Raw genomic sequence first — 111091 nt, forward strand, 5'->3', positions numbered from 1 at the left:
GCCAGGCGGCCGAGGACGCTGGTATCGATCGGCACCTTGCGCCAACCCACCAGCTTGAGGCCGGCGTTGACGATCTCGCGATCCATGTTGGCGCGGGCGGCTTCGGCTTTGACCGGGTCCTGGTTGAAGAACACCATGCCGACGGCGTACTGCCTGGGCAGCTCGACGGCGAAGTGCTCCTGGGCCACGGCGCGCAGGAATTGATCGGGCTTCTGCATGAGCAGACCGCAACCGTCGCCGGTCTTGCCGTCGGCGTTGATGCCACCGCGGTGGGTCATGCAGGTCAGCGCCTGCATGGCGGTTTGCAGAAGATGGTGACTCGGCTTGCCCGTCATATGGGCGATCAGGCCGAAACCACAGTTGTCCTTGAATTCTTCGGGATGGTACAGACCTGTTTTCATAGACACTTTCTCACCAGGTTCACCTCTCAACCGGAGGCAAATCTCTTTTTTAACAACCACTTACCATCCACGCCGATCAAATGCCAGCTTTTTTGCGGTGGTCATGGAAAACCATTGTTGCACAGCGACAGCGATGCCCACAAATTTTCATGTCTCACCATTGAAAATTTATGTCGCAATTTTGAATGTTTTTAAGTCGCATGCCGTGATAGCGGCTTGACTGGAGTCTGAAGCGTTTCAGCCAGGACTGCAAGAAAGGGCTTGTGGCCGGCAGTCTGGGACAGAAAAGCCTGCCGCGCTCGGGCGCAGCAGGCTAGTTGAAAGCTAGAAAGTCGCTCAGCAACTGGGCGGCGGGGTGGTGCCGCCCGGAAGGTATCAGCGGGCCGTGGCCAGCTCTTGTTGGACGCTGCCCACGGTACGTGGCCAAGGTTTACCAGCCTGGACCTTGGCTGGCAAGTTCTTGATTGCCGCAGCGGCGGCGTCGCGACTGGCGAAGTTGCCGTAGGTCACCACGTACAGCGGCTTGCCCTGCAGGTTTTTCCTGAAGTAGCGATAGTCGCCACCCTGCGCCTTGACGAACGACTGCGCCGACGCCTCGGAGCTGGTGCCGAAGATCTGCACCACGTAATTACCGGGCTTCTGGCCAGCGTACCAGCTGCTGTTGCCGGCGCCGCCGGCAGCCGGTTTCTCGGCAGGTTTGGCTGCGGGCTTGGCGCTCGCGACCTGGGTCGGTGCCGGGGCTGGTTTGGCAGGTGCAACCGGTTTTACCGGCTGGGTTGCTACTGGCTTCGGCGCAGGTACAACCGGCTGTACCGGAGCGCTGGTCACCGGCTGGGCCGGAGTCGGTGCAGGGCTGGCGGTGGCACCTTGCGGCGGCGCGATGGTGGTCACGGTCGGCGGCACGGCAGCCGATGGCGTGGCTGGTTGCAGTGCAGTGTTGTCGGCCGGCCCGCCGTCTTCACCTTCACCCATGCCAGCGGCCTGGGCCAGCGGTTCGCGCATCACCGGCTGCGACTGACCGACCAGCGGCAACGGCATCGGCTGCGAGGAGCCGGAGAACTCGATGGCGGGCGCGCCGCCGTTGCCGCCCTGGCCCAGGGGCAGTTGGGCCTGGGCAGCGGGGGGCGCGTCGGTCGGGGCCTTGTCGCCTTTCTTGGGCATCAGGACCGCCGCGCCAACGGCGACCACGACCACTGCGGACAACGCGAGCACGTGTTTCTTAGGCATTTTGAACCCCATGGATGGTCGCTTGACCGTGGTACGGCTGGCGATCATGGCTTCGATCAAGGTATCGCGGGCGACCTGGTTGATGTTCCCAGGCCAACCGTCGGCGTTTTCATGGATGTCGACGATCTGCTCGGCGGTGAACACCTCGATGCCCCGGCCAGCACCCTCCAGGCGCTGCTCCAGGTACTCGCGGGTTTCTTCCTCGCTGTACGGGGCCAGTTCAATGACATGGAATCGCTCGCCATCGGCATTGAGCTCATCCAACCCGGCGATCAGCGAAGGCTCGCCGAACAGGAACACGTGCGGGCGCCCTTCGGCTACACCCGCCGCCAACTCCAGCAACGCTTGGAGTGCCGACTCGTCCAGTTGTTCCGCATCGTCCACCAGCAGGTAGACTTCCTGGCCGGTCAGCGCCAGTTGCACCACCTGCGACAGGATCGCCTGCACTTCCGGCTGCGCCACGCCGAGCGACTGCGCCACCTGGCCGAGCACGCTGGCCGCGTCGCTGGCACCACGGGCGGACACCACCACACTCTGTACCGACTGCTTGTTGGTGCTGGCCACCAGTGCCTGGCGCAGCAGGGTCTTGCCGCTGCCCACAGGGCCGGTGACCGCGAGCATCAACTGGCTGTAGCGCGCCAGATGATGCAATTGGCCGAGCACAGGCTTGCGCTGGGCGGGGAAGAACTTGAAACCGGGCACCCGGGGTGCGAACGGATCGTGGCTCAACTGGTAATGATCGAGAAACGCCTCATCGGCATGCAGACTGGTCATTGCGTTGTCACAACCTCAAAGCTGGGCCACGATCGCGCGGTAATCCGCCGCCAGCGTGGCCTGAAGAATCTCTGTCGAATAGTCGTCGGTGACGACGGCCTCGCCCAGCTGGCGCAGCAGCACCAGGCGCAGGCGCCCGTCGAGCACTTTCTTGTCGACCGCCATGTGCTCCATGAAATGCGCCGGGGTCATTTCCTGTGGTGGCACCACCGGCAATCCTGCGTCCTGCAGCAGGCGAATTCCGCGATCACGCGCCGGCTGGTCGATCCAGCCCAGGCGCATGGACATTTCCAGGGCCATGACCGTGCCGGCCGCCACGGCTTCGCCGTGCAGCCAGACGCCATAACCCATGTGTGTTTCGATGGCATGGCCGAATGTGTGGCCAAGGTTGAGCGTGGCACGCACGCCCGACTCGCGCTCATCGGCGCCAACCACGGCGGCCTTGGCCGCGCAGGAGCGACGGATGGCCTCGGTCAGGGCGACGGAGTCCAGGGCACGCAGCGCCTGCATATTGTCTTCGAGCCAGGCAAGGAATGGCTTGTCGCAGATCAGGCCGTACTTGATGACTTCGGCGAGACCGGCGGACAGCTCACGCGCGGGCAAGGTTTTCAGGCTGGTGGTGTCGATCAGCACCGCGTTGGGCTGATAGAAGGCGCCGACCATGTTCTTGCCCAGCGGGTGGTTGATGCCGGTCTTGCCGCCCACCGAGGAGTCCACCTGCGACAGCAGCGTGGTCGGCACCTGGATGAAGTCGACCCCACGCTGGTAGCAGGCCGCGGCAAAGCCGGCCATGTCACCGATCACGCCGCCCCCGAGGGCGACCACAGTGGTGCGCCGGTCATGACGCGCGGTCAGCAGGGCATCGAAGATCAGTTGCAGGGTTTCCCAGTTCTTGTGGGCCTCGCCGTCGGGCAACACCACCGGCAGCACCGAATAGGCACCCAGGGTCTTGCTCAGGCGTTCGAGGTACAGGGGCGCGACGGTCTCGTTGGAGACGATGGCGACCTGCCGGCCGGCAATGTGCGGCGCCAGCAGCTCGGGCTGGTCAAGCAGGCCTTCGCCAATGTAGATCGGGTAGCTACGCTCGCCCAGGTCGACCTTAAGTGTCTGCATGTATCCCCACAATGTACTTGGGCGCGGTGGCGCTATGGCCCCACGCGGTGACGTTCAACCCCATCTCGGCGTTGGTCGCCGAGGATAGACCCCGCTCAGCGGGGCGGCAACTTCTGCAGACGCTCGAGAATGTCGAGCACGACCATGCGCGGTGGCCGTTCGTCGGTTTCCACCACCAGGTCGGCAATCTCGCGATAGAGCGGGTCGCGTGTTTCAAGCAGGGCTCGCAAGGTGGCTTCCGGGTTGGCGGTACGCAGCAACGGTCGGTTGCGGTCACGGGAAGTGCGCCCCACCTGCTGCTCCACCGAGGCATGCAGGTAGATCACCCGACCACCGGCATGCAGCGCGGCACGGTTGGCATCGCGCATCACCGCGCCGCCACCGGTTGCCAGGACCACGCCGTCGAGTGCGCAGAGCTCTGCGATCATCGCCTGCTCGCGGTCGCGAAAGCCCGGCTCGCCTTCCTTGTCGAAGATCCACGGGATGTTGGCGCCGGTTCGCAGCTCGATTTCCTTGTCGGAATCCTTGAACAGCAGGCGCAGCTCTTTGGCCAACAGGCGCCCGATGGTGCTTTTTCCAGCGCCCATGGGCCCTACAAGTATCAAATTTCGCACAGAATCAACGACTCACAGCAATCGCCTGGTCACTCATGATACGCGGAGTCAGGAAGACCAGCAGCTCGGATTTTTTCTCTTGTAATGCATCGCGTCGAAACAGCCGCCCAACATACGGCAGATCGCCGAAAAATGGCACCTTGTCGACCACTTTGTTCTGCGACGTCGAGTAAACGCCACCAATCACAATGGTCTGCCCATCGGCCACCCGGACCTTCGCCGTAACCTCGTTCTTGCGGATCGGCGGCACATCGTTCAGGGCATTGATGAAGTCAGGCTCGTCCTTGGTCACACGCACATCCATCACTACCTTGCCATCCGGGGTGATCTGCGGCGTCACCTCTAGCGACAAAGAGGCCTCGCGAAAGGAAATGGAAGTGGCGCCACTGCGCGTGGTCTCCTGATACGGCACTTCGGTGCCTTTGAGTATGCGCGCGGTTTCCTTGTCGGCCGTGACCACCTTGGGCTGGGAGATGATCTCGCCATTGCCGCTTTTCTCCATCGCGCTGAGCTCCAGGTCCAGCAGAATGTCGCTGCGCAGCAACCCCACGCCGAGCCCGGCATTGGCCCGCTCGACACCAAGGTCGACGAACAGGTCGCTACCCAGGCGACTGTCCACTCCATACAACGGGCCACCCCATCGCACGCCCAGGGCCTTCTCGTAGTCGATGCTGGCCTCGACGATACGCGCCTCGATCATGACCTGGCGCACCGGCACATCAAGCTGCGCCACCAGCCTGCGCAGCTCGGCAAGCCGTTCGCCAGGCTGGGTGACCACCAGCGTGTTGGTCCGCGCATCCACACCGAGGCTGCCACGCCCGCTCAGAATGCCGTCATCGGCCAGGCTCGCCAGCAACAGTTCCGCCAGCTCGGCGGCCTTGGCATGAAAGACCGGGATCAGCTCACGCCGCAAGGGCTCCAGCAACACCTCCTCGCCCATGCCCCCGGCCTGTCCTGCCAGCTCTGCAACGGGAGCAATCAGCAGCACATTGCCCTCCTGGCGCCTGCCCAGTCCCTTGCTGCGTAGCACCAGGTCGAGGGCCTGGCTCCAGGGTACCTCCTCCAGGCGCAGGGTTATCCGCCCCTGCACCGAATCGCTGGCAACCAGATTGACGCCGGCGTGCTCGGCCATGACCTGAAGCACCGAGCGCAGCTCGACATCCTGGAAGTCGAGCGACATCGGCTCACCCTGAAGCTCCGCTGCCTGCACCGCCAGGATGCTCAACATCAACCCCGCGCCGCTCAACCATCGCCTCGGCCTCATCCCTGATCTCCCCTTGCTCACGTTTCACAAGCACCAGATACCTGGGACGCGTCTGCCAGTGCCCGCCTAGGTAGATCCGCTCGCTGACCTCCAGCCGATCGGCATCGATTGCCACCACGACCCCCTCATTCAGCCCGAGCCGGTCGCCTTGCCCGACCCGATACAAATGCCCCGCCGAACGCAACAATGCATGCCGGCGCCCTGACTGGGACAGGCTTCCGACCATTTCCAGTCGCGCCAAGGGAATATGCCGCAGCTCTTTACCCTGTGTGGCGGGCAACCAGGCCTGAAATGGATCGAAGGTGGTCTTCGACAGCGCATCCTGGGCAGGTTCATCCGCCAAGGCAGCCGGCACAGGTAGCTCATCCCCTGGGTGATAGGCATGTATCAGCAACCGTGCACCAACCACCCCTGCGCCCTCTTCCTGCAAGGCCAGCCTGAGCTGGGGCACGTTCAACAACCGCAACTGCTGCAGCCACTGTTCAAGCCACAAGCGCAACGCCGGGTAGCGCCCGAGCACGCTGATCTCCAGAGGCTGCAGGCGGTACCCTGCAGCCTGCTGCGCCTCGTTTACTTCGATGCGTTCGAATGACAGGCCATGCTCATGGCCCGACAAGGCCAGCTGATCGAGCAGTTCACTCATGCCCTCTCCCGCGGCCAATCGCCAGCGCAACGCTTGCAGCCCAGCCCTGGCTTGCTCCAGAGCCTGCTGCGCTCGCTCCAGCTCGACGAGTTTTCGCGCCCCATCCGCCAAGACACCCTGTAGCTGCAACTGCCTCTGGACTGCCTCGGCATGGTTATTGAGCGGCTCACGCAGGCGGGTGAAATAGCCCGCGAAAGCCACCAGAAACAGCAGCCCTACTGCCAGTACCCACCGGAACAACCAAGACCGGGCGACCAAACCCTGCCAATCCCGGGCCCAAAGGCATTTCATGACTCACCCGCCAACAAGCGCGCCGCCAGCAGGAACTCATCGCCCTGGCCATGACGCCGCAGGTGAACAAGCTCCAGGTCCCGCACCATCTTTACCTGCTCCAGGCTGCGCATAAGCCTGGCCACCACTGAAGCAGAGGCTGCCAACCCGGCTAGACGCAGACGCCCGTCCTCCACACCCACCTCGGTCAAGCGCGCGCCTTCGGGCATTGCCTGCTCCAATGCGAGAAACAGCCCAGGCAATTGCGCCCGCCCGGCGCCCAGCGCAGACACCGCCGCTTGCTCGGCCAACAGCGCATCCCGTGCTTCACGTAACTGGTCAATCTGCCGCAGCGAAGCGTCCAACCGCTCGACCGCCGCCTGCTGCGTGGCGACGACCTGCGCCTGCCTGGCCAGACGCGACCTTGCCATTCGATCAAGCAACATGACCCCGCACAGCGCCACCACCAACGTGGCGACCAGAGTGATCTGGAATCGCCGCACAGCACTTGCCCGGCGTTGTTCGCGCCAGGGCATCAGGTTCAGGCGCCCTTTCATACCGGGCCTCCCATTGCCAAACCACAGGCAAGCGCCATGGCAGCAGCGGGCACGCTGGCTTCATCGAATCCGCTGACCAGAGGGCCCGGGCAGCCGACATGGCATTTCACGCCCAGACGCGCCGACAGGCCTGCCGCCCGAGCCTCATCGGCGGCGGATCCGAACAACACAACCTGTTCCAGCGCGGCCTGGGCAGCCGACTGCCAGAGCCCATCGACAGCCTCGGCCCAACGCGTCAGAGAGGGCACGGCAATGCGCTGCCGATGCGGCACGCGGCCTCCCTGCCAACGGTGCAGGATCACCTCGTCCGGCTCCAGCTGCAGCAGCGTCGTGACGCCTGCCCGCGGCTCAGGCACCAGCGCCCGTCGCAACGCGAAACTGTCCACCTCCACGGCCACCAACTGCAGGCCAGCCTGCGCGAATACTCGTTCCAGCGGGTCTAGCTGACTTTGCCTACAGGCCACCACCAAGACCTCGACCTGCCCGGCATCCTCCGCGCACGGACCATGGACCTGGAAATCCAGGGCAAGGTCTTCCACAGGAAAGGGAAACAGCTGCTCGGCCTGCGCAAGCAAGGCAGCTTCGACGCCATGGCCGGGCAACCCGGCAGGCAGGCGGCAAACCTTGCAGATGACCTGCGATGCAGGCAACGCCAGGGCGACCCGGCACTGCGAAGTTCGACACCGGGCATGGGCCTGCCGCAAACCCGCGACCAGGCATTCCATCTGGTCACACCCCAATGAGCTACCTGGCGCTGCCCCAAGGCGCTCCTGCGCCCAGCCCGCCACTCGACAACCGCCACGCTGGCGGCGCAGGTGCAGCATTCGTATGGCGTCGGAGGCGATTTCCACCCCCAGCAGTGAACCGTTGCCCCTGCCAAAGCGTCCAAGCATGGCTGTTCCTTCCTGGTCATTGGCTGCCCGAACCCTCGCGGCGCGGGCGGTCGTCGCTCTCCCCGGGTGGTCACCCGGCGGGACGAAAAATGCTTATAATGGCCAGCGTTTTTCCTGTCCGCCGGCCCTGCGCGCAACCCACTCTCAACCTGGACACCCAAAAGCCTTGATACGCCTGCTGAAGTTCTTCTGGTGGTCTCTCGTCGCCGTCATCTGCGCGCTCGTACTCGGTGTGAGCGGTGCGTTTCTGTATCTTAGTCCCAGCCTGCCCTCGGTCGACGCGCTCAGAAGCGTCCAGTTGCAAATCCCGCTGAGGGTCTACAGCAGCGACGGCAAGCTGATCGCCGAGTTCGGCGAGATGCGGCGCTCGCCAATCAAGTTTCAGGAAATTCCCCCACAGTTCATCCAGGCGCTTCTGTCCGCCGAGGACGACAATTTCCTCAATCACTATGGCGTCGACCCCAGCAGCCTGATGCGCGCGGCCTCGCAGTTGGTCAAGTCCGGGCATATCCAGAGTGGCGGCAGCACCATCACCATGCAGGTGGCGAAGAACTTCTTCCTCACCAGCGAACGCAGCTTCTCGCGCAAGACCAACGAGATTCTCCTGGCCCTGCAGATCGAGCGGGAGCTGACCAAGGACGAAATCCTCGAGCTGTACGTCAACAAGATCTACCTGGGCAACCGTGCCTACGGTATCGACGCCGCGGCGCAGGTGTACTACGGCAAGTCGATTCGCGACGTCAGCCTGGCGCAGATGGCCATGATCGCCGGCCTGCCCAAGGCACCCTCGCGCTTCAACCCGCTGGCCAACCCGGTGCGCGCCAAAGAGCGCCGCGACTGGATCCTCGGACGCATGTACAAGCTCGGCAAGATCGACGAGGCCAGCTACCAGGCCGCCTTGGGTGAACCGCTGAATGCCAGCTACCACGTGCCGACCCCGGAAGTGAATGCGCCGTACGTCGCCGAGATGGCCCGGGCCGAAATGGTCGGCCGCTATGGTAGCGACGCCTATACCGAAGGCTTCCGGGTCACCACCACGGTGCCGAGCGATATGCAGCGCATGGCCAACAGTGCGGTCCTCAACGGCCTCAGCGAGTACGACGAACGCCATGGCTACCGCGGCCCCGAGGCGCGCTTCCCTGGCAAGACGCGTGCGGCCTGGCTGCAGGAGCTGAGCAAGCAGCGCACTCTGGGTGGCCTGGAGCCCGCCATCGTCACCCAGGTCGAGAAGACCGGGCTGAAGGTGATGACCCGTGGTGGCCTGGAGGAAGACGTGGCCTGGGACACCATGAAGTGGGCCCGCCCTTACCTCAACAGCAACTCGCAGGGGCGCTCGCCACAATCAGCGGCGGATGTGGCCCAGGTCGGCGACCTGGTGCGCTTGCAACGCCTGGAAGATGGCAAGCTCAAGTTCAGCCAGGTGCCCGGCGCCCAGAGCGCACTGGTCACCCTCGACCCTTACAACGGCGCCATCCGCGCCCTGGTCGGCGGTTTCTCCTTCGAGCAAAGCAACTACAATCGCGCCGTACAGGCCAAGCGCCAACCGGGCTCGAGCTTCAAGCCATTCGTCTACAGCGCCGCCCTGGACAACGGCTACACCGCCGCCAGCCTGGTCAACGACGCCCCGATCGTGTTCGTCGACGAGTATCTGGACAAGGTCTGGCGCCCGAAGAACGACACCAATACCTTCCTCGGCCCGATCCGCATGCGCGAGGCGTTGTACAAGTCGCGCAACCTCGTATCGATCCGCCTGCTGCAGGCCATGGGCGTTGATCGCACCATCGACTACATCGCCAAGTTCGGCTTCAACAAACAGGACCTGCCGCGCAACCTGTCGCTGGCACTGGGCACTGCGACGCTCACGCCGATGGAGATCGCCACCGGCTGGAGCACCTTCGCCAACGGCGGCTACAAGATCAGCCCGTACCTGATCGAGCGTGTCGAGAGCCGCAACGGCGAAACCCTGTTCACCGCCAACCCGCCACGCGTGCCGCAGGGCAGCCAAGACCAGGCCGGCCTCGCCGCACCTGAGGCACCCATCAGCGCCGCCCCGATACCAGGCGAGGCGCTGTCGGCAGCAGGGCAGCTCACCCCGGCACCCCAAGTACCTGCCGTGGCCGAGCAGATCATCGACGGCCGCACCTCGTACATTCTCACCAGCATGCTGCAGGACGTGATCAAGCGTGGCACCGGCCGCCGCGCCCTGGCCCTCGGCCGCACGGACCTCGCCGGCAAGACCGGCACCACCAACGAATCCAAGGATGCCTGGTTCTCCGGCTACAACGCTGACTACGTCACCACCGTGTGGGTTGGCTTCGACCAGCCGGAAACCCTGGGGCGTCGCGAATACGGTGGCACCGTGGCCCTGCCGATCTGGATGAGCTTCATGGGCGCCGCGCTCAAGGGCATGCCCGAGCACCCGCCAGCCGAACCCGAGGGCATCCTCAGCCTGCGCGTCGACCCAATCAGCGGCCGCGCCGCCACACCGAGCACGCCGAACGCCTACTTCGAACTGTTCAAGGCCGAGGACTCGCCACCATCGGCGGACGAACTGGGCAATGGCGCAGCACCGGGCAGCCCGCTGCCGGCGGATGAAGCGGCACCGATGGATCTGTTCTGATCCATACCCATCGCGGGGCAAGCCCGCTCCCACGCACTTAGACAGGTGCTTGTGGGAACAGGCTTGCCCCGCGATGTTTTCCGCGCCTAACAAAAAGCCCCGACTCTTGCGAGCCGGGGCTTTTTCATGACGCTACGGCTGGATCAGCCGTTGAACACGTCATCCACGCTCTTGAGCGGGTAGTGCTTAGGATACGGCAGGGTGGCCACACCGGACTCGATGGCGGCCTTGGCCACGGCATCGGAAACCACGGTGATCAGGCGTGCGTCCAGCGGCTTCGGAATGATGTACTCACGGCCGAACTCCAGGGCTTGCACGCCATAGGCTTCGCAGACTTCCTTCGGCACCGGCAGCTTGGCCAGGTCCTTCAGGGCGATGGCGGCAGCGATCTTCATCTCTTCGTTGATGCGCTTGGCGCGAACGTCCAGGGCACCACGGAAGATGAACGGGAAGCCCAGCACGTTGTTGACCTGGTTCGGGTAGTCGGAACGACCGGTGGCCATGATCACATCGCTGCGGGTGGCGTGAGCCAGTTCCGGGGCGATTTCCGGGTCCGGGTTCGAGCAGGCGAACACGATCGGGTTGGCGGCCATCGACTTCAGGCCTTCGGCGCTCAGCAGGTTCGGGCCGGACAAGCCGACGAACACGTCTGCGCCGTCCAGGGCGTCAGCCAGGGTGCGCTTGTCGGTGGCGTGGGCGAACTGGGCCTTGTACTGGTTCAGGTCGTCGCGGCCAGCGTGGATCACGCCGCTGCGGTCGATCATGAAGATGTTCTCGACCTTGGCACCCATGCTCACCAGCAGTTTCATGCAGGAGATGGCTGCGGCACCGGCGCCCAGGCAGACGATCTTGGCGTCTTCGAGCTTCTTGCCGGCGATTTCCAGGGCGTTGATCATGCCGGCCGCGGTAACGATCGCGGTGCCGTGCTGGTCATCGTGGAAGACTGGAATGTCGCACTGCTCGATCAGCGTGCGCTCGATTTCGAAGCACTCAGGTGCCTTGATGTCTTCCAGGTTGATGCCGCCAAAGGTGATGGAGATGCGGCGAACGGTGTCGATGAAGGCTTGCGGGCTCTCCGACTCGACTTCGATATCGAACACGTCGATACCGGCGAAACGCTTGAACAGAACACCCTTGCCTTCCATGACCGGCTTGGAGGCCAGCGGGCCGAGGTCACCCAGACCGAGGATGGCGGTGCCATCGGAGATCACCGCAACGAGGTTGCCCTTGCCGGTGTACTTGTAGGCCAGCTCCGGATCACGGCCGATCTCGCGCACAGGCTCGGCGACACCCGGGCTGTAGGCCAGGGCAAGGTCACGGGCGGTGGCGGTTGGCTTGGAGAGCTCGACGCTCAGTTTCCCCGGACGAGGCTGAGCGTGGTATTCGAGAGCGGCGGTTTTCAGGTCTGACATGATGGGCATTCCGCTATTTACTGTTCTGACGGACCGCCGAGGATACGCAAAGAGCCGGGGGGCGACAAGACTGCCCGGTCACTATGTGTCAAGGCCTTTGGCCTACGACTTTACGCTATAACCCACGGGGCTTACGGGAGCCAGTGTGTACAATCCAATAGCAAAATGTCTACAACTATTTAGCCAGAAACAAGCGCCAACATGCTCGGATCGGTCAATGGCAACAGCCAGCGTCGCTGCCCAGGCTTGAGCCCGCCCTTGCGGGAACGATCCAGCACCCAGCCACGCGCCTCGACCTGGCGTCCCTTGAGGTTAGCGAAGAAGCTGGCGGGGAAGTGGCGCTGCAGACGAGCGGGAACCTGCAGGACCACATTCCCGTCAAGCTCCAGCCAGATGCCGCCGCGATTACGCTCGATCCCGTTGATCCTGCCGCCGATCACCGCGAATCCGGATTGCCGCACATCGCGCCCACGCATGACCGGTGACTGTCGCCACAGCCCTGCCCTGGCCTTGCGCGCCTGCTGCTCGGCCTGCTGCTGGCAGCCCGACAGCTGCACGTTGGGTGCAATGGCCACCTGGTAGCCCAGGCCCTCGCTGAGCAGTTGCGCTTCCAGATTGTTGCCAGTGCGGCCATAGATATGCGCCAGGATACGGCCGTACTTGTCCTTGGGTTCGACACCCGGAACCAGCCCGACCTGGCCATCGCTGGCCTTCACCAGCGCCTGCAGGCGCTTCTTCGCAGCCTCGGCATAAGGCTCGCTGGGGCGCCCCTTGCGGCCGATCTCGGGGGCATTGATACCGATCAGCCGCACGCTGCGCCCATCGCTCAGGCGCAAGGTGTCGCCATCGACCACCTGACGCACCGCCACCGGTTGCGCGCTGCCGGGCATCGGGCAGAAGGCCAGGGCCGGGAAATGCCAGATCGCGGCCACAAAAAAGGCGCCCACAAGGGGCGCCTTCTTTTGCAACAGCGCGAACCCCGAAGGCTTCGCCATGTGCATGATTACTTCTTGGCACCGAACATGCCGAAGCGATCGGCGAACTTCTGTACGCGGCCGCCGGTGTCCAGGACTTTCTGCTTACCGGTGTAGAACGGGTGGCACAGGTTGCAAACGTCGATCGCCAGGACGCTGCCCATGGTCGAACGAGTTTCAAACTTGTTGCCGCAGCTGCAGGTGACTGCAACTACTTCGTAGTTCGGATGAATATCTGCTTTCATGGTCACTTCCTCGAGCTGCGTGCCGCCACCCAACACCTATTGTTGAATACCGCACGTAATTAGGCGGCGAATAATACCAGAGAGCAGCCGTAGCGCAAGTTGTCGCTTGCACCGACCGTCGTCTGCTAGGCTCGCCTGATTTGTGAAACGCCCTCCAGAGACCTTCCGCGTGTCCGACGTCATTCTGCGCCTTGCCCTGCCCTCGCCCCTGCGTCGCCTGTTCGACTACCGGGCGCCCGCGAGCATGGCACGCCAGGCATTGACACCCGGCATGCGCATCCGCGTGCCGTTCGGCCGCCGCGAGATGATCGGGGTGCTGGTGGAGGTCGCCGAGCACAGCGAGGTGCCCGCCGAAAAGCTCAAGCCGGCCAGTGCCCTGCTCGACCCAGTCTCGCCCCTGCCGCCGACATTGTTCAAACTGTGCTTGTGGACGGCCCAGTACTACCAGCACAGCCTGGGCGACACCCTTAACTGGGCCCTGCCGACGCTGCTGCGCCAGGGCGAACCGGCCGAGGCACGCCAGGAACGCTTCTGGCATGTCGCGCCCTCTGCCCGCCTGGAAGACCCGCGCATCGCCCGTGCCCCGCGCCAGCGCGACGCCCTCAAGACCCTGTCGCAGCACCCCCACGGCGTGGCCCACAGCCTGTTGAGCAAGCTTGGCCTGAACAAGGACAGCCTCGACCTGCTGCTGGCCAAGGAGCTGGTGGAGGTCGAAGTACGCCGCCACCTGCCGGCCGCCCGCCACGAGCACTGGCTGGCCCAACCGGAACTGCCGCTCAACGAAGAACAGCGCGCTGCCTTCGAGGCCGTGCGCTCGGGCTTCGGCGCCTTCCACGCCTACCTGCTGGCCGGCGTCACCGGTAGCGGCAAGACCGAGGTCTACCTGCAGCTGATCCGCGAAACGCTCGAGGCCGGCAAGCAGGCCCTGATCCTGATCCCCGAGATCAACCTCGGCCCACAGACCCTGCAACGCTTCGAGCAGCGCTTCAACGCGCGCATCGCCCTGCTGCATTCGGCGGTGAGTGATCGCGAACGCCTGGACGCCTGGCTGGCGGCACGCGATGGCGATGCGGACATCATCATCGGCACCCGTTCGGCACTGTTCACCCCGATGAAGAACCCGGGCCTGATCATCATCGACGAAGAGCACGACGGCTCCTATAAACAGCAGGAAGGCCTGCGCTACCACGCCCGCGACCTGGCCGTGGTGCGTGCGCACCAGGAGAACATTCCGATCCTGCTGGGTTCGGCCACACCGTCGCTGGAAAGCCTGCACAATGCCCACAGTGGCCGCTACGGCCTGCTGCGCATGAACCAGCGCGCCGGTGGCGCCAAGCCACCGCGCTTCCTGCGCCTGGACGTCCGCAGCCTGCCACTGGACAGCGGCATCAGCGGCCCGTTGCAGCAGGCCATCCGCCAGACGCTCGAGGCCGGCCAGCAGGTGCTGGTGTTCCTCAACCGCCGCGGCTTCGCCCCCACCTTGCTGTGCCACGACTGCGGCTGGCTCTCCGAATGCCCGCGTTGCGATGCGCGCATGACCGTGCACCAACGCTCCGCCGTGCTGCGCTGCCACCATTGCGGCTATGACGAGCGCCTGCCACTGCAGTGCCCGCAATGCGCCCATGTCGACCTGCGCCCGGTCGGCGCCGGTACCGAGCGGGCCGAGGAGCGCCTGAAAGTGCTGTTCCCGGATTACCCGATCCTGCGTGTGGACCGCGACAGCACCTCGCGCAAGGACGCCATGCACAACCTGTTCGCCACCATCCAGCGTGGCCAGCCGAGCATCCTGGTCGGCACCCAGATGCTGGCCAAGGGGCATCACTTCCCCCGCGTCACCCTGGTGGCGATCCTCGATGCCGACGGCGGGCTGTTCTCCGGCGACTTTCGCGCCGGCGAGCACATGGCCCAGCTGATCGTCCAGGTGGCCGGCAGGGCCGGACGCGCCGAGGAACCGGGCAAGGTCATCGTGCAGACCCACCTGGCCGACCACCCACTGCTGGTGCAGTTGACCGAGCAGGGCTACTTCGCCTTTGCCGAACAGGCCTTGAGCGAGCGCCGTGCGGCCGGGCTGCCGCCGTTCGCCCACCTGGCACTGCTGCGCGCCGACGCGCACAAGCCGGGCCAGGCGGAAGGCTTCCTTGACGAAGCCTGCGCCGCCGCCGAGCGCGTACTTGCCGAGCAGGGGCTGCACGGCATCGAGTTGCTCGGCCCGGTCCCGGCCCCCATGGAACGACGGGCGGGCAGGTTCCGTGCGCAACTATTGCTCCAGGCCAATGCCCGGGCACCCCTGCATCGACTGATCAGTGCCTGGTTGCTAGTGTTGGAGCAGATGCCGTCGGGGCGCCAGGTGCGCTGGTCGCTGGATGTCGACCCGGTGGACCTGTACTGAGAGTTTGAACGGTCCGTGGGAGCGGGCTTGCCCCGCGATTGAACCCATCGCGGGGCAAGCCCGCTCCCACGCCTGACCAGCGATACCGGCTCAAAAGGTTGGCAACCCGCCCCCGGCAACGGATAATGCCCAGTTTTTCCACCTGCGCATCGAAGCGCTCCACCGCGCTTGCGGTCGAAAAGAGACCCTCATGAAAGACACCATTCGCCAGCTGATCCAGCAAGCCCTCACCCAACTTGTCGCCGACGGTGTGCTGCCTGAAGGGCTGACGCCGGCGATCCAGGTGGAAAACGCCCGGGACAAGACCCACGGCGACTTCGCCAGCAACATCGCCATGATGCTGGCCAAGCCGGCCGGCATGAAGCCACGCGACCTGGCCGAGAAGCTGATCAAAGCCCTGCCGAAAAGCGACGACATCACCAAGGTCGAAATCGCCGGGCCTGGCTTCCTGAACTTCTTCCAGAACACCGAAGCGCTGGCAGGCCGCCTTGACGCAGCCCTGGCCGATGGCCACCTGGGCGTACGCAAGGCTGGCCCGGCAGAAAAGGTGGTGATCGACATGTCGGCACCGAACCTGGCCAAGGAAATGCACGTCGGCCACCTGCGCTCGACCATCATCGGCGACAGCGTTGCCCGAGTGCTGGAGTTCCTCGGCGACAAGGTTATCCGCCAGAACCATGTGGGTGACTGGGGTACCCAGTTCGGCATGCTGCTGGCCTACCTGGAAGAAAACCCGATCACCAGCGACGAGCTGTCTGACCTGGAAAACTTCTACCGCGCCGCCAAGAAGCGCTTCGACGAGTCCGAAGAGTTCGCCACCCGCGCCCGCGGCCTGGTGGTCAAGCTGCAGGCTGGCGACCCCGAGTGCCTGGCGCTTTGGACGCGCTTCAAGGACATTTCCCTGTCGCACTGCCAGAAGACCTACGAGCTGCTCAACGTCAAGCTGACCATGGCCGACGTGATGGGTGAGAGCGCCTACAACGCCGACCTGGCCAATGTGGTCGCCGACCTCAAGGCCAAGGGCCTGCTGGTCGAAGACCAGGGCGCCCAGTGCGTGTTCCTCGAAGAATTCAAGAACGCCGAGGGCGAGCCGCTGCCGGTGATCGTGCAGAAGGCCGACGGCGGCTACCTGTACGCCACCACCGACCTGGCCGCTGTGCGCTACCGCAGCAACACGCTGAACGCCGACCGCGCCCTGTACTTCGTCGACCAGCGCCAGGCCCTGCACTTCAACCAGGTCTTCGAAGTGGCCCGCCGCGCAGGTTTTGTCGGCCACCCGATGAAGATGGAGCACATGGGCTTCGGCACCATGAACGGCGCCGATGGCCGCCCGTTCAAGACCCGCGATGGCGGCACCGTCAAGCTGATCGACCTGCTCACCGAGGCCAAGGACCGCGCCTACGCGCTGGTCAAGGAGAAGAACCCATCGCTGGCCGAAGACGAGCTGCGCCACATCGGTGAAGTGGTCGGCATCGGCGCGGTCAAGTACGCCGACCTGTCCAAGCACCGCACCAGCGACTACAGCTTCAACTTCGAACTGATGCTGAACTTCGAGGGCAACACCGCACCGTACCTGCTGTACGCCTACACCCGCGTGGCCGGCGTGTTCCGCAAGCTCGGCAAGGGCTTCGACGAAGTCGACGGCAACATCGTCCTGCAGGCAGCGCACGAGCAGGACCTGGCCGCGCGCCTGGCGCAGTTCGGCGAGATCCTCAACAACGTCGCTGAAAAAGGCACGCCTCACGTGCTGTGCACCTACCTGTACGACCTCGCTGGCCTGTTCTCCAGCTTCTACGAGAACTGCCCGATCCTTTCCGCCGAAACCGCCGAACAGCAGCAGAGCCGCCTGCGCCTGGCTGCCCTGACCGGCCGCACCCTCAAGCAGGGCCTGGAGCTGCTCGGCCTGGAAACCCTGGAGCGCATGTAAGTTGGCTGCAAAGAAGAAACCCGCCCCCAAGCGCGGCGCCAGCCGCTCCCAGCCGCCTGCCAGCAAGCAGCCGATTCCGGGCTGGGTGTGGCTGGCGGTCGGCCTGACCGTGGGGGCGTTCATCGTCTTCCTGATGAAGCTCGAACCCGGTGGCGCTGATATCAAGCGCACCAAGCCCGAGCAACATAAGCAGGAGAAGGTCGCCGAGACGAGCAAGACCACCACACCGACCCCACAGCAACCGGTGAAGCCGAAGTATGACTTCTACACCCTGCTGCCAGAGTCGGAAGTGATCGTGCCGCCCGAGGCCGTGCCGGAGAAAACCCCGCCGGTGCCGGCGCAACCGCCCGTGCCAAGCACGCCGGTCACCCCTGCGGAAGCGGCGAAGATCGACACCGCCCGCGCCCAGGCCGCCCTGCTGGGCCAGACACCGCCACCGGCACCACCGGTGATCAAGCCAGCGGCCACGACCCAGTTCTTCCTGCAGGCCGGCTCGTTCCGCAAGCAGGCCGATGCCGACAAGGTCCGTGCGCAGATCATCCTGCTTGGCCAGGCGGTCAAGGTTGAGTCCGGCACGGTGAAGGAAGAGACCTGGTACCGCGTGATGGTCGGCCCGTTCAGCAACCGCGAACAGTTGACCGTGGCGCAGAAACAACTGGCCGGGGCAGGTTTCAGCAACCTGCTGCTGCAACAGCGGCGTCAGTAACGAAAAAGGCCTTGCCGCTCGCCGCGACAAGGCCTTTTTTCATACCCGGCGACGCTCGGCGTTGACCTGGGAAATCTGACTGTTGAGCGTCCAGAAGTCATACAGCACGCCCAACAGGAACAACCCGCCGGTGAACAGGTAGATCAGCGCGCTGATCCACTTGCCCTGATACAGCCGATGCACGCCGAAGATGCCGAGGAAGGTCAGGAGTATCCACGCCAGGTTGTAGTCCACGCCGCCCGACTCAAAACGCATGTCCGCCTCACGGTCCATCGACGGAATCAGGAACAGGTCGATCAGCCAGCCGATGCCCAGCAGGCCCAGGGTGAAGAACCAGATGGTTCCGGTGATCGGCTTGCCATAGTAGAAGCGGTGCGAGCCGGTAAAACCGAAGATCCACAGCAGGTAGCCGAGAACCTTGCTATGGGTGTCGTGCGAGGGGGCACCCTGTTGATAACCATTCATTCGAAGCCCTCGAGGGATAGCCGAAAATTTTCTAAGGAAAAATGTGACTTTTTCGTTTTGACCCGACATATGGTACGTGCTTGAGCGACCAACGGATCAGAATTTGATCAAAAAGCTGTTATAAAGTTGCGCGCCAACACTTATAAGAGCTTCATCTATGCCACCTTTTATCAAGACATGGCTGACCCTCTGCCTTTTGTTACCCCTGGCCGCCCACGCCACCAACCGTGAGCAACGACTTCCCAGCGGATTCACCGGCTATACGACCAACGCCGACGCCACGGTGAAACGCACCCCGATCCAGTATCGCAGCAGTTCCGTGCGCGCTCGCCCGGCCAACGCCGCCAAGCAGCAGGCCGTGGGCATGCAGGCCGTGGCCATGTCACCCAAGCAGAGCAGCGAAGTGCTCAGCCGCGCCGTGAACGTACTGGGCACGCCCTATCGCTGGGGCGGCAGCAGCCCGAAGAAGGGCTTCGATTGCAGCGGCCTGGTCAAGTACGCGTTCAACGATGTCGCCGATGTCGACCTGCCGCGCACCTCCAATGCGATGGCTCAGGGCCAGGGCGTCAAGGTGGCCAAGAGCGATCTCAAGCCGGGCGACCTGATCTTTTTCAACATCAAGAGTCGCCGGGTCAATCACGTAGCCATCTACCTGGGCAACGATCGCTTCATCCACGCGCCGCGCACCGGCAAGCGGGTGAGCATCGACAGCCTGGAAAAGCCCTATTGGCAAAAGCACTACGTAGTGGCCAAGCGCGTCCTGCCCAAGAACCAGCAGGCGCTGGCCCTGGCCAAGCGCTAAGCCGTCAATCGCGGGCTTGCCCCGCGATTGCCTAGGGTCTGTATGAAATGTGTCTGCGCGAAGGCCAGACAGGCGAAACGGGGTGAGGAACGGCCGGGGTCGCGCCCGACTGTACTGGAGTACATGAGCATTCCGAGCCCCGTTTCAACGCAGTATGGGCGAGTGCAGATACATTTCGTACAGAGCCTAATCAACCAGCCCTTTCTGCCTGAGCGCCTGCATCGCCCCCTCCATCGTCCGCATTCCCTGCGCCGCCCCCGCCTGCATCACCGACTGCACCTGTGCCATGCGCCCCTCGCGAATCAGGTTGCGCACCGCGGGCGTCGCTATCAGCACCTCCCTTGCCGCAACCCTGCCGCCGCCCACCCGCCTGACCAGCACCTGAGCCACCACCAGGCGCAACGATTCGGCCAGCATCATGCGCACCAGCGGCTTCTCCTCGGCCGCGAACACTTCTACCAGCCGGTCGATGCTGTTCAGCGCCGAGCGGGTGTGCACCGTTGCCAGCACCAGATGCCCGGTTTCTGCCGCGCGCAACGCCAGACGGATACTCTCCAGGTCACGTAACTCACCCACCATGATCACATCCGGATCCTGGCGCAGGGCACTGCGCAGCCCTTGGGCGAAGTCACGGCTGTGCACGCCGATCTCCCGCTGATTCACCAGGCAACCCTGGCCGCGGTGGATAAATTCGATAGGGTCTTCAAGGGTGATGACCTGTAAAGCGCGTTCGCGATTGATCTGATCGAGCAGCGCCGCCAGGGTGCTGGACTTGCCGCTCCCCGTCGGCCCGCCCACCAGCACCAGGCCATCCCGGCATTGCGCAACGGCTTGATACACATCGTTCAGGTCAAGTTCATCGAGGCTAGGGACCCGCGCCGGGATCAGGCGCGCGCTTGCGCCCAACCCATTGCGCTGGCGGAACAGGTTCAAGCGCAGGCGCCCCACGCCGGGCAAGCTCAGCGCCAGGTCCAGTTCATCACCGCTCAGCCATTGCCGCCGCTGCCCGTCATCAAGCAGGTCGGCCATTCCCTGCTCCAGAGCCGCGCTGGTCAGTACCGGCTGCGCCATGCGCTGCAGCTCGCCATCCAGGCGCAGCAACGGCGGCTCGCCCACGGCCAGGTGCAGGTCGCTGGCGCCCGCAGCCACGGCCCGGCCCAGCAGGTCGGTCACATCCATGAGACTCCCCAACGGCGATCAAGCAGGTAGAATGCCGCAGACCCCAAAGCCGTCGGCGACGAACCATGTCCACCCTAGCAGACAATATTTCCGTCATTGCCCGCCGCATCGACAGCGCGGCCCGGGCCGCCGGGCGTGACCCGGCCAGCGTGCAGCTGCTGGCGGTGAGCAAGACCAAGCCCGCCAGCGCCATCCGCGAGGCTCATGCCGCTGGCCTGCGCCACATGGGTGAGAACTACCTTCAGGAAGCCCTGACAAAACAACAGGCGCTTTCCGACCTGCCCTTGATCTGGCACTTCATCGGCCCCATTCAGTCGAACAAGACCAAGGCCATCGCCGAGCATTTCGACTGGGTACATTCCGTGGACCGCCTGAAGATCGCCCAACGCCTCTCGGAGCAGCGTCCCGCCGAGCTGCCACCGCTGAACATCTGCCTGCAGGTGAATGTCAGCGGCGAGGCCAGCAAGTCCGGTTGCTCGCCCGCCGAGCTGCCAGCCCTGGCCCAGGCCGTGAACGCCCTGCCCGGCTTGCGCCTGCGCGGGTTGATGGCGATCCCGGAGCCTACCGAGGAGCGCGCCGAGCAAGAGGCGGCTTTCGCCACGCTGCGCGAACTGCAGGCCCAGCTCGGCCTCGGCCTGGACACCCTGTCCATGGGCATGAGCCATGACCTGGAAGCCGCCATTGCCCAAGGTGCGACCTGGGTCCGCATCGGTACCGCCTTGTTCGGCGCCCGCGACTACGGTCAGGCCTGAATCCATGCTTAACTCTCCCTTCCCCCACAAGGACCCGACATGAGCAAGACTCGTATTGCCTTTATCGGCGCCGGCAACATGGCCGCCAGCCTGATTGGCGGCCTGCGCGCCCAGGGCCTGGACACCGCGCTGATCCGCGCCAGCGACCCGGGTGCCGAAACCCGCGCACGGATCACGGCCGAGCACGGCATCGAAACCTTCGAAGACAACGCCCAGGCCATCGATGGCGTGGACGTGATCGTCCTGGCAGTCAAACCGCAAGTCATGAAAGCGGTCTGCGAAACGCTGAAGCCGAGCCTGAAACCGGGCCAGCTGGTGGTTTCCATTGCCGCCGGCATTACCTGCGCCAGCCTGCAGGCCTGGCTGGGCGCGATCCCCCTGGTGCGCTGCATGCCGAACACCCCGGCGCTGCTGCGTCAGGGCGTCAGCGGCTTGTATGCGACCCGGGAAGTATCCATGGAACAACGCCGCCAGGCCGAACAGCTGCTGTCGGCCGTGGGCACCGCCCTGTGGCTTGATGAAGAACAGCAGTTGGACGCCGTGACCGCAGTTTCCGGCAGCGGCCCGGCGTACTTCTTCCTGCTGATCGAGGCCATGACCGCCGCTGGCGAAAAACTCGGCCTGCCGCGCGAGACCGCCTCGCAACTGACCCTGCAGACTGCTCTGGGCGCCGCCCGCATGGCGGTTACCAGCGACGTCGACGCCGCCGAGCTGCGTCGCCGCGTGACCTCGCCGGCCGGCACCACGGAAGCGGCGATCAAATCGTTCCAGGCCAACGGCTTCGAGGCCATTGTCGAACAGGCCCTGCAAGCCGCGGCGAAACGCTCGGCCGAGCTGGCCGAGAAACTGGGCAAATAAGGAGTTTTTGATGAATGCACTGTCCGGCGCCGCGATCTTCGTGGTGCAAACACTGGTCAGCCTGTACCTGGTGATCGTCCTGCTGCGTTTCGTGCTGCAGCTGGTCAAGGCCGACTTCTACAACCCGCTGAGCCAGTTCGCCGTGCGCGCCACCCAGCCACTGCTCAAGCCACTGCGCCGCGTGGTCCCCAGCATCGCTGGCCTGGACACCTCCTCGCTGCTGCTGTCGATCATCATCCAGGCGCTGCTGATGGCCTTCGTGCTGATGGTCACCTACGGCACCTTCGGCGACATCCTGCACCTGCTGATGTGGTCGATCCTGGGCATCACCTCGCTGTTCCTGAAGATCTTCTGGGTGGCGATGATCGTCATGGTGATCGTCTCCTGGGTCGCACCGAACAGCCACAACCCGGCTGCAGAACTGGCCTACCAGATCAGCGAGCCGGTGCTGGCGCCGTTCCGCCGCCTGGTGCCGAACCTCGGCGGCATGGACATCTCGCCGATCTTCGCCTTCATCGCCATCCAGGTGATCCAGTCGTTCCTCATGCCCCAACTGGCAGCCTACGCCGGCATGCCGCAAGAGCTGTGGCGGATGATCTGACCCACCCTGCATCCGGCGGCAAGCCTTTGCTTGCCGCTGGGGGTAGCGCTCTTTAGACTTACGCCTCCGTCAAGCGTGAGCAGGGTCGATGTCCACTGTCCTTCCCGAAGATTCCGTCGGTCTGGTAACACCGCAGATTGCCCGGTTCGATGAACCGCTGGCCCTGGCTTGTGGCCGCGCCCTGGCCTCGTACGAGCTGATCTACGAAACCTATGGCGAGCTCAACAGCAGCGCCAGCAACGCCGTGCTGATCTGCCATGCGTTGTCCGGCCACCATCATGCCGCTGGCTACCATGCCGCCACCGACCGCAAGCCGGGCTGGTGGGACAGCTGCATCGGCCCCGGCAAGCCGATCGATACCAACCGTTTCTTCGTGGTCAGCCTGAACAACCTCGGCGGTTGCAATGGCAGCACCGGCCCCAGCAGCCTCAATCCGGCCACCGGCAAGCCCTACGGCGCCGATTTCCCGGTGCTGACCGTGGAAGACTGGGTGCACAGCCAGGCGCGCCTGGCCGATCGCCTGGGGATCCAGACCTGGGCCGCCATCGTTGGCGGCAGCCTGGGCGGCATGCAGGCGCTGCAATGGACCATCACCTGCCCGGACCGGGTCCGCCACTGCGTGGACATCGCCTCGGCGCCCAAGCTGTCGGCGCAGAACATCGCCTTCAACGAAGTGGCACGCCAGGCCATCCTCACCGACCCCGAGTTCCACGGTGGCTCGTTCCAGGACCAGGGCGTAATCCCCAAGCGCGGCTTGATGCTGGCGCGCATGGTCGGCCATATCACCTACCTGTCCGACGACTCGATGGGCGAGAAATTCGGCCGCGAGCTCAAGAGCGACAAGCTCAACTACGACTTCCACAGCGTCGAATTCCAGGTCGAGAGCTACCTGCGCTACCAGGGCGAGGAGTTCTCCGGGCGCTTCGACGCCAACACCTACCTGCTGATGACCAAGGCCCTGGACTACTACGACCCGGCCGCCGCCCACGGCGGCGACCTGGCGGCGACCCTGGCGCATGTCACGGCAGACTTCTGCATCATGTCGTTCACCACCGACTGGCGCTTCTCCCCGGCGCGTTCGCGGGAGATCGTCGATGCCCTCATGGCCGCACGCAAGAACGTCTGCTACCTGGATATCGACTCGCCGTACGGCCACGACGCCTTCCTGATCCCCACGCCTCGCTACATGCAGGGTTTCGCCAACTACATGAACCGCATCGCCCTGTGAGGACCCCATGAGAGCCGACCTGGAAATCATCCAAGACTGGATCCCCGCCGGTAGCCGGGTACTCGACCTGGGCTGCGGCAACGGCGAACTGCTGGCCTCGCTGCGCGAGCGCAAGAACGTCACCGGCTACGGCCTGGAGATCGACGCCGACAACATCGCCGCCTGCGTGGCCAAGGGCGTCAACGTGATCGAGCAGGACCTGGACAAGGGCCTGGGCAACTTCGCCAGCAACAGCTTCGACGTGGTGGTCATGACCCAGGCCCTGCAGGCCGTGGAGTACCCTGACCGGATCCTCGACGAAATGCTGCGGGTGGGCCGCCAGTGCATCATCACCTTCCCCAACTTCGGCCACTGGCGCTGCCGCTGGTACCTGGCGACCAAGGGTCGCATGCCGGTCTCGGACTTCATGCCGTATACCTGGTACAACACACCGAACATCCACTTCTGCACCTTCGAGGACTTCGAGAACCTGTGCCATGAGCGCAAGGCCAAGGTCCTCGACCGCCTCGCCGTCGACCACCTGCACCGTAACGGGTTGGGTGGGCGGCTTTGGCCTAATCTTCTAGGTGAGATCGGTATCTATCGGGTCAGCAGCCCGGGCCTGCAGGAGCATCAGCTCGCGGTCTGACCCTCAACGGAGGAATGGCATCATGCGTCGACTAGCACTGTTTCTGATCAGCCTGTGCCTGGCCTTGCCAGTACTGGCTGCCGATGCCGCCAGGCCCGAGCGCAAGGAAGTGTTCGGTGATGTCACGGTCCACTACAGCGCCTTCACCTCAAGCATGCTGCAACCGGCCATCGCTGCCGCCACGGGCCTGACACGCAGCAAGAACCAGGGCGTGCTCAACATCGCCGTGCTCAAGGCCGGCAAACCCGCGATGGCGGTAGTCAGCGGCACAGTGAAAGATCTCACCGGGCGCAGCAGCCCGTTGTCGTTCAAGCAAATTACCGATCAGGGTGCGGTGTACTACATCGCACAGTTCAAGATCGACCAGGCCGAGACCGTCACCTTCGACCTCAACGTCGAGACCGGCGGCGTCAGCAATAAACTCAGCTTCAACCAGGAAGTGTTCCCAGGCGAATGATGAATTTCCAGCAACTCGTATTGGCCAGCCACAACGCCGGCAAGCTCAAGGAACTGCAGGCCATGCTCGGCGCGTCCGTGAACCTGCGCTCGATTGGTGAATTCAGCCAGGTTGAGCCGGAGGAGACCGGCCTGTCGTTCGTCGAGAACGCCATCCTCAAGGCGCGTAATGCCGCCCGTATCTCCGGCCTGCCGGCCCTGGCCGACGACTCGGGCCTGGCGGTAGACTTCCTCGGCGGCGCGCCGGGTATCTACTCGGCGCGCTATGCCGACGGCAAGGGCGATGCGGCGAACAACGCCAAGCTGCTCGATGCGCTCAAGGACGTGCCTGAAGATCAGCGCGGCGCGCAGTTCGTCTGCGTTCTGGCCCTGGTGCGGCACGCCGACGACCCGCTGCCGATCCTCTGCGAAGGCCTGTGGCACGGCAGCATCCTGTTCGAGGCCAGCGGTGAACACGGCTTCGGCTACGACCCGCTGTTCTGGGTGCCTGAGCGCAACTGCTCCAGCGCCGACCTGGCCCCTGTCGACAAGAACCAACTCAGCCACCGCGCCCGCGCCATGGCCCTGTTGCGTCAGCGTCTGGGCCTGGCATGAGCGAAAAGCTGTTGGTACAGCCGGCGGGCCTGATCCTTCCCGAACTCCCACCGCTGTCGCTCTATATCCATATTCCCTGGTGCGTGCGCAAATGCCCGTACTGCGACTTCAACTCGCACCAGGCCGGCCCGGCGCTGCCGGAAGCCGAATACATCGACGCCCTGCTCGCCGACCTAGAGCAGGAGCTGCCTGCCGTCCAGGGTCGCTCCATCAGCACGATCTTCTTCGGCGGCGGCACCCCCAGTCTGTTCAGCGCCGATGCACTGGGTCGCCTGCTGCGCGGAGTCGAGCAACGCATCCCGTTCGCCCCGGACATCGAGATCACCCTCGAGGCCAACCCGGGCACCTTCGAGCAGGAGAAGTTCAAGGCCTACCGCCAGACCGGCATCAACCGCCTGTCCATCGGCGTGCAGAGCTTCCAGCCCGCCAAGCTTGAGAAGCTCGGGCGCATCCACAACGGCGCCGAAGCGGTGCGCGCAGCCGATATGGCCCGTGCCGCGGGCTTCGACAACTTCAACATGGACCTGATGCACGGCTTGCCAGACCAGTCGCTCGACGACGCCCTGGGCGACCTGCGCCAGGCCATCGAACTGGCGCCGACGCACCTGTCCTGGTACCAGCTGACGGTAGAACCCAACACGGTGTTCTGGAACCAGCCGCCTGAGCTACCCGAGGACGACATCCTCTGGGATATCCAGGAAGCCGGCCAGGCGTTGATGGCCGACCACGGTTACCGCCAGTATGAAGTCTCGGCCTACGCTCAGGCCGGACGTGCCGCACGGCACAACCTGAACTACTGGCGCTTCGGCGACTTCATCGGCATCGGTGCCGGCGCCCATGGCAAGCTGTCGTTCCCGGACGGACGCATCCTGCGCACCTGGAAGACCCGCCTGCCCAAGGACTACCTGAACCCGTCCAAGCCGTTCAAGGCCGGGGAAAAGCTGCTGCCCGCCGATGAGCTACCCTTCGAGTTCCTGATGAACGCGCTGCGCCTCACCGACGGAGTGGAGGCCCAGCTGTTCAACCTGCGTACCGGCCTGCCTCTTGCACAACTGGCCGAAGCCCGCCGTGCAGCCGAACAAAAAGGCCTTTTGCGGGTCGAACCGGATCGGCTGGCAGCCACACCCCGTGGCCAGCTGTTCCTCAACGACCTGCTGCAGTACTTCTTGAATTAAGGATGACCCATGGACCTGGTACTTGACCTGCTCTCGACCGTTTCCCGCTGGAGCCGCAGCAACCTGTCGGAAATCTCTCTAGCCCTGGTGGGCTGCCTGCTGGTGCTGTTCGGCACCGACATCAAGGGCTGGGTGGAAGGCCGCCTGGGCGGCCTGGCCGGCGCGCTACGGGTACCGTTCATGGCCCTGCTGGTGATGATCGGCAGCGGTGCGGCGCTGATCTATGCGACGCCGTGGGTCGTGAAGGGGCTGGGGCAGTTCAACAACTATGCGCTGGCACCGGTGCTGCTGGTGGTGCTGGTTTTGATCGGCGTGGTCGCCGATCGGCGGGGGTGAGCGTTCGCTAAAAGCCGCCCTGGCAGGCCAGGGCGGCTTCTCACCCGACTAACCTCTTAACGGGCATCGTCGAAGTGATCACGCAGGAAGTCCCTGACGGTCCTGAAAACGATCAGGATCCGAATGAGCTTCCAAACGCGGCTCAGCGTATTCAGCAAACGCTTCATATGCCTTGGCCTCCGTGTTGGCTGAGCCATTCTTCCAGCGTCTAACCGGCACTTCGACACCTTCGGAGAGCATGTGACTGTCTCCAGTGAAGTGGCCAGGTTGGTGGCCCTTCGATAAATATCACCAGCGCGAGTCGTAGGTCACGTCGAAGGGGCCGAGAAAGCGTTTGGGTTCCCGGCCCGTCACCGGATGAATCACATGCGAGCAAATCGATCTTACGTGAACCTCTCTACCAGAACAGTTACCTGTCCTGTCACACGTAATGCCGGATATTTCCTTGATTGACCTGTACTCGAGGCCATCCTAAGATCCAACTGTGGCTGTCTCCAGTGATGCTCGTGGGCTAGGCTTCGTAACCCGAGGCCCACATAAAAAAACCGCCCTCTTCAAGGCGGTTTTTTTGTACCTGCAATTTTTCGCAGGCTTGAAGGGCAGCACCGAACAAACCCGGCTCAGCTTACCTTTTCGAACTTCAGATCCCACACCCCATGCCCAAGGCGCTCACCACGGCGCTCGAACTTGGTGATCGGGCGCTCTTCAGGGCGCGGTACATAGGCGCCATCAGCCGCCTGGTTGCGATAGCCGGGCGCTGCGCTCATCACTTCCAGCATGTATTCGGCATAGGGCTCCCAGTCGGTCGCCATGTGGAATACGCCACCAGGCTTGAGTTTGCGGCGCACCAACTCGGCGAACTCCAGCTGGACGATCCGGCGCTTGTGGTGACGGGCCTTGTGCCATGGATCCGGGAAGAACAGCATCAGGCGATCGAGGCTGTTGTCGGCTACACAGCGGTTGAGCACTTCGATGGCGTCGCAATCGTAAACCCGCAGGTTCTTCAGGCCCTGGGTCAGCACGCCGTTGAGCAGTGCGCCGACACCTGGACGGTGCACTTCGACACCAATGAAGTCCAGCTCGGGCGAAGCGGCAGCCATTTCCAGCAGCGAGTGGCCCATGCCGAAGCCGATCTCCAGGGTACGCGGCGCCGGACGGCCGAACACCTGGTCATAGTCCACCGGGCTGTCGGTCAGCGGCAGGATGAACAGGGGGCCGCCCTGGTCCAGGCCGCGCTGCTGGCCTTCGGTCATGCGCCCGGCGCGCATCACGAAGCTCTTGATGCGGCGGTGCGGGCGGGTTTCGCCGTCTTCGGAGATCGGCGTTTCTTGCGATTCAGTCATCAGGAGCTCTTACTTGATCAGACCAGCCAGCGGCGAAGAGGCGCTGGCATAGAGTTTTTTCGGCATGCGGCCGGCCAGGTAGGCCATGCGCCCGGCGACGATGGCGTGTTTCATGGCTTCGGCCATCAGTACCGGTTGCTGGGCATGGGCGATGGCCGAGTTCATCAGCACCGCCTCACAACCCATTTCCATGGCAATGGTGGCGTCGGAGGCGGTACCCACGCCGGCATCGACCAGCACCGGCACCTTGGATTCCTCGAGGATGATCTGCAGGTTGTAGGGGTTGCAGATACCCAAGCCGGTGCCGATCAGGCCGGCCAGCGGCATGACGGCGATACAGCCGGCTTCGGCCAGCTGGCGGGCGATGATTGGGTCATCGCTGGTGTAGACCATCACATCGAAACCTTCCTTGACCAGCACTTCGGCGGCCTTGAGGGTTTCGATAACATTGGGGAACAGGGTTTTCTGGTCAGCCAGTACTTCCAGCTTCACCAGCGTCCTGGACTCGTGGGACTTGCGGCCATCGAGCAGCTCACGGGCCAGGCGGCAGGTGCGCACCGCTTCCGTCGCATCGAAGCAACCGGCGGTGTTCGGCAGGATGGTGTACTTGTCTGGCGACAGCACGTCGAGCAGGTTCGGCTCGCCCGCGTTCTGGCCCAGGTTGGTACGGCGCACGGCAACGGTGACGATCTCGGCACCCGAGGCCTCGGTGGCCAGGCGGGTTTCTTCCATGTCACGGTACTTGCCGGTGCCGACCAGCAGGCGCGACTGGAAAGTGCGCCCGGCCAGGATGAAGGGCTTGTCGCTGCGAACGTTGCTCATCGTTGTTCCTCAGGAAAGATTGCGGGACTTTGCTGGCGAGGTTTCAGGGGCGGTTAGCCGCCACCGATGGCGTGGACCACCTCGACCTGGTCGCCGTCTTTGAGCTGCGTGCTCTCGTGCTGGCTGCGCGGCACGATGTCCAGGTTCAGTTCCACCGCCACCCGGCGGCCGGCCAGCTCCAGCCGGCCCAGCAGCGCCGCGACGCTCTCGCCCGCGGGCAGTTCGTAAGGTTCACCGTTCAATTGAATGCGCATGCGCACGGCCACCATTGTTCTTTGGGGGCCCGCATTCTAGCCCCGATCTACCCTGCAACCCAAGGGCGACAGACGCCATTAGTCGCGATTGTGGACCGACCGGTCAGCCCAGCCGCCAGGCGGCCAGCCCCAGGCAAAGCCAGCCAGCAAGGAAGCACAGGCCGCCCAGCGGGGTGATCATGCCAAGCTTGCCCAGGCCGCTGAGCGTCAGGGCGTAGAGGCTACCGGAGAACAGCAGGATACCCACGGCGAACAAGCCACCGGCCCAGCCGACCAGGCGCCCGGGCAAGTGCGCTGACAGCACCGCCACGCACAGGATCGCCAGGGCATGCACCAGTTGGTAGGTGACGCCGGTATGGAAGATCGCCAGGTAGTCGGCGCTGAGGCGGCTTTTCAAGCCATGGGCGGCGAAAGCGCCGAGGGCGACGCCGGTAAAGCCGAAGAACGCGGCGAGCATCAGGAAGCTGCGAAGCATGGGACGACTCCTCGGGAGGGGTCTGTATAATGGCCGGTTCCAACGGTCCGGCCAAGCCATCACCATGCTGTCATCCCTTCTTCGCCGCCTTTCCCGCGCCCTGCTCTGGTTCGCTGCTGGCAGCATCGCCGTGGTCCTGGTGTTGCGCTGGGTGCCGCCGCCCGGCACCGCGCTGATGGTCGAACGCAAGGTGCAGTCATGGGCTAGCGGCGAGCCGATCGACCTGCAACGTGACTGGACGCCGTGGGAGGATATCTCTGACGAGCTCAAAGTGGCGGTCATCGCCGGCGAAGACCAGAAGTTCGCCAGCCACTGGGGCTTCGATATCCCCGCGATCCAGGCGGCGCTGGCCTACAACGAGCGTGGCGGCAAGGTGCGCGGCGCCAGCACGCTGACCCAGCAGGTGGCCAAGAACCTGTTCCTGTGGTCCGGGCGCAGCTGGCTGCGCAAGGGGCTGGAAGCCTGGTTCACCGCACTGATCGAGCTGTTCTGGTCGAAAGAACGGATACTCGAGGTGTATCTGAACAGTGCCGAATGGGGCAAGGGCGTGTTCGGTGCCCAAGCGGCGGCGCGTTATCACTTCGGCGTGGATGCCAGCCGCCTGACGCGACAACAGGCCGCACAGCTCGCGGCCGTGCTGCCAAGCCCGATCAAGTGGAGTGCCAGCCGGCCCAGCGCCTATGTGGCAAGCCGAGCGGGATGGATCAGGCGGCAGATGAGTCAGTTGGGTGGACCGAGCTATCTGATGCAGCTGGATGCTTCGCGCAGGCTTTGAGGCCTGGCTTTCGTGGGAGCGGGCTTGCCCCGCGATAACCGCCTCATTTGCCACATCGCCATCGCGGGGCAAGCCCGCTCCCACGCCCAACAACATACGAAAAAGCCGCTGCCTCTTCCGAGAGCAGCGGCTTTTCAATTCAGCCAGGGCGCCGATCAGATCGTGATCAATGCCTTGACCTTGTTCATCGCGTTCTTCTCCAGCTGGCGAATACGCTCGGCCGACACACTGTACTTCTCTGCCAGCTCATGCAGCGTGGCCTTTTCTTCGGCCAGCCAACGCTGGTAGAGGATGTCGCGGCTGCGATCATCCAGGCCCTGCAGCGCTTCATGCAGGTTGCTGGTGGAGTTGTCGCTCCAGTCAGCGTCCTCCAGCTGCACGGCCGGGTTGTAGCGGTGGTCTTCCAGGTAATGCGCAGGCGACTGGAAGGCACTGTCGTCGTCGGCTTCCGCCGCCGGGTCGAAGGCCATGTCCTGGCCGCTCAGGCGGCTTTCCATCTCACGTACTTCACGCGGCTCGACACCCAGGCTCTCGGCCACGCGATGCACTTCGTCATTGTTCAACCAGGCCAGGCGCTTCTTCTGGCTGCGCAGGTTGAAGAACAGCTTGCGCTGGGCCTTGGTGGTGGCCACCTTGACGATGCGCCAGTTGCGCAGGATGAACTCGTGGATCTCGGCCTTGATCCAGTGCACGGCGAAGGACACCAGACGCACGCCCATTTCCGGGTTGAAGCGCTTTACCGCCTTCATCAGGCCAACGTTGCCTTCCTGGATCAGGTCGGCCTGGGCCAGCCCGTAGCCTGCATAGCTACGCGCGATGTGTACGACGAAACGCAGGTGGGCCATCACCATTTGCCGAGCGGCCTCGAGATCCTGCTCGTAATAGAGACGCTCGGCCAGTTCACGCTCCTGCTCCGGCGTCAGCAAGGGGATGCTGTTGACCGTGTGCACATAGGCTTCCAGGTTTGCACCGGGAACCAGGGCATAGGCAGGTTGCAACGAATTGGTCATTCAAGTACCTCCGGCTTACAGACTCATGCCTTTTGGGCACTGCCAGCATAGACAAGGAACCGTTGTACAAGTTCCAGGATGAAAAATTTGTCAATACTGGCCATGAAACATTTATCGCGGTGCCAGCTCGTTCAGGTGACGAGCGACTGCGATCCATGCACCGATATACCCCAACAGCACCGCCCCGATCAAGAGTGAAAGGCCATCCGAGGCCGGTACGCCACCCAGGGCGAAATCACTGCCATACAGGCCGGAAAGCCCGACCACCGCATCGTTCAGCCAGTTCAGGCCGAACGCCAGGATGCCCCAGGCCAGCACGCCCGCACCCAGTCCATACAGGGCGCCCATGTACAGGAAAGGCCGACGTACGTAGCTGTCGGTGCCACCGACGAGCTTGATCACTTCGATCTCGACCCGGCGGTTTTCGATATGTAGACGAATTGTGTTACCGATTACTAACAGCAGCGCTGAAATCAGCATCACCGCCAGACCGAAGACGAACCGGTCACCCAACTTGAGGATCGCCGCCAGACGCTCGACCCACACCAGGTCCAATTGCGCCGCTTCCACCCGCGGTAGCTCGGAGAGGCGCTGACGCAAGGCTTCCAGGGCTGGCTTGTCGACCTCGGTCGGGGTCACCACCACCACGCCGGGCAGTGGGTTGTCCGGCAGTTCGCGCAGCGCCTCGCCCAGGCCCGACTGTTGCTGGAACTCTTCCAGCGCCTGCTCGCGGCTGACGTATTGGGCCTCGGCGACGCCGGGCATGCCCTTGATCTCGTCACGCAGGGCCTCGCCATCGCGGCTGCTGGCATCGAGTTTGAGGTACAGCGAAATCTGCGCCGCGCGCTGCCAGGAACCGCCGAGTTTCTCGACGTTCTTCAGCAACAGCGACAGGCCCATGGGCATGCTCAGCGCCACGGCCATCACCAGGCAGGTGAAGAAACTGCCGATCGGCTGCTTGCCCAGGCGGCGCAAGCTGTCGGCCAGGCTGGCACGGTGGCTTTCCAGCCAGGCGTGCAGGAGGGTGCGGAAGTCCGGACCATCGTCATCGTGATCGCCACGCTTCTTCTTCGACGGCTGCGGATCGGCGGCTTTCGGCGCGACGCGCTCGGAAACCTTTGGTGTACGTGTGGTGCTCATTGCCCGGCCTCCCCATCGCCGATCAAGCGGCCGCGTTGCAGCGTCAGCATGCGGTGGCGCATGCGCGCGATCAGCGCCAGGTCGTGACTGGCGATCAGTACCGTGGTGCCCAGGCGGTTGATGTCCTCGAACACGCCCATGATCTCGGCGGCCAGGCGCGGGTCGAGGTTACCGGTGGGCTCATCCGCCAGCAGCAGTGCCGGCTGATGCACGATGGCCCGGGCAATGCCGACCCGCTGTTGCTGGCCGGTGGACAGGTCGGCCGGGAACAGCTCGCCCTTGTCGCTCAGCGACACGCGCTCCAGCGCCGAATCGACGCGTTTGGCGATTTCGGCCTTGGACAGCCCGAGGATCTGCAACGGCAGGGCGATGTTGTTGAACACCGTGCGGTCGAACAGCAACTGGTGGTTCTGGAACACCACGCCGATCTGCCGGCGCAGGAACGGGATCTGCGCGTTGCTGATCTGGCCCAGGTCCTGCCCGGCCAGCAGCAGCTTGCCGCTGGTCGGACGCTCCATGGCCAACAGCAGCCGCAGCAGGGTGCTCTTGCCGGCGCCGGAGTGGCCGGTGACGAACAGGAACTCGCCACGACGCGCCCGGAAGCTCAGTTCGTGCAGGCCGACATGGCCGTTGGGATAGCGCTTGGCTACCTGTTCGAATCGGATCATGAAGGTTCACGCTCGGCGAACAGCGCCTTGACGAAAGGTTCGGCTTCGAAGGTGCGCAGGTCATCGATACCCTCGCCCACACCGATGAAGCGGATCGGAATGTTGAACTGTTTGGCCAGGGCGAAGATCACGCCGCCCTTGGCGGTACCATCCAGCTTGGTCAGGGCCAGGCCGGTCAGCTCGACGCTCTGGTTGAAGTACTTGGCCTGGCTGATGGCGTTCTGCCCGGTACCGGCGTCGAGCACCAGCAGCACCTCGTGCGGCGCCTCGACATCAAGCTTGCCCATGACCCGACGGACCTTCTTCAGCTCTTCCATCAGGTTGTCCTTGGTGTGCAGGCGGCCGGCAGTGTCGGCGATCAGCACATCGACGTTACGGGCCTTGGCGGCCTGCACCGCGTCGAAGATCACCGAAGCCGAGTCGGCGCCGGTGTGCTGGGCGATCACCGGGATCTGGTTGCGCTCGCCCCACACCTGCAACTGCTCCACCGCGGCGGCGCGGAAGGTGTCGCCGGCCGCGAGCATGACTTTCTTGCCTTCGAGCTGCAGCTTCTTCGCCAGTTTGCCGATGGTGGTGGTCTTGCCGGCGCCGTTCACGCCGACCACCAGGATCACATAAGGCTTGTTCTGCGCCTCGATCTTCAGCGGCTGCTCGACCGGGCGCAGCAGCGCGGCCAGTTCTTCCTGCAGCGACTTGTACAGCGCGTCGGCGTCGGCCAACTGCTTGCGGGCAACTTTCTGGGTCAGGTTCTGGACGATGGTCGAGGTGGCCTCGACGCCGACGTCGGCGGTTAGCAACCGGGTCTCGATTTCGTCGAGCAGGTCGTCGTCGATGACCTTCTTGCCGAGGAACAGGCTGGCCATGCCCTCGCCGATGCTGGCGCTGGTCTTCGACAGGCCCTGCTTGAGGCGGGCGAAGAAACCAGGCTTGGATGGCTCGGCGGCCGCCACGACAACAGGCTCAGGTTCGACTGGAGCCGGCACAACCACCGGCGCGGTTTCGACAACCGGTGCTGGAGCAGTAATGGCCGTGGTTACCGTTTCGACAGACGGTCGGGCAGGAATGACGGGCGGCGCCTTGGGTTCCAGGTCTTCGACCAATGCCACCGGCTCTTCGGCGACAGGCAGGACCAGGTTGCTGACCGGGGCTGCAGCTACTTCGACCTCGACTGGTTGCAGCGTTGCAACCACCGGCTCTGGCGCGGGTTCCGGCTGCGGCGCAGCAACCACCGGCTCTGGCACAGGCTCCGGCTGCGGCGCGGCAACCACCGGCTCTGGCACAGCTTCCAGCTGCGGCGCGGCAACCACCGGCTCTGGCACAGGCTCCGGCTGCGGCGCGACAACCACCGGCTCTGGCACAGGCTCCGGCTGCGGCGCGGCAACCACCGGCTCTGGCACAGGCTCCGGCTGCGGCGCGGCAACCACCGGCTCTGGCACAGGCTCCGGCTGCGGCGCGGCAACCACCGGCTCTGGGGCATGCGCCTGCAACGGCTCGGCAGCCGGTGCGGTCTGCTCGACGGGCGCTTGCGGTGCAGGGGCTTGCGGCTGTTCGGCGGCAGGTTGTTCCGGCTTCTTGCGGAACCAGCTGAACAGGCCTTTCTTCTCGCCAGCCGCGGCCGGCGCTTTTTTGTCGTCGTTGGAACCAAACATGGAAGACGGCTATCTCAGGGTAGCGATGGGCCAGCAGCAGCGCATCGGAAATTCTTGAGTCACGCAGAACAGACTACTGTGAAGCCAGCGGGTTCATGCGCAACGTTTTGTCGTAAGGGCCTGCGGGCCAGAACGGCGACAGGCATGGTCGCCAGGCAACCGGATCAGTATCCTAGCACCTCCTGGCCCGCCGACGCTAAACCCAAGCGGGCCGTCGAACAGGTTGAACACCGTATGAATGCTCTAGCCCGCCGCGCCGCTGGCCTGTTGCTCGGCACACTGTGCCTGCCGCTGGCGGCTTTCGCCGCCGATGTGCAACCCACCCACGAATTCATCCTCGACAATGGCCTGAAAGTGGTCGTGCGCGAGGACCACCGGGCGCCGGTGGTGGTTTCGCAGATCTGGTACAAGGTCGGCTCCAGCTACGAGACGCCGGGCCAGACCGGCCTGTCCCATGCCCTGGAACATATGATGTTCAAGGGCAGCGCCAAGATCGGCCCCGGCGAGGCCTCGCGCATCCTCCGCGACCTCGGCGCCGAAGAGAACGCCTTCACCAGCGACGACTACACCGCCTACTACCAGGTGCTGGCCCGCGACCGCCTGCCCGTCGCCCTGGAGCTCGAAGCCGACCGCCTGGCCAGCCTGCGCCTGCCGGCCGATGAGTTCAGCCGCGAAATCGAGGTGATCAAGGAAGAGCGCCGCCTGCGCACCGACGACCAGCCCAACGCCAAGGCCTTCGAGCTGTTCCGCGCCATGGCCTACCCGGCCAGCGGCTACCACACCCCGACCATCGGCTGGATGGCCGACCTCGAGCGCATGAAGGTCGAGGAACTGCGGCACTGGTACGAGTCCTGGTACGCCCCGAACAATGCCACCCTGGTGGTGGTCGGCGACGTCAAGCCGGACGAGGTCAAGGCCTTGGCGCAGAAGTACTTCGGCCCCATCCCCAAACGCGCCGTGCCGCCGAGCAAACTGCCGCTGGAACTGGCCGAGCCGGGCCAGCGCCTGCTCACCCTGCACCTGCGCACGCAACTGCCCAGCCTGATCTACGGCTTCAATGTCCCGGCCCTGGCCACCGCCAAGGACCCGCGCAGCGTCAACGCCCTGCGGCTGATCTCGGCCCTGCTCGACGGCGGCTACAGCGCCCGCATGCCGGCGCGCCTGGAGCGCGGCCAGGAGCTGGTGGCCGGTGCCTCGTCCAGCTACAACGCCTTCACCCGCGGCGACAGCCTGTTCATGATCTCGGCCACGCCCAACGTGCAGAAACAAAAGACCCTGGCCGAAGTGGAGAAAGGTATCTGGCAGCTGCTCGACGAGCTCAAGACCACGCCACCCACCGCCGAAGAGCTCGAGCGCGTACGCGCCCAGGTGATCGCCGGCCTGGTCTACGACCGCGACTCGATCAGCAGCCAGGCCACCACCATCGGCCAACTGGAAACGGTCGGCCTGTCCTGGAAGCTGATCGACAGCGAGCTCGACGACCTCAAGCGCGTGACCCCGGAGGACATCCAGGCCGCCGCCCGCACCTATTTCACCCGCGAACGCCTGAGCGTTGCCCATGTACTGCCCGAGGAGTCCGCCCATGAGTGATCGCAGCGCACCGCGCTACACCCTGTTCGGCCTGGCGATCATCGTGCTGGTGGTGGCCATCGCCGCGCTGCTGGCGCGCCCGGCCCAGTCCGACAGCCAAGGCCAGGCCGACGCCGCTGCCCGCCCGGCCAACACCCTGCAATCGCTGGCAGAGCTCGACGGCAAGGCCCCTAGCCGGCGCCAGCTGAATATCCAGCACTGGACCACCGCCGAAGGCGCCCGGGTGCTGTTCGTCGAGGCCCGCGAGCTGCCGATGTTCGACCTGCGCGTGACCTTCGCCGCCGGCAGCAGCCAGGACGGCGGTACCCCGGGCCTGGCCACCCTGACCAACGCCATGCTCAACGAGGGCGTGGCCGGCAAGGACGTCACCGCCATCGCCGAAGGCTTCGAAGGCCTGGGCGCCGACTTCGGCAATGGCTCCTACCGCGACATGGCCGTGGCTTCGCTGCGCAGCCTCAGCGCCTCGGACAAGCGCGAACCTGCGCTGAAGCTGTTCACCGAGGTGGTGGGCCAGCCGACCTTCCCCGAGGACGCCCTCAAGCGCATCAAGAACCAGTTGCTGGCAGGCTTCGAGTACGAGAAGCAGAACCCAGGCAAGATCGCCGGCAAGACCCTGTTCGCCAACCTCTACGGCAAACACCCCTACGCCAGCCCCAGCGACGGCACCGCCGAAACCATCCCGGGCATTACCCTGGAACAGCTGCGCGGCTTCCACGCCAAGGGCTACGCCGCCGGCAACGCGGTAATTGCCCTGGTGGGTGATCTCAGCCGCGACGAGGCCGAAGCCATTGCCGCACAGGTTTCCGCCGGCCTGCCCAAGGGCGCGGCACTGGCCAAGCCGGAGCAACCTGTCGAGCCCAAACCGGGGACTACACATATCGACTTCCCGTCCAAGCAGACCCACCTGATGCTGGCCGAGCTGGGCATCGACCGTAACGATGCGGACTGGCCGGCGCTTTCGCTGGGCAACCAGATCCTCGGTGGCGGCGCCTTCGGTACCCGCCTGATGAGCGAGGTCCGCGAGAAGCGCGGCCTGACCTACGGCGTGTACTCGGTATTCAGCCCGATGCAGGTGCGTGGCCCGTTCATGATCAACCTGCAGACCCGCGCCGAACTCAGCGAGGGCACGCTCAAGCTGGTTCAGGATATCCTTGCCGACTACCTCAAGAACGGCCCGACCCAGCAGGAGCTGAACGATGCCAAGCGCGAGCTGGCCGGCAGCTTCCCGCTGTCCAACGCCAGCAATGCCAGTATCGTCGGCCAGCTAGGCGCGATCGGCTTCTACAACCTGCCGCTGAGCTGGCTGGAAGACTTCATGCAGCAGTCCCAGGCGCTGACCGTCGAGCAGGTCAAGGCCGCTATGAACAAGCATCTCGCGGCAGACAAGCTGGTGATCGTCACCGTCGGCCCGAAGGTGGCCCAGCAACCGCTGCCGGCCCCCACTGATAAACCCGCCGAGCAGCCGCTCGGCGTACCGGAGCACTAATGGCAAGACCCAACACTCCAGCGCGCCCGGCCCCGGGCGCCAGCAAGGGCCCCGGCCAATTGCGCATCATCGCCGGCGAATGGCGCAGCCGCCGCCTGGCCGTGCCAGAAGGCGAAGGCCTGCGACCGACCCCAGACCGCGTGCGCGAAACCCTGTTCAACTGGTTGGCGCCCTACATCGAGGGCGCCCTGGTGCTCGATGCCTTCACCGGCAGCGGCGCCCTGGTGCTCGAAGCGCTGTCCCGTGGCGCGAAGGATGCCGTGGCGCTGGACAGCAACCCTGCGGCCACCAGCAACCTCAAGGACAACCTCGAAGTATTGCGCTGCCCGCGCGGGCAGATCCTGCAGACCGACGCCCTGCGCTACCTGCAAGGCCCGGCCAAGCAGCAGTTCGACGTGGTGTTCCTCGACCCACCCTTCCACCAGGACCTGCTGGCCAATACCTGCAACCTGCTGGAGCAGGGCCAGTGGCTGCGCGAGCAGGCGTGGATCTACACCGAAAGCGAAGCCGTGCCCTCCTCGCTGCCGATGCCGGGCAACTGGCGCCTGCACCGCGAGAAGAAGACCGGCCAGGTGCATTACGCCCTGTGGCAGCGTGCGGCTGGCGACCAATAGCACAGGCGCGGCGGCGGTGTTTCATGGCACTCTAGGCAGGCACATCACGAGTCGCCCAGCATGACCAGCCTCACCGCCACTTTCCGCCCGGCCACTGGCCTGTCCAACCCCCACTTGCAGACATTGTGGGGGCCTCTCTGGCGCAAGCTTGCGGACCTGCCGCGCAACCGCGAGCGCCTGTGGCTGGCCGACGGCGATTTCCTCGACCTCGACTGGCACGGCCCGCACCAAGCCGATGCGCCCCTGGTACTGGTGCTGCACGGCCTGACCGGCTCATCCAATTCGCCCTATGTCAAAGGCCTGCAACTGGCCTTGCAGGCACGCGGCTGGGCCAGTGTCGCGCTGAACTGGCGCGGTTGCTCGGGCGAACCCAACCTGTTGGCGCGCAGCTACCATTCAGGGGCCAGCGAAGACCTGGCCGAAACCATCCGTCACTTGCGGGCGCAGCGCCCGCTAGCGCCGCTGTATGCCGTGGGCTACTCGCTGGGCGGCAATGTGCTGCTCAAGTACCTGGGGGAAAGCGGCGGGGCCAGCCAACTGGAGGCAGCGGTGGCGGTGTCGGTGCCGTTTCGCCTGGACCAGTGCGCCGACCGTATCGGCCTGGGTTTCTCGAAGGTCTACCAGGCGCATTTCATGCGCGCGATGCTGGCCTACGTGCAAGACAAGCAACGGCACTTCCGCGACAAGGGCCATCATGAAGGGCTGGCCACCCTCGAAGGCCTGGGCTCGCTGCGCAACCTGCGCACGTTCTGGGACTTCGATGGCAGGGTGACCGCGCCCCTCAATGGCTTCAGCGATGCCCATGACTACTACCGCCGGGCGTCCAGCCGCTACTACCTGGGAGAGAACCGCACGCCGACGCTGATCATCCATTCCAGCGACGATCCGTTCGTGTTTGGCCACAGCCTGCCCAATGCCAGTGAGCTGGCGACACAGACGCAGTTCGAACTGCACAGCCGGGGTGGGCATGTGGGGTTTGTCGAGGGCAGCCTGCGCAAGCCGGGGTATTACCTGGAACGACGGATTCCGCAGTGGCTTATGGACGGGCGATAGGCCCCGTCCAGGGATAGAGGTGAACGAGGGGATTTGTGGGAGCGGGCTTGCCCCGCGATAGCATCACCAGCCCATCGCGGGGCAAGCCCGCTCCCACGTTACGAATTAATCGCCAGTGGCTATGCCACGCTGTGGATCATTGATCCATTCACTCCACGACCCGGCATATAGCCGCCCCAGCGGATACCCTGCGAGCGCCAGGGCAAACAGGTTATGGCAGGCAGTCACACCAGAACCGCAATAGGCCACCAGTTCCTCCGGCGAACGGCCAGCCAGCTTCTCGGCAAAACGCTGCTTCAGTTGGTCGGCCGGCAGAAACCGCCCGTCCGCGCCGAGGTTGTCGGTGAACGCCGCACACTGGGCGCCAGGGATATGCCCGGCCACCGGGTCGATCGGCTCGACCTCGCCACGGAAGCGCGGCAGGCCGCGAGCATCGATCAAGGTCATCGCGGGGTCGTCCAGGCGTTTGGCCAGGTGGGCGGCATCGATCAGCAGCGCCATGTCCGGCTCACCGCTGAAATTGCCTTCGCGGCGTACCGGCGGGTCCAGGCTCAGCGGCAGGTGAGCGGCGTGCCAGGCCTTCAGGCCGCCATCGAGCATGAACACTGCATCGCGCTTGCCCAGCCAGGCCAGCAGCCACCAGGCACGGGCGGCAAAGGCGCCGGGGCCGTCGTCGTAGAGCACCACCTGGCTGTCGTTGTCCACGCCCCACTCGCGAAGGCGCTCCACCAGCCGCTGCGGGTCGGGCAGCGGGTGGCGGCCTGTGCTGCCCTTTACCACTGCGCCGCTCAGGTCGCGTTCGAGGTCGGCGAAGTGCGCCCCGGCAATATGCCCCTCGGCGTAGCTGCGTTGACCGTAGTCGACATCTTCCAGGGCAAAGCGGCAGTCGAGGATCACCAGGCCGGGCGCGTCCAGGCGTTCGGCCAGCTGTTGCGGGGTGATCAATTGCGCGAGGGGCATGACAATCTCCTGATGAATGGCTCGAAACCCCGGATCACTGCTCCAGGGCCTGGTTGAACGGGACATGGAACTCAGCGCACAGCGCCTGCACCGCGGCACGCGCGGTCGGGGTGACATACCCCAGCTCCAGCACCACCACCTGATAAACGCCGCGCATGAACGCTTCTTCACCCAAGTGCGCGGAATGCTCGCGGGTGGTGCTGAGAAAACGCACCCAGGAAGTCAGCACGATCCAGGCGTTGATGGTCAGCGACTCCACCTGCGCGGCGTCCATGTTCAGGATGCCGGCCTCGACGAACCCCCGGTAGATCGCCTGCCCCTGCAGCAGGCAGCGTCGCGAGAAGCGCCGGTAACGGGCGGCCAGTTCCGGGTCGCTGTCGAGCAGGTGCTCGAGGTCGCGATGCAGGAAACGGTAGTTCCACATCGCCGCCAGCAGCGCCTTGAGGTAGAAGCGCTTGTCCTCGACGGTGGCGATGCGACCCTGGGGCGGGCGCAGGAAGCTGTCGACCAGTTCTTCGTATTGATTGAACAGCACGGCGATGATCGCCTGCTTGTTGGGGAAGTGGTAGTACAGGTTACCGGGCGAGATCTCCATGTGCGCGGCAATGTGGTTGGTGCTGACGCAACGCTCGCCCTGCTGGTTGAACAGCTCCAGGCTGCTCTGCACGATGCGCTCTCGGGTCTTCATGCGCGGGGCCATGCTCAGCTCCAGTCTCCAGCTTGATTGATCGGGCCCATCTTACGGCTTCCCGCAGGTCGGGTGCACCGCCGGTCAGGTGAAAAATAGTGCACCATCGTACCAATTAGAGTATATGCTCTATTCACTTTTTACCCCCGGAGCCGCCATGACCTCGCCTGCCGTCCTCCCCCCTGTGCAATCCGACCTCGACCTGCAAGCGACGTTCGACACCCTGCGTCGGGCCTTCGCCGACAACCCGATGCCCCAGGCCGCGCAACGTCGGCAATGGCTGAAAAGCCTGCGCGAGGCGCTGCTGGCCGAGCAGGAGACGCTGATCGCGACCATCGACGCCGACTTCAGCGGCCGCAGCCGCGACGAGACGCTGATCGCCGAGCTGATGCCGTCGGTCATGGGCCTGCGCGACGCGGAAAAACAGCTGGAGCGCTGGATGCGCGCCTCGCGGCGCAAGGTCGGCCTGGCCTTCCAACCCGCCAGCGCGCGGATTGAGTACCAGCCACTGGGCGTGGTGGGGATCATCGTGCCGTGGAACTACCCGCTGTTCCTCGCCATCGGCCCGCTGACCGGCGCCCTGGCCGCCGGCAACCGGGTGATGCTCAAGCTCAGCGAGTCCACCCCCGCCAGCGGGCAGGCCATCAAGAACCTGCTCGAACGCGTGTTCCCCAGCGATCTGGTCAGCGTGGTGCTGGGCGAGGTGGAAGTTGGCCAGGCTTTTGCCCGCCTGCCCTTCGATCATCTGCTGTTCACCGGCGCCACCAGCGTCGGCCGCCATGTGATGCTGGCCGCCGCGCAGAACCTCACACCAGTGACCCTGGAGTTGGGCGGCAAGTCGCCGGCCATCGTCTCGGCCGACGTGCCGCTGGACACCGCCGCCGAACGCATCGCCTTCGGCAAGACCCTCAACGCCGGCCAGACCTGCGTCGCCCCCGACTACGTGCTGGTGCCCCGCGAGCGCCTGGACGCCTTCGCCGATGCCTACCGGCGCGCCGTGCACCACTTCTACCCACGACTGACCGGCAACCCCGACTACAGCGCGATCATCAACGAGCGCCAGCTAGGTCGGCTCAACCGCCTGCTGGACGATGCCCGCGAGCAAGGCGCCCAGGTGGTCGACCTCTACCCCGATGAGCCCCGCCAGGGCCGCCATCTGCCGCCACACCTGCTGCTGCAGGTGAACGACAGCATGCAGGTGATGCAGGACGAGATCTTCGGCCCGCTGCTGCCCCTGGTGCCCTACGATCGCCTGGACGACGCCCTGGCCTACATCAATCAGCGCCCCCGGCCCCTGGCGCTTTACTACTTCGGCTATGACAAGGGCGAACAGGCACGGGTACTGCGCGGCACCCACTCCGGTGGTGTCTGCCTCAACGACACCCTGCTGCACGTGACCCAGGACGACCTGCCGTTCGGCGGCGTCGGCCCGTCCGGCATGGGCCACTATCACGGCCACGAAGGCTTCCTGACCTTCAGCAAGGCCAAGGCCGTGCTGGCCAAGCAGCGCTTCAATGCCGCCAAGGCGATCTACCCGCCCTATGGCAAAGCCTTGCAGCGCCTGGTCTACAAGCTGTTTATCCGCTGATGCAGCGCCGCGACCTGCTGCGCTTGGGCTTGGGCGCCAGCCTGTTTCTGGGGGCGGCCAGCCTGATCGGCTGCAGCCAGCAGACGCCATCGGCGGGTTACCAGGCGCTGCGCAACGACGACCTGCCACTGTTGCAGGCCCTGATTCCCGTCGTGCTGGCCGGCACCCAAGCCTCCACGGAGCAGGTGCTGCAAAGCCTCGACCACAAGCTGGCGGCACTCTCGCCTGCCATGCTCAAGCTGACCCGACAATTGTTCGACGTGCTCACCCTGCCCCTCACCCGAGGCCCGCTGACCGGGGTCTGGGGCAGCTGGACAGAGGCCACCGACGCCGAGGTTGAACACTTCCTCGAACGCTGGCGCGACAGCTCGTTGAACCTGCTGCGCCAGGGTCACGCCTCGTTGCTGCAACTGCTGCTGATGGCCTGGTACGAACGCCCCGAAGCCTGGGCGGCGTGCGGCTACCCCGGCCCACCAAAGATCTGAACACCAGACAAGAGCACCGCCAGATGCCCGTCCCCGACCCATTCCGCCTAGGCCTCGAACGAGGCTGGATCACCCACGACGGCTCGCGCCTGGAGCAGGACCTGAGCCTCGAAGCCGACGTTGCCGTGATCGGCAGCGGCGCGGGCGGCGCCACCACCGCCGAACGGCTCAGCGCCGCCGGCTTGAAGGTGCTGCTGATCGAAGAGGGGCCGCTGAAAACCAGCAGCGACTTCCACCTGCTTGAGCACGAGGCCTATGCCGACCTCTACCAGGAGGGCCTGGGCCGCCTGAGCAAGGACGGCGCCATTACCATTTTGCAGGGCCGGGCGGTGGGCGGTACCACCCTGGTCAACTGGACATCGAGCTTTCGCACACCGCCTCAGACCCTGGAATACTGGGCCCGCGAGCATGGGGTCAAGGGCCTGGACAGCGACACCCTGAAGCCATGGTTCGAGCGCATGGAGCAGCATCTGGGTATCAGCCCCTGGGCCATGCCGCCCAATGCCAACAACGACGTGTTGCGTCGTGGCTGCGAGGCGCTTGGTCACCGCTGGGCAGTGATTCCACGCAACGTGCGCGGCTGCTGGAACCTGGGTTACTGCGGCATGGGCTGCCCGGTCAACGCCAAGCAGTCGATGCTGGTCACCAGCATCCCGGCCACCCTGGAACACGGCGGCGAACTGCTCTACCTGGCCCGCGCCGAGCGCTTAAGCCACGACGGCCAGCGCATCGACCACCTGCAATGCCAGGCCCTGGACGCCCAGGGTATTCAGCCCACAGGCCGACAGATTCGCGTACGCGCCCGCCACTATGTGCTCGCCGGCGGCGGTATCAACAGCCCGGCATTGCTGCTGCGCTCAGACGCGCCTGACCCGCACCAGCGCCTGGGCAAGCGTACCTTCCTGCACCTGGTCAACTTCAGCGCCGCGCAGTTCGAGGCGAAAATCGACCCGTACTACGGCGCGCCGCAGTCGATCTACAGCGACCAGTTCCAATGGCAGGACGGTGTCGCCGGCCCGGTCGGCTACAAGCTCGAAGTCCCGCCGCTGCACCCGGCGCTGGCCAGCACCCTGTTAGGTGGTCATGGCCAGGACAATGCCCTGCGCATGGCCGAGCTGCCCCATACCCACGTGATGCTGGCGCTGCTGCGCGACGGCTTCCACCCGGACAGCCCGGGCGGCCAGGTGGAGTTGCGCGGTGATGGCTCGCCGGTGCTCGACTACCCGGTTACCGACTATCTGCGCGATGGGCTGCGCCGGGCCTGGCACAGCATGGCGCAGATCCAGTTCGCCGCCGGTGCCCGCCAGGTGATGCCGGTACATGGCGATGCGCGCTACGTCAGCGCCCCGGCACAAGCCCAGGCGCTGATCGACAGCCTGCCCCTGGAGCTGCTGCGCATGCGCCTGGGCAGCGCCCACGTCATGGGCGGCTGCGCCCTGGGCGAGGACCCGCGCCAGGCGGTGTGCGACAGCCTGGGCCGGCATCACCAGCTGGAGAACCTGTCGATCCACGACGGTTCGCTGTTCCCCACCAGTATCGGCGCCAACCCGCAACTGTCGGTCTATGCCCTGACCGCCCTGCTCAGCGAAGCGCTGGTCGGCCGCCTGGCACATGGCGCATGACAGCCAATAGCCATGCTGTCTATAGTGCCATCGACCAGCCACACGACTTGGCCGGGCGCAGTCGCTGCGCTACCATCCGACTCCCCAACGCACTCCAGCCAGGATGACGCGATGAACCGAGTGTTGTACCCGGGTACTTTCGACCCCATTACCAAAGGCCATGGCGACCTGGTCGAGCGCGCCTCGCGCCTGTTCGACCATGTGATCATCGCCGTGGCGGCCAGCCCGAAGAAAAACCCGTTGTTCCCCCTGGAACAACGGGTCGAGCTGGCGCGCGAGGTCACCAAGCACCTGCCCAATGTCGAAGTCATCGGCTTCTCCTCGCTGCTGGCGCATTTCGCCAAGGAAAAAGGCGCCAATGTGTTCCTGCGCGGCCTGCGTGCCGTGTCCGACTTCGAATACGAATTCCAGTTGGCCAACATGAACCGCCAGCTCGCGCCAGACGTCGAGAGCCTGTTCCTCACACCGTCGGAGCGCTATTCGTTCATTTCCTCGACGCTGGTCCGGGAAATCGCCGCGTTGGGCGGTGATATCAGCAAGTTCGTGCACCCGGCCGTGGCCGACGCGCTGACCGAGCGCTTCCGCAAGTAACCCTCGCGGTCAGGATGTCGCGCCCGCGTGCACTGCGGGCGCGAATCCGGCACAATTGCGCCCATCGCTTTGAAACATGCCCGGGCCCGATGCCCAGGCCGGAGTCCCCATGTCCCTGATCATCACCGACGATTGCATCAACTGCGACGTCTGCGAACCCGAGTGCCCGAACGCCGCCATCTCGCAAGGCGAAGAGATCTACGTGATCGACCCGAACCTGTGCACCCAGTGCGTGGGCCACTACGACGAGCCACAGTGCCAGCAGGTTTGCCCGGTAGACTGCATCCCCCTGGATGAAGCCCACCCGGAAACCGAAGACGAGCTGATGGCCAAGTACCGCCGGATCACCGGCAAGGCCTGATGCCGTTCGTCGCCGAGTTACAGCGCGCAGCCCTCGGCGCCTGCCTGGCCCTGCTGGCCTGCGCCGCCCAGGCGCACGGCCCCGGGCGTGCGGCCATCGCCAGCCCGCACAGCGAGGCGACCTTGGCGGCGCAACAGATCCTGCAACAAGGCGGCAACGCCTTCGACGCCGCTGTGGCCATCAGCGCCACGCTGGCCGTGGTCGAGCCCTATGGCTCGGGCTTGGGCGGCGGCGGCTTCTTCCTGCTGCGCGAGAGCGGCGCCACGCCACGGTATACCTTCCTCGATGCGCGCGAACGCGCTCCGGCCGCGGCCCGTGCGGACATGTACCTCAAGGACGGCAAGGTGCAGCCCGGCCTGTCAGTCAATGGGCCGCTGGCCGCCGCGATCCCCGGCCTGCCCCAGGCCCTGGCCGACCTCGCCAGCACCCACGGCGAGCTGCCGCTCAAGGACAGCCTGGCCCCGGCCATCCGCCTGGCCAACCAAGGCTTCGCCGTCGACCGCATCTATCGCGATCGCGCCACCATGCGCCTGAGCGCCCTGCGCGACGATGCCGAAAGCGCACGGCTGTTCCTCAGTGGCAATGACGTACCGGCCCTGGGCGCGGTGATCCGCCAACCCGAATTGGCCGCCACGCTGCAAGCCATGGCCGAGCAGGGTCGCGACGGCTTCTACCGTGGCCCGATGGCCCGCCGCCTGGTCGAAGGCGTGCGCCAGGCCGGCGGTATCTGGACCCTCGACGACCTCGCCGGCTACCGTACGGCGTGGCGTGAACCGCTGCGTTATGCACTGGCCGACCGGCGTGAACTGATCAGCAGCCCGCCGCCCTCGGCCGGCGGCGTGGCCCTGGCACAAAGCCTGGCCATGCTGCAGCGCCTGCCCTGGCAGAGCGCAGAACCCGTGCAACGCAGCCACTATGTGATCGAAGTGCTGCGCCGCGCCTACCGCGACCGCAGCCAGCTCGGCGACCCGGACTATGTGAGCAACCCGATCAACCGCCTGCTGGCGCGCCAGTACCTGACAGGGCTGGCCGACAGTATCGATGTGCACCAGGCCACCCCCAGCAGCACGCTGCCTCCCTCACCGGCCTGGCGTGAAGGCGACCACACCACCCATTTCGCGGTAATCGATGGCGACGGCAACGCCGTGTCCGCCACGCTGTCGGTCAACCTGCCGTTTGGTGCAGCGTTCAGCGTGCCGGGAACCGGGGTGGTGCTGAACAACGAGATGGACGATTTCGCCGCCGACCCTGGCGGCAGCAACAGCTATGGCCTGGCCGGCAGCCAGGCCAATGCGGTGGCGGCGGGCAAGCGGCCCTTGTCGAGCATGAGCCCGACCTTCATCGAAAGCCCTAGTCAGTTCGCCACCTTCGGCACGCCGGGCGGCAGCCGCATACCCAGCATGGTGCTGCTGTCGGTGCTGGGGTTCCTGGAGGGCCGGCCGGTGGCCGAGTGGCCGGCGACACCGCGTTACCACCATCAGTACCTGCCGGATGTGGTGGAGCATGAGCCGGGCACGTTCAGTGCGCGGCAGAAGGCCGAGCTTGAAGGGCGTGGGTATCGGTTGAAAGATGTCGGGCGCCAGTATGGGAACCAGCAGGTGCTGTACTGGGACAAGGCTGGCGGGACTGTAGAGGCGGCCAGTGATCCCAGGGGTGTAGGGCAGGCAGCGGTAATCGACTGATCCGGCCCTATCGCGGGGCAAGCCCGCTCCCACGACTGGCTTGGCTCGCTTTCGTGGGGGCGGGCTTGCCCCGCGATAGGTGCTGAAGCATCAACGCTGGCATTTCGGGCAGAACACACTCGCCCGCTGGCCCAGCTTCACTTCGCGCAGCTCGGTGCCGCACAGCTTGCACGGCTGCCCACGACGCCCATACACGAACAACTCCTGCTGGAAGTAGCCCGGCTGACCGTCGCCACCGATGAAGTCACGCAAGGTGGTCCCGCCCTGTTCGATGGCAGCAGCCAATACTCGTTTGATCTCGATCGCCAGCTTCAGATAGCGCGCCCGCGAAATCCCGCCAGCTTCGCGCCTCGGGTCGATCCCGGCGGCGAACAAGGCCTCGGTGGCGTAGATGTTGCCAACGCCCACCACCACCGCGTTGTCCATGATGAATGGCTTGACCGCCATCGACCGCCCCCGCGACAGCTGGAACAGCCGCTCACCGTCGAACAGGTCGGTCAACGGTTCCGGCCCCAGGCGGATCAGCAATTCATGGTTGAGCGGATCGAGGCTCCAGAGCATCGCCCCGAAACGGCGCGGGTCGGTGTAACGCAGCATCAGCCCCGACTCGAGCTCGATATCCACATGCTCGTGCTTGGCCGCCGGCAAGCCCAGTTCGACCAGGCGCAGGTTGCCCGACATGCCCAGGTGGCTGATCAGGGTGCCGACCTCGGCGTTGATCAGCAGGTACTTGGCGCGGCGCTCGACACTGACGATGCGCTGCCCCGACAGGCGCACATCGAGGTCTTCCGGGATCGGCCAGCGCAGGCGCCGGTCACGCACCACCACGCGGCTGACCCGCTGGCCTTGCAGATGGGGCGCGATGCCGCGCCGCGTGGTCTCGACCTCTGGCAGCTCCGGCATGGCTCAGTGCCCGCCCATTTCGCGGATGTTCTGCTTGAGCTGCTCGAAGTCATATTCGGTCAGGCCGATGTAGTCCAGCACCAGCGGGCCCACCATGTTCCACTCGTGATCCACGCTCTGGTTGCCCAGCACACGGTACGAAGCGCAGATGTGCTCGGACATCTTCAGCACCGCCAGCAAGTTCTTCAGCTGGGTCTGGGTGTTGCGCGAGGACTCGTCGCGGAACACCGCCAGGGCGTTGTGGTGGTTGGCGATGGCCGCACTGATGTGCTCCGGCAGGCGCCAGGACTTGGCGGTGAAGTAGCCGACCACCGAATGGTTGGTGTTGAACACGCGGTTCTCGGTGTCCACCACGCGGACCTCGTCATTGGCCTTGGCGTAGGACTCTTCCAGCACTTCCATGTAGTTGGGGAAGCGCTTGTGCATCAGCGGCACGCCGCAATCGTGGAACAAGCCCAGGGTGTAGGCCTCGTCCACCGCCTGGATGCCGGTGCGCTTAGCCAGGGTCAGGCAGGTCATGGCCACGTCCTGGGCGGTATCCCAGAACGGGTTGAGGGTGACGATGGTCTCGTCGCTCATTTCGCCCCTGATCGATTGCGCGTTGATCAGGTTGATGATCGAACGGCTGCCCAACAGGTTTACCGCGCGCTGGATCGAGCCGATCTTGTTCGCCAGGCCGAACTGCGCCGAGTTGACCAGCTTGAGCAGGGCACCGGACAGGCCCGGGTCCTGCGCGATCAGCTTGGCGATGGTTTCCAGGTCCGGGTCGGGCATGTACTGCTCGAACTGCAGGTCGACCATGATCTGCGGCTGTGGCGGGATGGTGATGCCCTGCAGGGCTTGCTGGATCTGTTCGGCGGTGAGTTCCTGGGACATTCGTGCATTCTCGCTGGGGACGGGGGATTCTAACCCTGTACGCCGGCAGGGTGACTATCAGTGAATCGTTGGATCCAAGAATTTCTTTAGCCGTGGGCGTGGACCAGTTGGTCGCAGCCACCAGCGAACCTGGGGCCAACACGGTATACTCCCGCTCTTTTTTCCCGGAGCGACGTCATGTCCCTGCCCAGCCTTCGCCTCAAAGCCAATGCCGACCGCCGCCTGCGCGCCGGCCATCTGTGGGTCTACAGCAATGAAGTCGATGTTGCCGCGACCCCGCTGCAAGGCCTGAAGGCCGGCCAGCAGGCCATTCTCGAAGCCGCCAACGGCAAGCCGCTGGGCGTGGTGGCCATGAGCCCGAACAACCTGATCTGCGCCCGCCTGCTGTCGCGCGATGCCAAGCTGCCGCTGGACAAGTCGTTGCTGGTGCACCGTCTGAACGTGGCCCTGTCGCTGCGCGAGCGCCTGTTCGACAAGCCATGCTACCGCCTGGTGTATGGCGACTCCGACCTGCTGCCGGGCCTGGTGGTCGACCGTTTCTTCGACATCCTCGTGGTCCAGCTGGCCTCGGCCACCATGGAAGCGCACAAGGACGAAGTGATCGCCGCGCTGGTCCAGGTCCTCAAACCCAGTGGCATCCTGTTCAAGAACGACTCCGCCGCCCGCGACGCCGAAGGCCTGGAGCGTTATGTCGAGACCGTCTACGGTGAAGTGCCGGACTGGGTCGCGCTGGAAGAGAACGGCGTCAAGTTCGAAGCTCCAGTACGTGAAGGCCAGAAGACCGGCTGGTTCTACGACCACCGCATGAACCGCGCCCGCCTGGCCCCCTACGTCAAGGGCAAGCGCGTGCTCGACCTGTTCAGCTACATCGGTGGCTGGGGCGTGCAGGCCGGCGCGTTCGGCGCCAGCGAAGTGTTCTGCGTCGACGCCTCGGGCTTCGCCCTCGATGGTGTGGAGCGTAACGCCGCGCTGAACGGTATCAGCGAGAAGCTGACCTGCATCGAAGGCGACGTGTTCGAAGCCCTGCGCGAGCTGAAAGCCGCCGAAGAGCGCTTCGACGTGATCATCGCCGACCCGCCCGCCTTCATCAAACGCAAGAAAGACCTGAAGAACGGCGAGGCCGCCTACCGCCGCCTCAACGAACAGGCCATGCGCATGCTCACCAAGGACGGCATCCTGGTCAGCGCCTCGTGCTCGATGCACCTGCCCGAGGACGACCTGCACAACATCCTGCTGACCAGCGCCCGCCACCTGGACCGCAACCTGCAACTGCTCGAGCGCGGCGGCCAGGGCCCGGACCACCCGGTGCACCCGGCCATCGCCGAGACCCGCTACATCAAGAGCATCACCTGCCGCTTGCTGCCCAACAGCTAAGCTGAACCGACTGCCACAGGTTTCGCGCTACGCGACACCTGTGGCAGTCGGCTTGCCGAGTCACGACCCGGCCCAGGCGTCATGACGGCACTGCCAGCCGTCGATCCTCCCTGGGACAGCGCTCGAACCGTGCCCGATAACAGCGGGTGAAGTACGACGCCGATTCGAATCCGCACGCGACCCCCACCTCCAGCACACTCATGTCGGTCTGGCGCAGCAGCTGCCGGGCCTTGTCCAGCCGCAGCCGCAGATAGAAGCCACTGGGCGTGTCATCCAGGTGCAGGCGAAACAGCCGCTCCAGCTGGCGCCGGGTCACCTGCACGCCATCGGCCAGCACCTGAGTGTTGAGTGGCAGCTCGGTATTGCGCTCCATCTCGCCGATCACCTTCACCAGCTTCTTGTTGCGCAGCCCGTAGCGCGTGGCGATTTCCATGCGCTGGTGGTCCTGGCGCGGGCGAATGCGCCCGAGCACGAACTGCTCGGACACCTGCACCGCCAGTTCGCTGCCGTGGGCCTGGGCGATCAGGTCGAGCATCAGGTCGATGGACGCTGTGCCGCCGGCGCAGGTGATGCGGCGGCGGTCGATCTCGAACAGCTCCTGGGTCGCCTGCAGCCGTGGGTAACGTTCCTTGAACGCCTCCAGTGCCTCCCAATGCAGGGTGGCCCGGTGACCATCGAGCAGGCCGGCCTCGGCCAGTACCATGGCGCCCGTGTCGATCCCGCCGAGCACCACGCCCTCATGGTCGAGACGACGCAGCATGTGCTGCAACTTCAACCCATAGCACGCCAGGGGCTCGAAACCGGCTACCAGCAATAGCAGGCGCCCGTGTTCCCCCTCCCCCAGCGCACCGTCGGCATTCACCGACATGCCGTTGCTGGCCTGCACCGCACCACCATCCAGGCTCAGCACACGCCAGCGGTACAACGGGCCTCGGAAGCGATTGGCCACGCGCAGCGGCTCGATGGCGCTGATGAAGCCCATGGCGGAGAAGCCTGGCAGCAACAGGAAGTCTATGGTTTGCGGCATCGCGTGCTCCGCGGCAAAGGTGGTCGCCTCCGTGCAAGTGTTGGTCGCCAGGGTGCGATTTTCCACCCTGCCGCCAGCGTAGCGTGTTCTCACGGCCCGCAGAGGCCGGATCCGATAACAATACGCACTGCCGATGGAGAGCCACCATGCATCGCTTTATCCGCCGCAGCCTGTTGTCCCTCGCGCTCAGCACCACCGTAGCCACTCCGCTTTTCGCCGCCGAACCCGCCGCCTGCAAGGATGTACGCCTGGGCGTGGTCAACTGGACCGATGTGATCGCCACCAGCGCCATGGCCCAGGTGCTGCTCGACGGCCTGGGCTACCAGACCAAGCAGACCAGCGCCTCGCAGCAGATCATCTTCGCCGGGATCCGCGACAAGCGCCTGGACATGTTCCTCGGGTACTGGAACCCGATCATGACCCAGACCATCACCCCGTTCGTCCAGGCCGGCCAGGTGAAGGTGCTCGACAAGCCCAGCCTGGAAGACGCCCGCGCCACCCTCGCCGTGCCGAAATACCTGGCTGACAAGGGCCTGAAAACGTTCGCCGACATCCACAAGTTCCACAAAGAGCTGGGCGGCAAGATTTACGGCATCGAGCCCGGTTCCGGTGCCAATACCCAGATCAAGGCAATGATCAGCAAGAACCAGTTCGACCTCGGCAAGTTCCAGCTGGTCGAGTCCAGCGAGGCCGGCATGCTCGCCGCCGTCGACCGCGCCGTACGGCGCAAGGAGGCGGTGGTGTTCTTCGGCTGGGTGCCGCACCCGATGAACGTGAACATCGACATGGTCTACCTCGACGATAGCCAGGACGCTCTCGGCCCGGACGAAGGCCGCGCCACGGTGTGGACGGTGACCGCGCCGGACTATGCCCAGCGCTGCCCCAACGCCCACCGCCTGCTGGCCAACCTGAGCTTCAGCGCCGAGGACGAGAGCCGGATGATGCAGCCGCTGCTCGACCACAAGGACGCGCTGGAGTCGGCGCGCCAGTGGCTCAAGGACCACCCCGAGGACAAGGCCCGCTGGCTTGACGGAGTGACCACCTTCGATGGCAAGCCCGCCGCGGACAACCTCAAGCTCACCGCCAACTGACATTCCTCGATCGCGGGGCAAGCCCGCTCCCACGCCAGCACACGGTCTCTCTGTGGGAGCGGGCTTGCCCCGCGATAGCGACCTGACAGATACACAAGGAACCCACCATGAACCACGACGTCATCATCACCTGCGCCCTCACCGGTGCCGGCGACACGGTCGCCAAGAGCCACCTGGTCCCAGTCACGCCGAAACAGATCGCCGAGTCCGCCGTCGAAGCCGCCAAGGCCGGCGCCACGGTGGTCCACTGCCACGTTCGCGATCCACAAACCGGCCGTTTCAGCCGCGACATCAACCTCTACCGCGAGGTGATGGAACGCATCCGCGAAGCTGACGTGGATATCATCGTCAACCTCACCGCCGGCATGGGCGGCGACCTGGAGATCGGTCCCGGCGAATCGCCCATGGAATTCGGCCCGGGTACCGACCTGATCGGCCCGCTGGAGCGTCTGGCCCATGTCGAAGCGTTGCTGCCGGAGATCTGCACCCTGGACTGCGGCACCCTCAATTTCGGCGATGGCAACGCCATCTATGTCTCCACCCCGGCGCAGTTGCGTGCGGGCGCCAAACGCATCACCGAGCTGGGCGTGAAGGCCGAGCTGGAGATCTTCGACACTGGCCACCTGTGGTTCGCCAAGCAGATGATCAAGGAAGGTCTGCTGCAAGATCCGCTGTTCCAGCTGTGCCTGGGCATCCCGTGGGGCGCTCCGGCCGACACCACCACCATGAAGGCCATGGTCGACAACCTGCCAGCCGACGTTACCTGGGCCGGTTTCGGCATTGGCCGCATGCAGATGCCGATGGCTGCCCAGGCGGTACTGCTTGGCGGCAACGTGCGGGTCGGGCTGGAAGACAACCTGTACCTGGACCGTGGCGTGCTGGCCAGCAACGGCCAGTTGGTCGAGCGGGCCGCCGAGATCATCACCCGCATGGGTGGCCGCGTGCTCACCCCGGCCGAAGGCCGGGAAAAGATGAACCTCAAGCGCCGCTGATATCCCATAGGAGCCAGATATGCCTTTCATCACCGACATCAAGACCTTCGCCGCGCTGGGTAGCGGCGTGATCGGCAGCGGCTGGGTCGCTCGCGCCCTGGCCCATGGCCTGGACGTGGTCGCCTGGGACCCCGCCCCCGGTGCCGAGGCCGCGCTGCGCAAGCGCGTCGCCAACGCCTGGCCGGCGCTGCAAAAACAAGGCTTGGCACCCGGCGCATCGCAGGACCGCCTGAAGTTCGTGGCCACCATCGAGGAATGTGTGCGCGATGCCGACTTCATCCAGGAGAGCGCACCCGAACGCCTGGACCTCAAGCTCGACCTGCACGGCAAGATCAGCGCCGCCGCCAAGCCGAATGCAATCATCGGCTCCAGCACCTCTGGCCTGCTGCCCAGCGAGTTCTACGAGTCGGCCACCCACCCCGAACGCTGCGTGGTGGGGCACCCATTCAACCCGGTCTACCTGCTGCCACTGGTGGAAATCGTCGGCGGCCGCCAGACCAGCCCCGAAGCCATCGAAGCCGCGAAAGCCATCTACACCAGCCTGGGCATGCGCCCGCTGCATGTGCGCAAGGAAGTCCCCGGCTTCATCGCTGACCGACTGCTCGAGGCGCTCTGGCGCGAGGCCTTGCACCTGGTCAACGACGGTGTCGCCAGCACCGGCGAGATCGACGATGCGATTCGCTTCGGCGCCGGCCTGCGCTGGTCGTTCATGGGCACCTTCCTCACCTACACCCTGGCCGGTGGCGATGCCGGCATGCGTCACTTCATGGCCCAGTTCGGCCCAGCATTGAAGCTACCCTGGACCTACCTGCCAGCGCCGGAACTGACGGACAAGCTGATTGACGACGTGGTGGAAGGTACCTCGGAGCAACTGGGCGAACGCAGCATCGCCGCGCTGGAGCGTTATCGTGACGACACGCTGCTGGCTGTTCTGGAGGCGGTGAAGAACAGCAAGGCCAGCCACGGCATGGCCTTCGGCGACTAGGAGGAACGTCAATGCCCGCACTGATTACCTACCGCACCGCGGTACTGCCGGACTGGGTCGACTACAACGGGCACCTGCGCGATGCCTATTACCTGCTGATCTTCAGCTACGCCACCGACGCGCTGATGGAGCGCATTGGTCTGGACGCTGACATGCGGGGCCAGAGCGGGCATTCGTTGTTCACCCTGGAAGCACACATCAACTACCTGCATGAGGTGAAACTCGATACCGAGGTGTGGGTGCAGACGCAGATCATCGGCTTCGACAAGAAACGCCTGCACCTGTACCACAGCCTGCACCGGGCAGGGTTCGACGAGGCACTGGCGGCCAGTGAGCAGATGCTTCTGCACGTCGATCTGGCAGGGCCGAAGTCGGCGCCGTTTGGCGAGCATAGTGTCACGCTACTGAATAACCTGGTGGGCGAGCAGCGTGATATGCAAGCACCGCAGTTTGTCGGGCGCGTCCTGAGGTTACCTGCTGGCTGACAGATTCTGGGAACGCCTTATGCCGTGAAATGGCTGAAAAAAAACAACCCCGGAAAGCCGTGAGCGTCCGGGGCCAAGAGCGAGCAACATCCACTGTGCATGAAGTGAAGGTGACCAAACCTTCGGTGCCGTGAATGGCTTCAGTGTGCGTCCTGCCCGCCCCCTCGATTTAGCCGTAAACGACCTGTTCTTAGCCAAAGCGGCCATTACGGCAATCTGTCCTTGCCGCCCTGTCGCGTGCGTCACAGAATCGGTCGGAAACAACAGCAGCAAAGGACAACAGCCATGATGCATGCGGATCTGATCGACCAGGACGACCTGCTGGGCCAACTGCGCTCGCGGGGTTTCGACATTCCGGCCGGCGCAAGTGCCGAGCAGGCCTGCGAGGTGGTGGTGCGGGGGCTGACCGAGCCCAATGCGCGGGCGCTCAAAGGCATGGTCGAGCAGATGTACACCGGCAGCGCGACGATCCTGCCAGCGGTGCGCCAGGCCATCGACAAGCAGCTGTTACCGGCGTTGGCGCAGTACAACACGCGCGCTTGAGGCCATCGGAAAAAGTGGGCGCAAGATTTGTGGGAGCGGGCTTGCCCCGCGATTGAACCATCGCCGGGCAAGCCCGCGCCCACAAGCTCGTCAAATACGCCCGCGCCTAGAGGCGCACGCTGGCAAACGTCGACTCGTTGCGCGCCTGGCTCAGCGCCGCCATCGGCCCGCTGTGCGGTGACAGCGCCATTGCCTGCGGGATCGGCATCATTGCCACCTGCTGGGTGGTGTTCGAGCCCACACGCTCGTCACGCGGCGGAATGCCGAAGTATTCGCGGTAGCACTTGGAGAAGTGCGGCGTGGAGACGAAGCCGCACACCGAAGCCACCTCGATGATCGACATCGGCGTCTGCTTGAGCAGTTGCCGGGCGCGGATCAGGCGCAGCTTGAGGTAATAGCGCGACGGCGAGCAGTGCAGGTACTTCTGGAACAGCCGCTCGAGCTGGCGCCGCGACACCGCCACGTACACCGCCAGTTCGTCGAGGTCGATCGGCTCCTCGAGATTGGCTTCCATCAGCGCGACAATCTCCTGCAACTTCGGCTGGTTGGTGCCGAGCATGTGCTTGAGCGGCACGCGCTGATGGTCCTGCTCGTTGCGGATGCGTTCGTAGACGAACATCTCGGAGATCGCCGCCGACAGCTCGCGGCCATGGTCGCGGCTGATCAGGTGCAGCATCATGTCCAGCGGCGCGGTGCCGCCGGAGCTGGTGAAGCGGTTGCGGTCGAGGGTGAACAGGCGGGTGCTCATGTTCACCCGCGGGTAGGCCTCCTGCATCGCCGCCAGGCATTCCCAGTGCACGCTGCAATCGAAGCCGTCGAGCAACCCGGCACAGGCCAGCGCCCAGCTGCCGGTGCACACCGCGCCAAGGCGACGTGACTGGCGCGCCTGGGCTTGCAGCCAGGTGACGTGCTCACGGGTGACAGTGCGCTGGATACCGACGCCACCGCAGACGATCACGGTGTCAATCGGGGGCGCGCTGTGCATGGCCGCATCGGGGGTGATCTGCAAACCATCGCTGGCCCAGACCTGGCCACCGTCGACGGTCAGGGTATGCCAGCGGTACAGCTCGCGGCCGGACAGTTGGTTGGCCATGCGCAGCGGTTCGACCGCGGACGCCAGGGAAATGAGGGTGAAGTTGTCCAGCAGGAGAAAGCCGATGGACTGGGGTGCTGTGCGGTTCTGGGTTGGGGTCCCGGAGGTGTACGACGTCATCGCGATTTCTCCTCACACAATGCAGGGTGTGCCTCAGGCGAGCACTGTTCTTGTAATGGCCCCGTTTCGTATGCAGGGGCTTTGCCAATCTCAACGCAAATGGCATGCCTGAATTTGAACGCCCATCCAATAAAACCCAAAAACGACGTTGGCATGCGCCTTCCAGCGGCCTGGGTGATGAGCGTCAGGTAAGACGCAAACAGGCGCGCCAGCGCCTCTACGCGTCACCCCTGAGCAATTCGGTAGCACTTGTGGGAAGGTTGCCCAGATGCGACAGACTTAAGTGTCACCGACAACCAACCTGCTGGTAACGACAGGCGACGACCGGTAGATGACAACCGGTGCGCCAGAATGTGGCGCATCGGTCACATGCGGGCCAGAACGGCGCATCAGCACTCGATGACGCTGACCGCCAGGCCCCCACGGGAGGTTTCCTTGTACTTGTCGTGCATGTCGGCACCGGTGTCGCGCATGGTGCGGATCACCTGGTCCAACGAGATGAAGTGTTCGCCATCACCGCGCAGGGCCATCTGCACGGCATTGATCGCTTTCACCGCGGCAATGGCGTTGCGCTCGATGCACGGGACCTGCACCAGGCCACCGACCGGGTCGCAGGTCAGGCCGAGGTTGTGTTCCAGGGCGATCTCGGCGGCGTTCTCCAACTGCGCCGGGGTGGCGCCAAGCACGTCGGCCAAACCTGCGGCAGCCATGGCGCAAGCCGAACCGACCTCGCCCTGGCAACCAACCTCGGCACCGGAGATCGAGGCGTTCTTCTTGCACAGGATGCCCACCGCCGCCGCGCCGAGGAAGAAGTCCACAACATTGGACTCATCCACCGCATCGGAGAAACGCATGTAGTAGTGCAACACCGCCGGGATGATGCCCGCCGCACCGTTGGTGGGCGCGGTGACCATGCGCCCGCCAGCGGCGTTCTCTTCGTTGACCGCCAGGGCAAACAGGTTGACCCACTCCATGGCGCTCATGGTCGAGCCGATCACGTTGGGCTTGCCCAGCTCCTGCAGGCTGCGGTGCAGGCGGGCGGCGCGGCGACGCACATTGAGCCCGCCGGGCAGGATGCCTTCATGCTTGAGGCCGTTGTTCACGCACTCCTGCATGGCTTGCCAGAGCTTGAGCAGGCCGGCACGGATCTCGGCTTCGCTGCGCCAGACCTTTTCGTTCTCCAGCATCAATTGCGACACGCGCAGGTCGTTTTGCTTGCACAGGCGCAGCAGTTCGGCGGCGCTGTCGAAGTCGTAGGGCAGCACGGTCTGGTCGGCGTCCAGCACGCCGCTGGCGGCCTGGGCGGCATCGACCACGAAACCGCCGCCCACCGAGTAATAGGTGTCGCGGTGCAGCTCGCACGCCTCGCCTTCGGCGATCAGGGTCATGGCATTGGGGTGGTATGGCAGGTTCTCGTCCAGCAGCAGCATATCGCGGGCCCAGACGAACTCGATGGGTAGGTGGTTGTCGAGCTTGAGCACGTTGGTTTCGCGCAGGTCGGCGATGCGTGGGGTGATCTGGCTGGGATCGATGGCGTCCGGCCACTCGCCCATCAGGCCCATGATCGTGGCATTGTCGGTGCCGTGGCCGACGCCGGTGGCCGACAGCGAGCCATACAGCCTCACCTCGATGCGCCGCACCCGCTCCAGTTCGCCGCGTTCACGCAGCCCCTGGACGAACAGCGCACCGGCGCGCATGGGGCCGACGGTGTGGGAGCTGGAAGGCCCGACACCTATCTTGAACAGGTCGAACACGCTGATGGCCATTGTCGAATCACCTCTTGCTGGGCTTGTCTCTGCGCGCCAGGCGCAGGGCGGAGCAACTGCTAGGCTGAAACAGTCGAGCCGCCTTGAATGCTCGCATCATCGGGCTTTTGCCCAGCCCTTCGCCGTCTGCAACCGACGTACTTTTGTCCAGCAGCGCCGCCGCTGCACGGGCCTTTCGTGCGCCGTTTTCCAGCGGCGGGACGACGCAAAAACCGAGGTATGGGGGTGGAAAAACCCAGTTGCGACATCGTCCGTACTGGATACGACCCGTCCTGTACTGGATACGACGCCACCAGTAGGCGATTGCCGAACGCTGGAGGATTATCGAAAGCGACTCGTATTGCACGGCCTCGCATCCTGCCCTCTGCAGGCCTGGTCGACCGAAGCCCTGAGAACGCCCGGCGACCCACGCGAACCCGAAGATAAAATCACAGGAGTCCATCCATGAAAGGTTCACCCTCGCTGTTGCTGGTCGCGTTGCTGTCCGCCCCGCTGCTGGCCCAGGCCGCCGAACCCGAGCAGTGTCAGACGGTACGGTTCTCCGATGTCGGCTGGACCGACATCACGGTCACCACCGCCACCACCAGCGTCGTGCTCGAAGCCCTGGGCTACAAGACCCACACCACCATGATCTCGGTACCGGTGACCTACAAGTCGCTGGCCACCGGCAAGGACCTGGACGTGTTTCTCGGCAACTGGATGCCGACCATGGAGAACGACATCAAGCAGTACCGCGATGCCGGCACCGTCGAGACCGTGCGCGCCAACCTGGAAAACGCCAAGTACACCCTGGCCGTGCCCCAGGCCTTGTATGACAAGGGCCTGAAGGACTTCGCCGACATTCCCAAGTTCAAGCAGGAGCTCAAGGGCAAGATCTACGGCATCGAGCCGGGCAACGATGGCAACCGCACCATCCAGAAGATGATCGACGACAACGCCTTCGGCCTGAAGGACGCCGGCTTCCAGATCGTGCAGTCCAGCGAGGCGGGCATGCTGGCCCAGGTCGACCGGGCGCAGAAGCGCGAAGACGCGATCGTGTTCCTCGGCTGGGAACCGCACCCGATGAACACCCGCTTCAAGATGCAGTACCTGACCGGCGGGGATTCCTATTTCGGCCCTGACTTCGGCAAGGCCACCGTGCTGACCAACACCCGCAAGGGCTATGCACAGGAATGCGGCAACGTTGGCCAGCTGTTGAAGAACCTGTCGTTCGAGCTCAAGGATGAAAGCACCATGATGGGCTATGTCCTGGACGACAAGATGAAACCCGAAGCGGCGGCCAAGAAGTGGCTCAAGGACAACCCCGGCAAACTGGATGCCTGGCTGGCCGGTGTGACCACCGTGGATGGCAAGCCCGGCCTGGAGGCGGCCAAGGCCAAACTGACGCAATAACGCAAGACGCCATGGCAACACCGCGGGGTGGGACCGTGCCCACCCCGAACTGATTTCAATCTTTGCAGGTGGAAGCTCGCTATCATGCTTATCGATCAGAAAATACCCCTGGGGCAGTACATCGCCTCATTCGTCGAATGGTTGACCCAGAATGGCGCCAGCTACTTCGACGCCATCGCCGCAGGCCTGGAATTCATGATCCATGGGGTCACCAGCGCCCTGACCTGGTTCAACCCGTTCGTGCTCATCGCCCTGTTTGCCGCCCTCGCGCACCTGATCCAGCGCAAATGGGCACTCACCGTCTTCGTTGCCCTGTCGTTCCTGCTGATCCTCAACCTGGGTTACTGGCAGGAAACCATGGAAACCCTGGCGCAGGTCACCTTCGCAACGGTGGTCTGCGTGGTCATCGGCGTGCCGCTGGGCATCGCCGCCGCGCACAAGCCGATGTTCTATACCGCCATGCGCCCGGTGCTGGACTTGATGCAGACCGTGCCCACCTTCGTCTACCTGATCCCCACGCTCACCCTGTTCGGCCTGGGCGTGGTGCCGGGGCTGATCTCCACCGTGGTGTTCGCCATCGCCGCGCCCATCCGCCTCACTTATCTGGGCATCTGCGACGTGCCGCAGGAACTGATGGACGCCGGCAAGGCTTTCGGTTGCTCGCGCCGCCAACTGCTGACCCGCATCGAACTGCCCCACGCCATGCCGAGCATCGCCGCCGGCGTCACGCAATGCATCATGCTGTCGCTGTCGATGGTGGTGATCGCCGCTCTGGTCGGCGCCGACGGTCTGGGCAAACCCGTGGTCAACGCACTGAACACCGCCGATATCTCCCTTGGCTTCGAAGCCGGATTGGCCATCGTGCTGCTGGCCATCATGCTCGACCGTATCTGCAAGCAACCGGAGCTGCCGGTAAGGGGTGAGGCATGAGCATCATTCGTTTCGAAGACGTCGACGTCATCTTCTCCAGCAAGCCGCGCGAGGCGCTTGCCCTGCTCGACCAGGGCAAGACCCGCGAGCAGATCCTCAAGCAGACGGGCCTGGTGGTCGGCGTCGAAAAGGCCAACCTGGACATCAACAAGGGCGAGATCTGCGTGCTGATGGGCCTGTCCGGCTCGGGCAAGTCCAGCCTGCTGCGCTGCATCAACGGCCTCAACACCGTGAGCCGCGGCAAGCTGTTCGTCGAGCATGAAGGCAAGCACATCGATATCGCCCACTGCACCCCGGCAGAGCTGAAGATGATGCGCACCAAGCGCATCGCCATGGTGTTCCAGAAGTTCGCCCTGATGCCTTGGCTGACGGTGCGCGAGAACATCAGCTTCGGCCTGGAAATGCAGGGCCGACCGGAGAAGGAACGGCGCAAGCTGGTGGATGAGAAGCTCGAGCTGGTGGGCCTGACCCAGTGGCGCAACAAGAAGCCGGACGAGCTCTCCGGTGGCATGCAGCAGCGCGTGGGCTTGGCCCGGGCGCTGGCGATGGATGCCGATATCCTGCTGATGGACGAGCCGTTCTCGGCCCTCGATCCGCTGATCCGCCAGGGCCTGCAGGACGAACTGCTGGCACTGCAGAGCAAACTCAGCAAGACCATCGTGTTCGTCAGCCACGACCTGGACGAGGCGCTGAAACTGGGCAGCCGCATCGCCATCATGAAGGACGGGCGGATCATCCAGTACAGCAAGCCGGAAGAGATCGTGCTCAACCCGGCCGACGAATATGTGCGCACCTTCGTCGCTCACACCAACCCGCTCAACGTGCTGTGTGGCCGCAGCCTGATGCGTAGCCTGGACAATTGCCGACGGGTCAACGGCTCGGTGTGCCTGGATCCGGGCATCGATTCATGGCTGGACCTTGGCGAGGGCGGCTCGCTCAAGCGCGCACGCCAGGGCCAGAACGGCCTGGACATGCAGAACTGGGCGCCGGGGCAGGACGTAGGCTTGCTGGAACGCAGGCCGACTGTGGTGCACGCCGATATCGGCATGCGCGAGGCGCTGCAGATTCGTTATCAGACCGGCAACAAGCTGGTGCTGCAGGATAACGACAAGGTGGTGGGGATACTCGGGGATACCGAGCTTTATCACGCGCTGCTTGGCAAGAATCACGGGTGATTTAATTGGGGCCGCCTTGCGGCCCATCGCGGCTGAAGCCGCTCCTACAGGAGACGTGTGATCCTTGTAGGAGCGGCTTCAGCCGCGATGGGCTGCAAAGCAGCCCCAATCAATTTTTCAGCGTACGACGATCCCACGCGAAGCCATGTAGGCCTTGGCTTCCGGCACCGTGTACTCGCCAAAGTGGAAGATGCTCGCCGCCAGCACCGCGCTGGCATGCCCTTCCAGAATGCCATCGGCCAGGTGCTGCAGGTTACCCACGCCACCCGAGGCAATCACCGGAATCCCCAGTGCATCGCTGATGGCACGGGTCACACCCAGGTCGAAGCCGTTCTTCATGCCATCCTGGTCCATGCTGGTCAGCAGGATCTCGCCAGCCCCGAGGCCTTCCATCTTCTTCGCCCACTCCACCGCATCCAGCCCGGTAGGCTTGCGCCCGCCATGGGTGAAGATCTCCCAGCGCGGCGTTTCGCCAGGGCCGGAGACTTTCTTGGCGTCGATGGCAACGACGATACACTGCGAACCGAAACGGTCCGCCGCCTCGCCGACGAACTCCGGGTTGAACACCGCGGCGGTGTTGATAGACACCTTGTCGGCCCCGGCGTTGAGCAGGTTGCGGATGTCCTGCACAGTGCGCACGCCACCGCCCACGGTCAGCGGGATGAACACCTGGCTGGCCATGCGCTCGACGGTATGCAGGGTGGTGTCACGGCCATCGACGCTGGCGGTGATGTCGAGGAAGGTGATTTCGTCGGCGCCCTGCTCGTCGTAGCGCCGGGCGATCTCCACCGGGTCGCCGGCATCGCGGATGTTCTCGAACTTGACGCCCTTGACAACCCGGCCGTTGTCCACGTCCAGGCAAGGGATGATGCGCTTGGCCAGTGCCATGGTCGCTCCTCAGCCTTGGTAGTTGTCGCAGAAGGCCTGGGCCTCGGCGACGTCGAGGGTGCCTTCGTAGATGGCACGGCCAGTGATGGCGCCGATGATGCCGGGTGCCTTGGCGTCCAGCAGGGCCTTGATGTCACCCAGGTTGTGGATGCCGCCCGAGGCGATCACCGGGATGCGGGTAGCTTCGGCCAGGGCCTTGGTGAAGGGCACGTTGCAGCCCTGCATCATGCCGTCCTTGGCGATGTCGGTGTAGACGATCGCCGAGACGCCGTCAGCCTCGAAACGCTTGGCCAGGTCGATGACCTGCACGCTGCTCACTTCGGCCCAGCCGTCGGTGGCGACGAAGCCGTCTTTTGCGTCCAGGCCGACGATGACCTTGCCGGGGAAGGCCTTGCACGCTTCGGCGACGAACTCAGGCTGCTTGACCGCCTTGGTGCCGATGATCACGTAGCTGACGCCGGCCTTGACGTAGTGCTCGATGGTTTCCAGCGAGCGGATGCCACCGCCGATCTGGATCGGCAGGGTCGGGTAACGCTTGGCGATAGCCGTGACCACTTCACCGTTGACCGGCTGACCTTCGAACGCACCGTTGAGGTCGACCAGGTGCAGGCGGCGGCAGCCACCCTCGACCCATTTGGCGGCCATGCTCACCGGGTCGTCGGAGAATACCGTGGAGTCTTCCATGCGGCCTTGGCGCAGGCGTACGCAGGCACCGTCCTTGAGATCGATAGCGGGGATAATCAGCATCTTGGCAACCTGTCTTGTTCGTTGGGTTCAGGGCTTTTCGAGCGCCCACAGGTCGCTTTCGATGCTCTCGAACCGCTCCTTGAGGTGCAGCTGAACATCGGCAATCGCCCTGTTGTAGTAGTGGGGTGCAATTTCCTTGCTGAACAGCTCGAGGACCTCGGCCACCTCGAACGACCCCAGCTCCAGCTCGAAGCGGTCTTCGAGGAAGCGCTTGAGCGTGTCGAGCGCCTCGCGCTCCTGCTCGGGGGCCAGCGTGATGATCGGGGCCTTGGTCTTCGATCGGCTCATTTACCAGCGCCCGTCCCAGGCGACGAAGTTCTGCAGCAGCTGCAGGCCATGGGTATGGCTTTTCTCCGGGTGGAACTGCACGGCAAAGCGCGAGCCATCGGCCAGCGCGGCAGCGAAATCGACGCCATAGTGGCCGCGACCGACCACCTGGCCCGGCTTGCCGGCATTGATGTAGTAGCTGTGCACGAAATAAAAACGCGCGCGATCCGGAATGTCGTGCCACAGCGGGTGGTCGTTGCTCTGGCTGACTTCGTTCCAACCCATGTGCGGCACCTTCAGGTGCTCGCCGTCTTCCTTCAGGTCTTTACCGAAGAAGCGCACCTGGCCGGGGAACAGGCCGATGCAGTCGACGCCGTCGTTTTCCTCGCTGTGCTCAAGCAGCGCCTGCATGCCCACGCAGATGCCGAGGAACGGACGGTCCTGGCTGACCTCGCGCACCAGGCTGTCGAAGCCCAGGCGGCGGATCTCGGCCATGCAGTCGCGAATCGCGCCGACGCCGGGGAACACTACACGGTCGGCTTCACGAATCACCGCGGCGTCGCTGGTCACCAGCACCTTGCCGGCGCCCACGTGCTCCAGGGCCTTGGCCACCGAGTGCAGGTTGCCCATGCCATAGTCGATTACGGCTACCGTCTGCATTTACAGGCATCCCTTGGTGGAAGGCATCTGCCCGGCCATGCGCGCATCCTGCTCGATGGCCATGCGCAATGCGCGGCCGAAGGCCTTGAACACGGTCTCGATCTGGTGGTGGGTGTTGTGGCCACGCAGGTTGTCGATGTGCAGGGTCACCAAGGCATGGTTGACGAAGCCCTGGAAGAACTCCTGGAACAGGTCGACATCGAAGCCGCCGACACTGGCCCGGGTGTACGGCACGTGCATCTGCAGGCCCGGGCGGCCGGAAAAATCGATGACCACGCGCGACAGCGCTTCGTCCAGCGGCACGTAGGCATGGCCGTAGCGGTAGATACCTTTCTTGTCGCCGATGGCCTTGGCGAAGGCCTGGCCGAGGGTGATACCGACGTCCTCGACGGTATGGTGATCGTCGATATGCAGGTCGCCCTTGCACTCGATGTCCAGGTCGATCAGCCCATGTCGGGCGATCTGGTCGAGCATGTGTTCAAGGAAAGGCACGCCGATTTCAAATCGGGCCTTGCCGCTGCCATCGAGGTTGATCGAGCACTTGACCTGGGTTTCCAGGGTATTGCGCTCGACGGAAGCCTTACGTTCGACCATCACCAGCTCCGCAAAATCATTGGGCGAAAAGGGCTCCATTATAGGCCCAGAACGCGCCGGCTTGAAACGCGGATGACATATGGCAGGGCAAGCAATTGCGGGGGCCTGAGGGATCTACAGGTCTATACAAGCAGATTTTTCTGTTGGCCCCATCGCGGGGCAAGCCCGCTCCCACGCCAGATCGTGGGAGCGGGCTTGCCCCGCGATGGGGCCCTTGAAACCAGCCAATCAACCGGCCGTATCATCCATCAATGAAACAGCACCGCCGTCTTCTGCAGGGTGATCCACACCCCCCAGGCCAGCGGAATCACCACCACCGCCCAGGCCACCAGCACCAGCGGCAGGCTGCCTGGCGCCGCGTGCCATTCCAGCGAACGCGCGGAATCGGCGCCCTTGTCATGGCTCAGCGCGCGCTCGGCCGCCAGTTCGGCATCGGTCATGAAGTACTTGTCCGCCACCGGGCGCACCAGCATGTTGCAGATGAACCCCAGCACCAGCAGGCCGGCCAGGATGTACAACGTCATGTCGTAGGCCGCGGCCCGTTCCACGCCCGCCGCCAGCTGCGCTTCGCGCAGGTAGGTGATCAGCACCGGGCCGAGCACGCCAGCGGCAGCCCAGGCAGTCAGCAGGCGACCATGGATGGCACCGACCATCTGCGTGCCGAACAGGTCGGCCAGGTACGCCGGCACGGTGGCGAAGCCGCCGCCGTACATCGACAGGATGATGCAGAACGCCGCCACGAACAGCGCCACGTTGCCGATATGGCCCATGTTCGGCACCAGGCTGTAGAGGCCCACGCCCAAGGCGAAGAAGGCGAAGTAGGTGTTCTTGCGGCCGATATAGTCGGAGAACGACGCCCAGAAGAAGCGCCCGCCGATGTTGAACAGGCTCAGCAGGCCGGTGAAGCCGGCGGCGATCGCGGCGATCTGCGCCAGCTGCGCGGCATTCAGCTCACCGAAGGTCAGCTCGTTGCCCAGCAGCTTGCCGGCGAACACTTCCTGCAGCAGTGGCGAAGCCATGCCGAGAATGCCGATGCCGGCCGACACGTTCAGGCACAGCACCAGCCACACCAGGGCGAACTGCGGGGTTTTCCAGGCCACGCTGACGTGCACGTGACGGTCGGTGACCATGGCGTTGGCTTTCTTCGCCGGCGGTGTCCAGCCTTCGGGCTTCCAGCCGGTCGGCGGTACGCGGTAGGCCAGGGCGCCCGCGGTCATGAACACGAAGTAGATCGCGGCCATGGCAACAAAGCTCTGCCATACGCCCACTTCGGTCGCGCTGCCGAAATGGCCCATGAGCGCGGTGGCCAGAGGAGCGCCCACCATGGCACCTCCACCAAAGCCCATGATCGCCATGCCGGTGGCCATGCCACGCTTGTCCGGGAACCACTTGATCAGCGTCGACACCGGCGAGATGTAGCCCAATCCCAGGCCGATCCCGCCGATCACCCCCGAGCCCAGCCACATCAACCACAGCTGATGGGTCTTCACGCCGATCGCCGAGATCAGCAGGCCGCCGCACCAGCACAGTGCCGAGACCAGGCCGGCCTTGCGCGGGCCGGCGTGCTCCAGCCAACCGCCAAGTACCGCGGCCGAGCAGCCGAGGAACACGAAGAACAGGGTGTAGATCCAGCTGAGCATGGAGATCGGCCAGTCGCACTCGGCGCTGAACAGGCGGGCGACGAAGCCCATGTCGGCGGCGCAGGCCACCGGCGCGCTGACACCCAGGGCCTGCGACAGCGGCAGCCAGAACACCGAGAAGCCATAGGCCATGCCGATGCACAGGTGAATGGCCAGGGCCGCCGGCGGCACCAGCCAGCGGTTGAAGCCCGGGCGGGCGATGATGCGCTCCTTCGACAGGAAGCCCGGCGTGCTCGCCACCGCTCCCGCCGTGATACTGCTGTTCATGGATTGATCCTTTTGTAGGTGGGCTGTGCGCGTGGACGGCTCTGTATGGCTGCACGCAAGGCAGCCCGGCCGCTTCAGGCATCACCCGCGACAATGGGTCGCGGGGCTCCACGGGCGGGCGCAAGATTACCAGCAGCGGGTGACATGAAAGCAATCTGATATCGTGTTTTTTTCGACAGCTGAATCGGTATTTCGTGTATCCAGGTGAGGTTGTGTCGCCTGTTCCGGCCTCATCGCGGGGCTAGCCCGCTCCCACGCAGATCTTGACCAGCGTGGGAGCGGGCTAGCCCCGCGATGGCCCGAGCAGGCAATAAATGAACTGCTGCCATTGCCACTGTCGAAATGTCGGATACGCAGTGCCTACACCCGCAGCGCTATACTCGCCGCTGAAATTCATAATCGGACTACAAGGACTCGCCCATGAAAGCGTTCGGCAAAATCCTGGGGCTGGGGCTTCTCGGGTTGTTGCTGATCATCGTGGCGCTGGGCTTCGCCCTGACCCACCTCTTCGATCCCAACGACTACAAAGAAGAAATCCGCCAGTTGGCCCGCGACAAGGCCCATGTGGAACTGACCCTCAACGGCGACATCGGCTGGAGCCTGTTTCCGTGGCTGGGCCTGGAGCTGCACGAAGCCAGCATCGCCACGCTGAACAACCCCAAGGTGCCTTTCGCCGACCTGCAGATGCTCGGCCTGTCGGTGCGCGTGCTGCCTCTGCTGCGCCGTGAAGTGCAGATGAGCGACGTGCGGGTCGAAGGCCTCAACCTGACGCTGACCCGCGATGCCAACGGCCATGGCAACTGGGAAGACATCGGCAAGCCATTGCCCGACCCGGCGATCGCCAACGCACCGGCGAGCACGCCCGATGCAAGCTCGGCGACAGAACCAGCCAAGCCGGAAAGTGGCGAGCGCTCGGTCAAGCTCGATATCGACAGCCTGACCGTCAACAACGCCCGCGTGCTGTATACCGACGAGAAAGCCGGCCAGACCTACGGCGCCGAAAGTATCCAGTTGAGCACCGGCCCCGTGCACGAAGGCGTGAACATCCCGCTCAAGGCCAGCGCCTTCCTCAGCGCCAGCCAACCGAACCTGAAGGCGCGTACCGAGCTGACCGGCGAGCTGCGCTTCGACCGCCGTCTCAAGCGCTACAACCTCGAGGACATGCGCCTGTCCGGCGAAACCTCGGGCGAGCCACTGGCCGGCAAGACCATGACCTTCGCCGCCCAAGGCCAGGTGCTGGTCGACCTGGCGGCCAATGTCGCCTCCTGGAGCGGCCTGAAAGTCTCGGCCAACCAGTTGCGCGCCCTGGGCGAGCTGAACGTGCGCGACCTCGACAAGACGCCGCAGGTCAGCGGCGGCCTGTCCATCGCCCAGTTCGACCTGCGCACCTTCCTCGACGGTATCGGCCACCCGCTGCCCGCCACCGCCGATGCGGCAGCGTTCAAGAAGCTGGAGCTGGTCACCCGCCTGCAAGGCACGCCGAACAGTCTCGCCCTCGAAGACCTGGCGGTGAAGCTGGACGACAGCACCTTCACTGGCCGTGTCGCCGTGGACGACTTCGCCAAGCAGGCCCTGCGCATGCGCCTTAAGGGCGACACGTTCGACGCCGACCGCTACCTGCCGGCCAAGAGCGAGGAGGCCAAGGGTGCCACCGCAGCGCGCCAGGCCGAGGTCAAGCAGCAGGAAGCCAGCGCCGTCGCCGGCGCCGGCTCCACGCCGCTACCCGACGCACCGACGCAAGTGGCCTGGAGCAGCGACAAGCTGCTGCCGGTCGACCGCCTGCGCGCCCTCGATCTGCAGGCCGACCTGTCGTTCGGCGCCCTGACGCTGGACAAGCTACCGATCAGCGATGCGCAACTGACCGCCAGCGGCCAAGGCGGCCTGGTCACCCTGCAAACCCTGCGCGGCGCCCTGTACAACGGCACCTTCGAGGCCAAGGGCACTGTCGATGTACGCCCCGCCGTGCCGCAGATCGGCGTCAACACCAAGATCAACCGCGTGCCAGTGGAACACTTCATCAAGCGTGAATCCCCGGAGCAGGCGCCGCCAGTCAAGGGCCTGCTGACCCTGAACAGCGACCTCACCGCCACCGGCAACAGCCAGAAGGCGCTGGTCGATACGCTCAACGGTAACGCCAGCTTCACCATCAACGACGGCGTGCTGGTCAACGCCAATCTGGAACAGCAACTGTGCCAGGCCATCGCCACCCTCAACCGCAAGCAACTCAGCGGCGAGCCCCGTGGCAAGGACACGCCGTTCCAGGAGCTGCGCGGCAGCCTGGTATTGCGCAACGGCGTGGCCAGCAACCCGGACCTCAAGGCGCGCATCCCGGGCCTGACCGTCAACGGCCACGGCGACCTCGACCTGCGCGTGCTGGGCATGGACTACAACGTCGGCGTGGTCGTCGAAGGCGACCAACGCGCCATGCCCGACCCGGCCTGCCAGGTCAACGAGCGCTATGTCGGCGTCGAAGTGCCGCTGCGCTGCCGTGGCCCGCTGGAGCTGGGCGCCAAGGCCTGCCGCCTGGACCAGGACGGCCTGGGCAAGGTTGCCGCCAAGCTGGCCGGCAACCGCCTGAAAGACAAGATCGATGAAAAGCTCGAAGAGAAACTCGGAGACAAGGTGAGCCCGGAACTCAAAGATGCGCTCAAGGGGTTGTTCAAACGATGACCCCCCAGCAGTTCTCTAGCGCCGTGCTGGATTGGTACGACCAGCACGGCCGGCATGACTTGCCCTGGCAACAGGGCATCACCCCGTATCGGGTGTGGGTGTCGGAAATCATGTTGCAGCAGACCCAGGTCAGCACCGTGCTCAACTACTTCGACCGCTTCATGCAGGCCCTGCCCACCGTGCAGGCGCTGGCCGAGGCGCCGGAGGACGAGGTGCTGCACCTGTGGACGGGCCTGGGCTACTACACCCGTGCCCGTAACCTGCAAAAGGCCGCGAAGATCGTCGTCGAGCAACATGGCGGCGAGTTTCCGCGCAGCGTCGAGCAACTCACCGAACTGCCCGGCATTGGCCGCTCCACCGCCGGGGCCATCGCCAGTATCAGCATGGGCATCCGCGCGCCGATCCTCGACGGCAACGTCAAGCGCGTGCTGGCCCGCTTCACCGCCCAGGCCGGCTACCCGGGCGAGCCGAAGGTGGCCAACCAGCTGTGGGCCAGCGCCGAACGCTTCACGCCGATGACCCGGGCCAACCACTACACCCAGGCAATGATGGACATGGGCGCGACGCTGTGCACGCGCAGCAAGCCCAGTTGCCTGATCTGCCCGTTGCAGCGCGGTTGCGAAGCGCACCTGCACGGCGAGGAGACCCGCTATCCCGAGCCCAAGCCGCGCAAGGCCCTGCCCCAGCGCAAGACCCTGATGCCGCTGCTGACCAACCACGAGGGCGCGATCCTGCTCTATCGTCGGCCCTCCAGCGGCCTGTGGGGCGGGCTGTGGAGCCTGCCGGAGCTGGACAGCCTCGAGCAGCTCGAAGACCTCGCCTACCAGCACGGCCTGCGCCTGGCCGGCAGCCAGGCCCTGACAGGCCTGACCCACACCTTCAGCCATTTCCAGCTGGCCATCGAGCCCTGGCTGGTGCGCGTCGACCCCGTCGGCGCGCACGTGGCCGAGCCCGACTGGCTCTGGTATAACCTCGCCACCCCGCCGCGCCTGGGCCTCGCCGCCCCGGTCAAGAAGCTGCTGCAACGCGCGGCCGACGAACTGATTGCAGGAGAGAAGCCATGACCCGCACCGTGAAGTGCCGCAAGTACAACGAAGAACTCCCAGGCCTCGACCGCCCGCCCTACCCGGGCGCCAAGGGCCAGGACATCTTCGAGCACATCTCGCAGAAGGCCTGGAAGGAGTGGCAGGACCACCAGACCATGCTGATCAACGAGAAGCGCCTGAACATGATGAACGCCGAGGATCGCAAGTTCATCCAGGCCGAGATGGACAAGTTCTTCGCCGGTGAGGACTACGCCCAGGCCGAAGGCTACGTGCCGCCCTCGAATTGACCCCGAAAATCGTAAGCGACGGAATTAATTTAAATTTTTTCAAAAAGTCGTTGACGATCAGTTCGGAAATCTATTTAATGCACCTCGTCGCCCAGATAGCTCAGTCGGTAGAGCAGAGGATTGAAAATCCTCGTGTCGGCGGTTCGACTCCGTCTCTGGGCACCACCTTCAGCTTCTGGTGGTTGCAAAGTTACCCGAAGCGACACAAGAAACCCGCCTAGTGCGGGTTTTTTGTTGCCTGCGATTTTTACCTCAACAATCCTGCACCGCGGGTTGATCGATATCAAAAAGCCACCCACCACAAGCTCATAGGATGGAAGGTGGACATTCGACCGACCCCCGCAAGGACCTCCATGAGCGAAGAATCCGCCACCCTCCTCCTGCCAGCGCCCACCGAGGCCGGTAGCAGCCCCAAGCCTGCCCCTCGTCCTCGTCGCCCACGCCAGCGCAAACCGGCCATCAGCACCGCCGCGCAAGAGACCATTACCCAGGTCAGCCAGCAACCTGCAGCCCTGGAAGTGGCCAACGCCCGCAAAGGCAGCAACGAAGACAGCACCTCGGCGCGCCTGCCGGCCAGCTACCCCTACCGCACGCGCATGCGCCGCCAGGACTACGAGAAGGCCAAGCACGACCTGCAGATCGAGCTGCTCAAGGTGCAGAACTGGGTGAAGGAAACCGGCCAGCGCATCGTCGTGCTGTTCGAGGGCCGTGATGCTGCGGGCAAGGGCGGCACCATCAAACGCTTCATGGAACACCTGAACCCGCGTGGCGCGCGCATCGTGGCGCTGGAGAAACCGTCGGAGCAGGAAAAGGGCCAGTGGTACTTCCAGCGTTATGTGCAGCACCTGCCCACAGCCGGTGAAATGGTGTTCTTCGACCGCTCCTGGTACAACCGTGCCGGGGTCGAGAAGGTGATGGACTTCTGCTCGCCGCTGCAATACCTGGAGTTCATGCGCCAGGCACCAGACCTCGAACGCATGCTGTGCAACAGCGGTATCCTGCTGTTCAAGTTCTGGTTCTCGGTGAACCGCGAAGAGCAACTGCGCCGTTTCATCTCCCGCCGCGACGACCCGCTCAAGCACTGGAAACTCTCGCCCATCGACATCAAGTCGCTGGACAAGTGGGAGGACTACACCGCCGCCAAGGAAGCGATGTTCTTCCATACCGACACGGCCGATGCGCCATGGACGGTGATCAAGTCGGACGACAAGAAACGCGCGCGGATCAACTGCATTCGTCACTTCCTGCACTCGCTGGATTATCCGGGCAAGGACCACAGCGTGGCGCATGCGCCGGATCCGCTGCTGGTCGGACGGGCTTCGCGGGGGTTCGAGGAGGATGAGCCGGCGGCGCTGGTGAGCTGAACACTTAGGGGCCGCCAGGCGGCCTCTTGGGTTTCTCGCGCAACTACGCTTCAATACGCGCCTTTACCAGTCAGCCCAAGGATCCACCCATGGCCACCAACACCAAGCAACAGAAACGCGCCAAGCGCGCCGCCACCAAGGCCAAGCAGAACCGCATGGTGCGCAGCGGCCAGGCGGTCAAGACCAGCGCCGGCGACAGCGCCAGTGTCGAGCAGGTGTTCAACAAGGCCATGGAATCGGGCAGCTACAACAGCCTGTTCGAAAAAATGAAGGAAGCCCAGGAAAACGGCCTGGTGCCGATGATCTCGGTATTCCTGGTCGACCCGCTGCTGGCACTGGTGCTCAAGGGCCACAAGGAAGAACACGCCACTGACTACATCGTCCTGGTGTTCACCGCCTACCGCAAATGGCTGGACGGCGCCGACGAGGACGCGACCATGGCGTGGCTGGAGAGCGACGAGTTCCAGGACGCCTATGTCACCGCCTCGGAGGTCGTGGCCAAGCAGCAACAACAGCAGAAGCAGTTCGGCTGACCGGAAATCCGCAGGAGCGGCGGTGCGCCGCTCCCACGACCCGCCTCAAAGGCAAACAAAAAGGCCGCGCCCTTCACAGGACGCGGCCTTTTCATTTCACTTGGGGATCAGCTATCCAGCGCCACACGCGCAGCAGCGCCACGCTTGCGGTGCACCAGCAGACCAGCCGCTACCACACCAATGCTCAGGATTGCCGTGGCGATGATCTCGGCACGGTGATCTTCGCGCAGCGCCATCACCGCCAGCACGGCGATAATGAAGGCAATGGTCGCCCAGGTCAGGCCCGGGAACATCCACATCTTGAACGAGATCTTCTCGCCCTTGGCTTCACGCTGGGCACGCATGCGCAGTTGCGACACGGCGATCACCAGGTACACCAGCAGGGCGATGGCGCCGGAGCTGGCCAGCAGGAACTCGAACACCTCGGCCGGGGCCAGGAAGTTGGCGAACACGCACAGGAAGGCCGCGGCGGTGGACAGCAGTACGGCCCAGTGCGGGGTGCCGGCCTTGGTGGTGCGCTGGGCGATTGCCGGAGCGTCGCCGCGCTTGCTCAGGGAGAAGAGCATGCGCGAAGAGGTGTACAGCGCCGAGTTCAGGCAGCTGGTCACGGCGATCAGCACGACGATGTCGACGATCAGCTTGGCGTTCGGCACGCCGATCAGGCTGAGGACAGTCTGGTAGGAACCTTTCTCGGCCAGGGTCGGGTCGTTCCATGGAACCATGGCCACGACCAGGAAGATCGACACCAGGTAGAACAGGCAGATACGCCAGATCACCGAGTTGGTGGCGCGGCTGATCTGCTTGCCCGGATCCTTCGATTCGGCGGCGGCGATGGTGACGATCTCGGTACCCATGAAGGAGAACATGGTGGTCAGCATGGCGGCCAGCACGGCGCCCAGGCCATTGGGCATAAAGCCCTGGGTGTCGAACAGGTGGCTGACGCCGCTGATCTGGCTGCTCGGCACCATGCCGAACATGGCCGCGCAACCGACGACGATGAAGCCGATGATCGCCAGCACCTTGAGCAGGGCGAACCAGAACTCGAACTCACCGTAGTTCTTCACGCTGAACAGGTTGGTGATGGTCAGCGCCAGGGTAATGATCAACGAGAACGCCCACAGGTCCACCGACGGGAACCAGGCATGCAGGATGGCGGCGGCGGCGTTGGCCTCCAGCGGAATCACCAGCACCCAGAACCACCAGTACAACCAGCCGATGGTGAAACCGGCCCAGCGCCCGATGGCGCGGTCGGCGTAGGTAGAGAAGGAACCGGTGTCAGGCGAGGCGACGGCCATTTCGCCGAGCATGCGCATCACCAGCACGACCAGGGTACCGGCCGCGGCGTAGGCCAGCAGCACGGCGGGGCCGGCGGCGGCGATGGCATGGCCGGAGCCGACGAACAGCCCGGCGCCGATCACGCCGGCGATGGACAGCATGGTCACATGCCGTTGCTTGAGCCCCTGAGCGAGGTCATTGGAATTGTTACCGCTCATAAAACTACCTTTGTAAGGAGGTGGACTACACGAATGACTGGCCAGCGCGCCGGGGTGTGGATAGGCGTCGCCGCATTCAGTGGTTTCCAGAGGGCAATAAGCGGGCCACCTGAGAATGACTTTCGTCTGAAATGTTTCCGTCACCAATAACGACGCGGCTTGCAGGGCATTGTGCCAAGCTTTGACCGGAAGGCCACCAAAACCCCATGCCAAGTCCGGATTACGGAAATACCCACTTACAAACGCACCAAAGGTGCTCCTCGGTAACACCTGTGCACGAAATCTGCTCAACAGAAAGCGCAACCAACAGGCGCAACCTTGCCCCCGCCAAGTCCGCGACACAGTGCCACCCGGCTAAAAACGGCTTCCCAGACCGGGCCAAAGCTGGCACCATCGCGCCTTTTTTCATCAAGGCTCCGGTGCTGGGCAAAACGCTATTGCGGACATCCTGGCGACAGTCCACTGCAGCGATGCGACAAACTGTCCCACCAGCGACCCGAGCACCCCGCGACCCGGTTGGCCGCCGTTGCGCCGCTATGCTAGCGTGGCGCTCGCCAGGAAGGCCGCCAACAGCTGGGAACGCACCCGAACACATGAGGACCGCAAATGGCTCAGGCCACGCCCGCGCTGGAAATCCGCAACCTGCACAAACGCTATGGCGAGCAGGAAATTCTCAAGGGCATTTCGCTGACCGCGCGCGACGGTGACGTGATCTCCATCCTCGGCTCGTCCGGCTCTGGCAAGTCCACCCTGCTGCGCTGCATCAACCTGCTGGAGAACCCACACCAGGGCGAGATCCTGGTCGCCGGTGAAGCCCTCAAGCTCAAGGCGCAGAAAAACGGCGACCTGATCGCCGCCGACAACCGCCAGATCAACCGCCTGCGCAGCGAGATCGGCTTTGTCTTCCAGAATTTCAACCTGTGGCCGCACATGTCGATCCTCGACAACATCATCGAGGCGCCACGCCGCGTGCTCGGCCAGAGCAAGGCCGAGGCCATCGAGCATGCCGAGGCGCTGTTGAACAAGGTCGGTATCTTCGACAAGCGCCACAGCTACCCCGCCCAGCTTTCCGGTGGCCAGCAACAGCGTGCCGCCATCGCCCGTACCCTGGCCATGAAGCCCAAGGTCATCCTGTTCGACGAGCCAACCTCGGCGCTCGATCCGGAAATGGTCCAGGAAGTGCTTAACGTCATCCGCGCCCTGGCCGAAGAAGGCCGTACCATGCTGCTGGTGACGCACGAGATGAACTTTGCCCGCCAGGTGTCCAGTGAAGTGGTCTTCCTGCACCAGGGCCTGGTCGAAGAGCAGGGATCGCCGCAGCAGGTCTTCGAGAACCCGACCTCGGCGCGTTGCAAGCAATTCATGTCCAGCCACCGCTAACGGAGCAACACGAATGCAGACCTACAAGAAATTCCTCCTGGCCGCTGCCACCACGCTGGTGTTCTCGGCCAATGCCCTGGCCGCCGAAAAACTGAAAATGGGCATCGAGGCAGCCTACCCGCCGTTCAACAACAAGGATGCCAGCGGCCAGGTGGTCGGCTTCGACAAGGATATCGGTGACGCCCTGTGCGCCAAGATGAAGGTCGAATGCGAGGTGGCCGTCTCCGACTGGGACGGTATCATCCCGGCGCTGAACGCCAAGAAGTCCGACTTCATCATCTCCTCGCTGTCGATCACCGACGAGCGTAAGCAGGCCGTTGACTTCACCGACCCCTACTACTCGAACAAGCAGCAGTTCATCGCACCGAAAAACGTCGACTTCAAGACCGACCGCGCTTCGCTCAAGGGTAAGACCATCGGCACCCAGCGCGCCACTCAGGCGGCTACCTGGCTGGACGACAACGGCGGCATGGACGGCGAGTTCAAGGTCAACCTGTATGACGGCCAGGAAAATGCCTACCTCGACCTCACCTCCGGCCGCGTCGATGCCATCCTCGCCGACAAGTACGCCAACTACGACTGGCTGAAGTCCGACGCCGGCAAGAACTACGAGTTCAAAGGCGACCCGGTCAACGAGAGCGACAAGGTAGGCATTGCCGTGCGCAAAGGCGACAACGAGCTGCGTAACAAGCTCAATGCCGCACTGAAGGAAATCGTCGCCGACGGTACCTACAAGAAGATCAACGACAAGTACTTCCCGTTCAGCATCTATTGATTCGCCCCGACAGGCATCGCCACTTTGGCGATGCCTGTCCCTTGAACAAACTTACCCATGAATATCGACCTGCACGGATTCGGCCCGGCCATGATGGCCGGTACCCTGATGACCGTAAAACTGGCGCTCTGCGCCTTGCTGCTGGGGCTTGTCCTGGGCCTGCTCGGCGCCCTGGCCAAGACCTCGCCGATCAAGCCGCTGCAATGGCTTGGTGGCACCTATTCGACGTTGGTGCGCGGCGTACCCGAACTGCTCTGGGTGCTGCTCATCTACTTCGGCACCGTCGGGCTGATGAACAGCCTTGGCGAACTGCTGAACATGCCTGGCCTGGAGCTCAGTGCCTTCACCGCCGGCGTGATCGCCCTCGGCCTGTGCTTTGGCGCCTACGCCACGGAAGTGTTCCGCGGCGCGATCCTGGCCATCCCCAAGGGCCATCGTGAAGCGGGCCTGGCCCTGGGCCTGTCCAAGGGCCGCATCCTGTCGCGGATCATCCTGCCGCAGATGTGGCGCATCGCCCTGCCGGGCCTGGGCAACCTGTTCATGATCCTGATGAAGGACACCGCGCTGGTGTCGGTGATCGGCCTGGAAGAGATCATGCGCCACGCGCAGATCGGCGTGACCGTCACCAAGGAGCCGTTCACCTTCTACGCCGTGGCCGCCTGCATCTACCTGGGCCTGACCGTGATTGCCATGACCGGCATGCACTTCCTGGAAAAGCGCGCCGCTCGCGGCTTCATGAGGGCCGAATAAATGAACTGGGAAGTCATCATCAAGTGGCTGCCACGCCTGGCGCAAGGCGCGACGCTGACCCTGGAGCTGGTGGCCATCGCGGTCATCGCCGGCCTGATCCTGGCCATTCCACTGGGCGTGGCGCGCTCGTCGCGGCACTGGTACGTGCGCGCCCTGCCCTTCGGTTACATCTTCTTCTTCCGCGGCACGCCGCTGCTGGTGCAGCTGTTCCTGGTCTACTACGGCCTGGCCCAGTTCGATGTGGTGCGCAACAGCTCGCTGTGGCCGTACCTGCGCGATCCGTTCTGGTGCACGGTGTTGACCATGACCCTGCACACCGCCGCCTATATCGCCGAGATCCTGCGCGGCGCCCTGCAGGCGATTCCCAAGGGCGAGATCGAAGCAGCACGGGCGCTGGGCATGTCACGGGGCAAAACGCTGCTCTACATCATGCTGCCGCGCGCCGCGCGCATCGGCCTGCCGGCCTACAGCAACGAAGTGATCCTGATGCTCAAGGCCAGCGCCCTGGCCAGTACCGTCACCTTGCTGGAGCTGACCGGCATGGCGCGGACCATCATTGCCCGGACCTACCTGCCGGTGGAGATCTTCTTTGCCGCCGGGGTGTTCTACCTGCTGATCTCGTTCGTGCTGGTTCAAGGTTTCAAAGTGCTGGAGCGCTGGCTGCGCGTGGATGCCTGCCAAGGGCGTTGAAGCTATAAACGACATCGGGGCCGCATGGCGGCCCCTATCTATTGTGCTGCGGTGCCTGCATGCCGACCACGCCTTACCTCCACGACCAGCACCTGCTCGAGCGCTTCCAGGCCCTTGACCACTTCCTGCTGCAGCACCAGCAGCTGTGGCGCCCGCGCCCGTTCAACCACTTGCGCCTGGACTGGGAAGACGAGCACGCCGAGCTGTCCCACTGGCTGCGCCAACGCACCCTTGAACAAGCCGAAGCCCCCGAGCAACCGGCGGCCCCAGCGCCATTTCCACAACTGGCCGCCCAGGCACAGACACTGTCCGCTGTCGGCGAGCTGCCCGATGCCGGCTTGCACCCCGCCGGCCACCGTCTCGACGTCAACGTCCCCGGCCGCAAGTGGCAGCAGATCGAAGCCTTCAGCCGTCGCCTGGCGTTCGGCCAACCGGTGCGGCACTGGCTCGACTGGTGCTCCGGCAAAGGCCACCTGGGCAGGCGCCTGCTGCAACCCGGCCAGCAGCTGACCTGCCTGGAGTACGACGCCGAGCTGGTCAGTGCCGGCAAGGTCCTGAGCGAGCATCACCACCTGGCTGCCACCCATGTCCACCAGGACGTCATGGCCATGGATAGCGCCCGGCATCTGGATGGCGACAAGAGCGCGGTCGCCCTGCACGCCTGCGGCGACCTGCATGTGCGTCTGCTGCAACTGGCAAGCCAGCAGGGGTGCAGACAGATCGCGGTGGCGCCCTGCTGCTACAACCGCATCCAGGGCAAGCGCTATCAGCCGCTCTCCGGCGCCGCCCAGGCCTCGGCCATTGCCTTGACCCAGGAAGACCTGGGCCTGCCGCTAAGCGAGGCGGTCACCTCCAGCCAGCGCACTCGGCGCCAGCGCGACCAGTCCATGGCCCGCCGCCTTGGGTTCGACCTGCTGCAGCGCCAGCAACGAGGGGTGGACGAATACCTGCCCACCCCTTCGCTGCCGGTCAGCTGGCTGGCAAAGCCTTTCGAGCAGTACTGTCGCGACTTGGCCGAACTCAAGCAGCTGACGATCAGCGGCCATCCCGACTGGGCTGCCCTGGAGGCAGCCGGCCAGCAACGCCTGGCCCAGGTGCGTAACCTTGAGCGAGTGCGCAATCTCTTCCGCCGCCCCCTGGAGATGTGGCTGGTGCTCGATCGCGCCCTGTTCCTGCTGGAACATGGTTACAAGGTTCGTGTCGGCGTTTTCTGCGACTACCCGCTGACGCCTCGCAATCTGCTGGTGCTGGGTGAGCGCGACGCAACGCCGCAGCGCGGTTGACAGCCTGTGGATAAGTCTGTGTACAAGCTTGTGATGAAAATCACGAAATCTTGGATCCTTGGGCTATTTGCGCTGCTTTGCTTATTCCGTCATGGGCCTCAAAGCCAGTAAAAACAGGCCTTTGCGCAAAGACCGGTGGTAGCGCCGGGCGGCATGCCTTTCGCGCAAGCAGCCAATGCCACTTGTGCATAAGCAATTTTGCCAAGCGCTTTGCCAGGGCCTTTGTCAAGCCAGTTTGAGCAAGCCCATGCCTACCAGCAGCAACACAAGACCCAACCAACCACGCCCAGCCAGACGCTGACCGAACAAGGCCCAGCCCATGGCCACAGTGGCAAGGATGCCGAAGCCACCCCAGATGGCGTAGGCCAGCGACAGATCGATGTCCTTCACCGCCTGCGCCAGCGCGGTGAACGCCGCCAGCACGCAGAGGATCGAGGCCAGGCCCAGGCCTTTGCGGCGGAAACCGTCGGAATACTTGAGCAGTAGGTTGGCCAGCACCTCCAGCACGATGGCGAGGCCCAGCCAGGCAAATGGAATCAGCATGGCACGGCCTCCCCTTCACGTTCGACGGGCTTTGCGCGGGTACCGGCCTTGACCAGCAGGATGCCGGCGATCATCACCGCCAGGCCCAGGGCCTTGGTCCAGCCCAGGCTCTCGCCGAGCCAGAGCACGCTGATCAAGGTGATCAGCACGATGCCGAAACCTTCCCACAGCGCGTAGGCCACACCCACCGGCACGCGCTTGACCGCCAGGGCCAGGAAGAAATACGACAGACAGATCATGACGTACATGACGGCATGCCCCATCAAGGGGAAATGAGTGGCGGCGAGTTTCATCGACGCCGTGCCGATCACCTCGAAGGTGATGGCGACGATCAGGTAGATCCAGGAACGCATGGTGCCCTCCCATGGGCGACAGCGGCCGAGCGCACAGGCATCGGCGCCAGACAGAGAACGTTTACGGCTGTAGAGGGAGGGTGGCGCTAGAGGTCGCCGGTCCAGTGACGTTCACGGGAAACCAGGCGGGAGGAGGAGAGGAGCTTGAAAGCTTTACTGTTCAACATAATGAACACAAGATTAGCTGAGCTGATCGATTAAGTCAAAACGATAGGTTAGGACTAATTATTTCTCACGGAAAATAGATGGCTTCAGGAAGATCCCCTTAAAGCCTGCTGAAAGCTTCGTAAATTATATTCCCCATGTTCGTTCTCTGGGGATGGCCCTGCGGTTACGCAACCCTCTTCCGCGTGGGAGCGGGCTGGCCTCGCGATCACCGGCAAGGCCGGTGCCAAGCGCAGACCCTCCTCCTGCGACAAACCGTCGCCATGAGGCAAAACACAAAATTAATTATTGTTTTACGATAATTATTCAAGAATAATCCGCCCCGTTCATCACTGTACGGAGGCACCCCATGAACAGTAGATCCGTGGCCTATGCGCGTTCGCGCCTACGCACCATCGGCGCATTCGCCGCCTACCTGGCCTGGACAACCGCGGTCGTCGAGCTGACCATCACGCCGTTGCTCTTCATCTTCGACTTTCCCGAGATCTTCAACGGCTACCTGCAAGCCTACGGCGACCAGATGCCCCTGCTGCTCGAACCCGGGTACAAGGCATCCCCCCTGGCCGTCGGCCTGGTATTGGCCGTGGACATGATTCCCACGCTGATTTCCGTTGTAGCCCTCAGCCTGACCGGCCTGTTCTTCCATCGCCTCTCACGTGGGCAGACCTGGACCTCGGCCAACATCAAGCTGCTGTGGTGGGTCGGCCTGCTGTGCATCTTCACCCCGTTGCTGTGGCCGGTAACCTATACCTTGCAAGGCCTGGCCCTGGCCATCGACCTGCCGGCCGGCGAAAGGAGCTTCAGCTTCTCGATCGGTGTATCATCGCTGGCTGTCTACGAGATCATGAAAGGCATCCTGCTGTGTGCCTTCTCGCTGCTCATGCGTGACGCCAAGACCATCAGCGATGAACACAACTGTTATGTCTGACTGCTCCCTATGCCGATAATCATCCGCCTCGACGTCGTCATGGCCCGGAACAAGATACGTTCCAAGGACCTGGCGGAAATCATCGGTATCACGGAAGCGAACCTGTCGCTGCTGAAGAACGGCAAGATCAAGGGTTTCAAGATCGAGACCCTGGAGAAGCTGTGTCGCGCCCTGAACTGCCAGCCCGGCGATTTGCTGGAGTTCAGCGACGAATGATCAAGGACTGCAACACCCATGGCACTTTTCCACAATGGTCTGGCCGCCCTCGTGCTGGCCTGCCTGGCCCTGGCCCTGACCGGCTGCGGCCCGAGCTACACCTATAGATACTCGCCACCGCCCAGCGCGCATGGCATGAACTGCATCAACAGCTGTTCGACGGAGCGCAACCACTGCAAGCAGATGGCCCGCCTGCAGGACAACAGCGAACGAGCGCTGTACCAGGCCGAGATGAGGGCCTACCAGTACTGCCAGAACGGCAAGAGCAAGAAGGAAGCGCGTCACAGTTGCCACTACCCGAGCTACCCCTTCAACACGGGGAGCAGCTACAGTTGCGGCAATGACTACGACTCCTGCTACATGGCCTGCGGCGGCACCATCCAGCGCATCCTGAACAAAGACTGATCCCGGAACGGACTCGAACATCGTGAAACACACCAAGCCTTTCGCCCTGCTGACCCTCGCCCTGGCCATGACCGGCTGCGCCAACAGCCTGCCAAACAGCAAGCCGGCCCCGTTGCACTGGAACATGCCCGGCATGCAGCTGGGCGGCGACCGCGGCCTGCCCCTGCACAACGCCGACGGCAGCTGCCGCAAGCGCGGCTGCGACAACGGCAAGCTGTTCTTCAACCCCGGCCAGCCCGAGCCAAGCGTCAACTCCATCCATCGCGGCTGGTAGGAAAATTCTCCTTTCAGTTCGGTGACTTAGGGTTTTGTGCGCTGGATGCAACGAAGTGGTTTACAGCGCCGAATCCATCGCTATAATGACGCCCCTGTGCCGGTATAGCTCAGATGGTAGAGCAACTGACTTGTAATCAGTAGGTCCCGGGTTCGATTCCTGGTGCCGGCACCATACGCAGTACTCAAAAGGCTCACCGAAAGGTGGGCCTTTTTGGTTTTCGGCATTGCAAATCAGCCTCGACCCTACCCGGCTCGTGATTCAACATCTCGATGCCAAAGTGATCGGTGCAGGTCCGGCTGTCATGTGTTGCCTGCTTCTGGCCTCATCGCCGACAAGCCAGCTCCCACAGGAACTGTACAAAGCTCAAGGTCGATGCGGTCGGTGCAGGAGCTGGCTTGCCTGCGATGGACTGCACAGCAGCCCCAGCAATCCCAAGGAAGACCGTGATTCTCTGCCCAACAGCGCGGCCCAAAAGTTGACACAAACTCAAAAAGAAACGCTTTGACTTGCCCATCATGCCCAGCTACGATTTTATCTTAAATTTTAGATAATTTTGCTGAGGCAAGCCAATGGCGCTTCAATTCCACGAGAGCCCTTTCCACGCCACCCATGATGCCGAGACGGCCAGCAAAATGGCCTTGAAAATGGACTTGTCCATCTTCATCACCGACTGCATCAAAAAAATGGGCCTCAAACAGCACGAGGCCGCAGCCAGGCTGAACGTAACCCAGTCACGGGTATCCGAATTGGCTAATGGCAAGATCGAGAAATTCACCCTGGACGCCATGCTGGACATGCTCGACAAGCTTGGCTTTCGCACGAGCCTGACTCTACCGTCTAACGACGCCAATTCACCTCCCCAGATCGTCATCACCCCAAGTGTGTGATAGCTAAACCCTGTAACCCATCTTACGCAGCTCGCGCTTCAGCTCCTTCATCCGCTCCTCAGCCACCTGCATCGCGTGCCGGTCGGACCTGTTGGTCGTTTTCACGAACGAATGCAGCACAACGACCATGTCCGCGAATTTGGCCACATACACTCATCGGAATGCCGGGCTGCCGTTTATGATCAGCTCGATCGCACCCGCCCCTACTGATTCCGTCAACGACTTGATGGGCCGACCTGGGTCCTGGCCATACTGGATGCGTCGCAGGTCTTTGCCGAAATCGTCCTGAACGTCCTGGGGTAGGTCTTTGTATTCACGTTCTGCGGCTGCACTGACAAACGCAAATTTTTTCAACGGACTATCCACGACAAGAAACTGGAGGGCCGGCAGGGATGCCGGTGGGTGGGGAATTTAACGCAGTCGGTTGCAGTTGGCGGTGCTAGAAATGTTGCGCGATATGAGTCTCGACGAATGTCGGGGCTTTTTCGTTTCAGCCCTGCGACACATTGCCCACCCTCTCCGCTTCTTGTTCTCCCTCAATAAACCTTACGTTTAAAGCGGCTATTCCTGTGCCCGACGACTTTCGTCGACTTAAGGAGAAGTCCCATGAACGAGCAAGAAGGCGTGTCCCTGACCCGGCGTGGCATGCTGGCCGGTACTGTGTTGCTGGGCGTCGGTGCCTCGGCGCTTGGCAGTGGCCTGGCCCAGGCCGCGACCGCTTCGCCCGCTGCCGGCCAGGTGCCTGACCTGGCGAAACTGGAGCGGATAAGCGCCGAACTGGTGGCGCCGCCGCAGGTGCCCCCCCACAGCCAGCGCGCTCCCGGCAAGCCGCGGATTGTCGAGTTCCGCATGGTCATCGAGGAAAAGGAGCTGGCCATCGACAGCGCCGGTGCCTATATCCACGCCATGACTTTCAACGGCTCGGTGCCTGGCCCGTTGATGGTGGTGCATGAAGGCGACTACGTGGAGCTCACGCTAGTAAACCCGGCCAGCAACAGCATGATGCACAACATCGACTTCCACGCCTCCACCGGCGCCTTGGGCGGCGGTGAGCTGACCCACGTGAAACCCGGCGAGCAAGTGATACTGCGCTTCAAGGCCGACCGTGCCGGGGTGTTCGTGTATCACTGCGCGCCGGGCGGGGCGATGATCCCCTGGCATGTGGTGTGCGGCATGAATGGCGCGATCATGGTGCTGCCCCGTGACGGTTTGAAGGACCCCGAGGGCCGCCCGTTGCAGTACGACAAGGTCTGGTACATCGGCGAGCAGGACTACTACATCCCGCGCGACAAGGACGGCAAGTACAAGCGCTACGCCAACCCCATGGCCAGCTTCGGCGACATGAGCCAGCTGATGAAGGGGCTGGTGCCCAGCCATGTGGTGTTCAACGGCAGCGTCGGCGCCCTGACCGGCAAGCAGGCGCTCACCGCCAAGGTGGGCGAGACCGTGCTGATCGTTCACTCCCAGGCCAACCGTGATACCCGCCCGCACCTGATCGGCGGACACGGCGACTACGTCTGGGCCTCGGGCAAGTTCGCCAACCCGCCGCAGCGCAACCTGGAGACCTGGTTCATCCCCGGCGGCGCGGCGGGGGCGGCGTTGTACACCTTCCGCCAGCCCGGGCTGTACACCTACCTCAACCACAACCTGATCGAGGCGGTGATGCTCGGCGCCGCCGCGCATGTGCAGGTGGAGGGGCAGTGGAATGACGACCTGATGAAACAGGTGCAGGCGCCCGGGCCGATCCGCTAGCGGTATTGATCCGGATCAAGCCCCTTGGCCATGCGCGGCATAGCCTGAGCGCAGGCATCCACTTCATGGAGGGAGACCATGGCCAAGCGATTTCCCACGAACCCCAGCCATCCCGAACGGATCTGCTGGGGCTGCGATTTGTACTGCCCGGCCAAGGCGCTGGCCTGCGGCAATGGCGCGGACCGGACCATGCACCCGGTGGAGTTGTTCGGCGAGGATTGGGAACAGCTTGATGATCATCTGGATGCGACCATGACCACAGAGCACGCCACGCCCGGCCAGGAAATGCCGCTCAACCAAAAGTCTGAATGAACGGCGCCGCGCACGCCTTGATGGCGGCAACCACCTTGGGTGCCTGATCGCAAAGTGCGGACTCCCTGGCCAGTGTTCGCTCCAATGCTTCAAGCTGATTGCGAATGACTTCAGCCGGGTTGCTTACGTCGCAAAGCGGAGCGAAGTCCAGCAGGCCTTGCCGCGACGCAAACAAGGATTTGTTGCCGGATAGCGAAAGCGCCAGCACGTCTTCCGGTATGTAAGCCGTGGTATTGACGATGTCGTACGCCGGAGCCAGGCGCGCATCGCGTCGAAGAGGATCGGTGTACAACAACCCGAAATTTTTCAGATGGGCATCACCATTTCCGACGATACAGCTGAGCGCAACCATCTCGAACAGTTGCCGCAGCGATTGCCGAAGATGCTCAGGCGCGCAGAACAGGCGGATCGCCTTGGCAATGGCAGCGTAGCTCTTGCTGTACTTCTGTTCGGCGCCAAGCCCCATCAAGGCAGCCATGTCTTCGAAACCAAGTGGATTGTTCTGCTCGTCACGATCGAAACGGCGCATGACGAACAGCTTGCCGTTGTCGGACAAGAAGAATTGAGGCACTGCCAGGCCAGAGCTTTGCGCAACCGACATGCACAGGAATTCGTTGATCGCCAGGCCCGGGAACTCGTCGCGCCCGCTCTTGATGATCAGCTCGGCGGTTTTCGAGGTAAAGCGCTGTGACAACGGGTCCAGTTGCTCCGGAACCAAGACCTTCGGCTGCACACCAGAAATGCCTGCGCGCAGAATGTAGCGATCCACCAGATCGGCGAAAATATCCTCTCCCCCATCCCATGAAAGGATGTTCGCCAGCTTCTCTCCCGGAAACGTCTGCCGCCGCAGCAATGTGTCCACTACCTGCGAACTGACATGCACACGCCCGATCGGCGAGCTGCTGCCGGACAACGCCAGGAGAAGCATGGGGTCGACCTGAACGATCTTCGCCAGGCGGTTGCGCAATTGCTCGAGTACATACCCTTCCGGCAAATTCATCTGGAATACCGGATGCAACTCGCGATGCCTGTATTCCTCGGTGCGGACCGGCATCAACAGGCTGATCGCCGCATCAGCGACGGTATGCGGGCCATAGCGGAAGAGGTAGTCGCCTGCACTGGTCAGCAATGCTCCACTGTCACCCTCGGGTGTCGCGACTATCAGCGGCGTCATTCGAACATCCCCTCGATTTCGTCAAGCGTCGGCATCACCGCCGCAATGACCTGCAGTTCGCAGCCGAGCGCCGCCAATGCACGTGCATAAGCACCGATGGCCACTGACAGGCTACCTTTCTCCATGGCAATGATCTTTTGCCGGGTGATACCGGCCAATGTTGCGAGCGCCTGCTGGGTCAATCCCCGGTTAAGCCTTCGCGTGCGAACCTGCGCGCCCAGGCGCTCAACGATCAATGAGTGATCCATGTTCTTTATACGTGACAAATCTATATGAATGTAACGTATAAGGAACATGATCAAAAATCAACCAACATCAACGGTGCAAAAGTTTTTCCTAGAACGCCGTGCTCACCGTCACCGCCAGGTTGCGCGGGTCGCCATAGATCGCCCCGGCATAGAACCCGTAACGGGTGTAGTAGTGCTTGTCGAACAGGTTGTTGGCGTTGAGGCTGACGCTGGTGTCGTCGGTCACCTGGTACTTGGCCATGGCGTTCCAGATCGCATAGCCCGACCAGTTGACGTCGGTGGCGCTGCGGCTGACGCCGTTGCTCGGCTGCCCGGCAGGGGTGGACACCGCGCGGATGTTGCTTTGCGCGGTCACGCCGGCGCCCAAGGTCAGGCGGTCCAGCGGGCCGGACAGGCGATAGGTGGTCGAGGCCTTGAACAGGTGTGAGGGGTCGCTGCGCCCGTCGCTGTCCAGGCGGCGGAAGTGCAGGTAGGTGTAGCCGGCATAGACGTTCCAGTTCGGGGTCAGGGCACCGGCGACTTCCAGGTCGATACCGTCGGTTTCCTGGCCGGAACCGGCCTTGTAGGCTGTGGCGCCGGTTGGCGTCAGCAGGTCGCCGTCCATCACCGCCTTGTTTTCCTGCTTGGTGCGGAAGTAGGCCGCGGACGCGTTTAGCCGACCATCGAACCATTCACCTTTGATCCCGATTTCGTAGCTCTGGCCACGGATCGGCTCGACCTTGGTGCCACTGACGCTCTCTTCGGTCTGCGGGTTGAAGATGTCGGTGTAGCTGGCGTACAGCGAGTAGTTGTCGTCCAGGTCGTACACCGCGCCCAGGTAAGGGGTGACGATGCCGTTGTTCTGCTGGTTGCTGCGCGCACCGTTGACGCTGACGGTGGTGGCCGAATAGTCGGTGCTGCGCACACCAAGGATGAGCGACAGGGGGTCGGTGACGCTCAGGCGAGTGGCGGCATACATGCCCTGCAGGCGGGTGGTGGTCTTGCTGTGCAGGCCGGTTTTCGAGGCCAGCATGGCGTAGTCGTCGTCCACGCCGTCGAGCCAGTTGCTCAGCCCCAGGCCATTGTTCGCCCGGAACTGGCAACCTACTCCACTGTTCACTGCCTTGCCGCCGCCGACCATGCTGCAGGTGTACTGCGGTGACCAGGCCACGGTGCGGCTGTCGTTGTAACCGACCATCGCCTGATGGGTGCGCCCGAACAGTTGGAATGGGCCGGACAGGTCGATCTGCGCCGATTGCTGGGTGGTGTCGGTGGAGCTGTGCAGGCCGTTGAGCACCGCGCCGCTGCCGTCCTGGTTCCAGTAGCCGCCGTAGACGCCGCGGCCGGACGAGTTGACCTTCGCCAGGCCACGGTGGTTGAGCGCCTCGCCGCTGCTCTGGGCGACCTTGAGGTCCAGGCTCCAGTCGTTGTCGAAACGGTGCGCCAGCGAGCCGAAGGCGGTGCGGGTGATGTACTCGCCAAAGCTCCAGCTGGGTACCACGTTGGTGCTGCGCGGCAGGTCGGTCTTGCTGCCGTCGCCGTACCAGATCGGGATGTTGGCGCCCCAGCCGCCGCCGACCACTTTGCTGTACTCGTACTGGTAGCCGGCACCCAGGGTGGTGGCATCGTCCAGGTCGAATTCGAAGTTGGCCAGGGCCGCGCGGGAGCGTTCGGACTGGTTGTCGCGGAACGAGCCGGCATCCTGCTGGGTCATGACCAGGCGCGAACGCAGGCGGCCGTCCTCGGACAGCGGCAGGTTCAGGTCGGCACCCAGGCGGCGCTTGTCCCAGCTGCCGTAGGTGGCGTAGGCGCTGCCACCGAAGGTCCGGGTCGGCGCCTTGCGGATCAGGTTGACGGTGGCCGAGGGGTCGCCGGTACCACCGAGCAGGCCGTTGGCGCCGCGGACGATGTCGATGCGCTCGTACAGGTCCATGTTCAGCGCGTTGCCGCCGCCGCTGAAGTCCGAACCGCCGGGGAACTGCAAGCCATCGATCTTCCAATTGCTGATCGAGTAGCCACGGGCGCGGAAGTCGGTTCGCCCGCCCACCTCCATCTTGCTCATGCTCACGCCCGGCGTGGTGTCCAGGGCCTGCTCGAGGGTGTGGATATCACGGTCTTCCATTTGCTGGCGGGTAATGCTGGTGACCGACTGTGGCGTCTGCCGGGGTGTCAGCTGCAAGCCTGTGGAGCTGCGTGTGCTCTGCACGGTGTAGCCGATCTGGCCGCTGTCGTCGGCGACCGGCAGTGCACTGCTGTCGATGTTGGTGGCGCCCAGTTCCAGCACCGGGCCATCAGCGAAGGCGGTGCCGCTAAGCCCGAGGGCCACGAAGAAGGCAATCGGGGAGAGGCGACTGCCGCCTCGTACCAAAGGGATTGTGTCGGTCATGATGCTCTTGCATACCATTTGGGAAGGCTTCGTATTCGCAGATGATTTTTTGTTACGATTCTAGGCATCTGCCCCTTCGGCTCCATGGACGGCATGTACGGGGATGTAATCGAACGTAATGAGCCTCACAGCTCTCCTTTGCACAGGTGCCCCACAACCATGAGCACGACCTTGCTGGTCGTCGACGATGACGACGAGATCCGCGAACTTCTCTGCGATTACCTGGCGGACGCCGGCTATGAGGTATGTGCCGCCGCCAACGGCGAGCAGATGCGCGAACAGCTGGCCCGGCACAAGGTCGACCTGGTGGTACTCGACCTGATGCTGCCCGGCGAGGACGGCCTGAGCCTGTGCCGGCAGTTGCAGGCGCAGCCGGGCTTGGCGGTGGTGATGCTGTCGGCCAGGGGCAGCACCCTGGACCGCATCATCGGCCTGGAAGTAGGCGCCGATGATTACCTGGCCAAACCCTTCGAGCCCCGCGAGCTGGTCGCCCGGATCAAGGCTGTGCTGCGCCGCCCCCAGCGCCTGGAGGCAGAGCCCGAAACGTCGACCAGCGAGCCACAGCTGTTTGCAGGCTTGCGGCTCGATCACGTCAAACGGTTGCTCGTGCACCCGGACGGCCAAGCCTTCAACCTGCCACGCTCCGACTACCGTGTCCTGCGTGAACTGCTGGACGCCAACAACCGCGTAGTCTCCAGGGACCTCCTGACACGCAGCGCGTTCGGCCGCGACCATCTGCCCGACGACCGCTCGGTGGACATGTGCATCAGCCGCCTGCGCCAGCAACTGCGCCGGGCGCCAGGCCAAGGCGCGCAGATCCTCACCATCCGCAACGAAGGCTATCTGCTGAGCCTGGCCCGCGAAGCGTTGGGCGCCTGAGGTGCGGCTGCTTCGCCGGCTGTGGCCGCGCACGCTGTTCGGCCAACTGCTGTTGATCATGATCAGCGGCACGCTGGTGATCCAGTTGATGTCCAGCAGCATCTGGTTCGACGTACGCTTCGCCCAGGTGCTAGAAGCGCCGGTGCGGCTGATCGCAGCGCGCAGCGCCCCCCTGATCGCCCAGGCCGAGTGCCATGGCGCGGCACGCCAGGTACCAAAGCATTACCAGCTGCGTTGCGCCGAAGCGCCGCCAGAGGGTGAGCATGACCAACGGCGAGGCTGGCGGCGCATCGAGCTGTTGCTGCATCAGGCACTGGCCTATGAACTGGGCAACGATGCGCGGCCGAGGTTGCTCAAGGTCCGGCTCACCGACGAACTGGGCCAGCCCATCGTCTGGCGCAGCCTGTTCGGCTTGCGCACCGCCCAGGCACATATCGAGTTTGCCGTGCCCCTCGCCGATGGCCACTGGCTGGTCATCGATGGCCAGGAGTTGCAGGGCTGGAGCGGCGAGTCGGCGTGGGTGCTGATCAGCGACTATCTGCTGCGGGTCTATGCCCTGCGCATCGCCGCCGTGCTGGTGGTATGCCTGGTGGCGGTGCGCTTGTGCCTGCGCCCGCTGCGCCGCCTGGCCGATGCCGCCCGTGGCCTGGGTGGCAATCTGGAACAGGCGCCGTTGCCGCTGGACGGCCCCGAGGAAGTACGGCACGCCGCCCAGGCCTTCAACGCCATGCAGCAACGGCTGATCCGCATGGTCAACGACAAGGCTTACTTCCTCGCCGCCGTGTCCCACGACCTGCGTACGCCGCTGACGCGCATGCGCCTGCGCCTGGAACGGCTGGAGGACAGCGAGCACAAGGAACGCCTGCGCCAGAACATCGCGCAGATGGACGGCATGATCGGCCAGGTGCTCGACTACCTGCGGGCGGGCGAGCAGCAGAACCTGCAAGCGATCGACCTCGACCGCCTGGTGGCACGCCAATGCGCGGATTTGGCCAGTGCCGAAGAGCCTTTGCCGATCCATGGCCAGGTGGGCCTGACCCAGGTAGACGCCCTGCTGCTGCAACGGTGCCTGCAAAACCTGCTGGTCAATGCCCTGCGTTATGCCAGGGAAGTCGCGGTAGTGCTGGAAAGCACGCCAACCGACGCTTACATCCACATCGATGATCGCGGCCCAGGTATCGACCCGGGCTTGCTGGCGACTGTCACCGAGCCCTTCGTGCGCGGCGAGGGCTCACGCAACCAGGCCTCTGGCGGCTATGGGCTGGGGCTGAGCATCGCCCAGCGCATCGTTGCCAGCCATGGCGGCGAACTGAAGCTGGTGAATCGCCAAGGGGGCGGGTTGCGGGTCAGCGTGCGATTGCCCCGGGGCAAAATCGCCTGATTATTTGCCGTCACCCTGCAGGATCCTGAGCGCCGCTTCGGCCAGGAAGCCCGAACGGCTCTTGTGCTCCGGGTGACTCTGTACGTAGCTGTCGATGCGGGTGAGCAGGTACGCCGGCAAGGTGATGTTTAGCTTCTCGGCCTTGCCCAGGTAGCGGGTGATGTCGATATCGATCAACGCCCAGGTGCAGCCGACATAGGCGGGATTGGCCGCATGCACGCCGACCTTGCTGGCCCTGGGGATTTCCAGCTGGTCCTGGGCGAGCAGTTCGAGGTGGCCTTCGATCGCTTCACGCGCCATGGCGATGGCGTTGTCGAGGTCTTCGCCCGCCGAAAAGCAGCCGGGGATATCCGGGACTTCCACACCCCAGGCGTGCTGGTCGTCACCGGGGAGGATCGCGATAGGGAACAACATGGTGATGAGTCTCCTCGTCAGCTGGCGTAGCCGATGCCCGGCCGATCGGTGGTTAGTATAACCACCGACAGACAGTTATCAACACCATACCCACCCTTTCGACAGGTGGGCTGCCAAGACGAGAAGAATGGAGCAACGACCGGGAGAAATGGTGCGGAATCTTGCAGCAGGGAGAAGCGTCAGATTGTTCAGAGCACGGCCAATGCTTTTGCCTTCAACACTTGCAGATCCATCACCGGCACCCCGACCCGCTTGGCCATCTCGTCCCACTCGCGCAGGCGCAGGCTGACCCCGAACAACGGGTCGGCCTCGAACGCATCGGCTTCGGCAGCGTTCATCATCCCACCCTGGTACGCCAAGGTGCGTCGGCTGGCTTCACTCAAACGGTCGTAGTATCCGGGCTGGCGCAAGGTCAGGTAGCGCTTGGCCTCGACGTGGTACTGCACCAGCCTGGCCAGCCGCTCGCTGAAACCACACCGGCGCAAATACTCGGCACCAATGCGCTCATGGCTGACGACGCCATAACCGCCCATGTCCTCGCCCTCGCACAGGTGGCCGATATCATGGAAGAACGCAGCCAGGATCACTTCGTCATCGTAGCCTTCGGCCATGGCCAGCTGGGCTGCCTGGGACATGTGCTCGAGCTGGGTGATGGCCTCGCCGATGTAGTCGGCGCTGCCATGGCGTCCATAGAGGGCAAAGATGTCGCTGACGGTCTGGGAGGATGTCGTCATGCCGCAGGCTCCTGTTCTGACGGGTCTGACGCCATCGCGGGGCAAGCCCGCTCCCACGAACGTGCAGGAACAGGCTCGCTGCGCGATGACGGTTTACTGTTGGGCGACCTTTTCGGATTTGCCATCGTAGCGCTTGCGCCACTCAGCGAGAATCTGGTCACGGTTCTTCGAGGCCCAGGCAAAGTCGTTCTTGATCAGGCGCTGCTCATAGTCGGCCGGCAGTTCGGTCTGCGGCTTGGCGATGCCCGGGGCGGCGAGCACGGCGAAGTTCTCCTTGTACAGCTCCATGGCGGCAGGGCTGGCGGAGAAGTCGGCCAGGCGCTTGGCGGCATCGGCCTTCGGCGAGCCCTTGATCACCGCCGTGGCCTCGATCTCCCAGCCCAGGCCCTCCTTGGGCAGGACGATGTCCAGCGGCGCGCCCTGGCGCTTGAGCTGCACGGCCGGGTACTCGAACGAGATGCCGATCGGGAACTCACCTGCCGCCGCCAGCTTGCATGGCTTGGAGCCGGAATGAACGTACTGGCCGATGTTCTGGTGCAGTGCGTCCATGTAGGCCCAACCCTGCGGCTCGCCAAAGGTCTGCAGCCAGGCGCTCACATCAAGGAAGCCCGTACCGGACGAGGCCGGGTTGGGCATGACGATCTTGCCCTTGTACTCCGGCTTGGTCAGGTCCTGCCAGCTCACCGGCTTGCTCAGGCCCTGCTTCTCGGCCTCGATGGTGTTGAAGCAGATGGTCGCGGCCCACACGTCCATGCCTACCCAGGCCGGTGGATTGGCGGCATCGCGGTAGTTGGGCGAGATCTTGCCCAGGTCCTTCGGCGCATAAGCTTCGAGCATGCCGTTCTGGTCGAGGATGGCCAGGCTCGATGCCGCCAGCCCCCACACGGCATCGGCCTGTGGGCGCTCTTTTTCGGCCAGCAGCTTGGCGGTGATGATGCCGGTGGAGTCGCGCACCCATTTGATCTCGATGTCCGGGTTGGCCTTCTCGAAGGCCTGCTTGTAGCTCTTGAGCTGCTCGGCCTCCAGGGCGGTGTAGACGGTCAGCTGGGTCGCGGCCGAAGCCTGCAGGCTGAACACGGCGGATACGGCAGCGGCAAGTGCGAGGGGCTTGAACATGATGCGGTTCCTATTGGTATGGGCAGTCGGTCAATGGCCAGGAGCGCGTTGGCGCCAGGCCTGGGAGCGGCGCAGCAGGCCGCGCGAAGCGCCGGCCAGCAGCAGGGAGGCGGCGGCGCTGGTCAAAAGGATCAGGGTCGACATGGCGGCCGCGCCGCCGACATTGCCGGCGTCGTCCATGTTCAGCACGGCAACGGCGGCGAGGATGGTGTCGGGGCTGTAGAGGAAGATTGCCGCCGACACGGTGGTCATCGCCGAGACGAACAGGTAGCGGATGATGTCCAGCAGCGCCGGCAGGCAGATTGGCACGGTGACTCGCACGAAGTGCTTGTACAGCGGCGCCTTGAGCGACAGCGCGGCGGCTTCGAACTCGCCGTCGAGCTGGCGCAGGGCGGTGGTGGCGGTCATCTGCGCGGTGGTCAGGTAGTGGGCGATGGTGCACACCACCAGCAGCGCCATGCTGCCGTAGAACACGTGCAGCGGGTTGCCGTTGAGGTTGAAGAAGAACACGTAGCCCAGGCCCAGCACCAGGCCGGGCACCGCCATGGGGATGAAGCTGAGCAGGCGCAGCAGTTGATTGAGCAGGCGCTGGCCTTGGGTCTTCTCCATCAGGTAGGCACCGGTGAAGATCACCACGCTGCCGATCAGCGCGGTGGCGATGGCCATGGTCACGCTGTTGCGGTAGGCCAGCCAGCCGCCACCAGCGGTGTCTTCAAACATGTAGTGCTTGAGCGACAGCGACAGGTTGTACGGCCAGAATTTGACCAACGACGAATACACCGCCATGCCGACCACCCCCAGCAGCGCCGCGCAGACCAGCAACACGATGGCCAGGTAGCAGCCATCACGCAGCTTCGATGGTTTGGGCTCGAACACCTGGGCGCGGCCGCTCATGGCCTCGCCCTGGCGGCGACGCAGCCAGGCATCCACGGCAAAACTGAGCAGCGCCGGCACCAGCAGCACCATGCCGATCAGCGCACCACGGCCGAACTGCTGCTGGCCGACCACCGCCTTGTAGGCTTCCAGCGCCAGCACCTGGTAATCGCCACCAACCACCACGGGTACACCGAAGTCGGTGATGGTCAGGGTGAACACCAGGCAGAACGCCGCGAACACCGCCTGGCGCGTGGCCGGCCAGGTGATGCTGAAGAATGCCCGGGCAGGGCCCGCGCCCATGCTCGAAGCGGCATCGAACAGCCGTGCGTCGGCCAGTGACAGCGCCGAAAGCAGGATCATCAATGCATGAGGGAAGGTGTAGATGGCCTCGCCAAGCACGATGCCCCAGAAGCCGTAGATGTTGTCGCTAAGCAGCCCGCGCAGCAGGCCCTGGTTGCCGAACAGGTAGACCAGCGCGATCGCCGGCAGCATCGACGGCGCCAGCAGCGGCAGCAGCGAAATGCCACGCCACAGCCCCTTGGCCGGGATCAACGTGCGTTGCAGTGCATAGGCGAACAGGTAGGCCAGCGGCACGACGATGGCGGCAACGGTGAGGGCCACCGACAGGCTGTTGCCGAGCAGCCAGTGGAAGTTCGCGCTGGCAAACAGTTCGCGGGCGGCCAGCAGCCCCCCGCCCTGCCCGGCTTCAGCGCTGAAGCCACGCCAGAAGATCGCCAGCAACGGCAGCAGCACCGCCAGCACCAGCAGGCTCAGCAACAGGCTCTTGCCACCGACGACGAACAGCCGGTCGCCCAGGGCGACGCCGTTGCGTGGCCTGCCGTTGGCGTGAGTGAGCGGCAGGGTCATGGGCGCGGCCATCTCAGGCGAACACCTGCAGGCTCTGCGGCGGCAGGGCCACCCAGATGTCCTGCGAACCCAGGCGCGGCATGGCTTCGGGCGCAAGCTCCGCGAGCAACGCATGGCCCGGCAGGGCCTCGAGTTCGAAGCTCATGCGGCAGCGATTGCCGAGGAAGGTAACTTCCCGGACCTTGGCCGGGAACAGGTTTTCCTCGTGCACCACCGGATTGACGGTGATCGCCTCGGGACGGCAGAACAGTCGGCCGCTGCTGACGGTGCTGGCGTTGTCGGCCAGGCGCATGTGCATGCCGCCGACCTGGGCGTGGCTATTGCTGCTGCGCTGGAACGGCAGCCAGTTGCCCTGGCCGACGAACTCCGCAACGAACGGCGTGGCCGGCTGGTCGTAGATCTCCTGGGGCGTGGCGTACTGCTCGACCTGGCCGTTGTTCATCACGGCGATGCGGTCGGCCATCAGCATGGCCTCGTCCTGGTTGTGGGTGACCATCAGCGTGGTGATGCCCAGCTGGCGTTGCAGCTGGCGCAGCTCGGTGCACAGGTGCTCGCGAACACGGGCGTCGAGGGCCGACATGGGTTCGTCGAGCAGCAGCAGCGAGGGCGACGGGGCCAAGGCGCGGGCCAGGGCCACACGCTGCTGCTGGCCGCCGGAGAGCTGGCCGGGGTATTTCTTCTCACTGCCGGCCAGGCCCACCAGCTCGAGCATTTCGCTCACCCGCTGGCGCGAAGCCTCGCGATTGCTGCCGGTCAGGCCATAGGCGATGTTGGCTTCGACGGTGAGGTTGGGGAACAGCGCGTAGGACTGGAACAGGATGCCGTAGTCACGGGCCTGGGGCGGCAGCTCGGAGATATCGCGGTCGCCGATGTACAGCGTGCCGCGATCCTGGCGCTCGAGGCCGGCGATGCAGCGCAGCAGGGTGGTCTTGCCGCAGCCCGAGGGACCGAGCAGGCACACCAGCTCGCCAGCGGCGATGTCGAGGGACACGTCGTTGAGCGCGGTGAAAGCGCCGAAGCGTTTGTGGATGCCGCGCACTTTCATCTGTGCGCCCGGGGTCACGTGGTTCATGGCAGGTCCTCATCGAAGCGATGGGGGCCATGCTAGGCAGGCTGTGCGAAGGTTCTGTGGCGTTGGGGCAAAAGCCGGTGATAGTGGTATAGGCAGATTTTGTAGTGGCCTCGCGATCGGCCCCTGTCAGAACTGCGAACCCATCACCTCCTGCGCCACCCCCAGGAACGCCGCCGGCAACCGCGCCTGGCGCCGCTCTTTCAGGCAGTACAGGTACTCGTGCATCACCGGTGCATCGTCCAGCGCCAGCACCCGCAGTTCGGGGTTATGCGGCACTTCATGGCGGGCAATGATGCTGATGCCGATATTGCGCAGCACCGCCTCGCGGATCGACTCGCGGCTGCCGATCTCCAGCAGCGCCCCAGGCTTCACGCTGGCGTCCTGCATCATCTGCTCGGTGAGCTTGCGCGTGGTCGAGCCTTGTTCGCGCATCAGCAGGCAATGCCCGACGACCACATCGATGGAAACGGCCTGGCGCTGGGCCAACGGATGATTGCGGTGTACCGCCACCACCAGCGGGTCGGTGCCCAGCACCCGGCGCACCAGGCGTGCATCTTCGAGCAATTGCGACGAGGCGGCGATATCCACCCGGTAGTCCTCGAGCATCTCGAGCACCTGCTGCGAGTTGCCGATTTCCACTGCCACTTCCACTTGCGGCAGGCGCTCGCGGAAGATCTTCACCAGGTCGAGGATGTAGTACGGCGCGGTGGCGGCGATGCGCAGGCTGCCCTGGGCCTGGCCGCTGTTGCGCAGCTCGAATTCGATGTCGGCTTCCTGCTGCAGCAGCGCCTTGACCATCGGCAGCAGGCGCACACCCTCCTCGCTCAGCACCAGGCGCCGGCCGCCGCGGTAGAACAGCTCGACGTCGTACTGGCCCTCGAGGTTGCGGATCTGCGTGGTCACCGTGGGCTGGCTGAGCCCGAGCTTCTTCGCCGCTAGGGTGATGCTGCCCAGGCGGGCCACCATGTAGAAGGCTTTGAGCTCGGCGCTCAGCATTGGCAGAACCTCTTTTTCACGCCGCAGGGGTTATTTGCGCAACAGGCGCAGACCGTTGAACACCACCAACAGGCTCACGCCCATGTCGGCGAACACCGCCATCCACATGGTGGCCATGCCGGCGAAGGTGATTGCCAGGAAGATTGCCTTGATCCCCAGGGCCAGCACGATGTTCTGGGTGAGGATCGCCGCGCTTTGCCGCGACAGCCTGACGAACGCCGGGATTTTGCGCAAGTCGTCGTCCATCAGCGCCACATCGGCGGTCTCGATGGCGGTGTCGGTGCCAGCGGCGGCCATGGCAAAGCCGATCTCGGCGCGGGCCAGGGCCGGCGCGTCGTTGATGCCATCGCCGACCATGCCGACCCGATGCCCCTGGGCGTACAGGTTCTCGATGCTGGCGAGCTTGTCCGCGGGCAGCAGGTTGCCCTCGGCGCGGTCGATCCCCACCTGGGCCGCGATGGCCTGGGCGGTGTGGGGATTGTCGCCGGTCAACATGACCGTCTTGATACCCAGCGCGTGCAGCTCGGCGATGGCCTCGCGGCTGCTGTCCTTGACCGTATCGGCCACGGCGAACAACGCCAGCGGACCGGAGCGGTCGAGCAGCAGCACCACGGTCTTGCCCTGGCGCTCAAGCACATCCAGTTGCGCTTCCAGCTCCGGGGAGCACAGGCCGAGCTCCTCCACCAGGCGATGGTTGCCCAGGTGGTAGGTCTGGCCCTCGATATCGCCGCGCACACCGCGACCGGCCAGGGCGGCGAATTCGGTCACCTCACTCAAGGCCAGGCTCTGGTCCCTGGCGAACAGGGCGATGGCACCGGACACCGGGTGGTCGGAGCGGGCAGCCAGACTGGCGGCCAGGGCTTGGGCGCGGCCTTCGAACAGCGGGTCAAGCACCTTGCTGTCGGTCTGCACCGGTTTGCCGTGAGTGATGGTGCCGGTCTTGTCCAGGGCCAGGAAGTCCAGCTTGCGCCCGCCTTCGAGGTACACGCCGCCCTTGATCAGGATGCCCTTGCGCGCCGCCGCGGCCAGGCCGCTGACGATGGTTACCGGGGTAGAGATCACCAGGGCGCACGGGCAGGCCACCACCAGCAACACCAGGGCACGGTAGATCCAGTCGAACCAGGCACCGGCCATGAACAGCGGCGGGATGAGCGCCACAGCGAGCGCTACCGCAAACACGACGGGGGTGTAGATGCGCGAGAACTGGTCGACGAAGCGCTGGGTCGGCGCACGGGCGCCCTGGGCTTCTTCGACGGCCTTGATGATGCGGGCCAGGGTCGATTGACCAGCGGCGGCCGTGACGCGGTATTCCATCGCGCCGGCCTGGTTGATGGTGCCGGCGAACAGCTTGTCGCCGACCGTCTTCTCGACCGGCAGGCTTTCACCGGTGATCGGCGCCTGGTCGACACTGGACTGGCCACTGACCACTTCGCCGTCCAGGCCGATGCGCTCGCCCGGGCGCACCCGCACCCGCGCACCGATTGCCACCTCGCGCACCTCGACCTCAAGCCATTGGCCATCGGCCTGTTGCACGGTGGCCATGTCCGGTGCCAGTTGCATCAGCCCGCCGATGGCATTGCGCGCGCGGTCCAGTGAACGGGCTTCGATCAGTTCGGCAACGGTGAACAGCACCATGACCATCGCCGCTTCCGGCCACTGGCCGATCAGCACGGCGCCGGTCACGGCAATACTCATCAGCGCATTGATATTGAGGTTGCGGTTTTTCAGGGCAATCCAGCCCTTCTTGTAGGTACCGAGGCCGCACCCGAGGATGGCAGCCAGGGCCAGCGCGGCGACCACCCACTCCGGCGCCTTGCCGGAGAAGTGCACGATTTCGGCGGCAATTGCCGCAACACCGGACAGCGCCAGCGGCCACCAACGGGTCTTGCTGGCCTGGGGCGCACTGGCGGCGCCATCATCCTCGGCGGCCAAGGGTTCGGCCTTCATGCCCAGGCTATCGATGGCCCGCTCGATCTCGGCGGTGCCCTGCAGCGTATGGCGCACGCCGAGCACACGGTTGATCAGGTTGAATTCCAGCTGCTCGACCCCGGCCAGCTTGCCCAGCTTGTCCTGGATCAGGGTCTGCTCGGTAGGGCAGTCCATGGCCTCGATGCGGAAGCGGCTGAGCTGCGCCTGGGCGCTGGCCTTTTCGGTCAGTTGCACCAGAGCCGGGGCGGCCTTGCTGGCGCAGCAGCCGTGGGCGTGGGGCGCGTGGCCATGATCGTGATCGTCACCATGGGCGTGATCATGCTTGTGGTCGGGGCTGACAGGCTGGTTCATGGAATCATCCTTAACTGAGCACTGGCCTCTGTAGAGATCCACAGAGTGGGTTGTTGCCAAGTGAACACCCTGTAGCCACTATAGGGTCAAGCCCTTTGCAGGAGATTTGCCATGAAGATCGGAGAACTGGCCAAGGCCACCGACTGCGCCGTGGAGACCATCCGCTACTACGAGCGCGAACAGCTGCTGCCGGAACCTGCCCGTAGCGACGGTAACTACCGGCTCTACACCCAGGCCCACGTCGAGCGCCTGACCTTCATCCGCAACTGCCGCACCCTGGACATGACCCTCGATGAGATCCGCAGCCTGTTGAACCTGCGCGACAGCCCCGATGGTTCATGCGGCAGCGTCAACGCGCTGATCGACGAGCATATCGAGCATGTGCAGGCGAGGATCGATGGGCTGGTGGCGCTGCAGGCGCAGCTGGTGGAATTGCGCCAGCAATGCAATGCGCAGGGGGCGGAGTGCGCGATTCTGCAGCAGCTGGAGACCAATGGTGCGGTGACGGTGCCGGAGACCGAGCATTCCCATGTAGGGCGCAGCCACGGGCATTGATGCCAAAAGCATCGCGGGGCAAGTCGCATCGGCGCACCGCCGCTCTCACGTTTGCATTGGGTCACGTGGGAGCGGCGGTGTGCCGATGCGACTTGCCCCGCAATTGCGTCAGCTCAGGCGATGAAGGTCTGTCAGACCGCCATCGGCGCCGTCATCGGCGCATGGTGCTCATAGCCTTCCAGCCAGAAGTCGCTCGGTTCGATCTTCTCCAGCCACTCCGGCTCGTACTTGCCGGTCTCGGCGAACGCCGGCACGCGGTCGCTGATCACCAGCTTCGGTGCCGCCAGCGGTTCACGCTTCATCTGCTCATTGAGCATATCCAGGTGGTTCTCGTACACATGGGCGTCGCCGATGAAGTAGGTGAACCAGCGCGGGGTGTAGCCGGTCAGGCGGCCGAACAGCGACAGCAGCGCCGCGCCCTCGGTGAGGTTGAACGGCGTGCCCAGGCCCAGGTCGTTGGAGCGGATGTAGAGGGTCAGGGAAATTTCCCGGGTCTCGACATTCGGGTGGAACTGGTACAGCAAGTGGCATGGTGGCAGGGCCATCTCGTCGAGCTGGGCGCAGTTCCAGCCGTGGAACAGGATACGGCGGCTGCCCGGGTCGTTGGCGATGGTGTCCAGGCACTGGCGCACCTGGTCGATGGCCTTGTAGAGGATGACAAATGCCTGGCCGTCCTCCTCGTCCTGGGCGATACGGCGGAAGCCGGCCTGCTCGGCCATCTCGATGGCCGCCGGGTTGCTCAGCGGGATGCGCTTGTAGCCGGGCCACTGGCGCCATTGCACACCGTAGATTTCGCCGAGGTCGTCATGCCCCTGGCGGAACGGGTTGGCCAGCCACTGGGCGTTTTCGTTGGCGTTCTGGTCCCAGACCTTGCAGCCCAGTTCGCGGAACTCGCCGGCGTTTCTCACGCCGCGCAGGAAGCCGACCATCTCGCCGATCGCCGACTTGAACGCCAGCTTGCGCGTGGTGATGGCCGGGAAGCCCTTCTGCAGGTCGAATTTGAGCATCGCGCCCGGCAGGCTGATGGTGCGGATACCGGTGCGGTTTTCCTGCAGCGTGCCGTTGTCGATGACGTCACGGACCAGATCTAGATACTGTTTCATGGCTTACCTGTAACAAGAACGGCAGGGGGAGCCCCCCTGCCGTGGAAATCAGACGGTGGCCTTGGCCGACGGTTTGCGGTTGTAGGCCCACCAGATCAGGAAGATGCCGCCGAGAATCATCGGCACGCAGAGCAACTGACCCATGGTCAACCAGCCGAAGGCGATGTAGCCGAGCTGGGCGTCGGGTACCCGCACGAATTCCACGATGAAGCGGAAGATGCCGTAGAACAGCGCGAACATGCCGGAAACGGCCATGGTCGGGCGCGGCTTGCGCGAGTACAGCCAAAGGATGACGAATAATGCCACACCTTCGAGGGCGAACTGGTACAGCTGCGACGGGTGACGCGGCAACTGGGCCGGGTCGCTGAACGGCGGGAAGATCATTGCCCACGGCACGTCGGTGGCCTTGCCCCACAGTTCGGCGTTGATGAAGTTGCCGATACGCCCGGCACCAAGGCCGATCGGCACCAGCGGTGCGACGAAGTCCATCAGCTCGAAGAACGACTTGTTGTTGCGCTTGCCGAACCACAGCGCGGCGAGCATCACGCCGATGAAACCACCGTGGAACGACATGCCGCCCTTCCATACCTCGAAGATCAGCGTCGGGTTGGCCAGGTACTGGTGCAGGTCGTAGAACAGCACGTAACCCAGGCGTCCGCCGACGATCACCCCCATCGACAGCCAGAACACCAGGTCGGAGAGTTTCTCGCGGCTCCAGGTGGGGTCGAAGCGGTTCAACCGGCGCGAGGCCAGCAGCCAGGCGCCGCCGATGCCGATCAGGTACATCAGGCCGTACCAGTGGATTTTCAGTGGACCGAGGGCCACGGCCACCGGGTCGATCTGCGGGTAAGGCAGCATTGTCTTTCCTCTAGGTTCAGATAAGGAAGCTGAGTCCGACGCAGAACAGCAGCGCGGCGAACAGACGCTTGAGCACGCGCGGCGACAGCTTGTGCGCCAGACGCGCGCCGTAGCGGGCGAAGAACATGCTGGTGGCAGCGATGCCAACCAGCGCCGGAAGATAGACGTAGCCCAGGCTGTGGGCCGGCAGGTGTTCCTCGTGCCAACCCAGCCACATGAAGCCCAGGGCACTGGCCAGGGCGATCGGCAGGCCACAGGCCGACGAGGTAGCCACCGCCTGCTGCATGGGCAGGCTGCGCCAGGTGAGGAACGGTACGGTCAGTGATCCGCCGCCGATACCGAAAATGGCCGAGGCCCAGCCGATCACCCCGCCGGCGGCGGTCAATCCGGGCTTGCCGGGAATGCCGCGGCTGGCCTTGGGCTTGAAGTCCAGGGCCATCTGCGCGGCGATGACCAGGGCGAACACGCCGATGATCTTCTGCAGCATCGGGCCCTGGATCAGCGAGGCGGTCTTGGCCCCGACCAGCGCGCCGAGCAGGATACCCACGGTCATCCAGGCGAAGATCGGCCATTGCACCGCGCCCTTGCGCTGGTGCTCGCGCACGGCATTGATCGAGGTGAAGACGATGGTCGCCAGCGAAGTGCCGACCGCCAGGTGGGTCAGCACCGAAGGGTCGAAGCCCTGCAAGGTGAAGCTGAACACCAGCACCGGCACGATGATGATGCCGCCACCGACGCCGAACAGCCCGGCCAGCACGCCGGCGCAGGCGCCCAACAGCAGATAGAGAGCGAATTCCATTCGTGGCCCCAGTGGAAAACAATCCGGCATGGTAACGGAAGCCACGCCCGGCGCTCTAGTGAACTCTGTGTCAGATGATGGCTAGCGGCCGACGGCGCGGGTAGAGTGGCCGAAAACACAGGGGACAACCTATGTGCCTGATCGTATTCGCCTGGCGGCCGGGGACAGCCCGGCCACTGATCGTCGCGGCCAACCGCGACGAGTTCTATGCCCGCCCGACCCAGGCCCTGAGCAGTTGGGAGGACGCCCCGGGCGTGCACGCCGGGCGTGACCTGGAAGCCGGTGGCACCTGGCTGGGTGTCGGGCCGAACGGGCGCTTTGCGGCGCTGACCAATATTCGTGACACACGCCAGCCGTTGGGGCCGCGGTCCCGCGGTGAACTGGTGGCGGCCTACCTGCAGGGTGAACTGGGGGTAGAGGCCTACCTGGACCGGGTAGCCAGCCGCAGTGGCCAGTACTCGGGGTTCAACCTGCTGGTCGGTGATGACAAGCGACTGGGCTACCTGCATGCCCGTGAGCCGACGCCACGCCTGCTTGAACCGGGGGTTTACGGGCTGTCGAATGCCGGCCTGGACACGCCATGGCCGAAACTGATCAAAGCGCGCAGCGGACTTGAAGGATTGCTCGAGAACACCGATCCACAGCAGCTACTGGCGCTGCTGGGCGACGCACAGCCTGCGCCGGACGGCGAATTACCCGAGACCGGCGTAGGGCTGGCCACCGAGCGGCTGCTGTCGAGTGTGTTCATCGCCAGCCAGAACTATGGGACGCGGGCGAGCACGGTACTGATCGTCGATGACCAAGGCCGGCGGCGCATGATCGAACGCAGTTTCGGGCCGTTTGGTGGGCATCTGGGCGAGGTTAGCCTGGAGATCTGATCAGACCTCATCGCGGGCTCGCAGCGACAGCTTTGATTCAGAGCCCGCGATGAGGCCGCTACAGGCAATCAGAGGGTCTTGTTCGGCCCGATCATCCGCGCCAGCCCGAGATTCTTCAGCGCCAGCTGCAGCGAGCTGTGGATAACCTGCGGGTTGTCATGGCTCATGGCATCGGCCAGCAGTTCCCGGGCCTTGCTCAGGTTGACCTGGCGCAGCATCCACTTCACTTTCGGCAGGTTGGTGGCGTTCATCGACAGGCTGTCGAAGCCCATGGCCATCAGCAGGATCGCCGCAGCCGGGTCACCGGCCATCTCGCCGCAGATACTGACGGGCTTGCCTTCCTCGTGGGCCACGCTGACCACCGTCTGCAAGGCCTGCAACACCGCCGGGTGCAGGTAGTCGTAAAGGTCGGCGACCCGCGGATTGTTGCGGTCCACCGCCAGCAGGTACTGGGTGAGGTCGTTGGAGCCGACCGAAAGGAAATCGACCTGGCGCGCCAGCTCGCGGGTCTGGTACACCGCGGCAGGAATCTCCACCATCACCCCCACCGGCGGCATCGGCACATCGGTGCCTTCGTCACGCACTTCGCCCCAGGCGCGGTGGATCAGGTGCTGGGCTTCTTCGAGCTCATGGATGCCGGAAATCATCGGCAGCAGGATGCGCAGGTTGTTCAGGCCCTCGCTGGCCTTGAGCATGGCGCGGGTCTGCACCAGGAAGATTTCCGGGTGGTCGAGGGTGACGCGGATACCGCGCCAGCCAAGGAACGGGTTCTCTTCCTTGATCGGGAAATACGACAGCGACTTGTCGCCGCCGATGTCGAGGCTGCGCATGGTCACCGGCAGCGGATGGAATGCTTGCAACTGCTCGCGGTAGATCGCCAGCTGTTCCTTTTCGCTGGGGAAGCGCTGGTTGATCATGAACGGTACTTCGGTGCGGTACAGGCCCACGCCTTCGGCGCCGCGCTGCTGGGCGCGGGCCACATCGGCGAGCAGGCCGGTGTTGACCCACAGCGGCATGCGGTGGCCGTCCGGGGTGATGCACGGCAGCTCGCGCAGCGCATCGAGCCCCTTGGCCAGCTGGCGCTCTTCCTCGACCACGTCACTGTACTGCTTGCGCAGCACTTCGCCGGGGTTGGTGAACACCTCGCCCTTGTAGCCGTCGACGATCATCTCGATGCCGTCGGCCTTCGAGTACGGCAGGTCGACCACCCCCATCACCGTGGGGATACCCATGGCGCGGGCCAAGATCGCCACGTGGGAGTTACCCGAGCCGAGTACCGAAACCAGGCCCACCAGCTTGCCTTCCGGCACCTCGCCGAGCATGGCGGGGGTCAGCTCTTCACTGACCAGAATGGTGTTGTCCTGGTAGACCAGCGACTGCGAACGGGCCTCCTGCAGGTACGCCAGCAGGCGCCGACCCAGGTCCTTGACGTCCGATGCCCGCTCGCGCAGGTAGTCGTCATCCATCAGCTCGAAGCGATTGACGTGTTCGCCGACCACCTGGCGCAAGGCACCCTGGGCCCATTGGCCAGTCTTGATGACCTCGACCACTTCGCCACCAAGTGCGGCGTCCTCGAGCATCATCAGGTACACGTCGAACAGCGCACGCTCTTCGGGGCGCAACTGGGTGGCAAGCTTGGCCGACAGCTTGCGCATATCCTCGCGCACGCCCTCGAGGGCGTTGTTGAACAGCTTGAGTTCGTTGTCGATGTCCTCGACGGTGCGGTCAGGCACAACCTCCAGGTCGGCGGGCGGCAGCATCACCACCGATCGGCCGACTGCAGCGCCCGGCGAGCCCGGCACCCCGACGAAACGGGCTTCCTGGATGCCCTTGCCCTGACGGCCCAGGCCACGGATCGAACCCGTCGCCTCGGCGTGGGCGATAACCCCGGCGAGCTGCGCGCTCATGGTGACCAGAAAGGCCTCTTCGCCTTCGTCGAACTGGCGGCGCTCCTTTTGCTGGATGACCAGCACGCCGACCACGCGACGATGGTGGATGATCGGTGCACCGAGGAAGGAGGCGAATTTCTCTTCGCCGGTTTCGGCGAAGTAGCGGTAACGGGGGTGGTCGGCGGCGTTCTCGAGGTTCAGTGGCTCCTCGCGGGTACCGACCAGGCCGACCAGGCCTTCGTTAGGGGCCATGCTGACCTTGCCGATGGAGCGCTTGTTCAGGCCCTCGGTGGCCATCAGCACGAAGCGGTTGGTGTCCGGGTCGAGCAGGTAGACAGAGCAGACCTGGCTGCCCATCGCCTCCTTGACGCGCAAGACAATGATACCCAACGCCGTCTTGAGATCTTTGGCGGAGTTCACTTCCTGGACGATCTTGCGCAGCGTATTGAGCATGGCTCGGGGTCGGACTCCGTCGTCAGTCGCGCGTCAGCAGGCGCGGGGCTAGCTCTTTCAGGGCGCGGCGGTACACCTCGCGCTTGAATGTCACCACCTGGCCCAGCGGATACCAGTAGCTGACCCAGCGCCAGCCATCGAATTCCGGCTTGCCGGTCAGGTCCATGCGCACCCGTTGCTCATTGCTCACCAGGCGCAGCAGGAACCACTTCTGTTTCTGGCCTATGCACAGCGGCTGGCTGTGGGTGCGCACCAGGCGCTGGGGTAAACGATAACGCAACCAGCCACGGGTGCAGGCAAGTATTTCCACATCCTGGCGTTCCAGGCCTACTTCTTCGTTCAGCTCGCGGTACAGGGCATCTTCCGGCGTTTCATCAGGGTTGATGCCACCCTGGGGAAACTGCCAGGCATCCTGGTTGATCCGCCGAGCCCATAGCACCTGCCCGGCATCATTCGTGAGAATGATCCCGACATTGGGGCGAAAACCATCCGGGTCGATCACGGCAGCAACCTCGCAAACGCATGTCGCCGCATTGTTCCACAAAGCCTGAGCGCGCAGCAACGCGCCCGCCAAGCTTATCTGCGGCGAGGTGAAGACTGCGGATTGAGCGAGCGTCGCCACACCGGGCGTGGCACTGGTATATCGGGTTTGCATGAAGGCAAGGTGACGCGACTGCGTCAGCCTCTCGCGGGACCATCCCGCTCCCACGGTTTGCCAATGGGAGCGGGCTGGCGAGGGTCATCAGACCGGTTTGGCGCCCATCAGGCCGGCGATGGACAGGAAGCACACACCGCTGAACACCGCCAACGCCAGGGTGAACTTCAAGCCTACGGCTTCAGCCTTGCGCAGCCGGTTCAGGCGCGCCACCAGCCACCACACGGCGAACGCGCCAAGGGTATAGATGACGCTGGAGGCCAGCACCCAGGTCTGCCCCAGCGGCCAACCGACCAGGTGCACCAGCCACCAGCCGGTGAACGGCATGCTCAGCAAGCACAGCCCCATCAGCAGCCAGACGAACACCAGCGGCCGGCGCAACAGCTTGCTGTAGGCCTCGGTGTCGCCCTTGCGCCGGGCATTCCAGGTCCAGACCGCCAGGCCCAGTGCGCCAAGCAACAACAGGGCCGTGGCAAGGATGTGCAGGGTCTTGAGGGTGGTCAGGTGTTCCATGTGAAAATCATCCTTTCAGCAGGCTTTTTCGCTATCGGCCTCATCGCAGGGCAAGCCTGCTCCCGCGAGGTGAAGCGTGTTCAGCCCAAGAATAGCCGGTAAGCCGGGTTCTCGGTCTCGTCCCAGTATGGATAGCCGATCTTGGCCAGGGCCGCCGGCACCAGGTGACGCTCCTCTTCAGGCACCTGCAGACCCGCGACCACGCGCCCGTCGGCGGCGCCGTGGTTGCGGTAGTGGAACATCGAGATGTTCCAACGCCCGCCCAGCTTGTTGAGGAAGTTGAACAAGGCACCGGGCCGCTCCGGGAACTCGAAACGCAGCACCATTTCGTCGCTGGCGCCAGCCGAGTGGCCACCCACCATGTGACGGATATGCAGCTTGGCCAGTTCGTTGTCGGTCAGGTCGGTGACTGGAAAACCTTGCTCCGTCAGCTGCTGTACCAATGCCGCACGCGGGTCTGTTTCCGGGTGAGTCTGCACGCCGACGAAGATGTGCGCCTCGTCCGAGGTGTGCTTGCGGTAGTTGAACTCGGTGATCTGGCGCTTGCCGATGGCCTCGCAGAAGGCCTTGAAGCTGCCCGGGCGCTCGGGAATGGTCACGGCGATGATCGCCTCGCGCTTCTCGCCCAGCTCGGCGCGCTCGGCCACATGCCGCAGGCGGTCGAAGTTGACGTTGGCGCCCGAATCGATGGCCACCAGGGTCTGCCCGGCCACACCCTTGAACTCGACGTACTTCTTGATTCCGGCAACACCCAGGGCTCCGGCAGGTTCGGTGATCGAGCGGGTATCGTCGTAGATATCCTTTATTGCCGCACAGATCTCGTCGGTGCTGACGGCAATCACCTCGTCCACGTGGTGGCGACAGATATCGAAGGTGTGCTGGCCGATCTGCGCCACCGCCACGCCATCAGCGAACAACCCGACCTGCGGCAGCACCACGCGCTCACCGGCGGCCATGGCGGCCTGCAGGCAGTTGGAGTCGTCCGGCTCGACGCCGATCACCTTGATCTCGGGGCGCAGGTACTTCACGTACGCGGCGATGCCGGCGATCAAACCGCCACCACCGACCGGCACGAAGATCGCGTCCAGCTGGCCGGGGTGCTGGCGCAGGATCTCCATGGCCACCGTGCCTTGCCCGGCAATGGTGTGCGGGTCGTCGTAGGGGTGGATGTAGACGAAGCCCTTCTCCTCCACCAGCTTCAGCGAGTAGGCCAGCGCCTCGGGGAAGCTGTCGCCATGCAACAAGACCTTGCCGCCACGCGAGCGCACGCCTTCGATCTTGATCTCCGGGGTGGTCTTGGGCATGACGATGGTCGCCTTGATACCCAGCTCCCGCGCCGCCAGTGCCAGGCCCTGGGCATGGTTGCCGGCCGAGGCGGTGACCACGCCACGGGCCAGCTCCTCGGCGCTCAGTTGCGCCAGCTTGTTGTAGGCCCCGCGGATCTTGAACGAGAACACCGGCTGCAGGTCTTCGCGCTTGAGCAGCACCGTATTGCCCAGGCGCTTGCTCAGTTGCCCGGCAGTGTGCAGCGGGGTTTCGACAGCAACGTCGTAGACGCGCGAGGTGAGGATCTTCTTGACGTACTGTTCGAGCATCGGAAAGCATCACTGGGCCGCGGGACAAGGGCTGGGAGTCTACCGCAGCGCCACGTCGGGCGACCACAGCAAAGCCGCCGGAGCCGTTATACTAGGCAACTTTCGATATCCGCCCTGCCCCTCCCGGAGCCCGCATGACCCAGGACCAACTCAAACAGGCCGTCGCCCAGGCCGCCGTCGACCTCATCCTGCCGAAACTGGATGAAAAAAGCGTCGTCGGCGTCGGCACAGGCTCCACCGCCAACTTCTTCATCGACGCCCTGGCCCAGCACAAGACCGCCTTCGACGGCGCCGTCGCCAGCTCCGAGGCCACTGCACAGCGCCTGAAGGGCCATGGCATCCCGGTCTACGAGCTGAACAGCGTCAGCGAGCTGGAGTTCTACGTGGACGGTGCCGACGAGAGCGATGCCCACCTCAACCTGATCAAGGGCGGCGGCGCGGCCCTGACCCGCGAGAAGATCGTCGCGGCGGTGGCCAAGACCTTCATCTGCATCGCCGACGCCAGCAAACTGGTGCCGGTGCTGGGTGCCTTCCCGCTGCCGGTCGAGGTCATCCCGATGGCCCGCAGCCACGTAGCGCGCCAGCTGGTCAAGCTGGGCGGCGACCCGGTCTACCGCGAGGGCGTGGTGACCGACAACGGCAACGTCATCCTCGACGTGCACAACCTGCAAATCACCAACCCGGTGGAACTGGAAAGCCAGATCAACGCCATCGTCGGCGTGGTCACCAATGGCCTGTTCGCGGCACGGCCGGCGGATGTGCTGTTGCTGGGCACCGCCGAGGGCGTGAAGACTCTGAAGGCCGAGTAAGCCTCATCACGGAGCAAGCCCGCTCCCACGGTGGGGGCGGGCTTGCCCCGCGATAGCGCCAGCCTGGGCAATCAATCAGCCGGCTGTTTGAACACATAGAACAGGTTCGGCTCACTGACCAGGTAGATGGTCCCGGCGTCGTCCATCGCAATCCCCTCAGCTTGTGGCACGGTCTGCTTCAACCCCTGGAACCCCTTGCGCAATGACAAGGTACTCAGCGGCCGCCCTTTCACATCCAGCTCCAGCACCAGCCGCGACTCGTCGGACAGCGCCAGCAGGTGCCCGCTGCGTTCGTCGAACTGCAGGCTCGACAGATCCCTCACGAACAACCGCCGGTCACGCTTGCGGTCCTGCACCACATGCACGGCATAGGGTTTGTCGGGATTGTCGTGGGGAAAGCCGTGCACCTCGTAGATCATCATCGGGTCACGCTCCTTGGCCACGAACAGGCGCTTGCCTGCCGAGTCGTAGGCCAGACCCTCGAAGCCCTTGTTGCCGTTCAGTCCGATGCCCAGGGACAGCTGCTCGGCATCGTTGGCGTCGAGGAACAGGGTGTCATCGTCCAGGCGCACACGAATCAACCGCTGCTGGCGCTCATCGGTGATCACGTAGCTGTTGGGCCCCACGTACTCCACCGCCTCAGGGTCGCCGAAGCCGGTCAACGGGACGCGGCGCAGGATACGGCCATCCAGCGACAAC

General features: G+C 64.3%; 112 protein-coding genes, 2 tRNA genes and 1 pseudogene (2 of these 115 only partly in view). 58 read left to right on the forward strand and 57 right to left on the reverse strand.

Going from position 1 to position 111091, the window contains the following annotated elements; all coding sequences use genetic code 11:
• The 8 genes from gltB to pilM form a co-directional block, all read right to left on the reverse strand.
• Nucleotides 1-401, reverse strand: the 5' portion of a protein-coding gene (gene gltB / locus ABZO33_RS01005) for a glutamate synthase large subunit (protein WP_414534508.1). It extends 4045 nt beyond the left edge of the window; the window shows 401 of its 4446 coding nt (coding positions 1-401); its start codon is at nucleotides 399-401; its stop codon lies beyond the left edge, outside the window.
• A 375-nt stretch (nucleotides 402-776) separates the two neighbouring features.
• Complete coding sequence (locus ABZO33_RS01010) at nucleotides 777-2402, reverse strand: AAA family ATPase (protein ID WP_414534509.1); 1626 nt, start codon at nucleotides 2400-2402, stop codon at nucleotides 777-779.
• Nucleotides 2403-2417: 15 nt separating this feature from the next.
• Complete coding sequence (aroB, locus tag ABZO33_RS01015; protein ID WP_023631794.1) at nucleotides 2418-3515, reverse strand: 3-dehydroquinate synthase; 1098 nt, start codon at nucleotides 3513-3515, stop codon at nucleotides 2418-2420.
• Nucleotides 3516-3610: 95 nt separating this feature from the next.
• The gene (aroK, locus tag ABZO33_RS01020) at nucleotides 3611-4129 is read right to left on the reverse strand and encodes a shikimate kinase AroK (RefSeq protein WP_038706967.1); all 519 of its coding nucleotides are present in this window, start codon (nucleotides 4127-4129) and stop codon (nucleotides 3611-3613) included.
• A 4-nt stretch (nucleotides 4130-4133) separates the two neighbouring features.
• Nucleotides 4134-5357, reverse strand: a complete 1224-nt coding sequence (locus tag ABZO33_RS01025; protein ID WP_414534510.1) for a type IV pilus secretin PilQ — start codon at nucleotides 5355-5357, stop codon at nucleotides 4134-4136.
• Nucleotides 5314-6327, reverse strand: a complete 1014-nt coding sequence (locus ABZO33_RS01030; protein ID WP_414534511.1) for a pilus assembly protein PilP — start codon at nucleotides 6325-6327, stop codon at nucleotides 5314-5316. The genes ABZO33_RS01025 and ABZO33_RS01030 overlap by 44 nt, the downstream gene beginning before the upstream one ends.
• Nucleotides 6324-6863 carry a PilN domain-containing protein gene (locus tag ABZO33_RS01035; RefSeq protein WP_414534512.1) on the reverse strand — a complete coding sequence of 180 codons (540 nt, stop codon included), beginning with the start codon at nucleotides 6861-6863 and terminating at the stop codon, nucleotides 6324-6326. Before ABZO33_RS01035 ends, ABZO33_RS01030 begins: the two co-directional genes overlap by 4 nt.
• Nucleotides 6860-7756, reverse strand: a complete 897-nt coding sequence (gene pilM, locus ABZO33_RS01040; protein ID WP_414534513.1) for a type IV pilus biogenesis protein PilM — start codon at nucleotides 7754-7756, stop codon at nucleotides 6860-6862. Before pilM ends, ABZO33_RS01035 begins: the two co-directional genes overlap by 4 nt.
• 166 nt (nucleotides 7757-7922) lie before the next feature.
• On the opposite strand from pilM, the gene ABZO33_RS01045 reads away from it, so the two are divergent.
• Nucleotides 7923-10376, forward strand: a complete 2454-nt coding sequence (locus tag ABZO33_RS01045; protein ID WP_414534514.1) for a penicillin-binding protein 1A — start codon at nucleotides 7923-7925, stop codon at nucleotides 10374-10376.
• Between the two features lie 143 nt (nucleotides 10377-10519).
• On the opposite strand, the gene ABZO33_RS01050 is transcribed toward ABZO33_RS01045, so the two are convergent.
• From ABZO33_RS01050 to rpmE, 3 genes are all read right to left on the reverse strand, one after another.
• Nucleotides 10520-11788, reverse strand: a complete 1269-nt coding sequence (locus ABZO33_RS01050; protein ID WP_046853841.1) for a malic enzyme-like NAD(P)-binding protein — start codon at nucleotides 11786-11788, stop codon at nucleotides 10520-10522.
• 179 nt (nucleotides 11789-11967) lie between these two features.
• Complete coding sequence (locus tag ABZO33_RS01055) at nucleotides 11968-12789, reverse strand: thermonuclease family protein (protein WP_414534515.1); 822 nt, start codon at nucleotides 12787-12789, stop codon at nucleotides 11968-11970.
• A gap of 2 nt (nucleotides 12790-12791) precedes the next feature.
• Entirely contained in the window at nucleotides 12792-13007 is a 216-nt protein-coding gene (gene rpmE / locus ABZO33_RS01060; protein WP_031315083.1) for a 50S ribosomal protein L31, read from the reverse strand.
• Between the two features lie 169 nt (nucleotides 13008-13176).
• Between rpmE and ABZO33_RS01065 the strand changes: the two genes are divergently transcribed.
• The 3 genes from ABZO33_RS01065 to ABZO33_RS01075 all read left to right on the forward strand — a co-directional run bounded on the left by ABZO33_RS01065 (nucleotide 13177) and on the right by ABZO33_RS01075 (nucleotide 18029).
• Nucleotides 13177-15396 (forward strand): primosomal protein N', encoded by a 2220-nt coding sequence (locus tag ABZO33_RS01065; protein ID WP_414534516.1) that lies wholly within the window; start codon nucleotides 13177-13179, stop codon nucleotides 15394-15396.
• A gap of 190 nt (nucleotides 15397-15586) precedes the next feature.
• Nucleotides 15587-17323: an arginine--tRNA ligase gene (argS, locus tag ABZO33_RS01070; protein WP_414534517.1), complete on the forward strand. Its 1737-nt coding sequence runs from the start codon at nucleotides 15587-15589 to the stop codon at nucleotides 17321-17323.
• Between the two features lies 1 nt (nucleotide 17324).
• Nucleotides 17325-18029, forward strand: a complete 705-nt coding sequence (locus tag ABZO33_RS01075) for an SPOR domain-containing protein (RefSeq protein WP_414534518.1) — start codon at nucleotides 17325-17327, stop codon at nucleotides 18027-18029.
• 39 nt (nucleotides 18030-18068) lie between these two features.
• Here ABZO33_RS01075 and ABZO33_RS01080 read toward each other — a convergent pair whose 3' ends face one another.
• Nucleotides 18069-18494 carry an NINE protein gene (locus tag ABZO33_RS01080; protein WP_023630210.1) on the reverse strand — a complete coding sequence of 142 codons (426 nt, stop codon included), beginning with the start codon at nucleotides 18492-18494 and terminating at the stop codon, nucleotides 18069-18071.
• Between the two features lie 157 nt (nucleotides 18495-18651).
• Between ABZO33_RS01080 and ABZO33_RS01085 the strand changes: the two genes are divergently transcribed.
• Nucleotides 18652-19296 (forward strand): C40 family peptidase, encoded by a 645-nt coding sequence (locus ABZO33_RS01085; protein WP_414534519.1) that lies wholly within the window; start codon nucleotides 18652-18654, stop codon nucleotides 19294-19296.
• A gap of 186 nt (nucleotides 19297-19482) precedes the next feature.
• Here ABZO33_RS01085 and ABZO33_RS01090 read toward each other — a convergent pair whose 3' ends face one another.
• Entirely contained in the window at nucleotides 19483-20475 is a 993-nt protein-coding gene (locus ABZO33_RS01090) for a type IV pilus twitching motility protein PilT (protein WP_414534520.1), read from the reverse strand.
• A gap of 65 nt (nucleotides 20476-20540) precedes the next feature.
• Between ABZO33_RS01090 and ABZO33_RS01095 the strand changes: the two genes are divergently transcribed.
• The 9 genes from ABZO33_RS01095 (at nucleotide 20541) to ABZO33_RS01135 (ending at nucleotide 27103) form a co-directional block, all read left to right on the forward strand.
• Nucleotides 20541-21227: a YggS family pyridoxal phosphate-dependent enzyme gene (locus ABZO33_RS01095; protein WP_414534521.1), complete on the forward strand. Its 687-nt coding sequence runs from the start codon at nucleotides 20541-20543 to the stop codon at nucleotides 21225-21227.
• A gap of 39 nt (nucleotides 21228-21266) precedes the next feature.
• On the forward strand, nucleotides 21267-22085 hold the full coding sequence (gene proC / locus ABZO33_RS01100) for a pyrroline-5-carboxylate reductase (protein ID WP_414534522.1): 819 nt from the start codon (nucleotides 21267-21269) through the stop codon (nucleotides 22083-22085).
• 10 nt (nucleotides 22086-22095) lie between these two features.
• A complete protein-coding gene (locus ABZO33_RS01105) occupies nucleotides 22096-22686 on the forward strand; it encodes a YggT family protein (protein WP_414534523.1) in 591 nt (196 codons plus the stop codon).
• 88 nt (nucleotides 22687-22774) lie between these two features.
• Complete coding sequence (gene metX / locus ABZO33_RS01110) at nucleotides 22775-23914, forward strand: homoserine O-succinyltransferase MetX (RefSeq protein WP_414534524.1); 1140 nt, start codon at nucleotides 22775-22777, stop codon at nucleotides 23912-23914.
• 7 nt (nucleotides 23915-23921) lie between these two features.
• A complete protein-coding gene (gene metW / locus ABZO33_RS01115; protein ID WP_110697353.1) occupies nucleotides 23922-24542 on the forward strand; it encodes a methionine biosynthesis protein MetW in 621 nt (206 codons plus the stop codon).
• A gap of 22 nt (nucleotides 24543-24564) precedes the next feature.
• Nucleotides 24565-24999 carry a DUF4426 domain-containing protein gene (locus tag ABZO33_RS01120; RefSeq protein ID WP_414534525.1) on the forward strand — a complete coding sequence of 145 codons (435 nt, stop codon included), beginning with the start codon at nucleotides 24565-24567 and terminating at the stop codon, nucleotides 24997-24999.
• Nucleotides 24996-25592 (forward strand): RdgB/HAM1 family non-canonical purine NTP pyrophosphatase, encoded by a 597-nt coding sequence (gene rdgB / locus ABZO33_RS01125; protein ID WP_414534526.1) that lies wholly within the window; start codon nucleotides 24996-24998, stop codon nucleotides 25590-25592. The genes ABZO33_RS01120 and rdgB overlap by 4 nt, the downstream gene beginning before the upstream one ends.
• Nucleotides 25589-26767, forward strand: a complete 1179-nt coding sequence (gene hemW, locus ABZO33_RS01130; RefSeq protein WP_414534527.1) for a radical SAM family heme chaperone HemW — start codon at nucleotides 25589-25591, stop codon at nucleotides 26765-26767. Before rdgB ends, hemW begins: the two co-directional genes overlap by 4 nt.
• 9 nt (nucleotides 26768-26776) lie before the next feature.
• Nucleotides 26777-27103: a DUF3392 family protein gene (locus ABZO33_RS01135; protein ID WP_110735365.1), complete on the forward strand. Its 327-nt coding sequence runs from the start codon at nucleotides 26777-26779 to the stop codon at nucleotides 27101-27103.
• 78 nt (nucleotides 27104-27181) lie between these two features.
• On the opposite strand, the gene ABZO33_RS01140 is transcribed toward ABZO33_RS01135, so the two are convergent.
• The 5 genes from ABZO33_RS01140 to ABZO33_RS01160 all read right to left on the reverse strand — a co-directional run bounded on the left by ABZO33_RS01140 (nucleotide 27182) and on the right by ABZO33_RS01160 (nucleotide 29997).
• Nucleotides 27182-27343 carry a hypothetical protein gene (locus ABZO33_RS01140; RefSeq protein ID WP_414534528.1) on the reverse strand — a complete coding sequence of 54 codons (162 nt, stop codon included), beginning with the start codon at nucleotides 27341-27343 and terminating at the stop codon, nucleotides 27182-27184.
• Between the two features lie 380 nt (nucleotides 27344-27723).
• The gene (trmB, locus tag ABZO33_RS01145) at nucleotides 27724-28446 is read right to left on the reverse strand and encodes a tRNA (guanosine(46)-N7)-methyltransferase TrmB (RefSeq protein ID WP_414534529.1); all 723 of its coding nucleotides are present in this window, start codon (nucleotides 28444-28446) and stop codon (nucleotides 27724-27726) included.
• A gap of 9 nt (nucleotides 28447-28455) precedes the next feature.
• Nucleotides 28456-29268, reverse strand: coding sequence for a thiazole synthase (locus tag ABZO33_RS01150; protein WP_414534530.1), 813 nt, complete (start codon nucleotides 29266-29268; stop codon nucleotides 28456-28458).
• A 53-nt stretch (nucleotides 29269-29321) separates the two neighbouring features.
• On the reverse strand, nucleotides 29322-29522 hold the full coding sequence (thiS, locus tag ABZO33_RS01155) for a sulfur carrier protein ThiS (RefSeq protein ID WP_038707614.1): 201 nt from the start codon (nucleotides 29520-29522) through the stop codon (nucleotides 29322-29324).
• A gap of 103 nt (nucleotides 29523-29625) precedes the next feature.
• Entirely contained in the window at nucleotides 29626-29997 is a 372-nt protein-coding gene (locus ABZO33_RS01160) for a DUF423 domain-containing protein (protein ID WP_414534531.1), read from the reverse strand.
• Nucleotides 29998-30061: 64 nt separating this feature from the next.
• On the opposite strand from ABZO33_RS01160, the gene mtgA reads away from it, so the two are divergent.
• Entirely contained in the window at nucleotides 30062-30772 is a 711-nt protein-coding gene (gene mtgA, locus ABZO33_RS01165) for a monofunctional biosynthetic peptidoglycan transglycosylase (protein WP_023630665.1), read from the forward strand.
• 155 nt (nucleotides 30773-30927) lie between these two features.
• Here the strand turns inward: mtgA and rpoH are convergent, their stop codons facing one another.
• The 4 genes from rpoH to ftsY all read right to left on the reverse strand — a co-directional run bounded on the left by rpoH (nucleotide 30928) and on the right by ftsY (nucleotide 35239).
• Complete coding sequence (rpoH, locus tag ABZO33_RS01170; protein WP_023630664.1) at nucleotides 30928-31782, reverse strand: RNA polymerase sigma factor RpoH; 855 nt, start codon at nucleotides 31780-31782, stop codon at nucleotides 30928-30930.
• A gap of 111 nt (nucleotides 31783-31893) precedes the next feature.
• On the reverse strand, nucleotides 31894-32922 hold the full coding sequence (ftsX, locus tag ABZO33_RS01175; protein ID WP_414534532.1) for a permease-like cell division protein FtsX: 1029 nt from the start codon (nucleotides 32920-32922) through the stop codon (nucleotides 31894-31896).
• On the reverse strand, nucleotides 32919-33590 hold the full coding sequence (gene ftsE / locus ABZO33_RS01180) for a cell division ATP-binding protein FtsE (RefSeq protein ID WP_011531723.1): 672 nt from the start codon (nucleotides 33588-33590) through the stop codon (nucleotides 32919-32921). Before ftsE ends, ftsX begins: the two co-directional genes overlap by 4 nt.
• The gene (gene ftsY / locus ABZO33_RS01185; protein WP_414534533.1) at nucleotides 33587-35239 is read right to left on the reverse strand and encodes a signal recognition particle-docking protein FtsY; all 1653 of its coding nucleotides are present in this window, start codon (nucleotides 35237-35239) and stop codon (nucleotides 33587-33589) included. Before ftsY ends, ftsE begins: the two co-directional genes overlap by 4 nt.
• A gap of 234 nt (nucleotides 35240-35473) precedes the next feature.
• Here ftsY and ABZO33_RS01190 point away from each other — a divergent pair, with 234 nt between their 5' ends.
• Genes ABZO33_RS01190 through ABZO33_RS01205 form a run of 4 tightly spaced genes read left to right on the forward strand, consistent with a single transcriptional unit; the run spans nucleotide 35474 to nucleotide 39982 of the window.
• Nucleotides 35474-36829, forward strand: coding sequence for a M16 family metallopeptidase (locus tag ABZO33_RS01190; protein ID WP_046853823.1), 1356 nt, complete (start codon nucleotides 35474-35476; stop codon nucleotides 36827-36829).
• Entirely contained in the window at nucleotides 36822-38315 is a 1494-nt protein-coding gene (locus tag ABZO33_RS01195; protein ID WP_414534534.1) for a M16 family metallopeptidase, read from the forward strand. The genes ABZO33_RS01190 and ABZO33_RS01195 overlap by 8 nt, the downstream gene beginning before the upstream one ends.
• Complete coding sequence (gene rsmD / locus ABZO33_RS01200; RefSeq protein ID WP_038706977.1) at nucleotides 38315-38929, forward strand: 16S rRNA (guanine(966)-N(2))-methyltransferase RsmD; 615 nt, start codon at nucleotides 38315-38317, stop codon at nucleotides 38927-38929. Before ABZO33_RS01195 ends, rsmD begins: the two co-directional genes overlap by 1 nt.
• Nucleotides 38930-38989: 60 nt before the next feature.
• Nucleotides 38990-39982 carry a hydrolase gene (locus ABZO33_RS01205; RefSeq protein ID WP_414534535.1) on the forward strand — a complete coding sequence of 331 codons (993 nt, stop codon included), beginning with the start codon at nucleotides 38990-38992 and terminating at the stop codon, nucleotides 39980-39982.
• 105 nt (nucleotides 39983-40087) lie between these two features.
• Here ABZO33_RS01205 and ABZO33_RS01210 read toward each other — a convergent pair whose 3' ends face one another.
• Together ABZO33_RS01210 and ABZO33_RS01215 are read right to left on the reverse strand one after the other, a co-directional pair.
• On the reverse strand, nucleotides 40088-40942 hold the full coding sequence (locus ABZO33_RS01210) for a sulfurtransferase (RefSeq protein WP_414534536.1): 855 nt from the start codon (nucleotides 40940-40942) through the stop codon (nucleotides 40088-40090).
• A 34-nt stretch (nucleotides 40943-40976) separates the two neighbouring features.
• Nucleotides 40977-41642: a TetR/AcrR family transcriptional regulator gene (locus ABZO33_RS01215; protein WP_414534537.1), complete on the reverse strand. Its 666-nt coding sequence runs from the start codon at nucleotides 41640-41642 to the stop codon at nucleotides 40977-40979.
• Nucleotides 41643-41787: 145 nt separating this feature from the next.
• Here ABZO33_RS01215 and ABZO33_RS01220 point away from each other — a divergent pair, with 145 nt between their 5' ends.
• From ABZO33_RS01220 to ggt, 6 genes are all read left to right on the forward strand, one after another.
• On the forward strand, nucleotides 41788-43218 hold the full coding sequence (locus tag ABZO33_RS01220; RefSeq protein WP_414534538.1) for a coniferyl aldehyde dehydrogenase: 1431 nt from the start codon (nucleotides 41788-41790) through the stop codon (nucleotides 43216-43218).
• Nucleotides 43218-43703, forward strand: a complete 486-nt coding sequence (locus ABZO33_RS01225) for a twin-arginine translocation pathway signal protein (protein ID WP_414534539.1) — start codon at nucleotides 43218-43220, stop codon at nucleotides 43701-43703. Before ABZO33_RS01220 ends, ABZO33_RS01225 begins: the two co-directional genes overlap by 1 nt.
• 23 nt (nucleotides 43704-43726) lie before the next feature.
• Nucleotides 43727-45325, forward strand: a complete 1599-nt coding sequence (locus ABZO33_RS01230) for a GMC family oxidoreductase N-terminal domain-containing protein (RefSeq protein ID WP_414534540.1) — start codon at nucleotides 43727-43729, stop codon at nucleotides 45323-45325.
• A gap of 111 nt (nucleotides 45326-45436) precedes the next feature.
• On the forward strand, nucleotides 45437-45916 hold the full coding sequence (coaD, locus tag ABZO33_RS01235; RefSeq protein ID WP_023631729.1) for a pantetheine-phosphate adenylyltransferase: 480 nt from the start codon (nucleotides 45437-45439) through the stop codon (nucleotides 45914-45916).
• Nucleotides 45917-46025: 109 nt separating this feature from the next.
• Nucleotides 46026-46277: a YfhL family 4Fe-4S dicluster ferredoxin gene (locus tag ABZO33_RS01240; RefSeq protein WP_011531711.1), complete on the forward strand. Its 252-nt coding sequence runs from the start codon at nucleotides 46026-46028 to the stop codon at nucleotides 46275-46277.
• A complete protein-coding gene (gene ggt / locus ABZO33_RS01245) occupies nucleotides 46277-47959 on the forward strand; it encodes a gamma-glutamyltransferase (RefSeq protein ID WP_414534541.1) in 1683 nt (560 codons plus the stop codon). Before ABZO33_RS01240 ends, ggt begins: the two co-directional genes overlap by 1 nt.
• A 90-nt stretch (nucleotides 47960-48049) precedes the next feature.
• On the opposite strand, the gene mutM is transcribed toward ggt, so the two are convergent.
• Both mutM and ABZO33_RS01255 read right to left on the reverse strand, forming a co-directional pair.
• Complete coding sequence (gene mutM / locus ABZO33_RS01250) at nucleotides 48050-48862, reverse strand: bifunctional DNA-formamidopyrimidine glycosylase/DNA-(apurinic or apyrimidinic site) lyase (RefSeq protein WP_414534542.1); 813 nt, start codon at nucleotides 48860-48862, stop codon at nucleotides 48050-48052.
• A 3-nt stretch (nucleotides 48863-48865) separates the two neighbouring features.
• Nucleotides 48866-49684 (reverse strand): HDOD domain-containing protein, encoded by an 819-nt coding sequence (locus tag ABZO33_RS01255; protein WP_172670915.1) that lies wholly within the window; start codon nucleotides 49682-49684, stop codon nucleotides 48866-48868.
• 231 nt (nucleotides 49685-49915) lie between these two features.
• Here ABZO33_RS01255 and ABZO33_RS01260 point away from each other — a divergent pair, with 231 nt between their 5' ends.
• Nucleotides 49916-51112, forward strand: coding sequence for a class I SAM-dependent rRNA methyltransferase (locus tag ABZO33_RS01260; RefSeq protein WP_414534543.1), 1197 nt, complete (start codon nucleotides 49916-49918; stop codon nucleotides 51110-51112).
• 79 nt (nucleotides 51113-51191) lie between these two features.
• On the opposite strand, the gene ABZO33_RS01265 is transcribed toward ABZO33_RS01260, so the two are convergent.
• Nucleotides 51192-52139 carry a GlxA family transcriptional regulator gene (locus ABZO33_RS01265; RefSeq protein ID WP_414534544.1) on the reverse strand — a complete coding sequence of 316 codons (948 nt, stop codon included), beginning with the start codon at nucleotides 52137-52139 and terminating at the stop codon, nucleotides 51192-51194.
• Nucleotides 52140-52285: 146 nt separating this feature from the next.
• Here ABZO33_RS01265 and choX point away from each other — a divergent pair, with 146 nt between their 5' ends.
• The 5 genes from choX (at nucleotide 52286) to ABZO33_RS01290 (ending at nucleotide 56235) form a co-directional block, all read left to right on the forward strand.
• Nucleotides 52286-53230 (forward strand): choline ABC transporter substrate-binding protein, encoded by a 945-nt coding sequence (gene choX, locus ABZO33_RS01270; protein ID WP_414534545.1) that lies wholly within the window; start codon nucleotides 52286-52288, stop codon nucleotides 53228-53230.
• A gap of 107 nt (nucleotides 53231-53337) precedes the next feature.
• Nucleotides 53338-54222 (forward strand): 3-keto-5-aminohexanoate cleavage protein, encoded by an 885-nt coding sequence (locus ABZO33_RS01275; protein WP_414534546.1) that lies wholly within the window; start codon nucleotides 53338-53340, stop codon nucleotides 54220-54222.
• A 19-nt stretch (nucleotides 54223-54241) separates the two neighbouring features.
• Nucleotides 54242-55207, forward strand: a complete 966-nt coding sequence (locus ABZO33_RS01280; protein ID WP_414534547.1) for an L-carnitine dehydrogenase — start codon at nucleotides 54242-54244, stop codon at nucleotides 55205-55207.
• Between the two features lie 11 nt (nucleotides 55208-55218).
• Nucleotides 55219-55692 carry a thioesterase family protein gene (locus tag ABZO33_RS01285; protein ID WP_414534548.1) on the forward strand — a complete coding sequence of 158 codons (474 nt, stop codon included), beginning with the start codon at nucleotides 55219-55221 and terminating at the stop codon, nucleotides 55690-55692.
• Between the two features lie 285 nt (nucleotides 55693-55977).
• The gene (locus tag ABZO33_RS01290; protein WP_031315015.1) at nucleotides 55978-56235 is read left to right on the forward strand and encodes a hypothetical protein; all 258 of its coding nucleotides are present in this window, start codon (nucleotides 55978-55980) and stop codon (nucleotides 56233-56235) included.
• A 106-nt stretch (nucleotides 56236-56341) separates the two neighbouring features.
• On the opposite strand, the gene ABZO33_RS01295 is transcribed toward ABZO33_RS01290, so the two are convergent.
• On the reverse strand, nucleotides 56342-57448 hold the full coding sequence (locus tag ABZO33_RS01295; RefSeq protein ID WP_028688457.1) for a GlxA family transcriptional regulator: 1107 nt from the start codon (nucleotides 57446-57448) through the stop codon (nucleotides 56342-56344).
• Between the two features lie 389 nt (nucleotides 57449-57837).
• Nucleotides 57838-59214, reverse strand: coding sequence for an L-serine ammonia-lyase (locus tag ABZO33_RS01300; protein WP_414534549.1), 1377 nt, complete (start codon nucleotides 59212-59214; stop codon nucleotides 57838-57840).
• Between the two features lie 444 nt (nucleotides 59215-59658).
• Between ABZO33_RS01300 and ABZO33_RS01305 the strand changes: the two genes are divergently transcribed.
• The 3 genes from ABZO33_RS01305 to choV all read left to right on the forward strand — a co-directional run bounded on the left by ABZO33_RS01305 (nucleotide 59659) and on the right by choV (nucleotide 62711).
• Nucleotides 59659-60606 (forward strand): choline ABC transporter substrate-binding protein, encoded by a 948-nt coding sequence (locus ABZO33_RS01305; RefSeq protein WP_414534550.1) that lies wholly within the window; start codon nucleotides 59659-59661, stop codon nucleotides 60604-60606.
• Between the two features lie 81 nt (nucleotides 60607-60687).
• The gene (gene choW / locus ABZO33_RS01310; protein WP_172402369.1) at nucleotides 60688-61536 is read left to right on the forward strand and encodes a choline ABC transporter permease subunit; all 849 of its coding nucleotides are present in this window, start codon (nucleotides 60688-60690) and stop codon (nucleotides 61534-61536) included.
• Entirely contained in the window at nucleotides 61533-62711 is a 1179-nt protein-coding gene (gene choV / locus ABZO33_RS01315) for a choline ABC transporter ATP-binding protein (RefSeq protein ID WP_023629857.1), read from the forward strand. The genes choW and choV overlap by 4 nt, the downstream gene beginning before the upstream one ends.
• A gap of 117 nt (nucleotides 62712-62828) precedes the next feature.
• Here choV and hisF read toward each other — a convergent pair whose 3' ends face one another.
• The 6 genes from hisF to ABZO33_RS01345 form a co-directional block, all read right to left on the reverse strand.
• A complete protein-coding gene (gene hisF, locus ABZO33_RS01320; RefSeq protein WP_023629858.1) occupies nucleotides 62829-63599 on the reverse strand; it encodes an imidazole glycerol phosphate synthase subunit HisF in 771 nt (256 codons plus the stop codon).
• 9 nt (nucleotides 63600-63608) lie between these two features.
• Nucleotides 63609-64346, reverse strand: coding sequence for a 1-(5-phosphoribosyl)-5-[(5-phosphoribosylamino)methylideneamino]imidazole-4-carboxamide isomerase (hisA, locus tag ABZO33_RS01325; protein ID WP_046853804.1), 738 nt, complete (start codon nucleotides 64344-64346; stop codon nucleotides 63609-63611).
• A gap of 27 nt (nucleotides 64347-64373) precedes the next feature.
• Nucleotides 64374-64634: a DUF2164 domain-containing protein gene (locus ABZO33_RS01330; protein ID WP_414534551.1), complete on the reverse strand. Its 261-nt coding sequence runs from the start codon at nucleotides 64632-64634 to the stop codon at nucleotides 64374-64376.
• Complete coding sequence (gene hisH / locus ABZO33_RS01335; protein WP_414534552.1) at nucleotides 64635-65273, reverse strand: imidazole glycerol phosphate synthase subunit HisH; 639 nt, start codon at nucleotides 65271-65273, stop codon at nucleotides 64635-64637.
• The gene (gene hisB / locus ABZO33_RS01340; protein WP_414534553.1) at nucleotides 65274-65867 is read right to left on the reverse strand and encodes an imidazoleglycerol-phosphate dehydratase HisB; all 594 of its coding nucleotides are present in this window, start codon (nucleotides 65865-65867) and stop codon (nucleotides 65274-65276) included.
• A 248-nt stretch (nucleotides 65868-66115) separates the two neighbouring features.
• Nucleotides 66116-67774, reverse strand: coding sequence for an OFA family MFS transporter (locus ABZO33_RS01345; protein ID WP_414534554.1), 1659 nt, complete (start codon nucleotides 67772-67774; stop codon nucleotides 66116-66118).
• A 420-nt stretch (nucleotides 67775-68194) separates the two neighbouring features.
• On the opposite strand from ABZO33_RS01345, the gene ABZO33_RS01350 reads away from it, so the two are divergent.
• The 6 genes from ABZO33_RS01350 (at nucleotide 68195) to ABZO33_RS01375 (ending at nucleotide 73674) form a co-directional block, all read left to right on the forward strand.
• Entirely contained in the window at nucleotides 68195-70444 is a 2250-nt protein-coding gene (locus ABZO33_RS01350; protein ID WP_414534555.1) for an AsmA family protein, read from the forward strand.
• Nucleotides 70441-71508 (forward strand): A/G-specific adenine glycosylase, encoded by a 1068-nt coding sequence (mutY, locus tag ABZO33_RS01355; RefSeq protein WP_414534556.1) that lies wholly within the window; start codon nucleotides 70441-70443, stop codon nucleotides 71506-71508. The genes ABZO33_RS01350 and mutY overlap by 4 nt, the downstream gene beginning before the upstream one ends.
• Nucleotides 71505-71777, forward strand: a complete 273-nt coding sequence (locus tag ABZO33_RS01360; RefSeq protein WP_011536185.1) for an oxidative damage protection protein — start codon at nucleotides 71505-71507, stop codon at nucleotides 71775-71777. Before mutY ends, ABZO33_RS01360 begins: the two co-directional genes overlap by 4 nt.
• An 89-nt stretch (nucleotides 71778-71866) precedes the next feature.
• Nucleotides 71867-71942 (forward strand) — tRNA-Phe (locus ABZO33_RS01365).
• Between the two features lie 188 nt (nucleotides 71943-72130).
• Nucleotides 72131-73141: a polyphosphate kinase 2 gene (gene ppk2, locus ABZO33_RS01370; RefSeq protein WP_414534557.1), complete on the forward strand. Its 1011-nt coding sequence runs from the start codon at nucleotides 72131-72133 to the stop codon at nucleotides 73139-73141.
• An 89-nt stretch (nucleotides 73142-73230) separates the two neighbouring features.
• Nucleotides 73231-73674, forward strand: coding sequence for a hypothetical protein (locus ABZO33_RS01375; protein WP_414534558.1), 444 nt, complete (start codon nucleotides 73231-73233; stop codon nucleotides 73672-73674).
• A gap of 107 nt (nucleotides 73675-73781) precedes the next feature.
• Here the strand turns inward: ABZO33_RS01375 and gabP are convergent, their stop codons facing one another.
• Complete coding sequence (gabP, locus tag ABZO33_RS01380; RefSeq protein WP_110697283.1) at nucleotides 73782-75167, reverse strand: GABA permease; 1386 nt, start codon at nucleotides 75165-75167, stop codon at nucleotides 73782-73784.
• 606 nt (nucleotides 75168-75773) lie between these two features.
• On the opposite strand from gabP, the gene ABZO33_RS01385 reads away from it, so the two are divergent.
• The 5 genes from ABZO33_RS01385 to ABZO33_RS01405 are packed head-to-tail and all read left to right on the forward strand — an operon-like array spanning nucleotide 75774 to nucleotide 80045.
• On the forward strand, nucleotides 75774-76547 hold the full coding sequence (locus ABZO33_RS01385) for an ABC transporter ATP-binding protein (RefSeq protein WP_046853793.1): 774 nt from the start codon (nucleotides 75774-75776) through the stop codon (nucleotides 76545-76547).
• Between the two features lie 13 nt (nucleotides 76548-76560).
• On the forward strand, nucleotides 76561-77322 hold the full coding sequence (locus ABZO33_RS01390; protein WP_414534559.1) for an ABC transporter substrate-binding protein: 762 nt from the start codon (nucleotides 76561-76563) through the stop codon (nucleotides 77320-77322).
• A 57-nt stretch (nucleotides 77323-77379) separates the two neighbouring features.
• On the forward strand, nucleotides 77380-78072 hold the full coding sequence (locus ABZO33_RS01395; RefSeq protein ID WP_023630848.1) for an ABC transporter permease: 693 nt from the start codon (nucleotides 77380-77382) through the stop codon (nucleotides 78070-78072).
• Nucleotides 78073-78762 (forward strand): ABC transporter permease, encoded by a 690-nt coding sequence (locus ABZO33_RS01400; protein ID WP_110697277.1) that lies wholly within the window; start codon nucleotides 78073-78075, stop codon nucleotides 78760-78762.
• A gap of 59 nt (nucleotides 78763-78821) precedes the next feature.
• Nucleotides 78822-80045 (forward strand): methyltransferase, encoded by a 1224-nt coding sequence (locus ABZO33_RS01405; protein WP_414534560.1) that lies wholly within the window; start codon nucleotides 78822-78824, stop codon nucleotides 80043-80045.
• A 225-nt stretch (nucleotides 80046-80270) separates the two neighbouring features.
• Here the strand turns inward: ABZO33_RS01405 and mdtI are convergent, their stop codons facing one another.
• Complete coding sequence (gene mdtI, locus ABZO33_RS01410; protein WP_414534561.1) at nucleotides 80271-80588, reverse strand: multidrug/spermidine efflux SMR transporter subunit MdtI; 318 nt, start codon at nucleotides 80586-80588, stop codon at nucleotides 80271-80273.
• Nucleotides 80582-80941 carry an SMR family transporter gene (locus ABZO33_RS01415; protein WP_267302581.1) on the reverse strand — a complete coding sequence of 120 codons (360 nt, stop codon included), beginning with the start codon at nucleotides 80939-80941 and terminating at the stop codon, nucleotides 80582-80584. The genes mdtI and ABZO33_RS01415 overlap by 7 nt, the downstream gene beginning before the upstream one ends.
• A 514-nt stretch (nucleotides 80942-81455) precedes the next feature.
• Here ABZO33_RS01415 and ABZO33_RS01420 point away from each other — a divergent pair.
• From ABZO33_RS01420 to ABZO33_RS01445, 6 genes are all read left to right on the forward strand, one after another.
• Nucleotides 81456-82034 (forward strand): hypothetical protein, encoded by a 579-nt coding sequence (locus tag ABZO33_RS01420; protein ID WP_414534562.1) that lies wholly within the window; start codon nucleotides 81456-81458, stop codon nucleotides 82032-82034.
• A 9-nt stretch (nucleotides 82035-82043) separates the two neighbouring features.
• Nucleotides 82044-82250: a helix-turn-helix domain-containing protein gene (locus ABZO33_RS01425; RefSeq protein ID WP_011536200.1), complete on the forward strand. Its 207-nt coding sequence runs from the start codon at nucleotides 82044-82046 to the stop codon at nucleotides 82248-82250.
• 18 nt (nucleotides 82251-82268) lie between these two features.
• Nucleotides 82269-82655, forward strand: a complete 387-nt coding sequence (locus ABZO33_RS01430; RefSeq protein ID WP_023629981.1) for a hypothetical protein — start codon at nucleotides 82269-82271, stop codon at nucleotides 82653-82655.
• Between the two features lie 22 nt (nucleotides 82656-82677).
• The gene (locus ABZO33_RS01435) at nucleotides 82678-82929 is read left to right on the forward strand and encodes a hypothetical protein (RefSeq protein ID WP_414534563.1); all 252 of its coding nucleotides are present in this window, start codon (nucleotides 82678-82680) and stop codon (nucleotides 82927-82929) included.
• Between the two features lie 98 nt (nucleotides 82930-83027).
• Nucleotides 83028-83103, forward strand: a tRNA-Thr gene (locus tag ABZO33_RS01440).
• Between the two features lie 398 nt (nucleotides 83104-83501).
• A complete protein-coding gene (locus ABZO33_RS01445) occupies nucleotides 83502-83819 on the forward strand; it encodes a helix-turn-helix domain-containing protein (RefSeq protein ID WP_414534564.1) in 318 nt (105 codons plus the stop codon).
• Nucleotides 83820-83822: 3 nt separating this feature from the next.
• On the opposite strand, the pseudogene ABZO33_RS01450 reads toward ABZO33_RS01445, so the two are convergent.
• Nucleotides 83823-84173: pseudogene (locus ABZO33_RS01450) on the reverse strand (type II toxin-antitoxin system RelE/ParE family toxin).
• A gap of 252 nt (nucleotides 84174-84425) precedes the next feature.
• Between ABZO33_RS01450 and nirK the strand changes: the two are divergent.
• Nucleotides 84426-85571: a copper-containing nitrite reductase gene (gene nirK, locus ABZO33_RS01455; RefSeq protein WP_414534565.1), complete on the forward strand. Its 1146-nt coding sequence runs from the start codon at nucleotides 84426-84428 to the stop codon at nucleotides 85569-85571.
• 78 nt (nucleotides 85572-85649) lie between these two features.
• Nucleotides 85650-85883 (forward strand): DUF3079 domain-containing protein, encoded by a 234-nt coding sequence (locus ABZO33_RS01460; protein WP_414534566.1) that lies wholly within the window; start codon nucleotides 85650-85652, stop codon nucleotides 85881-85883.
• Here ABZO33_RS01460 and ABZO33_RS01465 read toward each other — a convergent pair.
• The 3 genes from ABZO33_RS01465 to ABZO33_RS01475 form a co-directional block, all read right to left on the reverse strand.
• Nucleotides 85864-87057, reverse strand: a complete 1194-nt coding sequence (locus ABZO33_RS01465) for a type II toxin-antitoxin system HipA family toxin (RefSeq protein ID WP_414534567.1) — start codon at nucleotides 87055-87057, stop codon at nucleotides 85864-85866. The two genes, ABZO33_RS01460 and ABZO33_RS01465, sit on opposite strands and share 20 nt — an antisense overlap.
• Nucleotides 87054-87305 carry a helix-turn-helix domain-containing protein gene (locus ABZO33_RS01470; protein ID WP_094010985.1) on the reverse strand — a complete coding sequence of 84 codons (252 nt, stop codon included), beginning with the start codon at nucleotides 87303-87305 and terminating at the stop codon, nucleotides 87054-87056. The genes ABZO33_RS01465 and ABZO33_RS01470 overlap by 4 nt, the downstream gene beginning before the upstream one ends.
• Nucleotides 87306-87393: 88 nt before the next feature.
• A complete protein-coding gene (locus ABZO33_RS01475) occupies nucleotides 87394-89688 on the reverse strand; it encodes a TonB-dependent siderophore receptor (RefSeq protein ID WP_414534568.1) in 2295 nt (764 codons plus the stop codon).
• Between the two features lie 141 nt (nucleotides 89689-89829).
• Here ABZO33_RS01475 and ABZO33_RS01480 point away from each other — a divergent pair, with 141 nt between their 5' ends.
• Nucleotides 89830-90549 carry a response regulator gene (locus ABZO33_RS01480; protein WP_414534569.1) on the forward strand — a complete coding sequence of 240 codons (720 nt, stop codon included), beginning with the start codon at nucleotides 89830-89832 and terminating at the stop codon, nucleotides 90547-90549.
• 1 nt (nucleotide 90550) lies between these two features.
• Nucleotides 90551-91930 (forward strand): ATP-binding protein, encoded by a 1380-nt coding sequence (locus tag ABZO33_RS01485; protein WP_414534570.1) that lies wholly within the window; start codon nucleotides 90551-90553, stop codon nucleotides 91928-91930.
• Here the strand turns inward: ABZO33_RS01485 and ABZO33_RS01490 are convergent, their stop codons facing one another.
• The 7 genes from ABZO33_RS01490 to ABZO33_RS01520 all read right to left on the reverse strand — a co-directional run bounded on the left by ABZO33_RS01490 (nucleotide 91931) and on the right by ABZO33_RS01520 (nucleotide 100285).
• A complete protein-coding gene (locus ABZO33_RS01490; protein WP_414534571.1) occupies nucleotides 91931-92344 on the reverse strand; it encodes a type II toxin-antitoxin system HicB family antitoxin in 414 nt (137 codons plus the stop codon). It lies immediately after the preceding gene.
• A 188-nt stretch (nucleotides 92345-92532) separates the two neighbouring features.
• Nucleotides 92533-93078, reverse strand: a complete 546-nt coding sequence (locus ABZO33_RS01495; RefSeq protein WP_414534572.1) for a phosphonate degradation HD-domain oxygenase — start codon at nucleotides 93076-93078, stop codon at nucleotides 92533-92535.
• Nucleotides 93079-93171: 93 nt separating this feature from the next.
• Nucleotides 93172-94194 (reverse strand): putative 2-aminoethylphosphonate ABC transporter substrate-binding protein, encoded by a 1023-nt coding sequence (locus tag ABZO33_RS01500; RefSeq protein ID WP_414534573.1) that lies wholly within the window; start codon nucleotides 94192-94194, stop codon nucleotides 93172-93174.
• 30 nt (nucleotides 94195-94224) lie between these two features.
• Nucleotides 94225-95949, reverse strand: a complete 1725-nt coding sequence (locus tag ABZO33_RS01505) for a putative 2-aminoethylphosphonate ABC transporter permease subunit (protein WP_414534574.1) — start codon at nucleotides 95947-95949, stop codon at nucleotides 94225-94227.
• Between the two features lies 1 nt (nucleotide 95950).
• The gene (locus ABZO33_RS01510; RefSeq protein ID WP_414534575.1) at nucleotides 95951-97009 is read right to left on the reverse strand and encodes a putative 2-aminoethylphosphonate ABC transporter ATP-binding protein; all 1059 of its coding nucleotides are present in this window, start codon (nucleotides 97007-97009) and stop codon (nucleotides 95951-95953) included.
• A gap of 126 nt (nucleotides 97010-97135) precedes the next feature.
• Nucleotides 97136-98005, reverse strand: a complete 870-nt coding sequence (locus ABZO33_RS01515) for a LysR family transcriptional regulator (protein WP_414534576.1) — start codon at nucleotides 98003-98005, stop codon at nucleotides 97136-97138.
• 30 nt (nucleotides 98006-98035) lie between these two features.
• Entirely contained in the window at nucleotides 98036-100285 is a 2250-nt protein-coding gene (locus ABZO33_RS01520) for a heavy metal translocating P-type ATPase (protein WP_414534577.1), read from the reverse strand.
• Nucleotides 100286-100396: 111 nt separating this feature from the next.
• Between ABZO33_RS01520 and cadR the strand changes: the two genes are divergently transcribed.
• The gene (gene cadR, locus ABZO33_RS01525; RefSeq protein WP_414534578.1) at nucleotides 100397-100840 is read left to right on the forward strand and encodes a cadmium resistance transcriptional regulator CadR; all 444 of its coding nucleotides are present in this window, start codon (nucleotides 100397-100399) and stop codon (nucleotides 100838-100840) included.
• 131 nt (nucleotides 100841-100971) lie between these two features.
• On the opposite strand, the gene ABZO33_RS01530 is transcribed toward cadR, so the two are convergent.
• Genes ABZO33_RS01530 through ABZO33_RS01540 form a run of 3 tightly spaced genes read right to left on the reverse strand, consistent with a single transcriptional unit; the run spans nucleotide 100972 to nucleotide 103600 of the window.
• Complete coding sequence (locus ABZO33_RS01530) at nucleotides 100972-101943, reverse strand: thymidylate synthase (RefSeq protein ID WP_414534579.1); 972 nt, start codon at nucleotides 101941-101943, stop codon at nucleotides 100972-100974.
• Nucleotides 101944-101991: 48 nt separating this feature from the next.
• A complete protein-coding gene (gene lgt, locus ABZO33_RS01535) occupies nucleotides 101992-102801 on the reverse strand; it encodes a prolipoprotein diacylglyceryl transferase (protein ID WP_023630701.1) in 810 nt (269 codons plus the stop codon).
• Between the two features lie 16 nt (nucleotides 102802-102817).
• Nucleotides 102818-103600, reverse strand: a complete 783-nt coding sequence (locus ABZO33_RS01540) for a sulfite exporter TauE/SafE family protein (protein ID WP_104444759.1) — start codon at nucleotides 103598-103600, stop codon at nucleotides 102818-102820.
• 131 nt (nucleotides 103601-103731) lie between these two features.
• Between ABZO33_RS01540 and ABZO33_RS01545 the strand changes: the two genes are divergently transcribed.
• Entirely contained in the window at nucleotides 103732-104478 is a 747-nt protein-coding gene (locus ABZO33_RS01545) for an NRDE family protein (protein ID WP_414534580.1), read from the forward strand.
• A gap of 68 nt (nucleotides 104479-104546) precedes the next feature.
• Here ABZO33_RS01545 and ptsP read toward each other — a convergent pair whose 3' ends face one another.
• From ptsP to ilvA, 4 genes are all read right to left on the reverse strand, one after another.
• Nucleotides 104547-106820 carry a phosphoenolpyruvate--protein phosphotransferase gene (gene ptsP, locus ABZO33_RS01550; protein ID WP_414534581.1) on the reverse strand — a complete coding sequence of 758 codons (2274 nt, stop codon included), beginning with the start codon at nucleotides 106818-106820 and terminating at the stop codon, nucleotides 104547-104549.
• Nucleotides 106821-106842: 22 nt separating this feature from the next.
• Nucleotides 106843-107322, reverse strand: a complete 480-nt coding sequence (locus ABZO33_RS01555) for an RNA pyrophosphohydrolase (RefSeq protein ID WP_028688498.1) — start codon at nucleotides 107320-107322, stop codon at nucleotides 106843-106845.
• A 240-nt stretch (nucleotides 107323-107562) separates the two neighbouring features.
• Nucleotides 107563-107988, reverse strand: coding sequence for a DUF2269 family protein (locus tag ABZO33_RS01560; RefSeq protein ID WP_414534582.1), 426 nt, complete (start codon nucleotides 107986-107988; stop codon nucleotides 107563-107565).
• Nucleotides 107989-108068: 80 nt separating this feature from the next.
• The gene (gene ilvA / locus ABZO33_RS01565; protein ID WP_414534583.1) at nucleotides 108069-109583 is read right to left on the reverse strand and encodes a threonine ammonia-lyase, biosynthetic; all 1515 of its coding nucleotides are present in this window, start codon (nucleotides 109581-109583) and stop codon (nucleotides 108069-108071) included.
• 134 nt (nucleotides 109584-109717) lie between these two features.
• Between ilvA and rpiA the strand changes: the two genes are divergently transcribed.
• Complete coding sequence (rpiA, locus tag ABZO33_RS01570) at nucleotides 109718-110392, forward strand: ribose-5-phosphate isomerase RpiA (protein WP_011536226.1); 675 nt, start codon at nucleotides 109718-109720, stop codon at nucleotides 110390-110392.
• A gap of 71 nt (nucleotides 110393-110463) precedes the next feature.
• Here rpiA and ABZO33_RS01575 read toward each other — a convergent pair whose 3' ends face one another.
• Nucleotides 110464-111091 carry the 3' portion of an SdiA-regulated domain-containing protein gene (locus ABZO33_RS01575; RefSeq protein ID WP_414534584.1) on the reverse strand. The gene runs 278 nt beyond the window's last position, so only the last 628 of its 906 coding nucleotides appear in the window; its start codon lies beyond the right edge, outside the window; the stop codon is at nucleotides 110464-110466.

Origin of the sequence: Pseudomonas sp. CAM1A (assembly GCF_047501685.1) — a bacterium.
Taxonomy (GTDB): Bacteria; Pseudomonadota; Gammaproteobacteria; order Pseudomonadales; family Pseudomonadaceae; genus Aquipseudomonas.

Bases quoted from the DNA above. Each gene is read 5' to 3' on its own strand.
- ilvA (WP_414534583.1), bottom strand. From the start codon at position 109,583: ATGCTCGAACAGTACGTCAAGAAGATCCTCACCTCGCGCGTCTACGAC.
- choV (WP_023629857.1), top strand. From the start codon at position 61,533: ATGAGCATCATTCGTTTCGAAGACGTCGACGTCATCTTCTCCAGCAAG.
- ABZO33_RS01460 (WP_414534566.1), top strand. From the start codon at position 85,650: ATGGCCAAGCGATTTCCCACGAACCCCAGCCATCCCGAACGGATCTGC.
- ABZO33_RS01505 (WP_414534574.1), bottom strand. From the start codon at position 95,949: ATGGCCGCGCCCATGACCCTGCCGCTCACTCACGCCAACGGCAGGCCA.
- ABZO33_RS01530 (WP_414534579.1), bottom strand. From the start codon at position 101,943: ATGAAACAGTATCTAGATCTGGTCCGTGACGTCATCGACAACGGCACG.
- proC (WP_414534522.1), top strand. From the start codon at position 21,267: ATGAGCAAGACTCGTATTGCCTTTATCGGCGCCGGCAACATGGCCGCC.
- ABZO33_RS01405 (WP_414534560.1), top strand. From the start codon at position 78,822: ATGCCGACCACGCCTTACCTCCACGACCAGCACCTGCTCGAGCGCTTC.
- ABZO33_RS01195 (WP_414534534.1), top strand. From the start codon at position 36,822: ATGAGTGATCGCAGCGCACCGCGCTACACCCTGTTCGGCCTGGCGATC.
- ABZO33_RS01055 (WP_414534515.1), bottom strand. From the start codon at position 12,789: ATGCACATGGCGAAGCCTTCGGGGTTCGCGCTGTTGCAAAAGAAGGCG.
- ABZO33_RS01035 (WP_414534512.1), bottom strand. From the start codon at position 6,863: ATGAAAGGGCGCCTGAACCTGATGCCCTGGCGCGAACAACGCCGGGCA.
- rdgB (WP_414534526.1), top strand. From the start codon at position 24,996: ATGATGAATTTCCAGCAACTCGTATTGGCCAGCCACAACGCCGGCAAG.
- ABZO33_RS01560 (WP_414534582.1), bottom strand. From the start codon at position 107,988: ATGGAACACCTGACCACCCTCAAGACCCTGCACATCCTTGCCACGGCC.
- mdtI (WP_414534561.1), bottom strand. From the start codon at position 80,588: ATGCTGATTCCATTTGCCTGGCTGGGCCTCGCCATCGTGCTGGAGGTG.
- ABZO33_RS01305 (WP_414534550.1), top strand. From the start codon at position 59,659: ATGAAAGGTTCACCCTCGCTGTTGCTGGTCGCGTTGCTGTCCGCCCCG.
- ABZO33_RS01095 (WP_414534521.1), top strand. From the start codon at position 20,541: ATGTCCACCCTAGCAGACAATATTTCCGTCATTGCCCGCCGCATCGAC.
- ABZO33_RS01030 (WP_414534511.1), bottom strand. From the start codon at position 6,327: ATGAAATGCCTTTGGGCCCGGGATTGGCAGGGTTTGGTCGCCCGGTCT.
- ABZO33_RS01400 (WP_110697277.1), top strand. From the start codon at position 78,073: ATGAACTGGGAAGTCATCATCAAGTGGCTGCCACGCCTGGCGCAAGGC.
- ABZO33_RS01470 (WP_094010985.1), bottom strand. From the start codon at position 87,305: ATGGATCACTCATTGATCGTTGAGCGCCTGGGCGCGCAGGTTCGCACG.
- hisH (WP_414534552.1), bottom strand. From the start codon at position 65,273: ATGCAGACGGTAGCCGTAATCGACTATGGCATGGGCAACCTGCACTCG.
- metX (WP_414534524.1), top strand. From the start codon at position 22,775: ATGTCCACTGTCCTTCCCGAAGATTCCGTCGGTCTGGTAACACCGCAG.
- ABZO33_RS01135 (WP_110735365.1), top strand. From the start codon at position 26,777: ATGGACCTGGTACTTGACCTGCTCTCGACCGTTTCCCGCTGGAGCCGC.
- argS (WP_414534517.1), top strand. From the start codon at position 15,587: ATGAAAGACACCATTCGCCAGCTGATCCAGCAAGCCCTCACCCAACTT.
- ABZO33_RS01150 (WP_414534530.1), bottom strand. From the start codon at position 29,268: ATGAGCAACGTTCGCAGCGACAAGCCCTTCATCCTGGCCGGGCGCACT.
- ABZO33_RS01280 (WP_414534547.1), top strand. From the start codon at position 54,242: ATGCCTTTCATCACCGACATCAAGACCTTCGCCGCGCTGGGTAGCGGC.
- ABZO33_RS01225 (WP_414534539.1), top strand. From the start codon at position 43,218: ATGCAGCGCCGCGACCTGCTGCGCTTGGGCTTGGGCGCCAGCCTGTTT.
- ABZO33_RS01210 (WP_414534536.1), bottom strand. From the start codon at position 40,942: ATGCCCCTCGCGCAATTGATCACCCCGCAACAGCTGGCCGAACGCCTG.
- ABZO33_RS01010 (WP_414534509.1), bottom strand. From the start codon at position 2,402: ATGACCAGTCTGCATGCCGATGAGGCGTTTCTCGATCATTACCAGTTG.
- ABZO33_RS01215 (WP_414534537.1), bottom strand. From the start codon at position 41,642: ATGGCCCCGCGCATGAAGACCCGAGAGCGCATCGTGCAGAGCAGCCTG.
- ABZO33_RS01415 (WP_267302581.1), bottom strand. From the start codon at position 80,941: ATGCGTTCCTGGATCTACCTGATCGTCGCCATCACCTTCGAGGTGATC.
- ABZO33_RS01290 (WP_031315015.1), top strand. From the start codon at position 55,978: ATGATGCATGCGGATCTGATCGACCAGGACGACCTGCTGGGCCAACTG.
- ABZO33_RS01420 (WP_414534562.1), top strand. From the start codon at position 81,456: ATGAACAGTAGATCCGTGGCCTATGCGCGTTCGCGCCTACGCACCATC.
- ABZO33_RS01205 (WP_414534535.1), top strand. From the start codon at position 38,990: ATGACCAGCCTCACCGCCACTTTCCGCCCGGCCACTGGCCTGTCCAAC.
- choX (WP_414534545.1), top strand. From the start codon at position 52,286: ATGCATCGCTTTATCCGCCGCAGCCTGTTGTCCCTCGCGCTCAGCACC.
- ABZO33_RS01345 (WP_414534554.1), bottom strand. From the start codon at position 67,774: ATGAACAGCAGTATCACGGCGGGAGCGGTGGCGAGCACGCCGGGCTTC.
- hisF (WP_023629858.1), bottom strand. From the start codon at position 63,599: ATGGCACTGGCCAAGCGCATCATCCCTTGCCTGGACGTGGACAACGGC.
- ABZO33_RS01105 (WP_414534523.1), top strand. From the start codon at position 22,096: ATGAATGCACTGTCCGGCGCCGCGATCTTCGTGGTGCAAACACTGGTC.
- thiS (WP_038707614.1), bottom strand. From the start codon at position 29,522: ATGCGCATTCAATTGAACGGTGAACCTTACGAACTGCCCGCGGGCGAG.
- ABZO33_RS01230 (WP_414534540.1), top strand. From the start codon at position 43,727: ATGCCCGTCCCCGACCCATTCCGCCTAGGCCTCGAACGAGGCTGGATC.
- ABZO33_RS01090 (WP_414534520.1), bottom strand. From the start codon at position 20,475: ATGGATGTGACCGACCTGCTGGGCCGGGCCGTGGCTGCGGGCGCCAGC.
- ABZO33_RS01160 (WP_414534531.1), bottom strand. From the start codon at position 29,997: ATGCTTCGCAGCTTCCTGATGCTCGCCGCGTTCTTCGGCTTTACCGGC.
- ABZO33_RS01190 (WP_046853823.1), top strand. From the start codon at position 35,474: ATGAATGCTCTAGCCCGCCGCGCCGCTGGCCTGTTGCTCGGCACACTG.
- ABZO33_RS01430 (WP_023629981.1), top strand. From the start codon at position 82,269: ATGGCACTTTTCCACAATGGTCTGGCCGCCCTCGTGCTGGCCTGCCTG.
- coaD (WP_023631729.1), top strand. From the start codon at position 45,437: ATGAACCGAGTGTTGTACCCGGGTACTTTCGACCCCATTACCAAAGGC.
- ggt (WP_414534541.1), top strand. From the start codon at position 46,277: ATGCCGTTCGTCGCCGAGTTACAGCGCGCAGCCCTCGGCGCCTGCCTG.
- ABZO33_RS01085 (WP_414534519.1), top strand. From the start codon at position 18,652: ATGCCACCTTTTATCAAGACATGGCTGACCCTCTGCCTTTTGTTACCC.
- ABZO33_RS01375 (WP_414534558.1), top strand. From the start codon at position 73,231: ATGGCCACCAACACCAAGCAACAGAAACGCGCCAAGCGCGCCGCCACC.
- ptsP (WP_414534581.1), bottom strand. From the start codon at position 106,820: ATGCTCAATACGCTGCGCAAGATCGTCCAGGAAGTGAACTCCGCCAAA.
- ABZO33_RS01360 (WP_011536185.1), top strand. From the start codon at position 71,505: ATGACCCGCACCGTGAAGTGCCGCAAGTACAACGAAGAACTCCCAGGC.
- ABZO33_RS01425 (WP_011536200.1), top strand. From the start codon at position 82,044: ATGCCGATAATCATCCGCCTCGACGTCGTCATGGCCCGGAACAAGATA.
- ABZO33_RS01025 (WP_414534510.1), bottom strand. From the start codon at position 5,357: ATGTTGAGCATCCTGGCGGTGCAGGCAGCGGAGCTTCAGGGTGAGCCG.
- ABZO33_RS01285 (WP_414534548.1), top strand. From the start codon at position 55,219: ATGCCCGCACTGATTACCTACCGCACCGCGGTACTGCCGGACTGGGTC.
- hisB (WP_414534553.1), bottom strand. From the start codon at position 65,867: ATGGTCGAACGTAAGGCTTCCGTCGAGCGCAATACCCTGGAAACCCAG.
- trmB (WP_414534529.1), bottom strand. From the start codon at position 28,446: ATGACTGAATCGCAAGAAACGCCGATCTCCGAAGACGGCGAAACCCGC.
- metW (WP_110697353.1), top strand. From the start codon at position 23,922: ATGAGAGCCGACCTGGAAATCATCCAAGACTGGATCCCCGCCGGTAGC.
- hisA (WP_046853804.1), bottom strand. From the start codon at position 64,346: ATGCTGATTATCCCCGCTATCGATCTCAAGGACGGTGCCTGCGTACGC.
- ABZO33_RS01295 (WP_028688457.1), bottom strand. From the start codon at position 57,448: ATGACGTCGTACACCTCCGGGACCCCAACCCAGAACCGCACAGCACCC.
- rpoH (WP_023630664.1), bottom strand. From the start codon at position 31,782: ATGACCAATTCGTTGCAACCTGCCTATGCCCTGGTTCCCGGTGCAAAC.
- gabP (WP_110697283.1), bottom strand. From the start codon at position 75,167: ATGAGCGGTAACAATTCCAATGACCTCGCTCAGGGGCTCAAGCAACGG.
- mutY (WP_414534556.1), top strand. From the start codon at position 70,441: ATGACCCCCCAGCAGTTCTCTAGCGCCGTGCTGGATTGGTACGACCAG.
- ABZO33_RS01475 (WP_414534568.1), bottom strand. From the start codon at position 89,688: ATGGTATGCAAGAGCATCATGACCGACACAATCCCTTTGGTACGAGGC.
- ABZO33_RS01240 (WP_011531711.1), top strand. From the start codon at position 46,026: ATGTCCCTGATCATCACCGACGATTGCATCAACTGCGACGTCTGCGAA.
- ABZO33_RS01385 (WP_046853793.1), top strand. From the start codon at position 75,774: ATGGCTCAGGCCACGCCCGCGCTGGAAATCCGCAACCTGCACAAACGC.
- ABZO33_RS01545 (WP_414534580.1), top strand. From the start codon at position 103,732: ATGTGCCTGATCGTATTCGCCTGGCGGCCGGGGACAGCCCGGCCACTG.
- ABZO33_RS01330 (WP_414534551.1), bottom strand. From the start codon at position 64,634: ATGAGCCGATCGAAGACCAAGGCCCCGATCATCACGCTGGCCCCCGAG.
- ABZO33_RS01520 (WP_414534577.1), bottom strand. From the start codon at position 100,285: ATGAACCAGCCTGTCAGCCCCGACCACAAGCATGATCACGCCCATGGT.
- mutM (WP_414534542.1), bottom strand. From the start codon at position 48,862: ATGCCGGAGCTGCCAGAGGTCGAGACCACGCGGCGCGGCATCGCGCCC.
- pilM (WP_414534513.1), bottom strand. From the start codon at position 7,756: ATGCTTGGACGCTTTGGCAGGGGCAACGGTTCACTGCTGGGGGTGGAA.
- mtgA (WP_023630665.1), top strand. From the start codon at position 30,062: ATGCTGTCATCCCTTCTTCGCCGCCTTTCCCGCGCCCTGCTCTGGTTC.
- ABZO33_RS01260 (WP_414534543.1), top strand. From the start codon at position 49,916: ATGTCCCTGCCCAGCCTTCGCCTCAAAGCCAATGCCGACCGCCGCCTG.
- ABZO33_RS01395 (WP_023630848.1), top strand. From the start codon at position 77,380: ATGAATATCGACCTGCACGGATTCGGCCCGGCCATGATGGCCGGTACC.
- ABZO33_RS01510 (WP_414534575.1), bottom strand. From the start codon at position 97,009: ATGAACCACGTGACCCCGGGCGCACAGATGAAAGTGCGCGGCATCCAC.
- ABZO33_RS01300 (WP_414534549.1), bottom strand. From the start codon at position 59,214: ATGGCCATCAGCGTGTTCGACCTGTTCAAGATAGGTGTCGGGCCTTCC.
- ABZO33_RS01495 (WP_414534572.1), bottom strand. From the start codon at position 93,078: ATGACGACATCCTCCCAGACCGTCAGCGACATCTTTGCCCTCTATGGA.
- ABZO33_RS01350 (WP_414534555.1), top strand. From the start codon at position 68,195: ATGAAAGCGTTCGGCAAAATCCTGGGGCTGGGGCTTCTCGGGTTGTTG.
- rpiA (WP_011536226.1), top strand. From the start codon at position 109,718: ATGACCCAGGACCAACTCAAACAGGCCGTCGCCCAGGCCGCCGTCGAC.
- ABZO33_RS01465 (WP_414534567.1), bottom strand. From the start codon at position 87,057: ATGACGCCGCTGATAGTCGCGACACCCGAGGGTGACAGTGGAGCATTG.
- cadR (WP_414534578.1), top strand. From the start codon at position 100,397: ATGAAGATCGGAGAACTGGCCAAGGCCACCGACTGCGCCGTGGAGACC.
- ABZO33_RS01265 (WP_414534544.1), bottom strand. From the start codon at position 52,139: ATGCCGCAAACCATAGACTTCCTGTTGCTGCCAGGCTTCTCCGCCATG.
- nirK (WP_414534565.1), top strand. From the start codon at position 84,426: ATGAACGAGCAAGAAGGCGTGTCCCTGACCCGGCGTGGCATGCTGGCC.
- hemW (WP_414534527.1), top strand. From the start codon at position 25,589: ATGAGCGAAAAGCTGTTGGTACAGCCGGCGGGCCTGATCCTTCCCGAA.
- ftsX (WP_414534532.1), bottom strand. From the start codon at position 32,922: ATGAGCACCACACGTACACCAAAGGTTTCCGAGCGCGTCGCGCCGAAA.
- ABZO33_RS01080 (WP_023630210.1), bottom strand. From the start codon at position 18,494: ATGAATGGTTATCAACAGGGTGCCCCCTCGCACGACACCCATAGCAAG.
- ABZO33_RS01390 (WP_414534559.1), top strand. From the start codon at position 76,561: ATGCAGACCTACAAGAAATTCCTCCTGGCCGCTGCCACCACGCTGGTG.
- ABZO33_RS01140 (WP_414534528.1), bottom strand. From the start codon at position 27,343: ATGCTCTCCGAAGGTGTCGAAGTGCCGGTTAGACGCTGGAAGAATGGC.
- ABZO33_RS01220 (WP_414534538.1), top strand. From the start codon at position 41,788: ATGACCTCGCCTGCCGTCCTCCCCCCTGTGCAATCCGACCTCGACCTG.
- ABZO33_RS01480 (WP_414534569.1), top strand. From the start codon at position 89,830: ATGAGCACGACCTTGCTGGTCGTCGACGATGACGACGAGATCCGCGAA.
- ABZO33_RS01445 (WP_414534564.1), top strand. From the start codon at position 83,502: ATGGCGCTTCAATTCCACGAGAGCCCTTTCCACGCCACCCATGATGCC.
- rpmE (WP_031315083.1), bottom strand. From the start codon at position 13,007: ATGAAAGCAGATATTCATCCGAACTACGAAGTAGTTGCAGTCACCTGC.
- ppk2 (WP_414534557.1), top strand. From the start codon at position 72,131: ATGAGCGAAGAATCCGCCACCCTCCTCCTGCCAGCGCCCACCGAGGCC.
- ftsY (WP_414534533.1), bottom strand. From the start codon at position 35,239: ATGTTTGGTTCCAACGACGACAAAAAAGCGCCGGCCGCGGCTGGCGAG.
- ABZO33_RS01050 (WP_046853841.1), bottom strand. From the start codon at position 11,788: ATGTCAGACCTGAAAACCGCCGCTCTCGAATACCACGCTCAGCCTCGT.
- ABZO33_RS01500 (WP_414534573.1), bottom strand. From the start codon at position 94,194: ATGTTCAAGCCCCTCGCACTTGCCGCTGCCGTATCCGCCGTGTTCAGC.
- ABZO33_RS01490 (WP_414534571.1), bottom strand. From the start codon at position 92,344: ATGTTGTTCCCTATCGCGATCCTCCCCGGTGACGACCAGCACGCCTGG.
- ABZO33_RS01275 (WP_414534546.1), top strand. From the start codon at position 53,338: ATGAACCACGACGTCATCATCACCTGCGCCCTCACCGGTGCCGGCGAC.
- ABZO33_RS01540 (WP_104444759.1), bottom strand. From the start codon at position 103,600: ATGGAATTCGCTCTCTATCTGCTGTTGGGCGCCTGCGCCGGCGTGCTG.
- rsmD (WP_038706977.1), top strand. From the start codon at position 38,315: ATGGCAAGACCCAACACTCCAGCGCGCCCGGCCCCGGGCGCCAGCAAG.
- lgt (WP_023630701.1), bottom strand. From the start codon at position 102,801: ATGCTGCCTTACCCGCAGATCGACCCGGTGGCCGTGGCCCTCGGTCCA.
- ABZO33_RS01120 (WP_414534525.1), top strand. From the start codon at position 24,565: ATGCGTCGACTAGCACTGTTTCTGATCAGCCTGTGCCTGGCCTTGCCA.
- ABZO33_RS01515 (WP_414534576.1), bottom strand. From the start codon at position 98,005: ATGCTGAGCGCCGAGCTCAAAGCCTTCTACATGGTGGCCCGCCTGGGC.
- ftsE (WP_011531723.1), bottom strand. From the start codon at position 33,590: ATGATCCGATTCGAACAGGTAGCCAAGCGCTATCCCAACGGCCATGTC.
- aroB (WP_023631794.1), bottom strand. From the start codon at position 3,515: ATGCAGACACTTAAGGTCGACCTGGGCGAGCGTAGCTACCCGATCTAC.